Genomic DNA, 115,343 nt, shown 5'->3' with positions numbered 1-115,343 from the left:
GAACGACTGCAGGCGGAGAGTAATAAAATCATTGGTATCATTAGCCATGTCAGCACTCTTAAAGAAAGAATACAAACCCAAATTGTTTTGGATAGAAATGCTCAGGGGTATAGTCAGCTTGAAGTTATTGGCTAAAATTTAACTGATAGAACTAAAACTAATTTGACAAGTATTCACTCTTATAACTTATCAAATTCATAATAAAAATAAGTTCTGATGATAATTTATTTATAAAAATAGGTAATTCTTGTTTTTATTTAAGAAAAATGCAATTGGGCGTTAAATTTAAAACCAAAATACTCGTTTGAATTTAGTATATTCGCAAGAGTCCTAAAATCGATATAATGCAAGATAAAGTTCAAAAAAAAGAAGACCTTTCTTTTGATGAGTTCAAAAAGCAAGTTCTTGAAGATTATAAAATAGCTGTTACCAGTAGAGAATGTAGTCTGCTTGGACGACGTGAAGTGTTAACGGGAAAAGCAAAATTTGGAATATTTGGTGATGGAAAAGAAGTGCCTCAATTGGCATGGGCCAAATCATTCAGAAACGGTGATTTCCGTTCTGGTTACTACAGAGACCAAACCTTTATGATGGCTATTGGTAAACTTACAATCGAACAATTTTTTGCTGGATTATATGCCAACACAAATCTGGAAGATGAACCTATGTCTGGAGGTCGACAGATGGGTGGGCACTTCATGACTCATAGTTTAAATGAAGACGGAAGTTGGAAAAACCTGACCGAACAAAAGAATTCCAGTGCAGACATCTCTCCTACCGCTGGGCAAATGCCTCGTTTACTTGGCCTTGCTCAAGCTTCTAAGATTTATAGAAATGTCGAAGGAATAGATTCTGAAAAGTTTTCAAAAAACGGAAATGAAATTGCTTGGGGCACCATAGGAAATGCCAGTACAAGTGAAGGTTTATTCTGGGAAACTTTTAATGCTGCAGGTGTCATGCAAGTCCCAATGGTCATCAATGTATGGGATGATGATTACGGAATTTCTGTACACGCAAGACATCAAACTACCAAAGAAAATATCTCCGAAGTTTTAAAAGGCTTCCAGAAAGAAAACGATACCAATGGATATGAAATTTTAGTAGTAAAAGCCTGGGATTATCCTGCACTGATTGAGACTTATGAGAAAGCTGAAAAAATTGCAAGAGAGAAGCACATTCCAGTGATAATTCATGTTGTTGAGGTTACTCAGCCACAAGGTCACTCCACCTCTGGTTCTCATGAACGTTATAAAAGTGAAGATAGATTGCAATGGGAAAAAGAGCATGATTGCAATAAAAAAATGAGAGATTGGATGATCTCTAATGGTTTCTCAACAGATGAAGAGCTTAGTGAGTTAGAAAAAAGCATTAAGAAAGAAGTTAGAGATGGAAAGAAAGCTGCCTGGACTGCTTTTGGAAAAACAGCTAAAACTGAAAATAAGACAGTAATTAAGTTACTTAATGAGTTAGCAAAATCCTCTGAAAATAAAAACTTCATTCTTTCCTTAGTAAATGAATTAAAAGAAAATGATGAGCCAATTAAATCTGTAATTCTTGCAACAGCAAGAAAAGCTTTGCGATATGTCAGAGGCGAACAATCTGATGCTAAATCAAATCTAATTCAATGGATTAAAGATTTTAGTCAACGCACACAACCAGATTATAGCAGTAATTTATGGAGTGAATATGATGGGAGGGCAACAAATATTAAAGCAGTTGATCCAACCTACGATGAAGATTCGGAGGACGTTGATGCCAGAGTGATTCTAAGAGACAATTTTGATAAGATATTTGAAACTCGTCCAGAAACTTTAATTTTTGGTGAAGACGCCGGAGAAATTGGAGATGTAAATCAAGGTCTTGAAGGTCTTCAGGAAAAGTATGGTAAACTGAGAGTTTCCGATACAGGGATTCGTGAAGCTACAATCCTAGGCCAAGGTATTGGCATGTCGCTTAGAGGTCTAAGACCAATTGCTGAGATACAATATCTAGATTATTTGCTATATGCTTTACAAATCATGAGTGATGATCTGGCTACAACTGCTTACCGAACGAAAGGAAAACAAAAATCACCGCTGATAGTAAGAACACGTGGTCATAGACTTGAAGGAATATGGCATTCTGGATCACCAATGGGTGGAGTTTTAAACTTGATAAGAGGTGTAAATGTTTTGGTTCCCAGAAATATGACCAAAGCCGCTGGGTTTTACAACACAATGCTGGATAGCGACGAGCCTGCATTAATTGTAGAGTGCTTAAATGGTTACAGACTTAAAGAGAAAAAACCTAATAACCTTGGGGAATTCAAGACACCAGTTGGAAAAGTTGAAACCATCAGAGATGGTAAAGATCTTACAATTGTTTCCTACGGTTCTACATTAAGAATTATTGAACAAGCAGCAAAAGATCTTCAAGAGGTAGGAATTGATGTAGAAATTATTGATTGCCAATCCTTACTCCCATTTGATATTGAGCACGATATTGTAAAGAGCTTAGAAAAAACAAACAGATTACTTGTTGTTGACGAAGATGTGCCTGGAGGCGCTTCAGCGTTTATTCTGCAGAACATCTTGGATGAACAAAATGGGTACGAATTTCTAGACAGTAAACCACAGACCTTAACAGCAAAAGCTCACCGACCAGCCTATGGTACTGATGGTGATTATTTTTCAAAACCGTCCGCAGAAGATGTCTTTGAAAAAGTTTATAGTATTTTACGAGAATTCAAACCTGAAGATTATCCAGAATTAATGTAGAATTCTTGGTTAATTCATAGTGAAGAGGAACCTTAGCCATTCAAATTGCTAAGGTTTTTTATGTTTTATATAACGATTATGAAACTAGAGTAAGTCTTAAATAATGATAAATTTGTAGATTAATATATATGTGATTGATTATGAAAAGAGGACCATTATTATCGTGGGATATATATTCCGAATATTTTTTTAAACTCATTAAAAAATTAAGGAAAAATCAAGAAGTAGAAAAACTGGATACATTTCAATCAAAATTCAATTGGGATTTTCAGGTTGAAGAAACTTTATTCAAAAACGAATATAAAGCTATTGTTGTCACAGACAAGAACCAAAAAATAATTTGGGTTAATGAAGGTTTTAAAGATATGACTGGATACAGTTTATCTTTTATGAAAGATAAAAGCCCCAAAATACTTCAAGGTGAAAAAACTTCAAAAGAAGCTTTACAATTTATTAGATCACACATAAAGAAAGGTGCCATATGCGAAACTTCTATGGTAAATTATAAAAAAGATGGTAGTGAATACATGTGTGAAATCAAAATCTTTCCAATTCATAACCAAGACAATAAAGTAGAGCACTATTTAGCTTTAGAAAACGAATCCTTCCTAAATTAATTTTAACTTCAATTAAAGTTTAAATCCAATCCTTATCAATCGATTCAACTTTGAAAATCAAGTAATTTAGTAAATTGGTTGCCTCATTCACTTCAAGATATTCTATAGTTGTTGTCCCTGAAGCTGTTTCCAGTACTAAGTCGGCATGGCCATTTTTTTGTTGAAATATATTTCTACTTAATCTTATAGATTGAAGTTTATGTATTTCAACAATTTTGAATTTTGTGTCCAGAGAACCTTTTCGTATTGAAATCAACTCAGAATTGAAACCTATATTGCTTTTCTTGACCTTTAGATAGGAAAGCCATAATAATGTCGCGAAAATTAGAACCATAGCTATTCCACTGGCCCAATTGAAATAGAAGAAATAAGCAACTGCAGATAATCCAATTATGACAATCAGGTTTTTGTAAAAATACCTAATAAATAGTCTATTTTGAGACTTTGCTAATTGAAAATCTTGTTCATAAAGTTCTAGTTGAAATAGAGACTTAAATAGAATCGTCAAATTATCTTTGGATAATCCAACTAGGTTAATTTTTTGTTTTTCAGTCACCTGATTGGATGCAGCCTGACTAACATGAACACTTCTAATTTTAAATAAATTCTTCAAAGGATTTGTTCGAATTTCAAAAATCTGAGTCTTCGATTTTTTAATGACCTTATTTATTTTTTTTAAAAGACCATGCTCAACTTCAAAGTTTTTTTGACTTTTAATGATTTTAAGGTTGTAATACTTAAGAACTGTAGTAAAAATTGTAATCAGGAATCCAATGATTAAAATCCCAAATATTAAGAAAGTAATGAAAGTAATTGTTTCAGGAATTCTGTTTTTAAAATCTTCCTCTAAATTGAGATCGTAAATATTGGTCAGAAAGTCCATCACAAAATTATACAGATAGGCAAAGAAAGCTAGCAACAAACCAACTCCTTTAAACAAGTTAGAGCTTACTCCTACCTTTAAGAGCGTAGTAAAGTCTAATTGAAATAATGTCGATTGCTCTTTTAATTCGAGTTTATCCTGATTTATTGAAGATGCAGATGAGACTTCTTCGTTTTCGGCTGTAGCTTCCTCATTAGCTGCAATTTTTTGCTTTTCCTCTATAAGTTTTGCCTTTAATTCATTGGCAAAATCTTTGTCAAGAGCTTTAATATTAATTTCAGCTAGACCTTCTCCGGCAGTTTCAATTTCAAAACCAACTACATTTAATATTTGTTGAAAAATATTTTGCTGAAGATTTATATTTTGAATTCTTTCAAAAGGAATTTCAATATGGCTCAGTTTTATAACACCTTTATCCAAATGAAAGGCGTCTTCCTGAATAGAAAATTTAAATTTTTTGTACGATAGGTATGAAAATACAAACTGAAGAATGACTAGTGCAGCCAGGCCAATGTAAATGTAAGTTCCATAATTTTCAAAAACATTATTCTTAAAAAATGGAATCGCTATAAGATAAATGTTCTGTCGAACACGTTTAACTAAATCAGTAAAAAAAATAAGAAAAATCCCATTGAAGGATTGCAGCCTGGGTATTGAAAAATCAATCTGTGACATCCTCCACTGTCGTTTTATCAAGAACCTTAGCCTTTAGCTTTTGAGCGGTGGACTTATCAAGGCCATCAATTATAAGATCACCAGAAGACGCTCCTGCGGTGTAAAGTCTTAATGAGTATAAAGAGAATAATCTAGACAATGGGCCTTGTTTTATTTCTACGTGCTGAATCCTTTTATAGGGAACTACCGTTTCCGTAAAATAGAAAAAACCTGATTGATAAATCATATCATACTGTCTAACGCCAAACTTCTTGAGAGGAAATCCTTTTTCAATTTCTATGGCTCTCAAAAGAAAAAAAACACTCAATATACCTATAGCTGCGAACGAAATCCACGAAGGGAATTTATCAAAAAAGAACCCAGAAATCGAAAAGGTATACAAAAGGATAAAAATCGAAGCTTCATTGAGCCATATGAGTTTTTTGTAGCGACGCTGAATAGGCTCAAGATCTACAGATTTAAAATCTGGAAGATCTGAAAGTGATATTTCTAAGTTTTCAAATTTCATATTAATAGTTGGATTCTACGCGCTCACCATCTTTATATTTACCTACAAAAGCATCTTTAAAATTGAGTTGCTTTATAACGTTTCGCAGTTTTAATGCTTCTGCTTCAGTTTCAAATACTCCTAAGGTATAAAGATTAAAGTCTTTGAAATTCGCATTATGGACTACGCTATAATTTTCTGAAGAAAGTTTGGTATTGAATTTCTTAAATGCTCCTAATTGAACTGCATAAAATTCTTTTAATTCCAACGGATTAGTATAATCAGAATCCTGAGATTCCAACTCCATAACTTGATTTTCATAATTTTTCAAAACTGACTTTTTAATTACCACTTCATCATCAGAGATTTTTACTCCTTCATTGATTTCCAAAAGGTTTGGCTGAAATAATACTGTAAAAAGTAGAGCTAAAAATAAGATACTCAAAATTACCGTTGAAGCTACAAAACCTTTTCTTTGTGATTTTGCGTTTTGTTTGTCTTTATAAAGCTGACGAATTTCTAAGTTTTTTTCTTCGATTTTGGCTTTAGCTTCAGTTTCTTTATTTACAATGTCTTGAAGTTCTTTTTCAGTAAGAATTGGCATAGTTTTTCGAGTTATTGATTATCAGTGATTAAAATTCAATTTAGGAAATCCATTTAATATTTTTGAAGTCAGGTTTTCTTTTTTCCAGAAACGCGTTTCTTCCTTCTTTTGCTTCGTCTGTCATATAGGCCAATCGAGTAGCTTCACCTGCAAAAACTTGCTGCCCTACCATTCCATCATCAGTAGCGTTGAAAGCAAACTTTAGCATTTTAATAGACGTTGGTGATTTTTCTAAAATCTCCTGAGCCCACTCATAAGCAGTGTCTTCTAATTCGTCATGAGGAATTACTGCATTTACCATCCCCATATCAAAAGCCTCTTGTGCGCTATAATTTCTACCTAAAAAGAAAATCTCTCTAGCCTTTTTCTGACCTACCATTTTTGCTAAATAAGCGGAACCATAACCACCGTCAAAACTTGTTACATCTGCGTCTGTTTGTTTGAAAATAGCGTGTTCCTTGCTCGCCAGAGTAAGATCGCACACCACATGTAAGGAGTGTCCGCCACCAACGGCCCATCCGGGGACAACTGCAATAACAACTTTAGGCATAAATCTTATCAGCCTTTGTACTTCCAAAATATTCAGTCTTGGAGTTCCATCGTCATCGACGTAACCTTGGTGACCTCGAGCATTTTGGTCTCCACCACTGCAAAATGCGTATTTACCATCTTTTGGAGAAGGCCCTTCTCCAGAGAATAAAACTACTCCAATGTTTGGATCTTCTCTCGCATCCAGGAATGCTTCAAAAAGTTCACCGACTGTTTTGGGGCGAAATGCATTTCTGACTTCCGGTCTGTTGAAAGCTATTCTTGCAACTCCGCCGCTTTTCTTATAAGTAATATCAGTATATTCTTTAACCGTTTTCCAGTTCATCTGTAGTTTTTATTTAGTTTGAAAGTATTTTTTTATTTTCTGAATAGTAATCTAATTCTTTAAAGACAAATTTATCCTTTTCTTCTTTATAAACAGAACATTCGTCGATTGGTCCCACATACAAGTGTAAACTCATTGATCTGCCATCATGCAAGTTGTGTAAAGAATGATAACCAAGATCATCATTCATATAAGATAGTCTATCTTGAGTCATTTTCACGTCGGCAATCAACTCAAGTCCTCCATCTTTATCTACATATCTTTTCTCTCTCAATTTTCCTTTTGCAAGATAAACCCAACATTCTTCGCCATTATGGCAATGTATAGGTGTCTCTTGGCCTTCCTCCCAGCATAAGAGTAAAAGTTCATAATCATTGGTTCTGTGCACACAATTTCTAGTGTAATTATGATCAGACCAAAAAGCGAAAGGAAGAAGTTCTTCGTCAGGAATTGATAAATTTTTTGCTAAATCAAAATAATCCTGACCTTCACAATGTGGCAAAACTTCTAAAAGTTTCTTTAAAGATGTTATGTTTTCTGAAGAGTCCATGCTTTTTAATTATTTTTATCTAATTACAGTATTATTCGAATATTAGTAAATATAAATTTCAAATAAGGCTTATGCAAGCAGACCTTGAACTATTTCAGAAAATTTCAGATAAACTTTTAACTCACGAGAAAAAAAATGGTGTCGTAAAACCAATTAAAGCTGAAAAATTGCTCGATATATTGGATCTTGATCTAAGCCCTGAGGGTATAAATCAAAATACATTAGAATCATTACTTGAAGAAGTTGTTTTAAGTACTCCAAGAACATCTACCAAATTATTTTTTAACCAACTCTTCGGCGGAAGAAATAATAAAGGAACGCTTGGAGAATTACTTGCTGTAATGTTAAATAATAGCATGTACACCTACAAAGTTGGTGGACCACAAGTAGGCATTGAAAAAGTTATAATTTCCAAGGTTTGTGAGATGCTCAACTTTGGAAAAAATGCCGACGGTACATTTCCACCTGGCGGTTCTATGAGTAATTTTATGGCTATGCTAATGGCTAGAGATGCTTATAATAGAGACATAAAATTTGAGGGGGTTTCTGAAAAAATGGTAATTTATACCTCTTCAGCTTCTCATTATTCTATTACCAAAAATGCTATGTTTGGGGGAATAGGTATAAATCAAATAAGAAATGTAAAAGTTGACGAGTTTGGTAAAATGATACCTGAAGCTCTTCAAAAGCAAATTGAATCTGACATAAAAGATGGCCTTAAACCCTTCTTTGTTAATGCCACAGCTGGAACAACAGTATTGGGTGCTTTTGACGACATCAATGCCATTCATGACATTACCAAAAATTATGAAAACTTGTGGTTACATGTAGATGGAGCTTACTGTGGTTCTGTCATATTTAGTGAAACTTACAAGCACCTGGTTGACGGCGTTGAAAAAGCAGATTCTTTCAGTTTCAATGCTCACAAGATGCTGAATGTACCTTTGAGCTGTTCAATTTTGATTACAAAAGAAAAGCATAATCTCAAACATAGTTTTGCCTGCGAAGCAGATTACTTATACCAAACTGATGATGATGAGTATAACTTGGGAAAAACTTCTTTACAGTGCGGAAGAAGAAATGATGCACTGAAGTTTTGGACTCTGTGGAAATCAGTAGGAACAAAAGGCCTTGAAAGTATGATAGATCAGCAATTCAGCTTAGCTGAGACAGCTCGCAATTATGTTGAGAATCACCCTGATTATAAGCTTTATTCTTATGAAGATTCAATCTCTGTCTGCTTCAATTATAAAAATGTAGATCCAAAAGATTTATGCAATTCCTTATATGAAGACGGCAAACTTATGGTGGGTTATGGCGAATTTCAGGGAGAAGTTTTTGTTAGGTTAGTCACCATCAACTCAAACAATAAGTCAGACGATATCATGAACTTTTTCAAAGTCCTTGAAACTTATGTAGAAGAAAAGGAATCTCAACTTATTTCAGTTTAATCTGTTCCATCATTTTTTCTACGATTTTGTAAGTAGCAGGACAAATTTCAACATTCTTTAAAGTAAGATTTGAAATCTGTTGGAATTTTTTACGATCAGTGTGTGGAAATTCTGCACAAGCTTTAGGTCTTACTTTATAGATAGAACAATAATTGTCTGTTCCTAAAAATGGACAAGGAACACTTTGTAACACGTAATCATTGTCCTCATCAATTCTAAGATAAGTATCAATAAATACAGAAGGTTTCATCTTAAAATGCTTTGAGATCCTTTCCATATCTTTATTTGTAAACAAGGGTCCTGTAGTTTTACAGCAACTGGCACAGGTTAAGCAATCTATTTCTTCAAAAGTTTCATCGTGCAATACCTGCATGGTTTGATCCAGGTGCTTTGGAGGTCGCTTTTTCAATCGTTTGAAGAAATCCTTGTGCGTTTTATGTTTATCTTTGGCAAGATTTGGTAAGTCTTTTAAAAATTCTTCCATACTGCAAATATAAAATCAACAATTTGAATCCTAAGTCTTCCTACAAAGATATATTCGGTCTAGCTCTAGAAAGCTTTTATACACATCAAGATAAAACTTCTATCAAAGTTCATAATGAAGACTTCTATGATGATGAAATTCCTGTTGAATATCTTTTTAGAACTTATCAGCAAATGCCAGAACTGGAGCAAATAGCTCTTGATTTATGTAAAGGCAGAATCTTAGACGTAGGCTGTTGTTCTGGAAGTCATAGTCTGGTGCTAAAATCAAGAGAACTTGAAGTTCTACCTATTGATATTTCGCCGAAAAGCATAAAAATTTGCAACAAGAGAGGATTAAAAGAGGCTAAATGCTTAGATTTTTTTGAATTAGAAAATGAAAAGTTCGATACTATATTATTATTGATGAATGGTATTGGTATTGCGCAAACTTTAGATAATCTGGATTTCTTTTTTGAGAAATTAGAATGCCTCATGCATCCAAATGGTCAGGTTTTACTCGATTCTTCAGATTTGGTATTTTTATATGAAAATGAATTAGATGAAACAGATGATTATTATGGTCAAATGACTTATAAAATCAGCTATAAGAAATCAGTTTCAAATGCATTTCAATGGTTATATCTAGATTTTGACCTATTAAAAAAAGAAGCCTCTAAAAGAGGCTTCTTGTGTGAACTCATGTTTGAAGATGAGCATTATGGGTTTTTAGCAAAGCTAAAATTTAATTAGACTGATAAACTCTTTCTCCGTCAATGTATGTAAATAGAACTTTAGTTTCAGGGATTTTCATCTCCTCAACTTCCATAGGATCTTGATCCAAAATAACAAAGTCTGCAAATTTTCCAGCTTCTATACTTCCCTTTTCATTTTCTTCAAAATTGGAATAAGCCGCCCAGATGGTCATTCCTTTCAAGGTTTCTTCCCTAGTTAACTTTTCATCAGGATTAAAACCACCTTCAGGGTAATTCTCAAGATCTTTCCTGGCAACAGATGCGTAGAAGGTTAGAAATGGATTCACTTTTTCGATAGGAAAATCTGTTCCAAGAGCAACCACTCCTGCATTTTTAAGTAAGGTTCTATAAGCATAAGCATGTTGTACTCTCTCAGCTCCCAGCCTATCCTCTGCCCAATACATATCACTTGTTGCATGTGTTGGTTGTACCGATGGAATTATATTTTCACCATCGAAATAATTAAAATCAGAATCATCCATAACTTGGGCATGTTCTACTCTCCAACGCCTGTTTGAATCATCTTTTAATAACTTGTCGTAAGTTTTTAAAACAACATAATTTGCAGAATCACCAATAGCATGAGTATTCATTTGGAATTCAGTATTATGAAGACGATCAGCTAGAGCTTGAAAGTCCTCTAGATCTATAATCATACTTCCAAAATGGTTTTCTAAATCTGAATAAGGCTTCTTTAATGCCGCACCTCTAGATCCTAAAGCTCCATCTGCATAAACTTTTACGGATCTTACATTCAGTCTGTCTGTTTTTAGAATACCTGACTTTAGGAATTCTGCTATATTTTCTTCATTATTACTTAACATGGCATAAATTCTCATTTTGAGCTCACCACTTTTTTGTAATTCGTCTATAAGGTGAATTACATCAGAGTTAAGTCCTGCATCTACGAGGCTTGTTAATCCTAAAGAGATTGCTATTTCTTCTGCAGATTTTAGTGCTTTTGTTTGTGCATTTTTATCAATTTCTGGAAAAGTTGCCCTAACACTGGCCATTGGATTATCGATTAAAATACCCGTAAGCTTTCCGCTTTTCTTTTGTATTTCTCCTCCAAAAATTTCAGTAGATTCGTCTATTCCTGCAATATCTAATGCGGATTGATTTACAATCATAGCATGTCCATCTATCCGCGTAAGTGCTACTGGAACATCTGGAAATAATAGATCTAAGGTGTCTTTAGTTGGAAATTCTTTAGTCTCCCAATCGTTTTGATCCCATCCTCTTCCTATTATGTACTTAGTCTCAGGATATTTTTGCTGAAATGCCTGAAGCCTTCCAATGACGTCGGCGTAGCTTTCTGTACCATCCAGGTCGACCCTGCTTAGTTTCAAGCCCAAATTGTAAAGATGTGCATGCGCATCTATCAATCCAGGCAATATGGTCTTACCATCAGCATCAATAATTTCAGCAGCAGAATATTTAGAAAGTAAATTTGAGCTTTCGCCAGTTTCAATAATTTTTCCATCAGAAATGACAAAAGATTCTACGACAGAAAATTCATCGTCTACAGTATAAACTTTTGCGTTTGTAACAATTAAATCTGCGTTGGTTTTATTGGTACACGCAGAAAATAAAAATGCCAATAGTATAAGATAAATAAAAGAGTATTTCATTAGAAAATGTTTGATATAGATTGATATATTTCTTCTCGTATTGCAGAATTTCCACTTGCGGCAAGAATAATAGAAACTAAAAGACCGATCATAGCATACCCAAAATCTTTGGCAATCATCCGTGTTGCCTTCTTCTTATGTTTATTTCCTTTTTTCTTACGGGATATACTTATAGCGATTTCTCTTCCTCCAATAATGCCAAGGAAAACCCAGGTGGTACTCATAGGGACCGTAGAGATAAAAAGTTTATAGATAAGTAAGATCACGTAGGATAAATCTATAAGTGTTGCTGCACGAATATCGGATACTCGCGTCTTCTCACTCACAACACCTTGAATCTTGTCTCCTCTCAAATAAAACAAGAGTCCAAGACCAAAAAAGATGGTAAGCGCAAAAATAGAAAACTGACCAAAAGTTTGCTCTCTAGGCAAATAAACAGCAATATTGGCTCCGTCCTGCATCACCCAGGTCGCCCATAGCGAGCCACTGACTATCCATTGAACCGCTACCCAGGAATTACTGTGCTTCCTACTTTTGAAATACTTTCTTATTGTATTATAAGATAAGTACCAAACTAAAAAGGAAACTACAAAAGCAAGTAAATAACCTGACCAGCTTTTTAAAACAACTGAAGTAATTCCAGAAGTATCAGCACTAAATACACTTAATAAAAGAAATGTAGTAGATACAGGCATTTTCAGCCTTGTCAAGATTAACAAAACGAGAGGTGCAATGACTTGAAAAAATGTAAATTTATCTGGATGTGGGTAATCCGTAGAACCGTCGGGATTGGTAAGGCGTTGATAAGTAACATCCCCGTCAAAATGAAAAAAGCTCCAAGAAACGGTTAATAAAAATATACCTCCAATAAAAAGCCAAAGGATCCACCATTTCTTGGCTTTATTACTTTCTATAAAAGTCCCTAAAGATTGTATACTATCATTTGCAACTGCGGCATAGGCTGCAAAAAAGAAACCAATCCACATAGCTAGATCGGCATTGGTTGTTGCAGTCGCGGCCAAAATTAAACCTACGACGACTACGATTAAAAACGTCTTTTCTTCTGAAAGAAAATCAAGTAAATTTAAGTACGGACGATCCCTGTCGTAACGCTTGAATTTATTAGCCATTAAAAGGTGGTATTTTGTATCACATGTTTGGCAAATCTACTCAAATTAAGTTTTCTAATGTTTCCTTTTCGTTAAGAAAATTAAGGGTTTATTACCAATCAAATTGATATATCAAACCTCCTAAAACTTGAAATCCCTGGACTTCGAAATTTTGCCAGCGGTTGTAGGAGTTATTCAATAAATTATTTGCATTTATAAATGCTGATAATCTATTATTGAATTTGTACTCAACAGAGGCGTTTAAATCTATAAAGCCATCGACAGTATTTACAAATGATTCATTAATGTCTAAAGCACCAGATGGAAAAGTTGTAAAATCTGATACAAAATCTTTTCTTTCTCCTATATAAAACAAAGAAGCAGAAAAGTTCCAGTTTTTTGTAAAGTTATAATTAGCGTATGATTTCAATTCGAATTCTGGTAAGTTCCATGCTTCCTGACCTTCTTCAGTTGAAAAATTTGAATACTTTCCATTGAATCCTATTGTGAAATCACTATCAATCTTGTACGATAAATCTGCTGAAAGAGAAAAAATATCGATATCATTATAGATTACACTGAAAGAATTCTGATAGTCAAAATTTCTTCGAGTAGGGTTTCTGGATAAAAACTCATTGCTTGGATTTGATATAAAAAAAGCATGATTGGATGTGCTTGAATAGTTTGCCTGAGTTGAAAATGATAGATTATCCAGCAGTTTTGCAGAAAAACCTGCAAATGCATTGTATTGCTGATCACTTGGCTCTATATTAAGGAATGGAGACACAAATGGGTTTAATGAGCTAAAGTTCTCATAAGTGTTTTGCTGAAGACCTCCATTCACTCCAAGACTCACATCTACAGTCTCTTGGTTTAATAAGAATTCTACTTTTACATCAGGATAAAAGAAGACTTCACTGGAACTCTCTTCAGAGTCATTAAAAAAAACAGCTTTGGCTCCAAGTTTTACATTCACATTGTCGTAACTCAACTCTACAAATGGATTGATATCTGCCTGTAGCTGTTGATAATTATTTTCGAAAGGACGTATTGTAGTGGTTTCAAATGCTCCACTTAAAAAACTAAAATCTCCTTGGATAGATAATTTTTGAGTTCTTAGAGGTATTTCAATCAATGGCTTAATTCTTAAAAGCTGCTCTGAGTTGCTATAATCGTCTGAAAAGTTTTGAACATTGATTTCAGCTTCTTTCAAGATATTTTCATAAAAGCGAATTCCTCCGAAAGCCTCAAACTTGGTATAGGTCTGTTTTGAATCGATGGCGTTGATTTGCGCTTCTGATAAATTGGTAAACACAGGCGCTAAACCATAATAGTTTACTTCTCTGTGATTAAAATCAATACCAGTGTTCCAATCAAAATAACGATCTTTAGAATTGAGTTTTAATCCTAATGAGGTATTAGAAAAATCGTCTTCCAAGACCACATCATCAATGCCACCTTGGGATGATAGATGAGAAAATTCTACATTTAGGTTGCGATCACGATTGATGTCAAAATTGCTATAGAAATCAGCTAGTATGGTACCAAAATTCCCAGCTCCAAATCTTGCATAATTTTCGTATAATTTATCTGGCGGAGACATTCTAACGCCCGAAGCAGTGCCTTTTGCTGGAGTAAATGTTGAAGCAACAGGAACATCTATAAAGGTATAGTAGACTGGCTTCCTTGTTTGTTTTATCGTATCTTTTTCACTGGGCTTTTGTTTAATTTTAAAAGCATCATTAACTGTAGGCGAATACTGTTTAATAATAATCAGTTTATCTGTGCTAATCGTATCTCTTTGCGCGGTACCATTGAAACTTATGGAAATACCAAACAAAAAAAGAATAAAATACTTTAAGTTTTGATTCATTATAATTACAATTTGTCGATACAAATAACGGTATCTTTATAACATTAATAACTGTTTAGCAATGAATTTTATTTCATTATCTATTTAAAATTAATAAACATGAACATTAAGGAAAATGATATTATAGAATTACTTAAATCTCAAGACCAATTTTTAAGGATTGCATCTAAAACTTCAGTTGATAATCGCATTTCAATATTGAAAAAATTGAAATCTAATATCAAAACTCATGAACAAGATATAATAGAGGCTATTTATCAAGACTTTCAAAAACCAGAGTTCGAAGTTTTAACAACCGAGTTATTTGTAGTTTATAAAGAATTAAACCTATTCATAAAGAATTTAAAAAAGTGGTCTAAGCCAAAGTCAGTTTCACCTGCCTGGCTCAATTTCCCTTCATCAGATAAAATCCACTATGTCCCTTGGGGCAAAGTTTTGGTCATCGCCCCATGGAATTATCCCTTTCAGCTGGCCATTACACCAGCTATTGGAGCCATAGCTTGTGGAAATACAGTTGTTTTGAAACCTTCTGAACACGCACCTCACACAGCAGATATTCTGAAGAAAATCTTTGATGAAGTTTTTGAAGAGCAGCAGGCAAAAGTTATAACTGGCGCTGTTGACACAGCAAAAATATTACTGGAACAAAAATGGGACTATGTATTTTTTACGGGTAGTGTCCCTGTGGGAAGAATTGTTTCTGAACAAATCGCAAAGCATATGACACCACATACTCTGGAACTTGGCGGTAAAAATCCTTGTATAATTGATTCTACAGCAAAGATCGATATTGCTGCCAAAAGAATTTGTTGGGGTAAATTTCTGAACGCTGGCCAGACCTGCATAGCTCCAGATTATCTAATGATCGATTCAAAAATCAAAGATGAATTTCAGGAAAAGCTTATTTCAACACTCAAGGAATTCTATTCTGAAAGTTCTTATGAAGATTACACCAGGTTGATCCATGACGCTCATTATGAAAAACTTACAGGATTTTTGAAAGATCTAAATATTATATATGGAGGTGAGTACGATGCGAAAACCAATTTTCTTGCGCCAACTTTGGTAGATTCTCCAGACTTATCATCACCGCTTATGGAAGAAGAAATCTTCGGCCCTATTTTACCTATCTACTCCTACTCTTCATTTAATGAATTGGAAGAAATGATTTCATCTTTTGAAAAACCATTGTCTCTTTATGTGTTTAGCGAAAGTAAAGGTTTCACAAATAAAGTAAATGAGACATTTGACTTTGGAGGAGGAGTGATAAACGACACCATTGTGCATTTTGTGAACGACAAGCTGCCTTTCGGGGGTGTTGGAGCCAGCGGAATCGGAAATTATCATGGCAGAGCATCTTTCGACACATTTACGAGAAAAAAACCAATAGTAAATCGCAAAACCTGGCTAGATATTCCGATAAAATATCCTCCATATACTCGAGTAAATTCCTTTAAATCTTTTCTGAATTTATTTCGGTAAGGTTGAATTTAAATTTTGATTTTGCTCTCTTCTGTGAAAGTAAGTTGATGGCTTTTTCTGATAACTGAAGTATACGAGGATAACCGCCAGTGACTTGAGCATCTCTCATGAGTGCAATCATTTTACCTTCTGGAGTATATTGTATGGTACCCGGCAAAACAGGACCTGTTACGATCTCTTCCAACTCATTTTCAAGGCGTTCTTGGATTTCATAAGCCATCCGGTTACGTGAAGTTGAGAGTGAAAATTCGGCGTTATTTAATTGATATTTAAGAGTTTGACTGAGTTTATGATATTCTGGACCCCTAAAAACATCCAAAACTGAAGTTTTATAATACTCCAAATTTAATCGTGGAAAATCAACCCCACTTTCTCCATCATAAGGAACATAGATAATTTTATCATTTTTTTTAAGTTGATCCTGAGTCAATGCCTTGTAAAAACTTTGACTACCCAAAAAAGCACCTGACTCAAAACCATCTTTTATGGCTATATATCCCCAGTTTCCCTCAATTAATTGCTTAATCAATATCTTATCTCCACTATTAATTTTTAAAATAGAGTTGGGTTCAACTTGTTCATCATTCAAAAAGATTTTCCCTCCAATTACAGCTACACAAATAAAAGTTGGTGAGTCAAATTTCAGCTTCAGTCCTTGTTGATAAAACTCTATACAAGCAGAATTCCTTTCATTACCCAAAACATGATTAGCAAATCTATAAAGATTAAGGTCCATGGCTCCGGAAATGGGAATACCCTGAGGCATTCCACCAACACGACCTTTATCTTGAATCGATGCATATAAACCGGATTGCTTAACATTTACACTCATATTACCATGTATTATAATTGGATTTAGGTTGTATATGCTCAAATTCTTCCTTTGAAATAGACTCAAATTGAACCTTATCTCCTGCCTGTAAATAACAATACTGATTGGAGTTTTCTAAATTAAATAACTGAATTGGACTTCTACCGATAATTTGCCAACCCCCTGGAGAATCTAATGAATATATTCCAGTTTGCTTGTCTGCAATTCCAACAGATCCGCTCGGAATTTGTCGTCTTGGTTGAGATTTTCTTCGGTAAAAAAGTGAAGAATTCAGACCTCCCAAATATGGGAAACCAGGCAGAAAACCAATAAAGTAAACTGTGTAAGTAGCTTCAGAATGTTTCTTTATAATTTCATCAATCGATAAGCCTAAATCCTCTGATAGTAATTCCAAGTCCCAACCATACTCAAGGTCATAACAAACCGGGATTTTCTTAATTGGAGAATCCAATTTATTGTCTATGTTCGCGTCCGAAATTACCTCTAAAAGTTTACTTTTGGTCTCATAGAAATTATTTATAGTATTACCGTAAATAATTAACAATGAGTTATATGAATTGATAACCTGAAGTATTGATTTATATTTTTCAGACAGTAATTCATTTTTAAGATAAAGGAGATAATTTAAAAGCTTTTCATTAATTTCTTCATCAAATTCAACAAGAATTGATGTTTCATTAATTTGAAAAATTCGCAATTTACGATTCATAATTCCCTCCAATTTTGATTCCGTTTTGAGTGAGATTAGCTCTTAAAATTTCAAGGATTTTTAGAGCATTTGCTGTATCACTATGAACACAAATGGTATCAAATTGATGATTAATTATTTCTCCAGACAGAGATAAAACTTCCTGATTATTGATCATCGATAGTACTCGTTTAGAAATTAAATCTGGATCGTTTAAGACTGCTCCATTTTCTTTTCTTGAAACTAAACTTAAGTCATTTTGATACGCTCGATCTGCAAATCCTTCCATCCATAAAGTAATGCATTCTGGAATTTTAGATGAGAATTTTATGTAAGGTGGAGTGAATAAAATCAAGTCTGAATTTCTTTCTGTAACTACATTTAAAATTAGATCCGCAATGTTTTGACTTTTACGCATATCGTTATAAAGTGCTCCATGGGGTTTGATGTGATGAAGCTTCACTCCGAAATCTTTACAAGATTCTTCTATTAAATCAATTTGCTGATGCAAATGATTTTTTAATTCATCAGGAGATAAATCCATTGACTTCCTTCCAAAGTTTTCAAAATCTGGATATGAGGGATGAGCGCCAACATTAACATGATATGTTTTAGCTAAACTAACGGCTTTATCTACTGAAGTTTTATCACCAAAATGACCACCACACGCAATATTACATGATGAAACAAGAGGCATGATATCAGCATCAAACTTCCCTCCTTCACCGAGGTCACAGTTTATATCAATAGTTTTATTCATATCGAAATATATGGAATGATGATTACTTTTGAAACTTTAAGAGCTTAATCTTTAGTAAAATCAACCCAACCAACCCTCACGGTCAAGACTTCTATACTGTATAGCTTCAGAAATATGAGCGCCTTTAATCTCTGTAGAACCTTCAAGATCGGCGATAGTTCTGGATACCTTCAAAATTCGATCATATGCTCTGGCAGACAAGTTAAGCCGCTCCATAGCAGTTTTCAATAGAGTTTTGGAAGATTCTTCCAGCTTACAGAACTGCTTGATATGTTTCACGTTCATTTGAGCATTGTAGTGCACATTTTCAAAATCTTTGAATCGTTCTGTTTGAAACTCTCTAGCTTTGGTGACCCGTTCTCTTATCTCGACACTACTTTCACCTTTGCGTTCGTCGCTAAGCTTATCAAATGGAACTGGAGTCACTTCAATATGAATGTCTATTCTATCCAATAAAGGTCCGCTGATTTTTCCTAAATAACGCTGCATCTCAGCTGGTGAAGAAGTCACAGGAGCATCTGGATCATTAAAATATCCACCAGGACTTGGATTCATACTAGCTACTAGCATAAAGCTTGATGGATAAGTTACTGTAAATTTTGCTCTGGAAATGGTTACTTCACGATCTTCGAGCGGCTGACGCATCACTTCAAGAACCGTTCGTTTAAACTCTGGCAATTCATCCAAAAAAAGGATACCATTATGAGCCAAAGAAATCTCACCCGGCTGGGGATAAGCACCGCCACCGACTAAAGCAACATCTGAAATCGTATGATGAGGGCTTCTAAACGGACGCTCGGCCATCAAACCAACATTTTCTTTTACTCTTCCAACTACAGAATGAATTTTAGTCGTTTCCAAAGCTTCATGTAAACTCATTGGGGGTAAAATACTCGGCAATCGCTTAGCAAGCATTGTTTTACCGGACCCTGGAGGGCCAACCATGATAATATTATGTCCACCAGCAGCAGCAATTTCCATACAACGCTTAATAGATTCCTGTCCTTTCACATCTGCAAAATCAAATTCTGGATGTGCCAGATTGTTATAAAATATTTCTCTTGTATTGATTTTAGTTGGCTCTAGAGGCTCACACTTATCAAAGAAATTGATCACTTCGCTAATGCTTTCAACTCCATAAACGTCGAGATTATCGACAATGGCAGCTTCTTTTGCATTTTGTTTGGGTAGAATAAATCCCCTAAATCCTTCCTGTCTGGCTTTAATAGCAATTGGTAATGCTCCTCTTATGGGTTGCAAACTTCCATCGAGAGATAATTCTCCCATAATGATGTAATTATCAATATCATCAGATTTGATTTGATTGGAAGCTGAAAGAATGCCAAGTGCCAGAGTTAAATCATAAGCAGAGCCTTCTTTACGCATATCTGCAGGAGCCATATTGACAATGATTTTCTTTCCTGGAAATTTGAATCCATTGTTTTTTAAAGCTGCTTGAATTCTGAAACTACTTTCTCTTATGGCATTATCTGGCAAGCCTACAAGGTGATAGCCTATGCCCTTTTCCATGTTGATTTCTACAGTAATGATTTCGGCATCAACTCCGAAGACGGAACTTCCAAAAACTTTGACAAGCATAATAAACTGATTAACGGTTAGTTAATCTAAAAATATGCTTTTTTACTTTTAATTGTTACAAAAGAAAGAGTATTTGAATCATTTAATAGAAAATAGTCCAAAAACACAAAATCCGAAACGTAAATTTCGGAATTTGTGTTTTTATAAATTTCAGTTCTTAAGATTTGTAGTAGTTAAGAAGTTCAGTCGTCGAAGAATCATGTGGATTTTTGATTTGTGAAGATTGAATATCTTTCAACGTGTTTTTAGCTAATTGTTTTCCTAATTCAACTCCCCACTGATCATAACTGAATATGTTCCAGATCACACCTTGTACAAAAATTTTATGCTCATACATGGCTACTAATTTTCCAAGGGATTTAGGAGTGAGTTCATCTATCAAAATTGAAGTTGTAGGTTTATTTCCTTCAAAAACTTTGAAAGGAAGTAACTTTTGAATTTCTTCAACCTCTAAGCCTTGACTTTTAAGTTCCGAATGAACTTCATCTTGAGATTTACCCTTCATTAAAGCTTCAGTCTGAGCAAAATAATTAGCCATCAAGATATCGTGATGGTTTGAATTACCGTGCAACGATTTTTTAAAACCGATAAAATCAGATGGAATTAATTTTGTTCCTTGATGGATTAACTGGAAAAATGCATGTTGAGAATTGGTTCCTGGCTCACCCCAAACAATAGTTCCCGTCTGGTAATTCACCTTCACTCCTGCTCTATCTACACTTTTTCCATTGCTCTCCATGGAGGCTTGTTGAAGATAAGGCGCCAATTTTTGAAGATATTGCGTGTAAGGAATAATTGCTTCGCTTTCAGCATTCATAAAGTTATTATACCATATACCAAGTAAAGCCAGGACAACAGGCATGTTTTCCTTAAAATCTGAAGTTTTAAAATGCATGTCCATCTCTTCTGCTCCATCCAGTAAATCCTGGAAGTTTTTGGAACCTACACTCACAGCGATTGAAAGTCCAGCGGCACTCCACAAAGAGAAACGTCCACCAACCCAATCGTACATGGGGAAAATATTGTCTTTATCAATACCGAAATCCTCCACTGCAGAAATATTGGTAGAAACAGCAACGAAGTTATGCTTAACATCAGCTTTAGTTGCAGATTCTAAGAACCAATCTCTTACGGTATTTGCATTTGTAAGGGTTTCCTGAGTTGTAAATGATTTAGAAACAATGAGAAATAATGTGGTTTCAGGGTTAAGATTTTTTAAAGTCTCTAAGACATGATCTCCATCCACATTTGAAATAAAATGTGGTTTTATTCCTTTCTGGTAATAAGCTAAAGCATCAACAATCATTTGCGGACCTAAATCGGAGCCGCCAATACCAATATTTACAACGTCTGTAAATTTTTTACCAGCATATGATCTTCGATTTCCAGAATTAACTTGATCGGCAAAAGTTTTAATTTTATTCAAAACAGCTTGAACATCTTCAAAAACATCTTTATCATCAACTTTAGCTGAATTGTTTTTGGAAGACCGCAAAGCGGTATGGAGTACTGCTCTACCTTCGGTTTCATTGATTTTATCACCTTCAAAGTAGGCCTTTATAGCATTTTTTAAACCAGCTTCTTCAGCAAGATTGAGTAATTGCTTGAAAACATCCTGATCGATTAGGTTTTTGGAAAAATCAACTAGAAAATCCTCATTATGAATGGAAAAATTATCGAAACGTTTAGAATTTGACGCGAATAACTTTCCTAAATCATATTTTTTATCAGAAAGTGAACTAAGTTCTTTCCAGGATTTATAATGTACTGGAGATTGAGTTTGTAGAGGCATTTATTTTACTTTTAAAACGTTGTTTTTATAGTGATCTATAAGACCATCAATAGGTCTTCTTATCACATTTCCAATATCTAAGTGATAACGCTTTGCTACATCTCTAATGATGTCTTCAGAAAAGAAAGCTATGGATCCTATAAAATGAATAGGGACACCTTGAGCCTGTTTAAAACACATCACACGTCGCTCAATAAACTTTTCAATTCCTTCGTAAATCAACTTATAGAAATAACCATTTCTTTCTTCAGAAGTGAAAATAAATTCAGCAAAAGAAGCTAAATAAGTGTTTGGATTATCTTCTTTGTAAACGTTTTTTTTAATTGTATCTGCGTCTAGATCATAGCGCTTTTCAAACTCGCGACTCATGTGGTCTCCCATAAATTTATAGTAGTAATCACGAATAAGACGTTTACCAAAATAATTTCCACTCGCTTCATCCATGAGGACATATCCAAGAGATTCTATCTCCATGTGGACATTTTTACCATCAAAAAAACAGGAATTGGAACCAGTTCCCAAAATACATACAATGCCAGGTTCTGTAGTTGCGGCTAAAGCTGCAGCTACCATATCTTCATCAACATTTATTTCTGCTTCCTCAAAAAAGCCTTGCAAAATATCTGTAAGATTCTTTACTGGAGTCGGGGTTCCACATCCTGCGCCATAAAAATCAACTCTGGAAACTTTAGGAATCATTTCCTTTAACTCGTCATTTTCCTTTAAACGAGCTTTTAAACTTTCTGGTTTAAAGACGGCTGGATTCAAACCTTTGGTTCGTGTCCTGGATTCTACTTCACCTTGATCGTTTAATAGGATCCAGTCACATTTTGTTGAGCCACCATCTGCTATAAGTATCATGAAATTAATTTTAGGTTAAAATAAAAAAAGCTTATTTCCAGTTAAGAAATAAGCTTTTTAGTGAAGTTGATAATTATAATTTAGCAACGTGTAAGGCTAAATCTACCATTTTAGCAGAGTAACCATATTCATTATCATACCAAGATATTAACTTAAAGAAGTTATCATTCAAAGCAATACCAGCATTTGCATCAAAATTGGAGGTTGCTGTTTCAGATACAAAATCCTGAGAAACTACTTCATCTTCATAATACCCTAGAACACCTTTCATAGGTCCATCAGCAGCGGCCTTCATTGCAGCTTTTACTTCTTCGTAAGTTGCTGATTTTTCTGTTCTAACCGTTAAATCCACTACAGATACATCTGCGGTTGGAACACGGAAAGCCATACCGGTTAACTTTCCTTCAACTTCTTTGATCACTTTACCTACAGCTACAGCGGCACCAGTACTTGCAGGAATAATATTATTAATGGCGCTTCTACCCAATCTGTATGCTTTAGCTGATGGTGAATCTACAGTGAATTGTGTTGAAGTTGCAGCGTGGATAGTAGTCATTAAACCTTCTACAATTCCAAAGTTATCATTGATCACTTTGGTGATTGGAGCAAGACAGTTGGTTGTACAAGAAGCGTTAGAAACAATGGTATCTTCTGGTTTTGCATCATTTTCATTTACTCCCATCACAAACATTGGTGCTGTTTTGGAAGGTGCAGAAATCACAACTTTTTTAGCACCAGCATCGATGTGTGCAGAAGCGTTGTCTTTTTCTTTAAAGATACCTGTACATTCTAAAATTACCTCAGCGCCTACTGCATCCCATTTCAGTTGTTTCGGATCTCTTTCAGCAGTAATTCTGATTGATTTTCCGTCAACAACAAGATTTCCATCTTTTACTTCAACAGATTTATGAAATCTTCCGTGAACTGAGTCATATTTAAGCATGTAAGCCAAATGATCTACATCTAATAAATCATTAATACCTACAATTTCTACGTTTTTATTATCCATTGCTATTCTGAAAGCAATTCTGCCAATACGGCCAAAACCGTTAATTCCTATTTTTGTCATAATTATTGAATTTTAATTTATTTGTAATTAAGTGGACACGATATCTGCAACTCTTAAGAGATCAGTATCCAATATTTTTTTAATGTTTATAGCAGTCTCAAAGGGTACGTAAACAATTTTCTTATGTTCTATACCTACCATTATGTTCGATTTGCCTTCCATCAACGCATCAACAGCTCCAACTCCTAGTCGACTTGCCAAAACTCTATCAAAACAGCTTGGAGATCCTCCACGTTGAATATGCCCTAATACTGTAACTTTAACTTCATAACCTAAAAGACTAGATTCTATAGATTCTGCTACTTCAGCTATATTCTTTCCAATTTGATCGCCTTCAGAAACTACTACGATACTAGAAGTTTTTCCAGTTTTTCTACTTTTATCAAGAGATTCTATTAGCCTATCAATTCCCAGATTTTCTTCAGGGATAAGTATTTCTTCAGCTCCAGCTCCAATACCACTATTTAAAGCAATATCTCCAGCATCTCTTCCCATAACTTCAACCAAAAATAATCGGTCGTGAGAACTCGCAGTATCTCTTATTTTATCAATTGCTTCCACAACCGTATTAAGAGCGGTATCGTAACCTATTGTATAATCAGTTCCATTGATATCATTATCGATAGTACCAGGAATTCCAATAATTGGCATATCATATTCTTTGCTGAATATTGAAGCACCAGTAAAGGTTCCATCACCGCCTATAACTACTAAAGCATCAATGTTACGAGATTTTAAATTTTTGTAAGCTTTTTGACGGCCTTCCTTAGTCATAAAGTCTTTTGAGCGAGCGGATTTTAAAAATGTCCCACCTCTATTAATGGTATTTTTTACATCCCGAGCACCGAGCTCAATAAATTCATTTTCTATAAGACCTTGAAAACCTCTATAAATACCGTCACATTTGAGACCAGAGTAAGCTGCATTTCTTACTACAGCGCGTATAGCAGCATTCATACCCGGAGAATCTCCTCCAGAGGTTAGAACTGCGATTTTATTTATTTTTTCCATTAATTTCAAATATAGTCTAAATATAAGATTCTTTGTAAACAACTTATTGACTAAAACGATTTCGATGCCTAAACATTATCAAAAATTTATAAAATTTCTACAAAATTACCTTTCAGACAAAATTTTGTATTCCCAAGGCTCGAAATTGTGAAATTCATTTGTTTTTAGTTCAATATCATCAGAAGTCATCATATCTTGAAATTTACCAGAAATTGAAAATTTGAACTCTTGTGGATCTTCAGAGAAATTTGCCACATAAATTAGCTTTTTACCTTCTTTCTCCCTTTCAAATGCAATAATATTTACATCATTAGTCGTTGTAATTCTTTGATACGAAGCGGCCTCTTTGGCACCATTTAATGGCTTAAGTTTATTTTTAAGTTCACCTAATTTTGTATGTACATCCCAAATTTTTCCTTTAATTTTTGGAATAGAGTCTTTTTCGAAAAACTTCAACCTGTAATCCATACCGTACTCTTGTCCGCTGTAGATCAACGGCATTCCAGGTAAAGCGTAGGTAAAAGCCAGCATTGCTTCAGAAGCCTCACCCATTCGTTCCTTAACGGTTCCATTCCATGAGTTTTCATCATGATTGGTGATGAAATTCATCAAATAATCATCTTTTTGATAAGTTGTATCAATTTTCATCATATAGTTATCCCAGTCTTCAACAGTCATTTCGCCTTGAGCAATTTCATTCATAATATGATGACCTTCCCAGTTATAACCCATATCAAAGGCTTCGTAAAACAAATCTTTATCTTCACTTTCTGCCAACATAAAAACTGGCTTTTCTTTTTTCAGTTCAGGGACAACATAATTCCAAAAATCTGTGGTGACGTTTCCAGCTACATCACAACGGAAACCGTCAATATTTTTCTCTTTAACCCAGTAAACCATTTCATCCTTCATGGCTCTCCATAAAGAATCATTCTCGTAATTGAGGTGAGCAACATCGGTCCAACCCCAGGATTCACCAGTATCTGGATTGATGGGGTCTGTAACTTCACCATCCTTATTTTTATGGTAGTATTCTGGATGCTCTTCAATCCATTTGTGATCCCATCCTGTATGGTTAGCGACCCAATCCAAAATAACATACATGTCATTATCGTGAGCAGTTTTCACTAGATTTTCAAAATCTTTCATAGATCCAAATTCAGGATTAATGGCTGTGTAATCCGAAATCGCATAATAACTCCCCAGGTATTTTTTCTTTTCTTCTGCATCTTCTATATCTTCTATCGATAAGTCTGGAGTGGCTTTTCTATTTTTCATAGAAATAGGATAGACAGGCATCAACCAAATAACCTTCACGCCTAACTCCTTTAATTGAGGAATATCTTTTGTAAATCCTGAAAACGTACCTTCTGGTGAATATTGACGAATATTCGCTTCATAAATTACTGAAGATTCTAGTATCTCATTGGAAATCGGTTCAAAAGATTTTTGATCTTCACCTTTTTTGTCTTTCCTTTCTTGTTGACACGCTATCAAAAATAGCATAAGACCTAAAATGATTGATAATGTTTTAATATGCTTCATAAACTTATTTTTTAATACTATTTATTCTGAATTTACCGTATAGTAAAACAATCGAAATTATAGATATGTTAGGGAGTTTTATTTAGAACTAAGTATTGTAAACCCTGATGGTACTATGATGTCGCTTTCAAAACTGAATTCTGAATTTTCTAAGACACTTCTGAATTTGATTGTCGATAATTTCAATTCTTCAAACCTTGAAGCTTTTATTAATTTTTCTTCGGCATTAGTATTCAGAAAAGCGACTACAGTTTCATCCTCATGAATTCTGAAGACTGGATAAATCCCATCAAAAGGAGCAAAATGAACCATTTCTCCTTCCAAAATTGCTTCAGAATTTTTTCTGAAATTCAGTAAGGTTTTCAAAAACGTCTGAAATTCTTTTTTCTCAGTATCTAAATTTTCTCCAGTAAACGCATTGACTTCGTCACCTTCCCATCCTCCTGGAAAATCGGTTCTGATCAATCCATGATCACCTCTCTTCTCTGAATTATCCATCAAGATTTCAGTTCCATAGTAAATTTGAGGGGTTCTTGGCAAAGTGAGGATCAAGCCCAGAGCCATTTTTGTTTTAACAACATCCTCGTTGAGCTGAGTGAAAATCCTATCCATATCGTGATTATCTGGAAAAATCATAATATCCTTTGGATCTGAATAATTAAAATCATTAGCCAATCCCTCATAGATTTTCACCAAACCATTCCCCCAGCCTTCGTTGCCTTCATTAAGAGCCTGAACAATTTTCATTTGCATGGGAAAATCCATAACTGACCTCAAATTGGATTCATAACCATCTTTGTTCTGAGCGCCATCTTGCCAGTAACTCACCAGCACTTGATCGGTAGTCCACTCCTCCCCTACAATATTGAAATTAGGATATTCATTCATAATCGCTCCAGCCCAGTCGGACATAAAATCTTTGTCGGGGTAAGGATAAGTATCCTGACGAATGCCATGCAATTGCAAAGTTTCTACCCACCAAATGCTATTCTGAATAATGTATTGCGCTAGAAATGGATTCTTTTGGTTCAAGTCTGGCATAGTCGTCACGAACCACCCCTGATTATTCAGTTTTGTATCTATATCTGAAGCGTAAGGATCCTGATTTGTAGAACGCTTATGGTTGGAAGTCGGAATATCTTTCCCAGATTCGTATTCTTCTTGAAAATTCAACCAATCCTCAAAAGGCAAATCTTCCATCCACCAATGCCCACTTCCACAATGGTTGGCCACCATATCCATGATCAAGCCAACTCCTTTTTCTGAAGCTTTTTCAGATAACTCTTTGTACAAGTCTAAATCTCCAAATCTTGGGTCAACTTCGTAAAAATCGGTCATCGCATAACCATGATAAGAAGAGGATTTCATGTCATTGGTCAATAACGGACTCGACCAAATACTGGTAAAACCCATCTCTGAAATGTAATCCAAATGATCTGTAATGCCCTGGATGTCTCCTCCATGTCTAGCGTAATCGTTTTTGCGATTTACTTTCGCTTCTCTTAAGTTTTCAACGACATCATTATTGGTGTCACCATTAGCAAAACGATCTGGAGTAATTAAGTACACCACATCTGTGTGGTCAAAACCAACAAAATCCTCCGCCGATTGTTCTCTTGATTTTAATTCGAAGTCGAAACTTAAATTTTTAGCACCTCTTTTTTTGAATTTAATCTCGAAAGTACCGGCCTCAGCAACTTTAGAAATTTTTAAATCTATGAACAAATAATTTGGACTGTCGGCTTCATGGATTTTTATGATTTCAACACCGTCATGTTTTAGTTGGGGCTGATAAGTTGAAATATCATCAGCATGCACTAAAAGTTGGATTTCATTCATTTGCATACCGACCCACCAATTTGGAGGTTCAATACGAATATCTTGCGCATTTAAGTCAACCGAAAACAAATTCAGAAGAAAAAAACAAGACACTAATTTATAGGTAAGAATTTGATATTTAAATTTCATAGCCTTTATTTTTCAATAATACTCATTGCAAAACCACCACCTGCAGCAGACTTCAATTTCAAAGTCGACCTGCTAGTCACTTTTTTGGTTGAAATCTTGTAAGCTTGTGGATTGGTTTTGTAGTGGGCATCTTTAGCATCAGCATAAATGGTGGCTTCGTATGTTTTCCCTTTTTCAAGAAAATCTAAATCCACCTTTGTTTTTCTTGGGGTTGTACCATTTACATTACCAAGGAACCAACTTGATGAATCTTTTGCTTTTCTGGCTACAGTAATATATTCGCCTGGCTCTGCTTCCAAATAATGACTTTCATCCCAATCGATGGCGATATCTTTGATGAACTGGAATGCATCCATAAATTGCTCATAATGCTCTGGTAAATCAGCTGCCATCTGCAACGGACTATACATGGTAACGTACAATGCTAATTGGTTTGCTATTGTTGCATTGACATGAGAATTATTATTGGGGTTCAATTTGCTAATATCCATTTCAAAAATTCCAGGGGTGTAATCCATCGGCCCACCAATTAATCTGGTAAAGGGCAAAATAGTAACATGGTTTGGTTTTGAACCGCCAAAAGCCTGGAACTCTGTTCCTCTAGCTGACTCATTTCCTATCAAATTCGGATAGGTTCTGCGAAGTCCAGTTGGTCTCACAGCTTCATGAGCATTGACCATAATTTTATAGTCAGCCGCTTTTTTGACCGCATACAAATAATGATTGATCGCCCATTGTCCATAGTGGCGTTCACCTCTGGGTATAATGTCACCAACGTAGCCACTTTTTACTGAAGTATAACCGTATTTGTTCATGAATTGATAAGCTGTATCCAGATGACGCTCATAATTCCTGATGGCTCCAGAAGTCTCGTGATGCATCATCATTTCAATATTTTTAGATTTGGCGTAGTCATGGATTTCTTCAACATCAAAATCTGGATAAGGCGTGACAAAATCGAAAACAAAGTCTTTAGAATTGCCAAACCAGTCTTCCCAGCCCTCGTTCCAGCCTTCTACAAGCAAAGCATCAAAGCCGTGTTTGGAGGCAAAATCAATGTATTTTTTGACATGTTCTGTATTCGCAGCGTGTTTTCCATTGGGAATAGTTTTAGAATAATCGGTCTCTCCAAGTTTTACAGAGGGCAGCTCATCGGTATAGTTCCAGGTGCTTTTCCCAGTAATCATTTCCCACCATACGCCCATATACTTAATTGGTTTTATCCAAGACGTATCTCCAAGCGCATTAGGTTCATTGAGATTTAAGGTCATATTGGAAGCTAAAATATCTGTAGCATCATCACTCACCATAACAGTTCTCCAGGGTGAAACTGCAGGGGCTTGCAAATAACCTTTGTTACCTACCGCATCTGGCGTTAACCAAGATTTGAAAGTTAAACTCGATTCATCTAAGTTCAAATTCATCAGTGAATACTCTTTTAAAGCTGCTTCATGAAGATTGATATAAATCCCATCTTTAGATTTCATCATCAAAGACGTTTGAACTCCAGTTTCTGCAAACTGCTCCTGCGAAGCGTTTCCAGTCAAGGCATCATCAAATAATCCGCTGATTTCTGAGAGCTTTGATATTGTATAATCGTATTCTTGAGAATCGTAATCCCCCGGAATCCAAAATGCAGTATGATCTCCAGTCATCGCAAATTCAGTATGTTCTTCTTTGATCACGAAATACACCAAATTTTTCTGCTGTGGAAATTCATACCGAAAACCTAAGCCTTCGTCAAACAAGCGAAAACGAATAATGATATGTCTTTCCTCTTTTGGCTGTTCTAAAGTTATAACGAGTTCGTTATAATGATTTCTGATTTCAGACTGTTCTCCCCAGACGGGTTCCCAGGTCTCATCAAAAATTGTGTCTGAAATCTCTTTAATTTCAAACCCATTCATCAAAGATGTATCATCATCTACTAACTCTAAACCAAGCTGACTTTCTTCAATGATTTCTTTTCCTTTATAATTGAGCGAATAAAAAGGTGTACCTGCCTCATTCAATTTAAAATTGAGCTCATGTTCAGAATTTGGTGACTTTAGCGTTTGACCGTAAGTCAGTAAAGAAGTCAGCAATAGACCGAATAGAACAATTGTATTTTTCATGTTTATGTATTTTATTTAATCACTTTCTTTTCATCTTTAACCACAATTTCCAGTGGTTGTCCACTTTCAAGAGTAAAGTTTGTGGTGTTATGATTGATTTCAACTTTCAAAATATGATTTCTGAAATTGATTTTAAACGAGTAAGATGTCCATTCTTTAGGAATTTTGGGCTCAAAATGCAATTGATCGTTTTTCACACGCATTCCTCCAAAACCTTCTACAATACTCATCCAGGTTCCCGCCATACTGGTGATGTGACAACCTTCTTTTACCTCTTTATTGTAATCGTCTAGATCCAATCGAGACGTTCTTAAATAAAAAGCATAGGCCTGATCCATACGATCTAGCAATGCTGCCTGAATACTGTGTACACATGGCGACAATGAAGATTCGTGAACAGTAAAAGGCTCGTAAAAATCGAAATGTTTCTCGATATCTTCTTTTTGGAAATGATGCTCAAAAAAGTAAAAACCTTGTAAAGTATCAGCTTGCTTGATATAAGGAGAACGTAAAATTCTGTCCCATGACCAGTGTTGATTGATTGGACGAATGCTTTGATCCAAATCTCCCACTTTTACCATTTCTTTATCTAAAAATCCATCTTGTTGAAGGTAAACACCATGCTCATCAGAATAAGGAAAATACATATTTTGAGCTACTTTCAACATGGCATCTACTTCAGTATTGGTTAAAGCTGTTTTTTGAATGATGCGCCCATAATCGTCTTTAAAGTCTTTTTCAACCTTTTTCAGATTTTCAACAGCATACTCAATACACCATTTGGCGATGTAATTGGTATAAAAGTTATTGTTGACATTGTTTTCATATTCATTTGGACCAGTGACTCCAAGGATCACATATTTATCTTTTGGAGTTGAAAAGGTTGCGCGTTGATGCCAGAATCTGGCAATAGCTATTAAGACTTCAAGACCCATTTCCGGGATGTAAGAATAATCCCCAGTAAAGCGGTGGTAATTAAAAATCGCATAAGCAATAGCACCGTTTCTATGGATTTCTTCAAAAGTGATTTCCCATTCGTTATGAGATTCTTCACCATTCATGGTCACCATGGGATACAAAGCTGCACCATCGGAAAATCCAAGCTTTTTAGCATTTTCAATGGCTTTATCCAGATGGTTATATCTGTATTTTAAAAGATTTCGAGCAACAGTTTGGTCTTTGGTCGCCATATAGAAAGGAATACAATAAGCCTCTGTATCCCAGTAAGTACTCCCACCATATTTTTCACCAGTGAAGCCTTTAGGGCCAATATTCAATCGGTGATCGGTGCCTGTGTAGGTTTGATTCAACTGAAAAATATTAAATCGAATACCTTGCTGTGCTTTGATATCGCCTTCAATAGTGATATCGCTCATATTCCATATCTCACTCCAGGCTTTCTTTTGCGTATTCAAGAGACTTTCAAATCCTTCTGAAGTTGCCTTTTTTAAGACTGATTTTGCCGCAGTAATCAATTCAGATTTATCGTGATTTAATGAAGTCGTGTAGCCTGCATATTTCTGAAGGCTAATTTTATTTCCTTTAGCAACGTGCTCTTCATAAGAAATGGAAACTTCCATCTCCTTTTCTGAAGGTTTTCCAACAGTTTCAGATTTTTTGCCATTCAGAAATAAGCGAGATTCCATGAAAGTGCATACATGGTAGAATGTTTTCAAGGTGTGGCATTCTATAAATCCCTGATTAGCATTCACTTCTTTGTTAGTGGTTTTCCAGAACTGATCGTCCCAGTTGGTATCCTGATTGGTAATTCCTGAATCTAAATAAGGTTGAAACGTAATGTTAGCATTGGAATTTACGGGTGTCACTGAATAATCAATTACGCCTAATTCTTCATGTTCCAAACTCAAAAACCGCTTTACATTCACTTTTACAGTGACATCGTTTTGAAGTGTAGCCTCAAAACTTCTACCGAGCCAACCTTCTTTCATGTTGAGTTCGCGTTTGAAGTTAGTGACCTTTTTACAGCTGAATAAATCAAGCATTTCATCATTAATAATGACATTGATCCCGATCCAGTTAGGCGCATTAAGGACTTTGGCGAAATATTCTGGATAACCGTTTTTCCACCAGCCGACTCTGGTTTTATCGGGATAATACACGCCTCCTATGTAGCTTCCCTGAAAGCTGGGTCCGGTGTAGGTTTCTTCAAAATTGGCTCGCTGTCCCATAGAACCGTTTCCAATGCTGAACAAACTTTCTGAAGATTGAACGCGATCCACTTCAAAGCCATCTTCTATAATTGACCATGGATTTGGTGTGATATAATCTTGATTCATTTGTGTAATTTTTTTATTTCTTAAAATTTATAAGCGTCTTTAAGACATCTTCACTGATTTCTGAAAAACTTTTAAAGTTAAAATCGGCTTCGCTAAGGACTGATTCATCCCCAATACCTACACTCGTCATATGTGCATTATTTGCTGCTTGGATACCTGCTTGAGAATCTTCAAAAACAATGGAATGCTGAGGCTCAACAGCCAAAAGTTCACATCCTTTCAAAAAAACTTCAGGATCTGGTTTAGCTTTCGAAACTTCATTGCCATCTACAATATATTCGAAGTAAGAATAGAGTTCAACTTTATTTAAAATACGTCTTGCGTTTTTGCTGGCTGAACCTAATGCAATGGGATAATCATTTTCTTTCAAATAATTAAGAGTTTCCAAAACTCCAGGCAAGATATCTTCCTTAGACATAGCGTCTACATAAGATAAGTATTCTTCATTTTTCTTGGTCATCAGATTATTGAACTTTTCTTCTGAAATGGTTTTATTTCCCCATTTTAATATTTTCTCCAGTGATTTAACTCTGGAAACCCCCTTCAATTGTTCGTTTTCTTCTTCAGAAAATAAAATATCTAAAGATTCAGCAAGGTTTTTCCAGGCCAAAAAATGATATTTTGCAGTATCGACGATGACTCCATCGAGATCGAATATGAATGCCTTTTTAAATTCTGATTTCATTTTTTTCTAAATTTTTATCATCTTCATCTTTTACTTTTACTACTAAAATTGCAGCCAATAGTAAGCTCACTCCGGCTGTGACCAAAGCAAATATGGCCTGATCTCCGTAAAGGTATTTCACCAGGGGACCGCCTATTAATGCATTGATAATTTGTGGGATCACTATAAAGAAGTTAAATATTCCCATATACACTCCCATTTTTTTTGGATTAATAGCTCCTGCTAGAATAGCATAGGGCATGGCCAATATACTGGCCCAGGCAACCCCGATGCCTATCATGGACACAATAAGCCAATCTTGATTTGGCATAAAATAAACTGAAACTAAACTCACTCCTCCAATCCCTAATGCAAAGGCATGTGTACGTTTTCTTCCTATGTAGTTGGCTATTTTCGGCAATGACAACGCTACAAATACGGATACAAAATTGTAAATACCAAATAGTACTCCTACCCAATCACCAGCTTCATTATAAGCAATACTACTGGAGTCTGTTGGTGGTAAATCGTAAAAGTGCTGGGCAATTGCTGGTGTTGTGAATACCCACATTCCAAACAAACCAAACCATGAAAAAAATTGAACCCAGCTTAGTTGTTTCATAGTTTCTGGCATTTTAGCAAAATCAGAGAATATATCTATCAGTTTTGATTCTTTCTCTACAATTTCGATTTGATCAATTTTCTTCGATTTTGCAGCTTCAATAGCTTTCATTTCGTCTGGAGAATATTCCTCTGTCGTAAAAACAGTAACCAAAATCGACCCTATAAGAATGATAGCGCCTATAACAAAAGAATATACCAAATGATCAGGAACAGATCCCTCTGGCGCTTTGTTGGAGACTTCAAAAAAGTTACTTAAGATATAAGGTAAAAAAGAACCGATTACAGCACCTATTCCTATGATAACGGTTTGAATACTGAACCCAAGGGTTCTCTGCTCCGAAGGAAGATTGTCTGCAACCAAAGCTCGGAAAGGCTCCATAGCTATGTTGAATGATGCGTCCATTATCATCAACATTCCTGCTCCTACCCACAATGCTGGTAAAAACGCAATAAAAATATCAGCTTGAGGCATTAATATCAAACCGATTGAAGCTAAAAGAGCACCTATCAAAAAATAAGGACGTCGGCGTCCCAATTTAGTCCAGGTTTTGTCACTGTAATGACCTACAATAGGTTGCACAATAAGCCCCATAAGCGGAGCAATAATCCAAAACCAAGAGAGTTGGTGAACATCTGCACCAAAATTTTGCAGAATTCGGCTGGCATTTGCGTTTTGTAAAGCAAATCCCATTTGGATACCAAGAAATCCAAAACTAAGGTTCCAGATTTCTATAATACCTAATTTTCTTTTTTGCATATCGTTCTATTGAAAATTAAAACGATAAACTTTATATGTAACAAAGCCTATCTATTGGAAGTAAAAATATAGCCTTGTATTTTTGCAAATATATTTAAATTTTTAAGTTCTACAATTTTGTAGTCTCTCTCTCAATGATATCCGTTTTTACAACAGTTGTTTTGAAAGGTTCTTCCTCATCATTTGTGTTTTCTAACCTATCTATCAACAATTTAGCAGACTCCATTCCCATTTCAAAGCCATGTTGACTTATGGTAGTGAGAGGCGGAAAGGCATGCTTTGATAAAACCCCATCAGTAAATCCTATGATTTGAAGGTCTTCGGGTATTTTCAATCCTTTTTGACGAGCAACCTTCATCGCTGTTATTGCATAAAGCTCATTGACGGCAAAAAGACCATCAATAGTATTGTTTTCAAAGTATGAGTAGATTTGCTCTTCCAAAAACTCTAAATTATCGTCTGAATTAAATTTATCGTCAATCTTTAGGATTAAATCTTCATTAAGATCAATCTTATTAGTTTTGAGAGCTTTGATGTACCCTTGTGTTCTCAGTTTTCCAACACTTACGTAATCCTTTGTACTTATGATTCCAATTTGTTTACAGCCACTATCTATTAATTTCTGAATAGCTTTTTTAGAGGTTTTGGCATCATCAACAATTACCTTATCACATTCTATCTCATCGATGACCCTATCAAACATAACAATGGGAATACCCTGATCAATAGTTTCTGACAGGTGGTGATAATCTTTCACAGATAAAGTTTCTTTGGCAACAGAAATTATAAATCCGTCTATACTTCCGTTTGCGAGCATTTCAAGGTTGATGACTTCTTTTCTAAAGGATTCGTTGGATAAACCCACGATAACATTATAACCTTTATCGTTCGCATGATGTTCTATACCAGATATGACGGTGGTGAAAAAGTGATGCACTATCTCGGGGATGATTACCCCAAGCGTTTTTGTTTTCTTGTTCTTAAGGCTGAGTGCAATGTTATTGGGTTTATAGTTATACAGTTTTGCAAATGCTTTCACTTTTTGTTTCGTCTCTTCCCCTATTTCTTTACTATCTCTCAAAGCTTTTGAAACTGTTGAGACAGAGACATCTAATTCTTTGGCAATGACTTTAAGTGTCGGTTTCTGTTTCATTATTTTAATCCAAAATATTTTACCTCTCAAATTAAGCAATAATTATAGAATTAGCTGTTTTAATTCATAAAAATAAAAAGTTATCAACACGAAAACGTTGTAGCTGCGAATCGTTTAAGGTTGTTGAGATTTGTTTATATAAATTTAACATCGGAAGTAAAAATATAACCCATTAATAACACAAAACAAGATTTTATGCGAACAATTAAACTTTTAGGTCTGTTGCTTATGCTTTTGCCTATAAGTATTTTTGCCCAATCCACTGTGAGTGGAACTGTAGTTGATGATATTGGTATGCCAGTACCAGGAGTAAACATTGCAGTAAAAAATACTACAAAAGGAACAACAACCGATTTTGACGGAAATTACTCAATCGTTTTAGAAAGTGGTGAGACTTTGTCGTTTAGCTATGTAGGCTATAGAACACAGGAAGTTACTTTCGATGGTAATAATACAACGATCGACATCTCTTTAGTTGAAGATGCTCAGTCTTTAAATGAAGTTGTGGTAGTTGGTTACGGTGACCAAACGGTGAAATCCATTTCTGGTTCTGTGGCATCAGTAACTGAAAAGGACTTCAACAAGGGAAATATTGTAACTTCAGAAAGTCTTATCCAGGGACGAGTCCCAGGATTATCTGTCACTAAAGGCGGAGGTCCGGGTTCTGGATCTGAAATCCGTATTCGTGGTGGATCGTCTTTATTTGCAAATAATAGTCCTTTAATAGTACTGGATGGTCTTCCTCTAGATAATAATCAAGCAGATGGAACCCGTTCGATTTTATCAAGTATTAATCCGAACGATATTGAATCCTTTTCTGTATTGAAAGATGCTTCAGCCGCTGCAATTTATGGTATACGAGGTTCAAATGGTGTCATCATTATTAATACCAAAAAAGGAAGAGGAAAATTAAGCGTCAATTTGGATGTTCAGCAGAATATAACAACTATAGATAATACTATAGATGTTCTAGATGCAGGTCAATTTCGAAATTTAGTTCGAGAAAATTTTCCAGATCGTTTGGCTGAGCTTGGAAACGCAAACACCAATTGGCAAGATGAGATCTACAGAAATGCAAAATCTTCTGACATTAACTTAAGTGCTCGTGGTGCTTTGTTTGGAGAAATCCCAGCAAGATTATCGCTTAACCGATCAGATCAACAAGGATTAAGAAGAACATCAAAATTTGATAGAACTACTGCCTCTCTATCCTTAAACCCTAGATTATTTGAGGATCATTTGAAAATCGGACTGAACGCCAATTACAGTAATGAAGATAACCGTTTTGCGGATGGCGTAGAAGGAAATGCTATTGCTTTTGACCCTACTCAACCAGTGAGAAGTCCTGGATCACCTTATGGAGGATTTTTTGAATTTCAGGATAATGATGGCTCTGCTGCTTCCAATGTTCCAAGAAACCCTGTCGCTCAACTTTTACAAACCAATAATATAAGTAACGCAGATCGTTTCTTCGGAAACTTAAATTTAGATTATAAGTTTCATTTTTTACCAGAATTAAGGTTAGTCACCAACTTAGGTTATGACAGAACGGAAAGTGGAGGTTCATTTTCTAGACCCAGAGAAAGTGCACTTGGTGTAAATGCAGAACAAGGTGAATTTATAGGAAATGAGTCCAGATATTCCAATAAAAGAACAAATACTTCTGCGGATGCGTATTTTGTTTACGAAAATAATTTTGGAGATTTTGGTTTAAAAGCTACTGCAGGTTATTCTTACCAGAAGTTTGAAAACGAACAATTTACGACTAATGAATTACTAGATCCAAACGCTCAAGAGGCTAGGACAACAATTGCTGATGACGTCGTTTTAATTGGATATTTTGGAAGAGTTAACTTAGATTATAAAGAAAAATATTTTATTAATGGTTCTCTTCGTAGAGATGGAGTTTCAAAATTTGCTCCAGAAAATCGATTTGAATATTTCCCTTCCGTTTCAGGTGCATGGCAAATCAGTGAAGAAGATTTCTTAAAAGACAGTTCTGTCATAAGTAATTTAAAGTTGAGAGCTGGATGGGGTAAACTTGGCCAACAGGATGTTCCATCGACATCGGATTATTTAAGACGTTATCAAACTGGTCTTTCTAATCAGCAGTACAGATTTGGAAGTCCAATCACACCATTCCAGCCTCTTTACACCAATCCAAACATAAGCTGGGAAATTTTGACTGAAATAAACTTAGGAGTTGATTTTGCGTTTTTTAACGATAGATTTTCAGGTTCTGTAGATGTGTTTCAAAGAACTGCGGATGACTTGCTATCCCCTGCTCCTGTTGCCGATGGTGCGAATTTTTCAAACCAAGGATTCCAAAATATAGGTCAATTTGATACAAAAGGTATTGAAGTCAATTTAGATTACAACGTCATCAGACAGGATGATCTAAATTGGAATGTAAATTACAACGTGACAGCTATAGATCGTGAAATTACACGTTTAGCCTTTGGTCAAGATATCCTGGCTGGAGGAATTGCCGGTGGAACTGGTAATAATATTCAGGTATTGAGAGAGGGCACTTGGCCAAATTCATTTTTTACCTACGCCCAGCTCTACGACCAAGCTGGACAACCTATTGAAGGCGCCTATGCAGATATAAATGGTGATGGAATTGTTAACGAAGAAGACCGTTACATTTCTGGAAACGGGCAAGCCGATGTATTAATGGGATTTCAGTCTAACTTGACCTACAAAAATTTTGATTTTAATTTCAATTTAAGAGCAAGTTTTGGAAATGAAATTTACAATAACGTGAACTCCTCCAGAGCCCAACTTGGTAACTTAGATTTAGTATCGCCAAATAACTTACCTACTCAAGTGCTTGAAACAGGATTTGCTAGAACTCCCGATGTTATTCTATCAGATTTTTATCTCGAAGACGCTTCATTCTTAAGAATGGACAATATTACATTAGGATATACCCTAAGAAATTTTGACAGAAGTTCAACAAGCCTTCGCTTTTGGATGGGATTACAAAATGCATTTGTTATTACTGATTATTCAGGTGTTGACCCTGAACTTGGTATTGGTGGGATTGATAACACAATATATCCACGTGGAAGAACTTATTTACTTGGCGTTAACTACAATTTTTAAATCAATACACTATGAAAATTAAACACTATATACTACTCACATTCATTGGTTCATTGATATTTACATCATGCGAATCTGATCTTGATGTGGAGTTAAGAGACCCAAATATCACTTTGGCGGATGAAATTTTCACTTCTGAAGAAGCTTATCGACAAGCTTTATCTGGAGTTTACGCCAATCTTTCTTTGACCTCACTCACCGGACCTGGTGATTCCAACATCGCTGGATTGGATCCTGGAACCGGTCAATATATGAGGGGGTTATTCAATTTGCAAAACCTGTCTACAGACGAAACTATTTTCACTTTTGAAAATGACCCTGGCATCAGAGGTGTACAGAGAAATTCTGTATCGTCAGAAAATGTACTTCTAAGAGGTGTTTTTTCTAGAGCCATGTTTTCTGTAGCCTTGTCAAATGAGTTTCTAAGACAATCTACAGACCAATTGCTACAAGCAAGAGGAATACCAACTGGAGAATTTCCAAAATTTAGAGCTGAAGCTAAAGTTTTAAAAGCTTTATCTTATTATCACTTAATGGATTTATTTGGGAAAGCACCGTATTACGATGAAACCATGGAAGTCGGTTTCACTCAAGGTGAAGAACTCTCGAGAACAGAGTTATTTGATTTAGTTGAAGGTCTGCTTTTAGAAGCCAGAGAAAACCTTCCTGCCGGAAACACTGCGGATTATGGTAGAATTGACCAAGGGGTTGCAGATATGGTTTTAGCAAAAATATATTTGAATTCTGAAGTTTATACTGGAACTCCTAGATATACAGAAGCACTAAACAAATGCGAGGATATCATCAACGCTGGCTATAGTTTGGTAAATGATTATCAATTTAATTTCTTGGCAGACAACAATACCAATGGTGCTCAAAATGAGATCATTTTTCCAATTGTCAATGATGGTCAAACGACTCAGAATTTTGGAGGAACAACAATTATTATTCAAGGTCAGGTTGGTGCTCAGGAACAAAATGGAGAAAGCCTTGGAGTTAATCCAGGTGGATTTGGTGGGTTGTTTAGGCTAAGGCCGAAATTTGCGCAGAAGTTTACCCTAAACCCTTTATTTGAAAATGATGCAAGAAATTTAATCATTTCAGAAGATAGACCCATCGAACTTGAAATCGCAGACCCAAATACTGGTTTTATTACCACAAAATATTCTAACAGAACTTCTACAGGAGGCTTTGGTACAGACAGAACGTTTACAGATACTGACTTTCCAATGTTTAGATTGGCAGATGTTTACTTGATGTACGCAGAAGCTCACCTAAGAGGTGGTGGTGGAGATGCAGGAACAGCTCTAGACTACGTTAACGCTCTAAGAGAAAGAGCTTTTGGAGATAATTCTGGAAATATTAATTCTGCACAACTTTCTCTAGATTTTATAATTGATGAACGAGCTCGAGAATTATATTGGGAAAATCACAGAAGACAAGACCTAATTCGCTTTGGATTGTTCACAGGAAACCAATACATATGGGCCTTCAAAGGAGGACCAGAAACTGGAACCTCAATAGACGGTTTTAGAGCAATTTATCCAATACCAGCAGCGAGTTTAGCTACCAATCAAAATTTAACACAAAACCCAGGTTATTAATATTAAATACTATACTTATGAACAAGAACATTTTAAAACTAACGATGGTGTTTTTTGCAATTTTCGCATTCAATGCTTGTAGTGATGATGATGAAATCACCTTTACAGCGCAAACACCTCCAGATCAAATTTCGTTTACCAACGAGTTTTTGAGTGAATATCTGTTAAGCGTTCAGACTGCGAGCAATAACGCAGAACGTTTCACATGGGAAGCTCCAGATTTTGGAGTACCTACACCAATTACATACCAACTAGAAGGCTCTACAGATTTTGAATTTACTGAACCAGTAAATTTAGTTGAAACTTCAAATCAACAAGCTTCAGTTTCTGTTGGTCAACTTTTAAGTCTTGCAGAATCAGCTGGACTGGATAACGATCCAGAAACAGATAATCCAGATACAGGTGATTTATTCTTTAGAGTTAGAGCACAAATTGGAACTGAAAATGCGGATAATTCACCTGAAACTATTTCAGAAATTACCACATTAACAGTAACATTGATAGCTACAGGTGGACCAGAACCACTACCTGTACTTCCTAATCTATATTTAGTTGGAAATGCAACTGCTGCAGACTGGAACAATAACAACAACAACTTTCCTTTAGTAAGAGATCCTGAAAATGAGAATGTATTTTCTTATACTGGTAAATTTTTAGGTGGGGATACCAATGAGTTCAAACTAATTGAAAACAGAGGTGCATGGCAACCACAATGGGGTATTCAAGACGGTGGTTTTGAAACCAGTGAAGACTTAGGTGGAGATCCTGGTACCTTCCAAATTACAGAAGGAGAAGGCTATTATACTTTAGAAGTTGATACTGAAAACAAGACCTCTTCTCTTGTCGCTTTTGATGAGTCAAGTTCAGCTACTTATGCTTCTGTCGGTATCATTGGTTTTGGAACTACAGGTAATGATGATGGATGGAGTCAGGATATCGATATGACCCAATCTACTTTTGATCCTCATATCTGGTATATTTCTGAGATTGAGCTATTTGATGGTGAAGTGAAATTTAGAGCAGAAGACAACTGGGATACCAACTGGGGGTCTAATACAGAGTTCACTGGATTTGGCGATTTAAATGGAGCTAATATACCAACAAGAGCGGGAACCTATGAAGTATGGTTTAATGACTTGACAGGTAACTACAGCTTAATTCCTATATTATAATTTAATTTAAACTAAAGGCTATCTACTTCAGATAGCCTTTTTTATATCTAATACTTAAATCTATGAAATACTTATTACTCATAGCGGCTATTCTATGGTCAATAGTTTCAGTTGCTCAACAGCAAAATGGAGTATTTACAGTATCTCCGCCCACCTTCGATCAAGATGAGGAAATTACGATTACGGTGTCGGGTATAGACACCAGTCTATGGAGTGTGAATGATGTTTATTTTTGGGCCTGGTACCAGAACTCTTCAGGGCAGGAATTCGATTCACCAACCAATGGAGATTGGACCAATTCTAATGAGGCTCAAAAAATGACCGCTAATGGTGATGGAACCTTTTCATTTACCTTCACTCCTACCGAGCTATATAATTCAACCGATATTGTTGAATTAGGAATGTTGGCTAAGGCTAAAGATGGTACTGGCGATAAAAAAACACAAGACAACCGTATTCCTGTAGGAAGTTTTCAGGTGAATTTGAACAGTCCAGCCGAAACGACCACTCTAATCAATTCAGGTGATCAATTGTCGGTCGAAGCTACGGCAAGTTTAAATGCAAACTTTGTATTAACTCAAAATGGCAGCATCATAGACACACAGAATGGGATAACTTCTTATTCAAACAACCTAACCATTACTGAAGATTCAAATTTTGAACTTACAGCCACCGAACCGAACTCTGGCGAAATTTTCGAATTTCAGTTTAATGCGGTATTAACTCCAGATGTGACTATAGCCCCTGTTCCAGCTGGTGCTCAAAATGGAATTAATTATGACATCAGCAATCCCAACGAAATCACCTTGGTAATTTATGCGCCAGAAAAGGAATTTGTTCATCTTATTGGTAATTTCAACACTAACGACTGGACTATAGATAACACTTACTTACTCAATTTTGATGATACCACCGATCAACATTGGATCACGCTTGAAAATATTAACGTTCCTAATGATGATTTTTTATATCAATACAGCGTTGAAGCAGAATTAGTGATCCCAGACCCTTATTCTGAAATGGTCTTAGATCCTTTTAATGACCAATTTATAGAAGAATCGACCTTTGCCAATCTACCGGCTTACCCTCAGGAACAAACTACAGAATTGGTTAGTTGGTTGAAGCTCAATCAACCTGATTACGATTGGCAGGTGGATAATTTCACAAAACCAGCTCAAGAAGATCTAGTGATTTACGAACTCCTCATTAGAGATTTTGATCAGGCTCATAGTTTTCAAGCGGTCATCGATCGGCTAGATTATCTTGAAGACTTAGGCATCAATGCGATCGAATTAATGCCGGTCAATGAATTTGATGGAAACTTAAGCTGGGGATATAACCCAGCACTACATATGGCTTTAGATAAATATTATGGTTCTCCAAATGACTTTAAAGCCTTTGTAGATGCTTGTCATCAACGCGGTATTGCTGTAATTTTAGATGTCGTCTTTAACCACGCTACTGGACAACATCCTTACTACAGAATGTACAATGACTGTGGAGGCTGTTACAACGGTCAAGCCACTGCCAACAACCCTATTTTTAATCAAAACGATCCAAATACGGCTTTTCAGTTCTTTAACGATATCAATCATGAATCTTTAGCCACTCAGGATTATATGGATCAAATCAATAAATTTTGGATAGAGGAGTATAAAATTGATGGCTACAGATTCGATTTCACCAAAGGATTTACTAACACTGTTGGAGACGGTGGAGGTTTCGATCAATCCCGAATCGACCTCCTCACCAGGATGTATGACGATATCCGAAGTTATGATGAAGAGGCTTATGTCATTTTAGAGCATTTTGCTCCAGACTCTGAAGAAACCGTATTGATCAACCACAGAGCCTCAGGAAGTAGTAATGAGTCAGGAATGCTGGTCTGGGGAAATGTCAACTTCAATTACAACCAGGCTACCATGGGTTATGATAATTCTAATTTTAATAGAGTCGCTGCTCAATCGAGAGGTTGGACTACACCTTCTGTGGTAGGTTATATGGAAAGTCACGACGAGGAACGCCTGATGTACAAGAATCTTGAGTTTGGTAATGGTAGTGGTGCCTATGATGTGACAGAATTGCCAACAGCACTCGATCGTTTGGAATTGGCTGGAGCGTTTTACTTCACCGTTCCGGGTCCTAAAATGATCTGGCAGTTTGGTGAACTGGGCTATGAATTCAGCATCAATTACTGCGAAGATGGATCCATTGATAATGACTGTAGAACCGGCCCTAAACCAATCCGTTGGGATTATCTAAATGATAATAATAGAACCGATGTCTATGAGTTTTGGTCAAAATTAATTGCTTTAAGGCTTAATGAACCTATTTTCAAGACTGATAATTACACCTTAGAAGTCGCCGACGACTTTGAAAAGAAAATTTATCTCGTAGACGACAATGCTTCCGGAGATGAGCCTAAGTATGTTATCATCATTGGAAACTTTGGAGTTACCGAGCTAACGACTCAGCCGTTTTTTCAGGAAGCCGGTACCTGGTTTGATGTGGTTACTGAAACCTCAATTGAGGTGACAGACACGGCAATGAGCGTAACCTTGGCTCCGGGAGAATTCAAAATCTATTTTGACAATCAGCCTTCTTTAAGCACGAACCAAGTTTCAGGCTTAGATTACAGCCTATATCCTAACCCAGCTAAGGAATTCTTCTCTATTTCTAATAAAGTAGATCGTGTTCAGGTATTTGATATCAATGGCAGGTTAGTGAAAGACTATACTGGAGGATTTGAAGCCAATCACCGCTTCAGTTCTGAAAATCTTAACTCTGGCCTTTATTTTGTAAGATATACTGATAAAAAACAATCAAGTACTGAAAAATTACTTATCCATTAGTTTCATTTGTTTTAGTTACCAAAAAAGCCTCGAGTATATACTCGAGGCTTTTTAGTTTTTAATATCTGCCCTGCTCTAAGCCTAAAATAAAAACACCCTCCTTACCTCCCTCAAGGGAGGAACTTTCGAAACATTATCTCAATAAGGGGATGACAGGGGTGTAATATAGTTTATGAGTCAAATAGTCGTGAGTCAAATAGTCAATGAGTCTTGATTCTAGTAGTCTTGGAATCATTGAACCTGTAGTCGGTAGTTTGTAAATCTTAGGTCTTAATATGACTATAATTCATCCTCCTTCCTGTCTCCTTGAGGGGATGATAGGGGTGTTTAATTTATTACTTATTAAGAACACCCTCCTTACCTCCCTCGAGGGAGGAACTTTCGCATCAATATCTCAATGAGGGGATGATAGGGAAGTTTTTTAGTCATTGAGTCAAATAGTCGTGAGTCTAATAGTCTTGATTCTAAAAGTCTTGATTCTAAAAGTCTTGATTCTAAAAGTCTTGAGTCAAACAGTCTTGAGTCTAATAGTCTTGAATCTAACCGTCTTATTACCAAAAAACCCCGAGTCTAAACTCAGGGTTGTTCTGTTTAAAGTGACTTGAACTTACTTCACCACCGGAAGGACAATTTTAGAATCGCCATAAATGGTATGGGTATGGGTTTCAAAATCTTCTTCAGTAGCTTCAAAAATATTATCTACATACTTTTGTGGGTTCCTGTCGATATAAGGAAACATGGTGCTTTGTACTTGTATTTGCAGCTTGTGACCTTTTTTGAACGTATGGTTGATGTCCTGTAAAGCAAACTCAACACTTGTTTTTTGATTGGGTACAAAAGGCTTAGGGTCAGAGAAACTCTCTCTATAACGCCCTCTGAAGACTTCACTTCTTACCATCATATGGTAATTGCTCATTCTTAAGTGGTCCTGCATTTCTTCAGAATCTTCAGCATCTGCAGGATACACATCGATGATTTTTACAATCCAGTCGGCTGCTGTCCCTGTCGTTGCGACTTCCAGGTCTGCCAACACTTCACCAGATAACTTCATGTCTTCTTCCAAAACCTCGGTTTCATAAATCATCACATCTGGACGTCTGGCCGCAAAACGCTGGTCATCGGTCATAAATTTTCTTGGCGTGAAAGTTACTTTAATGTCTTCTGTAAATGGAACAGGCTTGGTAATATCACTGACGAATTTATTTTCGAAATCAGCATCAGCTTTCATGCTCAAACTTTGGTTATCTCCCAGAAAAAAATCTGTTGCTGTAGCGTTTTCTGGTGGCCAGACCTCATATTCATCCCACTGCATAGCGCCAGTATCATAAACGGTCGCTTCAGCGGCCTCAAACTCACCTTCTCCTTTTAAGAAATGGTTGAAGAATTTAGTTTCGTAATTCACCTGAAAGTTTTCGGATAAATTATCACCAAAATAAACGTTTCCAACGGCTTGACGTTCTCTCAATCTCGCCCAGTCCCCGTGACTCCAGGGTCCAAAAACCATAGCATTAAAGTTATCGCTATTTTCTTCCAAACTTTTATAAATTTCAAACGGACCGTAAAGGTCTTCTGCATCAAAGAGACCACCGACGGTCAAAACTGCAGGGTCAACATCTTTCATATGCTGAACAAGTCCACGCTCCTGCCAGAATTTGTCATAATCGGGATGCTCTTTAAGCTGTTGCCAGAAGACATTATCTTCACCATAATACTTATCTAGATTTTTTAATGGACCAATATCTAAAAAGAACTGATAAGCATCTTTGGTGCCGATATCAGGGATCTGGTACCAAGATTCTGTCGTAGGTCCTTCTTTATCATAACCAAACACCGCTGTAGCTACCCAATAACTTAACAAGTAAGCCCCATTGTGATGAAAATCATCAAAGTAAAAATCACCGATGGGTGCTTGAGGAGAGGCCGCTTTTAAAGCTGGGTGGTCAGACAGCACTGACATCGCTGCGTAATGGCCAGGATAAGAAATCCCCCAGGTACCCACATTTCCATTGTTATTCTCTACATTATTGATGAGCCAGTCGATGGTGTCATAGGTATCCGAGGCTTCATCGGTTTGTTTACGTTTCTTCTTAGGGATATAGCCGCGCATATTATCGTAAGTGCCCTCACTCATCCAGCGTCCGCGCACATCCTGGTAGACGATAATATTACCCTGCTCCATCAAAAATTTATTAGGACCAATTTGCCGTCTAAATTTATCCTCTCCATAAGGTCTGGAGCTATAGGGTGTGCGTTGCATCAAGATAGGATACTCCTTGGTTTTGTCTTTTGGCGTGTAGATGGTGGTGTGTAATTTCACACCGTCTCGCATTTCGATATTGACTTCCTGCTTGTCGTAATTGGCTTTCACATCATATTGAGCCATCACGCTGGAAACCGCGCACAGCAAAAATAAGAGTAAGCCAAACTTAAAATGTTTCATAGGTTTTATTTGAGTTTTATTTATGACTTAAAAATACGGTTTTGGTTTAAAACCTCAAGGCTATAATTACTCAGGTTTTCTTAAGTTGAATTTCTTAAGGTTGGCTTGATGTCTTCAGATACATTTCTTAAGGCTATTCGTTTAATTAAACATTCAGTTTGGCAAGAGGACACACTGAAGTCGGCATTATTGATTTATGCTTTTACTTTAATCCAACTAAGCTTCTCTATAGGAATGATATCAAAAAAGAATACTCACGATTAAGTAGCTCTTTTATCAAACTCTTCTGTCAGCTCGAGTGGACACATTTGGTTTTTGATAAAAATCAAATGTGTTTGTATCGAGAGCCTTAAAATAGTTCTCGATACTTTTTTGATTCGTTGCGTTATGCTTCACTCTCAAAACACTCGAACTGACAGTAATCCTAGTGTTTTTTAGAATATCTCTTATAATTCAGAATTATGCGTTTCTATGCATAAAATCCTGCCCTTTTCAAAGGAACCCGCCTGACTGCCTGATCCTTCGACGGAAAGAAGTCGATAGACGACTGCCGAATCTCTGCTTTCGAAATACAAAAATTCTAAAATAAACCAAAAGATTCCTCCTTATGTCGTAATAACAATGTCGCGCTGTCATTCTAAATGAAGAGCAGCGGAGGGAAGAATCTACCCTATTGAAAGGCATAAAGATTCACAGCCTACAAAATACAATACAGGCAGTCTCGTCGAAGCAAAAAAAGCTTCTAAGCCTGAATTACAGATCAATCCAGTTGATATAGCACTCCAAACACGGGAAAATCTATAAAGTTTTTCAGTGGATTACTAATCCCAAATCCGTCCCTATCTTCAAAATTGAAGTCATCGGAATAATAAGAAGCCAGATTTGTGAACCGCAAAGAAATCCACCATTTTGACTTTAATTTCATGCTGAAGCCCAGGTCAAGGTAAGCGTTGAAATAAGAAGTGTTAGAATACCGATTGGACGAAAGGAAATTTTGATCTACACCCGACTGAGCAAACAAAGCAAAAAGACCGTTAAGTGGTATGTAATATCTCAAGTAAGGGCCAAATTGATAATTAGTAAACGTATTCGCTAAACCAGTTTGCTGAGTGTCGTAAGATAAATACCCAACTCCTGCGTTAAACCCGGTCAGAAGGTTTTTTGCTAAGCTATAATTTATACCCAAATTTAGTTCAGCTTTAAACGCATTTTCAAAAGTAGCTTCTTGCTCTAAGCTCAGTGAATTATCCGCTAACGCTAAGTCTGCCCATGAAAAGGACAATCCCGTTTGTGCTTCTACCAGCCATTTTTCTTTTTCGAAAACGCCCTTAGTCTGAGCTTGAATTGAGAATGTTAATAAGAATTGGATAAAACAAATCCATAAAATGCGCTTAAAATAACTAAGGTATTTTTTTAAAAACTCCATAAAATTAAAATGATTGGAAGTTGATACTCAAAACTTAATAACTAAAATCTTTCGATAAAGATAAGATTATCTATATTCTAAACTGTTGACAATTCAGGTAAGTCCAAACTAAATATATCCTTAGATTTAGATTCAATTTGAAACAAAATATAGCCTCTTTAGCACCAAGCAACTGGATTAACGTGACTATTTACTCAAAATAACATCTCTAAATATTATCTTTAGTTGATTAAATAATTGTTTAGACCTCACAGTCCCGATTTTTCGGGACTGTGAGGTCTTTTAAAATTACATTCTTATTCAACAAAAATCTAACTTATATAATTCCAAATCGTCTTGTCCTTGAAAAGTTCTCTATAGGTCAGGTTGATCATTTTGTGCTCTTCCAATTGAAAGTTAGGATCCGCATTGATGACATGATGTGCGTAACTACGAGCAGTTTTTAAAATTTGATTGTCTTTGACTAAATCAGCGATTTTTAAATCCAGCACACCACTTTGCTGAGTCCCCATCAGATTACCGGGACCACGTAGTTTTAAGTCCACCTCTGCAATTTCAAAACCATCGTTAGTAGCGGTCATGGTTTCCATCCGGGTTTTGCCATCGGAACTTAACTTCTTGCCCGTAATTAATACGCAATAACTCTGCTCTGCTCCTCGCCCAACTCGACCTCGTAACTGGTGCAATTGAGATAAACCAAATCGCTCGGCGCTCTCAATAATCATCAAACTCGCATTAGGCACATTTACGCCCACTTCTATCACTGTCGTAGCCACCATAATTTGTGTTTTGCCCTGGACAAAGCGATCCATTTCGTAAGCTTTATCTTCAGGTTTCATCTTCCCGTGAACTATAGAAATCTGATACTTCGGCTTAGGAAATTCACGTTCAATACTCGCATAACCATCCATCAAATCTTTATAATCAAAATTGGCTGACTCTTCGATCAACGGATACACTATATACACCTGCCGTCCTTTATCAACTTCGTCCTTAATAAATTTAAAGACTTTCAATCGGTTGCTATCATAACGATGTACAGTTTTTATCGCCTTACGACCAGGAGGTAATTCATCGATTACCGACACATCCAAGTCGCCGTAAAGGCTCATCGCCAAAGTTCTTGGAATGGGTGTAGCTGTCATTACTAACACATGTGGCGGAAGCGAGTTCTTCTTCCAGAGTTTGGCCCGTTGAGCCACACCAAAGCGGTGCTGCTCATCTATGACTGCCAATCCAAGATTTTTAAATTGAACCGTATCTTCGATCAAAGCATGTGTCCCGATTAAAATATATAATTCTCCATTTTGAAGTCGCTCGTGCAGGACTTTTCGATCTTTCTTTTTGGTTGAGCCAGTGAGTAATTCAACTTCTACACCAATAGGATCACAGAGCTCTGAAATGCCCTCGTAATGCTGTGTTGCCAAAATTTCTGTTGGTGCCATTAAACAGGCCTGAAAGCCGTTATCTATGGCCATCAGCATGGTCATCAGGGCCACGATGGTTTTTCCGGAACCTACATCGCCCTGGAGTAACCGATTCATTTGGGCATTGCTTCCCAAATCTTTGCGGATTTCCTTCAACACCCGTTTTTGAGCATTAGTTAATTCGAAGGGTAAAACATTGCTGTAAAATGAATTGAAATAGTCTCCAACTTGCTCAAAGGTAAAGCCTCTGATTTTTACTTTATGTACAGCATTTTTGCGTAACAACTGCAATTGAATATAAAAAAACTCCTCAAATTTCAATCGGAATTGCGCTTTAGCCAAAAGCTCTGCTGACTGCGGGAAATGTACATTTCGCATGGCATCCGTTTTGGACAACATTTTCAAGTCAGACATTACATTATTCGGCAAGGTTTCCTGAAAGTTTTTGAACTGTTCCAAGAGACCAAAAATCAAAGTGCTGATCACCCGATTGGAAATTCCGCGTTTGCTCAATTTTTCGGTGGAAGGATATACTGGCTGAAGTTTGATTTGGGCTTTGGTTTTGGCTTTTTCCAATTCTTCAATTTCGGGATGTGGCATCGAAAAACTCCCATTAAAGTAATTCAACTTACCAAATATTACATATGGAGAGTTGGTTTTGAGGTTTTCGAGAATCCATTTATGACCACGAAACCAAACTAACTCCATACTCCCAGTATCGTCTTCAAATTCAGCTACCAGGCGTTTTCCTTTTTTCATAGGAACCGTCCTGACATTTGTGATTTTACCGATGATTTGAACTTCGGCAGAAGAATCTTGGAGTTCTGATATTTTATAAAACCTAGACTTGTCGATATACCGAAAAGGGAAAAACTGCAGCAAATCCTGAAACCTATGAATACCTAACTCGGTTTTCAACAGATCGGCCCGGCCCGGACCTACGCCTTTAAGGTATTCTATAGGAGTTTGTAAAGTTTTTGCATTCATAAAAACGAAAATACTATATTTTGTAAGAAGGAGATTTTTTAAACTCTAGAAAAATCTACGTTTGGAATAATTGAGGTGAAAATTGCCAGAGCGTTGCCCCTCTGTTATTATAAATGAGTCATTTCAGCGACTGAAGAATCTTTCCTGTCGAGAAAATCAAAGGTTTACTCCTTCAATAATTATCGGTATGACACAACAAAAAAAAGCTGCCAGAAACTGACAGCTTTTTATTAATAATTGAGAAAAGATTAATCGCTATACTTCCCAGAATATCTCTTGTACAATTCAGTTTGATGAGTTTCTAAACTCACATCCCTTCCCTGAATGTAAACATGCGATAAAATATTTCCTTTCATATCCAAAGCATCGCCTTCACTTACAAAAAGCGTAGCGTCTTTACCAACTTCAAGAGAGCCGATTTGATCATCCATACCAAGAATTTTAGCGGTGTTCAATGTAATCATCTGCACGGCTAGTTCTTTGTCAACTCCAAAGGCTGCAGCAGTTCCTGCATAAAAAGGCAAGTTTCTGGAATTCATACGTTCCATACGTCCGCTACCTTCTAGAGCTACTAAAACTCCGGCATCGCTTAATAATTTCGGCAATTTATAAGGCAAATCGTAATCATCATCTTCAAAATTTGGATTCAAATGTGTACGCTGCACGAGTACTGAGACATAGTTTGCAGCAAGATCTTCAGCTACTTTATGGGCATGATAGCCACCAACAATAGTGACTCGATCCAAATTCATCTTATTTTTAAAACTGATGACGTCTTTAATTTCTTTTTCACCTTCCACATGAATGAACAAAGCTTTAGAACCATCAAACAACCCAGCCATAGCTTCAAATTCTAAATCCGTATCCTTAGATCCTAGAACGTAAGCTTTAGCATTATTAAAATAAGCAATGACTTCATCAATTTCTTTTGTGTAATCTTTGTTCTTTTCCCAAACTCTATCAGCATCATACCAGTTTCCGCTTCTGCTGAAACCTCTTGGCCAATTCATATGGATAGCGTCGTCTTCTTTGATCACAGCATCTTCCCAATTCCAGGCATCAAATTGAACCACGGACGAGGTTCCAGAAATACGACCACCCTGTGGAGTGATTTGTCCCATCAAGACTCCGTTTGGTCGCATACTTTCTACAACTTTACTTTCTGCATTATAGGCTATCAGACTTCTCACGTGCGGAAGCATCTTACCCAATTCATCTTCATCATTAGTCGCCGCAACAGCATCGATTTCCACCAAACCTAAAGTAGCATTAGGTGCTATAAAGCCAGGATACACATGCTTGCCGTCGGCATTGATTTGTTTGCCCTTAGCTTCAGTTTTATCTGTTCCCACGTAAGTGATTTTTCCGTTTTCAAAAACGATAACGGAGTTTTCGATAACTTGAGTATTTCCAATATGAGCTGTTGCGCCTATAATAGAAATAGCTTCAGTTTGCTTCGGGGCTGGTGTTTGTTGAGCTTGACTGGAAAAAACCAAAGCTAGAGCAACAAAACAGCTTGTCAATATATGTTTGTAATTCATCTTATTCGTGTATATGGTTAATATCATCTAAACTGTCACAGTGAAGATATTCTTTCTCTTTTTTCTTAATCGGCTGAGTTTTTAAGCCTTTGTTTTTGACTTTCATCATTTTGTTGATTAAGAATTGTCTTTCCTTCTGAATTTGCTCGCGCATGGCTAAATCTTTTTCGATATCAAAATACACCACACCTTCAATAATCGTTTTTTCAGGTTTTGCATAAATCGAAAGTGGATCTGCATTCCAAAGGACGACATCAGCATCTTTGCCTTCTTTGATACTCCCCACTCTATCATCAATATGAAGTAATTTCGCAGGGTTTAAAGTGACAAATTTCCAGGCCTCTTCTGCAGGAACTCCACCATATTTCATGCTTTTGGCCGCTTCCTGATTAAGTCGGCGAATCATTTCACCATCATCACTGTTGATGGCTACCGTTACGCCCTGATTGTGCATGATGGCTGCATTAAAAGGAATAGCATCGTTCACTTCGTATTTGTAAGCCCACCAGTCGCTAAAGGTAGAACCACCAGCGCCGTGTTCTTTCATGATATCGGCCACTTTGTATCCTTCCAAAATGTGGGTAAACGTATTCACTGTAAAATCAAATTCCTCAGCGACTTTCATCAGCATATTAATTTCACTTTGAACGTAAGAATGACAACTGATAAAACGTTCTCCATTTATGATTTCCAGTAGAGTTTCCATTTCATCATCATAGCGATAGGGCTTACCGGAGGCTTTTTTCTCACCATAAGCTTTAGCTCTGGAGAAGTAGTCTCTGAAGACCTGCTCTACTCCCATTCTAGATTGTGGAAATCTGGAATTTCCGCCCCAATTGGATTGCTTTACGTTTTCACCTAAAGCGAATTTGATGTGTTTCGGAGTATTGTCATAAATCAAATCTTCAGCGTTTTCTCCCCATTTCAATTTTAAGACTGCAGATCTCCCCCCTATTGGATTGGCAGACCCGTGTAACAACTGAATACTGGTGACTCCACCAGCCAACGATCGGTAAATACTGATGTCATCTGGATCTACAGCATCTTCCATAGTGACTTCAGCGGAAGAATTGTGTCCACCTTCATTAATCGAAGTTCCTGCAATGTGTGAATGCTCATCAATAATACCAGCCGTTAAAAACTTGCCAGTACCTTCGATGACTTCTGCTCTGCGATCGCTTAAATCTTTACCTATTTTATCGATTTTTCCATCTTTCAATAAAACATCGGTATTTTCTAATGTGCCCGCTTCTTCACCTGTAATCACAGTTGCATTTTTAATCAAAATATGACTAGGTTGTGTTTGAGCCGATGCTCTACCATAAGCTGAATTTGGATAGGTCATGGAAAGCATTTCCATAGCTTCATCCTCCTCTTCTTTTTCTTCCTTTTCTTCTTCTGAGGAAGATTCCGTTTGTTTTTTCATCGCCTTAAAAGTTGTCGTATTACCGTCACCTAGAATAGCTTTTCCACTAAAACTTGTTTGAAAAGGCTCGATTTTAGAAGTTAAAATAGCGTACTCTTCTTTAGATTTATCTTCATCACTCAACACCAAGGTCATCCAGTCATCTTCATAAGTCAATTTAGCACCTAACTTTAAAGTATCTTTTTTAACTTCAGCAGAAAATTTTCCTGATTTGTTTTTAATGTCTAGCTCGTGTAGTACGCCACTCAAAACCAATTCGTATGATCCTGAAATATCGATAACATCTAAAGGCTCGAGTCTGTATCGCTGACCTTGGACCCAGTTTTCGTGAATTTTAAATTCATCTTCAAAAAGTTCTTCTGAAGTAATAATAAAGTTGGCTAGTTTCCCTTTTTCCAATGTTCCTAGCAGGTCTGAAGCTCCAATAGCTTTTGCCGGTTGAGTTGTAATTCCTGCGAAAGCCGTCTTTTTATCCAATCCACGTTCTACAGCTTTCTTAAGATTTTTCAATAATTCATCCGGAGACTTGAGTCCTTTGGATGTAAAAGAAATATCAACGCCGTTTTCTGCAAGGATTTTGGCATTAGCCGGAGCATACTGCCAGTGTTTCATTTCACCTAGAGTCAAATATTCTCTTAAAAATGGATCTTCAACATTATAAGCATCAGGAAACTTAAGCGGCAATACAAAATGAGCATTGCTTGTTTTGATGTCTTCAACTCGTTTGTATTCATCTCCGGATCCAATGATGGTATATTGTACCCCAAATTGGTCTCCGATTTTATCAGCTCTCATCGCATCCAAGTAATCATCAACAGAAAATAATTGTGGTAAATTTCGTTTTGCCAAATACGCTTCAATGGCCAGATCTTTATCTTCGATGATGCCTTCTTCGTAAGCTTTCGTATCGTGGTAAAATTGTCTTAACAAAGCCGTGTAACCCATAATGGAACTCGGGTAAGCTTGTCTGGACTGTTTGCTTTTACTGAATTCATAATAAAAGCCAGATTCTTCTTTTAGCAGATTTTGATTATAATTTTCAGATTCAGTAAGAGCTAATAAACTCCCGTTTCCTCTGATAAAGCCATCAGCTAAATGTGTATTCACCGCACCGAATCCAGCTTTACGCATAGCTTCGGCCTTTTTAGAATCAAATTTGAAATGGTTTTTTGCAGATTGCTCTGGTCTCACGTGATCATTCCAGTAATAGCCTTTTCGGTTGGGGTCATACTGGGGTTGAGATGCATTAGGTGCACTTTCAATATCCTTGATGCCAAAATCTGAATAGACTTCCACAAAAGAAGGATAGATATGCTTGCCTTTGGCATCAATGGTCATTGTATTTCCTGGTAACTTAACGTTTTTGCCTGCATCTACTATTTTCCCATCCTTGAATAATAAGGTGGCGTTTTCAATAGTTTTGGACGGGGAAATATGAATAATTGCCGATTCAATGGCGATGTAATTGCTCGATCTAGTTTTGACGCCTTTATTGTCAGGAAAATAATCCTGAGCAAAAAGACTCAAACTAAACAAACAAAGTAAAAAAAAGACATTTTGTTTCATGAATGTAAAATTTAGTGTTTAACAGTTTGTTTTTGTTGATAATAGTTGACTAGCAAAGCCACGACATAATTGTAACTTTCTATACCTTGGGGCTGATTGTTGACTTTGAGGTAATTGCCGTAAACAGTTTCCATAATCAATTCTACGGGACCGCTATAGGCTTGCCAAAACTCTTGAACTTCTTTATAATTCTTCATGACTCCAGGATTGAGTTCCTCAATAAGAGCTTCAGATAAAAGAGGATCTTTTCTGTACATATCATTGAGACTATACTTTAAAGAAAAAGTTAAACCCGAATAGCGTAAAAATTGATTTTCATCTTCCATCGTGATAATTGCAGCGATAAAATTGGCTTCATTTTCTTTAGAAAATCCAAGCTGATGTCCTATTTCATGGGCTATTGTAGTGGGTAGTTTGTATTTGGGGATTTTATAATTATACTGGGCTTCATTGGTAAATGGATTCACATAACCACTAAAACCAGCATACGATAGCGGTAAGGAAAACAAAGATTTTTTAACATTTTCCACTCGATATGGCATTTGTAAATCTTCATTTTCGGAACGCTTGTAAGCTTCAAAAACTGATTGCTGAAGTTGATTTTGGGTAAACTCAAACTCTACTTTCAAACTATCATGACTTACCAATTCTGAATGTAAGGTGTTGGTTTTCTGAATCAAATCACAAGCAAACTCATGCAATTCCTCTTTGGTATAATATGTCGAAATTCCTAAGGACTGATGCAGAGGAAGTCTGTAATAATTGAATCCCCAGAACAGATGGAAAAGAAAATAAAGCAGCGATAAAAAAGCCACTGCTTCCAAAAATCGCGTCCTTAGTTTTCTAAATCTGCCCGTCCTGTAATTGCTGGTGGGTTTTCTTCTAAATAAGTTAATGATCCAAAACAAGATGATGAGCACCAAAGCTGAATAAAACAGGTCTCCAATCGAAAATGGAATCCAAGAGGTCAAATAATGCTGAACTTGAGAAACGAATAAGAAAACCTTACGACTATAAAACTCCTCTACCCAAAAGGGATTTTGCTTTAAAATATAAATCAGAAGCAACTGAATGGGGAAAAATAAAGCAAGAAGTTTTAAAGTGATTTTTTTCAATTGAAAATTATATTTGTAGCTGAATAGTATTGATACTATAGGATATACCTAAAAACTCAAACTTAACTAAATTTTAAAAATACTCACATATTTATCGTAATTTTGAAGGCTTTAAAATACAACTCAAATCCATCAAGAAATGATCATTTTCTTTAAAGCTGAATCGACGCATTATTTTGCAGTTTCCATCGATAAACGTCCAGATTACGAAACCATCAAAAAATTCAAATGGGTGTTTGGCGATGCGCAATTCATCGATGAAACTCATATTGAAGGTCAGTTTGTTGGCCCACGACAAGTGATGATTACTCCTTGGAGTACCAATGCGGTGGAGATTACTCAAAACATGGGCATAGACGGCGTTCAGCGAATTGAAGAGTTTTACGAAGCCAATTCAGAGAAAAAGGATTTTGACAAAATGCTTTTTCAAAGTTATGATGGATTACATCAAGATATTTTCACCATCAATATTCAACCTGAAGCTGTTCTCGACATCGACAACATCTCAGATTACAACCAAAAAGAAGGCTTAGCCTTAAGTGAAGAAGAAGTTACTTATTTAGTAGATCTTTCTAAAAAATTGGGTCGAAAATTAACCGATGCGGAAGTCTTTGGCTTTTCACAGGTCAACTCAGAGCATTGCCGACACAAAATCTTCAATGGAACCTTTGTGATTAACGGTGAAGAACAACCAGAATCTCTTTTTAAACTGATTCGTAAAACCTCAGAAAAAAACCCAAACACTATTGTTTCAGCTTATAAAGACAATGTCGCTTTCATAAAAGGGCCTAAAGTGGAGCAATTTGCTCCTATGCGTCCCGACATCGCTTCAGAATATAAAAATTCAAGATTCGATTCTGTAATTTCCTTAAAAGCAGAAACGCATAACTTCCCCACCACAGTAGAACCCTTTAATGGTGCTGCAACTGGAAGTGGTGGTGAGATAAGAGACAGACTTGCTGGTGGAAAAGGCTCTTTACCTCTTGCAGGTTCTGCGGTTTATATGACATCTTACCCAAGACTTACCGATAATAAACCCTGGGAAAAAGCAGTTTCAAAACGGGAATGGCTCTACCAAAGTCCACTCGACATCCTGATCAAAGCATCTAATGGAGCTTCAGATTTTGGAAATAAATTTGGTCAACCACTTATCAATGGTTCTCTGTTCACTTTTGAGCATGAAGAGCATGACCGACTGATGGCTTACGATAAAGTCATTATGCTTGCTGGTGGCGTTGGCTACGGAAAAGCCAATCAGGCACTAAAAGACGTTCCTAAAAAAGACGATGATATTGTCATTCTTGGTGGCGATAACTACAGAATTGGTATGGGAGGGGCTGCGGTTTCTTCTGCAGATACTGGTGAATTTGAAAGCGGTATTGAACTTAATGCCGTTCAAAGGTCTAATCCTGAAATGCAAAAAAGAGCTGCTAATGCTATTCGGGCAATGGTAGAACTTGATAAAAACCCGATACGCTCAATCCACGACCACGGTGCTGGAGGGCATCTCAATTGCTTGAGTGAACTCGTTGAAGACACTGGAGGTCATATTGATATAGACAAACTACCCGTGGGTGATTCTACGCTTTCAGCCAAAGAAATCATTGGCAATGAGTCTCAGGAACGTATGGGGCTTGTGATTGGCAAAAAAGACTCTGCATTTTTAGAAAAAGTAGCTATACGGGAGCGTTCCCCTATGTATAGCGTAGGAACGGTGACTGATGATCACCAATTCATTTTCAAAAATTCCAAAACACAGGAAAAACCTTTGGATCTGAAGTTAGATGATATGTTTGGAAGTTCACCAAAAACCATCATGACTGACCAAAGAGTTGAGAGAACTTATTCAAATGCTGAATATGATTCAGAAAAAATATATGATTACGTAGAACAATTACTTCAACTTGAGTCAATTGCCTGCAAAGACTGGCTTGTAAATAAAGTCGATAGATGCGTCTCCGGACGTGTGGCTGTACAACAAACTGTCGGCCCGTTGCAAGTTCCGCTAAATAATTGCGGTGTGGTTGCCTTAGACTACAACGGTAAAGAAGGGGTCGCCAGTTCGATTGGCCACTCGCCTATTTCAGGCTTAATCAATTCCATTGCTGGTGCTAAAAATTCAATTGCTGAGGCTTTAACCAACATCATTTGGGCACCTCTAGAGCAAGAACTGACATCTGTATCACTTTCAGCTAACTGGATGTGGCCTTGTAATAATGAAGGCGAGGATGCCAGATTATATGATGCGGTGAAGGCTGTTTCAGAATTTGCTATTAATCTGGGAATCAACGTACCAACTGGTAAAGACTCCTTGTCGATGAAGCAACGTTACAAAGACCAGGAAGTGCTATCACCTGGTACGGTCATCATTTCGGCTGCCGGACATTGTAATGACATTAGAAATGTAGTTGAACCAATGTTCCAAAAGGACGCAGGCTCCATTTATTATTTAGATTTTTCACAAGATGACTTAGAACTTGGCGGCTCAGCCTTCCTTCAGTTATTGAATAAAGTTGGAAATAAAGCTCCATCAATAAATGACGATGCTAAATTCAAAACGAAATTCAACGCCATTCAAAAGCTGATCAAGGAGCATAAAATTGCAAGCGGACATGATATTTCTTCCGGTGGATTGATAACAACTCTGTTAGAATTATGCTTTGCTCATAATGATTTAGGTGCAGAATTAAATTTCAATCAATTTGAAGAGAAAGACTTGGTTAAACTCTTATTTGCTGAAAATTCTGGACTAGTTTTCCAGGCTAATGGAGATCTGACTTCAGATTTTGAAGAGCTAGGCATTGAGCCATTATATCTTGGAGAAGTCAATTCAACTGGAGAATTATCTATTGCTCATGAGAGTCAAAATCTGAATTTCAACGTAGAAGCTTATAGAGAATATTGGCTCAAGACTTCTTATGAATTTGACAAGCACCAAAGTGGAGAACAAAAGGCAAAAGAACGTCACGATAACTTCAAGCATAACGGTTTAAGCTTTAAGTTTCCAGATCATTTTGATGGAAAATTAAAATCAGTAGAGGGGAAACGTATCAAAGGAGCCATCATCAGAGAAAAAGGTTCAAATTCTGAACGTGAAATGGCCAGAGCCATGCATATAGCTGGATTTGATGTGAAAGACATCCACATGACCGACTTGATGTCTGGAGCAGAGAATCTGGAAGATGTTCAATTTATTGCTGCAGTTGGAGGCTTCTCCAATTCTGACGTTTTAGGTAGTGCTAAAGGCTGGGCCGGTGCTTTCAAATACAATGAAAATGCAAATTTAGCTTTACGCAATTTCTTCAACAGGAAAGATACGTTGTCACTTGGAGTTTGTAATGGATGTCAGCTTTTTGTAGAGTTGGGTCTCATCACACCAAACCATGTTGATAAACCTAAAATGCTACATAACGATTCCGGCAAGTTTGAATGTCGCTTCACAGCAGTAACAATTTCTGAAAGTAATAGCGTAATGCTTAAAAGTCTTGAAGGTTCTACTCTAGGAATATGGGCTGCACATGGTGAAGGTAAATTCCACTTGCCTATGGAAAAGAGTCAATACTCTATTCCTGGTAAATATTTTAGAGAAGAATTCCCAGTGAATCCGAATGGCTCAGATTACAATGCCGCTATGCTTTGCGATGAAACTGGAAGACACCTGGTGATGATGCCTCACCTGGAACGATCTTCCTTTTCTTGGAACTGGGCACATTATCCTAAAGACAGAAAAACAGACGAGGTTTCCCCTTGGATTGAAGCTTTTCAAAACGCCAAGAACTGGCTAGAAAACGCATAAGTTATGTATTCAAAAGAACAGCTAATTGAAAAGTTAAACTTAGAAAAACATCCGGAAGGAGGTTATTTTAAGGAAACTTATAGAAGTGAAATTACAATTCCGGGGTCTAGTTTGCCTTTGGAATTTGAATCCGCTAGAAGTGTAAGTACCTGCATTTATTTCATGTTGACGTCCGATGAATTTTCAGCATTTCACAAAGTCAATCAGGATGAAGCCTGGCACTTTTATACCGGGGATACTATTTCATTACATATGATTTCTCCTGAAGGTTATTATTCTAACATCAAAATAGGAAGTGATTTTTCTTCAGATGAAACGCCTCAATTTATCGTCCCCGCTCAGCATTGGTTTGCTGCCGAAATTGAAAACAATGAAGGTTTCGCATTGGTTGGATGTACAGTTGCACCCGGATTTGATTTTAATGACTTTGAATTAGCTGAACGCAAACAACTTCAGAAGAAATTTCCAAATCATAGTAAAATAATTTCAAAGTTCACCAGATAAAATTTCTCCTTTGAAAACTAAGATCTGTATGGTTTGTCATCAAGAATTTGAGATTCTCTTTCGTATTCAAATTGAAAAAGGCAAAAAATGGATTTTCGCCTGCAAGTCCTGTGTTGAAAAGCATCAAAATCAACCGAATTACAAATACGGTGGAACCTGGAAAGGTAAAAGGCATTAGCACTGATAAGCATTTCCTACTTATATTCTAAAAAATTACCTAATTGTCAAAGGCTTAAAATAATTTATCTTTCAGTTGATTTTATTTAAAAATGCTTTTTAGTAAAGGTTTTTATTTAAATCTTTAAGGGGAAAAATCAAAGGAAAACAAGTGTCAATTGTTAAGAATAAATTCTGAAATGTTAATTTTTTTAATACATAGTAATATTAAAATCTTATCGTGCTATCATATATTCTTATTGTCTAATCGTAAATAAATGTTAAGACTAAAATCATAAATAACTGATTATAAGCATTAAAAGATATTTTTTTAATATAAAATAATCTACTTTTTAAGTTTTTATTAAGATTCATATTTCCCATTAATTATGTGATTAAAAATTATAAACATCATTGTGTACATTCGCAAAAAAATTAAAAAAGCAAGTCACATGGTTAAACATTACATTAAGATTCTGGGTTTAATGCTATTATTTACAAGTGTTGCACTAGCTCAGGATGATAGAACTATTACAGGGCTCATCGTAGATGATCAGGGTGTGCCACTTATGGGTGCAAATGTCATCGTCAAGAATTCAAATCCGAAAAGAGGAACAACCACTAACTTTGACGGTGAATTTACACTCGATGTAAAAGCTAAGGACAAAGTAGTTAAGGTCAGTTATTTGGGTTTTAAAAGTAGAAACGTTTCTATCTTGGGTAAAGACACTTTTGAGATTAATTTAAATCCGAGTAATCAATTAGATGAAGTTATTGTCACTGCGTTGGACATTAAACGTTCGGAAAAGGCTCTAGGGTATTCTGTACAAAGTTTAGGAGCCGAAGAAGTTTCTGACGTGAAAGTTGGGAACGTATCAAATAAGTTACAGGGTAAAGTAGCTGGAGTTTTTGTAAATTCTTCTGGAAATGGCCCCACTGCTTCTTCAAACGTCACAATACGTGGACAAACTTCCTTAACTGGTAGCAGCCAGGCCTTATTTGTTGTAAACGGCATTCCAATAACCAATGGATTGTTTTCACCAGGTGATGGATTGAATGGGTCAACGACTATCGATTTTGGTAATTCATCGCAAGTTGTGAATCCAGATGATATTGAAAACATATCTGTATTAAAAGGTCCTGCAGCTGCAGCACTTTATGGGTCCAGAGCTGCCAATGGTGTTATTTTAATCACCACCAAAAAAGGCTCCGATGTAGATGATGACATTAATGTTGAATTAAACTTACAAACCGTAGGAAGAACAATTTTAAGAAAACCTGATTTTCAAAACACCTACGGTTTCGGAGGTAATGGAAAATTCAGTTATAAATCTGGTGATATTTATACCTCTCAAAACGGTGTTGATTATTACGATGCTTTTGGAGAAAATTGGGGGCCACGCATGAATGGACAATTGATAAAACAATTCAACTCCAATGGTGAAGCTGTTCCTTTTACTCCTGCAGAAAATAACTTTGACGATTTCTTTGAAACGGGTACTTTAAATATTCACAATGTTGCCTTGAGTCAAAACACAGAGGATGGAGACTATAGAATTTCCTATACTTACATGGATGATCAAAATATTGTTCCTGGTGCTGGATTAGGTAGAAACACCTTATATGCTAGTGTTGGGAAACAACTTTTCGATGACAAACTGGAAGTTCGTGTCAACTTGTTCAACATCAGATCCTCATCTGATAATATTCCAAACGGTGGTTATGACGAAAGTAACTCTATCATGTATGGTTGGTTATGGTATCCTAGACAAGTTGGTATTAATGAATTAAAACCTTACTGGAGAGAGGGACAGGTTGGTGAACAACAACGTTATGTAGAGGAATTATGGGTAAATAATCCCTGGTTGTTGACCGAAGAAAATACCAATAGCTTCCAGGAAAACAGAATCATAGGTAATGCCACTTTGAATTACAGCTTAACAGACCGATTGAGTATTAGAGGACGTTATGGAGTTGATTTTAAAGATGAGCAACGACAGTTTAGAAGGGCAACTTCTACAAAGGCTATTCCTGGTCAATTTGGCAGCTACAGGGAAGACGAATTGTCTTTTCAAGAAATAAACGCTGAAGCTGTCATTTCTTACACAAAAAATAATATTGACGACAAGTTTAATTATGACTTAAAATTGGGTGGAAATATGATGCGTCAAAAAAGTAATATTTTGATCGCCAATAATTCTCAATTATTGATTCCATCTCAATTTACATTAACAAACAATAGAGCTGAAGTTCAGGTTGAAAATCCAAGAGCCGAGAAACGTATTAATTCTATCTTTGGATTTGCTAGTCTTAGCTGGGATAGATGGTTATACCTTGACATTACAGGTAGAAACGACTGGTCCAGTACATTACCTAAAGAAAATAACTCTTACTTCTACCCTTCATTTTCTGCCAGTGCTGTACTCTCTGAAAAATTGAACATTCCATATGATTCACCTCTTTCATTTTTAAAGGTAAGAGCGGCTTATGCTGAAGTAGGTTCGGACACAGATCCATATTTGTTAACCAATACTTATCAGCCACAAGCTTTATTTGGAGATAATCCAGCATTCACAAATAATACATTCGCAACTAATCCAAACTTGAAACCTGAGCGTACTATTTCATATGAAGTCGGTACGGACGTAAGATTTTTCAATAACAGATTAGGTTTAGATTTTACTTATTACAATAACTTGAGTAAGGATCAAATTATATTTCTACCAGTACCAACAACAAGTGGTAAGGAATCAAGATTAGTAAATGCTGGTGAAATTAGAAGTAAAGGTTTTGAAATTCAACTTAATGCAACGCCTATAGAAACAGAAGATTTTTCTTGGGATACTAATTTTAATATTGGTATTAATGAAGCTATTGTAGAGTCTTTGCCAGACGGTGTTGAAGGGAGTTATCCAATAGTAGCGGATGTGTTTCCTGGTGATGGCGGTTCTCAGGATTTAGAGCTCGTAGCAGTTGAAGGTGAGAAACTTGGTCAGCTTAGAGGTTTAGGTTTTCAAAGAGATGCTAGCGGAAACATTATACATGAAAATGGTATTCCACAAATGACCGAAGAAAAGGTTACAGTAGGATCTTATCAGCCAGATGCTCGCATAGGATGGCAAAACACATTCAAATATAAAGACTGGACATTTGGTTTCTTATTCGACGGTCAGGTTGGTGGTAACTTTTATTCTAGAGGTCACGCCCTGTTTAATACTGGTGGTACTATTACAAACAATAATGATCCGAATTTAAATATATCTACTCTGGAGGGAAGACAGGAATACAATGTGTCCTACAACGGTGCGGGTGAACCAGTTTATTCACCGGTTCCCGGAACAGGTGCTGGTGTAGTTGGTCCCGGGGTAAATGCGGACGGTACGCCGAATGAAACTGCAGTTCCAACTCGTGATTATTTCTATGCTTACTATGGAAATGGGTTTAACCGTGATAATATAGAAGCAGCTACTTACGATGCGACGTGGTTTAAATTGAGAGAAGTTCGCTTGTCTTACGATGTGCCAAAGAGTTTTTATGAAGAATATGGCATAGAATCAGTTAGACTTTCTGCGGTAGGTAGAAATTTGCTTTTAATCACAGAAGTTCCAACTGTAGATCCAGAAACCTTTTCAATTAGGAATGGGATTTTTGTCAATGGTTTTGGCAGTAACCCACTGCCATCGACATCAAGCTTCGGATTAGCCTTAAATATCAAACTTTAAAAAATAATTTAGATGACTTATATTAAATCAATATGGAGTTTAATGCTTGTAATGCTTATGCTTATAAGTTGTGATTCTGACTTCGAATCTGTAAACTCTAATCCTAATGAACCTGAAGTGGTTTCTCCTGGTGTTTTATTAACAGGTGCAACCAGAAGTTCTATGAACTCAATGGTAAAAGAATCTTTTCTTCTCGCCAATAATATAGCTCAAATCACAGCTAAAACTTTAAGAAGTGAGGTAGACAGGTATGAGTGGAATGCTTTTACCACACTTTGGCTTAATCAATATGATGCCTTAGCTGACTTTGCTGATGCTGAAAATATAGCCTCAAACAAAGGGGACACAGCTACGGAAGCAGCGGCCATCATAATGCAATCTTGGGTTTATTCATCACTGACAATGGCTTATGGGGATATTCCGTATTCTGAAGCTATAGCTGGAACTGAGTCTGACAACTTCACCCCTGCTTATGACCAACAACAAGCAATCTTAGATGGTGATGGAGGACTACTCGAGCGTTTGAAGCAAGCTGAAGTTTTACTTGACGAAGCCGTGTCAAACAATATTGAAGTTGAAGGTGATATCATTTATAATGGAAATCCTTCTAAATGGAAAAAATTAGCCAATGTGCTTCAGCTGAGAATATTATTACATTTAAGTAATAAAAGAGATGTGTCTGGAGACATGCAGACTATACTTGCTGAAGGAGATCTTTTTGAAAGTAATAATGATAATGCAACACTGAATTATTTAGGATCTTTCCCAAATAACTTCCCCATTTTTCCTTTTAAACAAGGTGACTTCGATGCAATTGTTATGGCAAAGCCAGCTGTGAACATGCTCGAGAATTATTCAGATCCACGTCTTGGTGTTTATGCTCGTCCGGATAACATTACAGAAATTAATACATTTGTGAGCGCACAGGCTACATATTCTGGCGCAGACAATGGAAATGCTATTGGATCGTGTGATAAAGGAGGATCCAGACTTGGTGCCAGATATTACGATTACCCAAGCCATCCTTCTGGAGAAGAACAGGCAAACGGAATTTTAACCACTTACGCAGAACAAGAACTTATTTTAGCTGAAGCCGCTTTTAAAGGTTTGATACCAAACAATACAGAAACGCATTTCAAGAACGGTATCGTTGCTTCAATGGAATACTACAATGTAAGCTTAGAAACCTTTGGATGGACAGGAGTTAATGACTTTTACGATAATTCTGGCGTCGCCTTTGACAACACTTTGAACAAAATTTGGGAACAAAAATGGATTGCTACCTTTTTTCATGGAATGGAGCCCTTTTTTGATGTCAGAAGAATGGTTTATGAAGCCAATAATGGTGATGACTTTGCAGTTGATGCTGTACAGTTCTTGACTGTTCCTTGCGAAAATCTAAACAGCGATCAAATGCCAGTAAGGTTTTTATATCCAGGTAATGAACAGAGTTTGAATTCTGAAAATTATCAGGAAGCTGTTTCCAGATTAGGCGGGAATAATCAAAATGCCAAAATGTATTTGATGGAATAAGCCGCCCTATCAAATCAAATGTATTAATCCCCTTTTCGGTAAGGGGATTTTTTATGTCTTTTGTATAATAAAATAGCTCGAAATTAAATTAACATATTTTTTGTATAGAACTAAATAATATTAAAAATACAAGTGAAATAAGCTCATATCTTTAATTATTAGTTAATTTTAACTTTACAAATTAATAGGTTGATGAAAAGGTTTTTGGTATTATTTCTGCTTCCTCTTTTAAATTATGCACAAGACAAACCAGTTGTAGATGTTGGTGGCGCATTACGTTATAATTATCTTCTCAGTTCGTGGGATGATGATCAAAAAGATATAGGTGGAGATTTTGTCTATGATTTTATCAGAATAAATACTGAAGCCTCCTATAAAAATATTTATCTAAATGCAGAATATAGATTTTACGCCCCAGGTTTTGGTGGTGGTTTTATGAAACAAGGTTGGATAGGTTATAAAATTAATGAAAATGAAGATATACACCTTGGCTTAACACAAGTTCCTTTCGGTATCCAAACCTATAATTCTCATAATTGGTTTTTCAATATGACTTATTACGTTGGTTTAGAAGATGATCATGATTTAGGTGTCAAATACATGAATATAGGAGATAAATTTGAATACCAACTGGCGTTTTTCAAGGGGTCTGAACTCTATAGCTTAGGAGGTTCCAGACCAGTAACATCAGAGCGTTACGCTTATGATATCGTAGGAAGAAACAAGGAAATAAATCAGCTCAATGGTAAATTTGTATATAAAACTGGTGAAGAGCTTAAACAAAGAATAGGACTTTCTGCACAATATGGCGGACTTTATAATATAGATACCAAAGAAGTTGGTTACCATTACTCACTTTCACTTCATCATGAAGCTTTTTATAAGCGATGGAATCTAAAAACCTCTCTGATTACAACCCGACACAATCCAATCAACGCTGCCGGAGAAAGCAGAGATATTGTACGAATGGGAGCTTACGGATTTCCTTATGATGTGGCTTCAGATTTTGAAATGTATACCGCTGCAGTCTCCTATGATTTACCTGTTGATATTGGTCCCATAAGTAGTCTTCAGTTTTACAATGATTTTGGTTACATGGATAAAAAAGCTGAAGGATTCAAAAATTCTGCAATGAATGTCACTGGCATGTTAGTTTCAGCAGGTGATGTCTATATTTATATGGATTATGCTTTAGGTTACAATCACTCCTGGTTTGGTGGAGATTTTAACAATGAACTTGGAGCGGGAAAACCAAATCTAGGCTGGGAAGCTAGATTCAATATCAATTTCGGTTATTATTTCTTAACCGATAATTCATCAAGATAAATTTTAAATTTAAATTTCATTTTATGTCACAAAAAGTAACAAGAAGCGATGAAAAGAAGTCCATTTTTGGTTTAGAAATCAATGGACCTGTTTTCTTTTCATCGACTATATTAATTATTATTGGTATTGCTTTGACTCTCTATTTTGGAGATGCTGCTGAAGTTTTTTTCAATAAAACACAAAATCAAATTGCTGAATACGGTGGTTGGGTATTTGTTCTTAGTGTGAACGTTTTTCTGATTTTCGTTCTTTATCTGGCTTTTAGTAAATTCGGTAGTATACGTCTAGGAGGAAAAAATGCAGAGCCAGAATTTAAAACTTTATCCTGGTTTTCCATGCTTTTTAGTGCTGGAATGGGTATTGGGCTTCTCTTCTACAGTGTTGCAGAACCTGTAATGCATTTTGGAAATCCTCCTACTGCAGATCCCAATAGTGTAGCTGCAGCTAAAGAAGCTATGAATTTCACATTTTTGCACTGGGGTTTTCATGCTTGGGGGATTTATGCTTTAGTAGGTTTGGCTTTAGCCTTTTTTACATATTCGAGAGGATTACCACTCACATTTAGAAGTGTTTTTTATCCATTCCTGGGAGATAAAATTTATGGTCCTATAGGTGATATTATTGACATTTTTGCAGTATTGGCTACATTGTTTGGGCTTGCGACTTCCTTAGGGCTTGGAGTACAGCAAGTAGCTGCTGGTCTTGAACAGGTTTTTGGCATAAGTTCTGGAATAACAACTCAGGTTCTGCTTATCGCTGGAATAACTGGTGTTGCAACTATTTCAGTTGTATTGGGAGTAGATAAAGGTGTAAAAGTCCTGAGTGAATGGAATATACGGATAGCAGTTGTCTTACTACTTTTGGTTGTTGTTTTAGGCCCAACACTTTTCATTTTTGAAAGCTATCTTGAAAACCTTGGCAATTATTTCAGCGGTGTCGTTGAAAATTCATTGTGGAATGAAAGCTTTACAGGTGGTGAGTGGCAAAATAGTTGGACTTTATTCTACTGGGGTTGGTGGATTGCCTGGTCTCCTTTTGTGGGAACTTTTATTGCACGAGTTTCCAAAGGAAGAACAGTTAAAGAATTTATTTTAGGTGTACTAGTGGTTCCTAGCTTACTTACGTTTTTCTGGATTACTGCATTTGGAACTTCGGCATTGGATATGATTTTAAATGGGAACGAAACCATTGCTACAGCTGTAGATAACGATGTTGCAACTGCGTTATTTATCTTTTTCGAGGATTTTCCGTTCACAATTGCACTTAATGTTATTGGAATTATTTTAATTATTGGCTTTTTTGTGACTTCCTCAGATTCTGGGTCTTTAGTAATTGATAGTTTGACCTCAGGCGGGAAAATTGAAGCTCCCGTAGGTCAGCGTATTTTCTGGGCTATAACTGAAGGTACAGTTGCCGCTGTCTTGCTTATTGGTGGGGGCCTTGGCGCCTTGCAAACCGCGTCTATAGCTACTGGTTTACCATTTGCAATTATTCTCCTTATTATGTGCTATTCCTTATATAGAGGGCTGAAAGAAGAAGTTGCCAAAAAAGAAAAATTTAAAGAAAGTGAACAGAAAAAAGACTACGAAGACATTGTAAGCAACATTATTAAAAAAAGAAATAAAAAATAAGATTATGAAACCAATCAAAAAGATTCTAGTAGGCTTAGATTTATCAGATATAGACCAACAACTTATCAAATACAGTTCTTTTTTTGCTGATATTGTTGATGCAGAAAAAGTATATTTCGTTCATAATATAAAGCGCTATGAAATTTCTGACATGCTTGAAAAAGAACTTAAAGATGTCGATATAGAGGAGCTTATAACCGAAGAACTCAAAGAAAGAGTTGATCAAAATTTCAATTCAAATGTTGAATGGGAGGTTCTTATTTCTGATGACCCTTATACAGAATCGCTTATCAGCTATATTGTTAATAAATACAGTATTAACTTGTTGATAATGGGAAATAAAAATAATGATGAAGGCTCTGGAATACTTCCGTTTAAGCTATTAAGGACGACAAGATGCCAATTTTTATGGGTGCCTGAAGATGCAAACTTAAAAATGAAAAAGGTATGGGTAGGTACGGATTTTTCTAATTCATCAAGAAAATGTTTTGCTTATGCCAACCTTTTGAAATCAAAACAAGACTTTGAACTTGAAGCTGTGCATGTTTACAGTTTACCTATTCATTTTTCACCTTACTTAAACAATTCAAAGATCAACCCTAAAATGGAAGAATATGTTGATAAGAGGTTTGATAATTTTATGAGAAAAATTGAGTTCTCTGGTGAAATAAAGAAATATAAAATATTAGGTCGTGAAGCCAATGTGGCGAGCCGACTAAAAAAAGAGGCTTATAAAAATGATGTCAACCTATTGATGGTCGCAGACAAGGGATCTAACACCATCTCAAACCTCACTCTAGGAAGTATTACTGAAGATTTATTTAATCGAGAATTAAAAATACCTTTACTTATTGTAAAAGATTAAATTTACGATTTAAATAAATTATGATTACATCTATCTTCAGGTATTTCAGTGTTTTACTGTTTGTTGGGCTTAGCTTTAGCTGCCAAACAAAACAAAATCAAAACAACGAATTAGAAAACGAAACCACCATTGCGGACTCTGCGATGGTGGTTTCTGCTAGAAAAGAGGCTTCAAAAATCGGTCTTGAAATCATGAAAAAAGGTGGTAATGCCTTTGATGCCATGGTAGCAACAGAAATGGCCCTGGCAGTCTGCTATCCTTTTGCGGGTAATCTTGGAGGAGGTGGATTCATGGTTTACAGAACCAATGATGGCGAAACTGGAGCCTTGGATTATCGCGAAAAAGCTCCTATTTCTGCAACTAAGACAATGTATCTTGATGAAAACGGCAATCCTGATTCAGAATTGAGCCGAGTTGGAAGTTTGGCTATTGGAGTGCCTGGAACGATTGCTGGTATGTTTAAAGTCAACGAGAAGTTTGGAACCTTACCCATGTCAGAATTACTTCAGCCCACTATTGATTTAGCTAAAAATGGTTTTGTAGTCACATCTGGTCAGGCTGATATGCTTAACCAATTTCAAACTACCTTTTTGGAAGTAAATAAAGATTCGATTCTATATTCAAGGCAATTCAATCCTGGTGACACAGTCAGAAACAGAGCTCTAGCTAAAACTTTGGAAAGAATCTCCCAAAATGGAATTTCTGAATTTTACGGAGGAGAAACCGGAAGTATATTGGTTGATTTCATTTCCAATTATGGAGGGATAATCAGCCTTGAAGATTTGAATAAATATGAGGCTGTGTGGAGAAGTCCAGTAAAGATTGCTTACAAAGAATTGAATGTGATTTCCATGCCACCACCTTCTAGCGGAGGAGTCGTTTTGGGTCAAATCCTGAAAATGATAGAAGGCTATGATTTAAATGCTTTGGGTCATAATTCATCAAAATACATTCAGTTATTGACAGAAGCTGAGCGTAGAGCTTACGCCGACAGAAGTTTTTATCTGGGTGATCCAGATTTTGTTTCTGTACCTCAAGATAGTCTCTTGAGTGATGATTATTTAAAATTTCGCATGCAAGATTTTAGTTTTGAAACGGCAACACATTCAGAAGAAATAGAACATGGGAAAATTATTGGATTTGAAAGTGATGAAACTACCCACTACTCTATCGTAGACCAATTTGGTAATGCCATAGCCGCAACGACGACTCTGAATGGTGCTTACGGGTCAAAATTATTTGTCAATGAACTTGGTTTCTTCCTCAATAATGAGATGGATGACTTTAGTGCGAAACCAGGTGTCCCTAATATGTTTGGACTTATTGGTGCGGAAGCCAATTCCATAGCACCAGAAAAACGCATGTTGAGTTCTATGACACCAACCATTGTTGAAAAAAATGGAAAGTTTTGGATGAGTGTGGGAACTCCAGGAGGGTCAACCATCATCACTTCAGTACTTCAGACTATACTTAATGTCTATGAATTTGACAAGTCTATGCAGGAAGCTGTAAATGCCCCTAGATTCCACCATCAATGGTTACCAGACGAAATTGTATTTGAAACTAAAGGTTTTGAGTCTGATCTTTTGGATTCTTTGAGAGGAAAAGAATATAAAGTCATCCAGCAAGAATCAAGAATTCTTGGAAAAGTAGATGCCATATTGAGATTATCAAACGGTACATTGGAGGGCGGAGCAGATTACCGAGGTGATGATACCGCTGTTGGATTTTAGGAAAACATAGATTACTGATTTACAAATATTTATATTTATAAATTAATAATCAAATAATTTTTTGATGCTTTAGAAAGCATTTTAATAGAATTTAAAGGAAAAATTTTCTATTTTTCACTCTTAATAAAACATAAAAATATGTCATCACTTAAACGTTTATTTGATTTTCCATATTATCAACTAGAACAATACAATCTTGAGGATGCTTTAGTTACTAAATATAATGGAGTCTGGAAGTCTACTTCATCCAAAGAATATATAGAACAAATCAATAAAATAAGTAGAGGGCTTTTAAGGTTGGGAGTAAAACCAAATGATAAAATCGCCCTAATTTCATCCAATAATAGAACTGAATGGAACATTATGGATATTGGAATTATGCAGCTTGGAGCTCAAGATGTACCTATTTATCCAACAATATCAGAAGAAGATTACGCTTATGTTCTCAACCACAGTGAGTCTAAGTTTTGTTTTGTCTCGGACAAAGAGGTCTATGATAAGGTAATGGCCATAAAAGGTGAAGTTGAATCTCTCAAAGAAGTGTATACTTTCGATCAAATTGAAGGGGCTAAAAACTGGGTTGAAGTTCTAGATTTGGGAACTGATGACAGTAATCAAGACGAAGTACAATCCTTGATGGATCAAGTAACCGAAAACGATCTAGCCACCTTAATTTATACTTCTGGAACTACAGGAAGACCTAAAGGAGTTATGTTATCTCATAAGAACATTGCAAGTAACGCTATACATAGTTCTACTCGATTACCACTAGACAAAGGAAGTGCGAAAGCTCTCAGTTTTTTACCTGTTTGCCACGTTTATGAGCGCATGCTTCAATATATGTATCAGTTTAGTGGTGTAAGCATTTATTTTGCTGAATCTATTGAAACGATAAGTGATAACCTCAAAGAAGTGAAACCAGAAGTCATGTCTGCTGTTCCAAGGCTTCTGGAAAAAGTTTACGATAAGATTATTGCCAAAGGAACTGACCTTACTGGCGTAAAGAAAAAATTATTCTATTGGGCGGTTGAACTTGGTCTAGAATACAAACCTTACGGAGAAAATGGATGGTGGTACGAAACCAGATTGAAGCTAGCCCGAAAATTAATTTTCACTAAATGGCAAGAAGCCTTGGGTGGAAATTTACAGGTGATTGCATCTGGAAGTGCTGCATTACAGCCAAGATTAGCTAGGGTTTTTAACGCTGCTGGAATGGGCGTTATGGAAGGGTATGGTCTAACAGAAACTTCCCCAGTAGTAGCTGTAAATGACATGCGTGATGGAGGTTTTAAAATTGGAACTGTAGGCCGACCAATCCCTGAAACTGAAGTTAAAATCGCTGAGGATGGCGAAATACTAGTTAAAGGTCCTCAAGTCATGATGGGGTATTATAAAGACAAAGAAAAAACTGATGAAGTTTTAAAGGACGATTATTTTCATACTGGAGATATTGGTGAAATCTGTAAGGATGGCTTTTTAAAAATTACAGATCGTAAAAAAGAAATGTTCAAGACTTCTGGTGGAAAATATATTGCTCCTCAGATCATTGAAAACGTCATGAAACAATCTCGATTTATAGAACAAATTATGGTAGTGGGCGAAGGTCAAAAAATGCCGGCAGCTCTTATTCAATTGAACGAAGAATTTGTAAAAGAATGGGGAGAACGCAAGGATTTAAAGTTAGGAAACTCTCTTTCAGAAATGGTCAAAAATCAGGAATTGATCGATAGAGTCCAGGAAGAAATAGATTTTTATAATCAGAAATTTGGGAATTGGGAGAAAATCAAAAGATTTGAATTGACCCCAGACGTCTGGAGTATCGAAGAAGAACATCTAACTCCTACCATGAAATTGAAAAGAAGAGTTATAAAAGAAAAGTACATGGATCTGTACAATAAGATTTATTCCAACTAATAAGTTGGAATTTGATAAAAAGGAGTCTAAATTTAGGCTCCTTTTTTATTTTTAATCATCTGTATTCAGAAAATTAAAGTTTCTTTGTTCTATGAATCCATCAGCATCAGGTTGGTTGTTAAAGTGCCTAAATAAGGTAAGTGAAAGTGATTTACTATCACTGGATGAGGAACAGTTTTACAATTTATTGAGATCTACAGGTTTTGTATATGGATCCAGCCAAAGTTCACTAATTCCACTTACCAAAAACCTTAATTACACCCAACAGGAATTCTCCAAAATCAATTTGCTTGTAGCACTAGTTTTCATTGACCATAAATTATGTGAGGATCAACCCGCGAATGAAATCATTCCGAGGTTGATTATGTTTTATGAGTCAATACATTCTAGAAAGGATTACTTCACTTCATTTTTTAAGTTCAAAACGAAAGACGAACGAAAATTAGAACAATTAATTCATAACCGGGTTCAGACCAACGAGGGTTTAATACAGAAGAACTTCAGTCATATTGTCACTAATGCCTTGTTGTTTACAGACGTTCTCGCTTACAAAAGAACACTTTCCGATTCTGTAAATCCAAGTGAATATGCTAAAACCCTTGAGGGACTAATCATGAAGACTGTTTATGAAGCTTTAAATCAAAAATCTTACAAGACCTCTTACGATTCGCTTATATTAAAACTTTTAAAAAGTTCGCTGCGCTATAATTTTCAAATTTCAGACGATCTGTTACTACCAGATACAATCAATTATTCTGAATATCTGGATCATTTAGGAAATATGTATGTTTTTGATCTTGCCTGTATGGCTGTCTATAGTGATGAAGAAATAGAAATAAACGAATTGAAATTCATGAACCTCTTAGGATCTGAATTGCAACTATCAAAATCAAACATCAACACCAGTATTGAGTTTTTATTTGATTTTGTAACTCTCAATAGAGAAAACATAGCCTATTTCCATTTTAGTAATCCGCTAAATCACTTTTATAAAAAGAATCAAAAGGCTGTAAAATTATTATTGACTCGCAATAAAAGTAGACTTTACAAAGAAATTATCCAAAGTAAAGAACTTGTTTATCTGATCTCGCAATCTACCCAGAGAGAATTAAACTCTGATGAAAAACTAAAGGTAAAGCATCAATTATACGATATCTTCAAAAGCATTCCGTCCCTAGCAATTTTCGTATTACCAGGCGGAAGTGTGCTTTTACCAATTATTATAAAATTCATTCCCCAACTACTTCCCTCAGCTTTCAATGAAAATTATGAAAAGGACGAGTAGTTTTTAGAAAAGGTATTGGGTCAAAACTATAATAAGTATTTTTACGAGTATAATCATTGTAGCTGTGTTTTAGAACGGATTATTTTTTATTGATAGATCCTCCAGATTTAGATTTATTTAATTCGAGACGGCCAGAGGGCTTCGCATAATAATCTATAGTTCCACCACTACTCGATCCAGCTTTTAGACTTTCAATAGGATACACAAAAATGGAAGATCCAGATGAGGCTTCAGTAAATACTTCTTTAGCCCTAAATTCCTGAGCTTTTACAGTAGACCCACTGGAAGTTTCAATTTTCAATTGACTTGTTTGTCCTTTCAATATAATTTCTGCTCCTGAAGAAGATTCAACTCTTGTTGAAATCACTTTAGCATCTATATAAACAGTCGATCCACTCGAACTTTCAATTGCCAAATTATCACTTGCTAAAGCTAAAGTAAGCTCTGCACCACTTGAAGTCTCCACATCCAAAGACTCTGCTTTTAGATTAAATTTGACCTCGCTCCCACTGGAAAGATTCAAAGACAGATTATTAAAACTTAAACGTTCCATGGAAGAAACTTCAGTTCCACTAGAAACCTTAATGGACTCAATGTCTTCAGTAAAATATAGAGTAATATGTTTTGCATCTGCCACAGAAATCTGCTTTGAAGCACCTATCTTGAGTTTACCATTTTGATTTTCATATTCGAAAACTTCAAGTAAATTTTCATTGGCTTCAACAACCATATAATTGGATGAAGCAGGCTGAAGAATCACTTGCCAACCTCTTTTAAGTTCCAAGCTTTCAAAGCTTTCAAGTACGAATTGTTCTGTAATTATTTCGCCTTCTCCTTTAATTTTCTGATTGTTGATTACACTTTCAATTGAAAATGAACAGCCAACCAAAAGAAGACATAAACTAAATACTGCGGAAATTGTAATGGTTTTCATGAAACTTAATTTTGAGTTGAAGTTGAATCAATTTGAATTATGCTGTCTAGAGGCTTCCAGGTATTGTCTTTATAACCTAGATAAGTGTTAAAATCTGACCTATTAAGGTTCCACACTTTATTATAAAATTTTACATCTTCATCTAAATAAATGGTATGCTCTTTTGGAATATATAGAGTCAATTCAACCTTTTCTTTTTTATTAAAGAATTCAGTGTTGGACTGGAAATATGTATTTAGCAATAAATTTGAATTTTCAAATTCATAGTCGTAATCAATCATTTTGGCTTTATCCCTGGCTTTATCCTGACTTGGCCCATAACTCCTTTTAGAAATTTTAACCTTGAGTTCATCATTATCGGAAGGTTTTAAATTTACGGACACATTGTAAATTTTTGAATCATTTGATTCATTATTAATGAATAGATCATTGTTCATTGAAATCCTCAGAGTGTCTAGTTTCTTTAATTCAATAGAATCCATCTCATCGACTATTGCTCCGTAGCTATTTTCTAACTGTCGTTTTACACCAAGTGTCGTAATAATTATAATTGAGAGTATCCAGAGACCTGTTAATGTGATATGACTTATTTTGCCTATGGACTTAAGATTTGAAATAAGTAGTTTAAGACTTAAAATAAGTAAATAAAAAAATGGAACAGCCGCTGCTGTAAAGAACAGAACTACCTGAATCCAATAAGGTACTCCTAATGGAAAGAAATCCATTTTAGTAAAATCAGCTAAATCAAATAATGAAATCGTTCCGAAACTGAAGAGAAAAATAACAAGACCAACTAAAAGAGCACCTGAAATAATTAGTAAAATTATTCCCAGAAATTTTGAAATAAAGACGCCAAGAGCTTTGAGCACTTCCCCTAGTCCGTCAAAAAACTTGGCGATCCCAGATTTAGTTTGTTGTTCATATTTCTCATAATCTATCCCACCTACTTTATCTGCAAATTTAGAATAGCTCTCTTTGACTTTACGCTCGATATTTGACAGATTCACAGGTTCGCCTTGCATGTCAAGTTTTTGAGCCGTTGTGCGAGCAGGTGGAATAATCGCCCAAAGGATCGCATAAATAATCACTGTAGCTCCAAATGAAGAAAGAGCAGAAATGATCCAGATAAATCTTATAAGCAGTAAGTTAAGCCCCAGATAATGATTCAATCCTGCCGAAACTCCACCGACGTAGTTTCTATCTATATCTCTATAAAGCTTTCTTGCAGATCTAGGTCTGGAAAAAGTAGATGAAGAATCTTCTTCATCGTCAATTTTGTAAGCCTCAGGTTCGCCCATGATAGATATCATTTTATCGACCTGGGATATCGTAATCACCTGATTTTGATGAGCCATAGACTCAGTAAAAAGCTCTGCTATCCTTGCCTCAATATCTTGAAGGATTTCATCCCTGCTTTCCTCATTGGCAAGGTAGCTTTCTATAGTCTTGAGGTATTTATCAAGTTTCATAAACGCATCTTCATCGATGTGAAAAAACACGTTTGCTAGGTTAATGTTGATCGTTTTGTTCATCGTTAGTTTATTTTTTTGAAGTAATTTTTGTCACAGCGTAACTTAATTCTGTCCACGTATCTGAAAGTTCATTTAGAAATTCTTTACCCTCTTCTGTAAGTCCGTAATATTTTCTTGGTGGCCCCCCTGTCGATTCTTCCCAGCGGTAAGTCAAAAGTTTAGCATTTTTCAAGCGTGTGAGCAATGGATAAATAGTTCCCTCAACTACAAGCAATTTTGCGGACTTTAAGGTCTCAAGGATTTCAGCAACATAGGCATCATCATGACTAAGCACAGATAAAATGCAGTATTCCAGAACTCCTTTACGCATTTGGGCTTTAGTATTTTCAATTTTCATAATCTCCTTTTGAAATAATATTATACAAGGATATGTCTTTTAAACACTACTTTGCAATACATAGTAATATGAATTATAATTTCATTAACATATTCAATGCTTGATATCAAATTGAAAAGCACTCTAAACTCAGCTATACAATGGTTTAATCGATTTATAGAACTGAGGAAAAGAAAGTTTAGAACTGTATTAATCTATAAAATGAAGTTTCAAATTAAATAAATGACTACATTGAGGAATGAAAAATTTACATCAATGAAGCTTACACCATCAAAAATCAACATGTTTTTATTTTCTAAATTACCTTCTGCATGGTTGTGCGGAGTGAGATTAAAAACTATAAATGAAAAGATTTGTATCACAACGGTTACTCACAAGTGGATTAATCAAAACCCCTTCAACAGTATGTATTTTGCAGTACAGTCAATGGCATCAGAACTTAGTACAGGTGCTATTGTAATGAAAGAAATAAACGATAGTGGCCAAAAAATATCAATGCTTGTAGCTGAGAACTCCTCAGCCTTTCATAAAAAAGCTAAAGGAAAAATAACCTTTACCTGTGAAGATGTGAATTTGGTAAAGGAGAATATCCAGCAATGTCTCAAAAGCCCTGAAGGTCAGAAATTCTGGATGACTTCCATAGCAAAAAATGAGTCTGGTGAAGTAGTTTCTGAATTTAAATTTCTGTGGACTGTTAGGAAAAAATAAATAAATGGCAACTATTAATATATTTAATGATGAAAATCATAACACATAAGCCTTATAATTAGTATATTCATGAAAATTTAAAAATGACGCACTTCTACTTAATTTTAAAAGTTTAAATTATGCCTAGAGCCATGTTTGAATACACTAAAGAAATTTTAAAAAAAGTAAGTTTTGATGCAAACTTATTTTGCAAAGAATTAAAAAAAGCGACGGAACGCTTACTTCCTTATGAACTAGATGAACTCAAAGATTTTATCTTGAGTCTGATGCAGAAGAATCCATCATTGAAACAATGTTTGGTTTACCTCGATTAAACTTTAAACAGAAATTAAAATTAAATCCATTATTTCCTCTGTGAAATAGTGGATTTTTCATTTATACGTACCTTTACCCAAAAAGAAAAATGTCAAAAATTATTGCCTTTACGGGATCAAATTCAAAAACATCCATCAATGATAAATTGCTGAAATATGCATTGAGTTTTTTAAAAAAAGAAGTCAATTATATAGATCTTAAACCTTTGAACATTCCAATATATTCTGAATTAATTGAAAATACTGAAGGTATTCCCGATGATATTAAGACATTGAAGTCAAAAATAGAAGATGCCAACGCTCTCATCGTAGCAGTGAATGAACATAATGGCACTATGTCAGCATTTTTTAAAAACATCACAGACTGGCTATCAAGAACAGATAGTGAATATTTGAAGGGCAAGTCTATCTTACTTCTGTCTTCCTCTCCTGGTGAAGGTGGTGCCCAGTCGAGTCTTGAATACACAACCAACAACTTTCATAAATTTGGAGGCCAAGTCGTACATCAATTTAGTCTGCCACTTTTCAGTGAAAACTTTGGGGAGAATGGATTGGCTCCAAAATATAAAGCTCACTTAGAATCCTTAATTAAAAATTTTGAAAACGATTTATAATTAAATTGAGAACTAAGAAATTATTTCAGAAATCATCAGTAGGTGAAAATTTTGGGGATAAACTTTTAGCCTGGGCAAACAAAAGTGATGAAGTTATATTTTTAAATTCCAATAAGAGTAAGGGATTATATCAGAACTATGAGGCTCTTATAGCTATCGACACTTTTACTGCTATCAAATCTGATGATCTCAACGCGTTTGAAAAGCTAAATGAATATCACACCAAAACTAAAGATTGGTTGTTTGGATATCTCAGCTACGATTTAAAAAATGATATTGAATCTATCACTTCCAAAAACGAAGATCATCTTTTATTCCCTGAACTATATTTTATCCAACCTAAAAAAATCTGGCTTCTGAAGGAAAATTCAATCGAAGCACATTACCTTAAAATAGTTGAAGATGAGATTGAAGAGGATTTTAATTCAATCTTGAAAACTGAAATTTCTTATCCCAAAGCTCAGTTACTAGATTTTTCTCCAAAATGGCAGAAGGAAGAATATGTTTCCAAGGCCAAAGACATATTAAATCACATTCAACGCGGAGATATTTATGAAGTCAATTTTTGCCAGGAATTCTTCAGAAAAGATACTAAAATAGATCCTTACGCGACATTTAGAAATTTAAATACTATATCGAAAGCGCCATTTTCATCATTTTTGAAATTGGAGAATTTTTATGCCCTATGTGCAAGTCCTGAGCGATTTCTAAAAAAAGAAGGTGACAAATTAATATCTCAACCCATAAAAGGAACCGCCAAACGCAGTAAGGATAAAATAGAAGATGAAAAGCTAAAGCTAGATTTAAAAAACGATCCAAAGGAAGTTTCAGAAAATATAATGATCGTGGATTTAGTGAGAAATGATTTGTCAAAGACAGCCACCAAAAGTTCAGTAAAGGTTGAGGAACTTTGCGAAATTTATTCTTTTGAGCAAGTCCACCAGATGATATCAACCATCACTTCCCAGGTAAAGAACGATTATTCTGTAGTGGAAATAATTGAGTCCTTATTTCCAATGGGTAGCATGACTGGAGCTCCAAAACTATCTGCAATGGAAATTTCAGAAACCTACGAATCAACTAAACGTGGACTCTATAGTGGTGCAATTGGTTACATTACTCCAGATAATAATTTTGATTTTAATGTTGTTATCCGTTCTTTACTTTACAATTCTGAAACCAAGTACGTTTCTTATATGGTTGGTAGTGCTCTTACTTCACTAGCAGATCCAGAACAGGAATATGAAGAGTGTTTGGTGAAAGGAAGAGCTTTACAATATGTTGTTAATGCTACAGAAGTTACAAAGGAATAAACCCATAAAGCATAATTTTGCTTCTTTTACACTATGCAGGACCATTTTCTAAAACATATCGAAGAAGAGTTTCCGGAATTGCTCCAGCAAAAATTCATAATAGCGATAAGTGGCGGAATTGATTCTGTAGTCTTAGCTCACTTATGTCACAACTTAAAACTAAACTTTTCTCTAGCACATTGTAATTTTAAATTGAGGGAAGAAGAAAGTGATAAGGACGCTCGATTTGTTGAAGACCTTGCTAATTCACTGGAATGTAAGTTTTTTATTAAAGAATTTGAGACTGAAAAAATAGCAAAGACAAATAAAAATTCGATACAAATTACCGCCCGAAACTTGCGCTACAACTGGTTTTATGAGTTGGTGAATACTACAAATCATCACTATGTGGTCACTGCTCATCATCTTAATGACAGTCTTGAGACTTTCATTATTAACTTAAGCCGGTCTACTGGAATCAAGGGACTCACAGGAATTCCAGGTAAAAATAATTTTATAAGAAGGCCACTGCTAAATTTTAGCAGAGATGAAATCGAAGGTTTTGCATTTAAAAATAAAATTGCGTGGAGAGAAGACCAAAGCAATAAATCAACCAAATACCTCAGAAACAAAATTCGGCATGAAGTAGTACCAACCTTAATGGAGTTAACGCCAGATTTTCTTAAAAATTTTGAATCCAGTTTGGAAAAACTACAAGATGCTCAAGTTCTTATCGAAGATTATACCCATTTACTTTTCAAGGAAATTGTCATAGAAAAGAAGGATCATTATGAAATCAATATTGAAAAACTAAATAGTTTCCCTAATCAAAAGGCTATCTTATATCAATTATTGGAGGGCTTTGGCTTTACAGAATGGGATGATGTTTATCATTTGAAAGATGCACAAACCGGTAAGAAGGTTTTTTCTTCAACTCACCAGTTGATCAAAGATCGGGATAATTTAATATTATCTGTTTTAGAATCAACTAGGTTTAAAACTCAATTCATCAAAAAGGATGAACATCTTGTGGATGCCGGAGACTTTAAACTTAAAATTATGGAAGCAAGTCAGCTAGGAGATTTTGGTTCTGAAATTGCTTATGTAGATAAGTCAAAACTTAAGTTTCCCTTAAGTCTAAGATCTATACAAAATGGTGATTATTTTTACCCTTTCGGAATGAAGGGCAAAAAGAAACTGAGTGATTTTCTTAAAGATGAAAAAATAAGTTCACATCTTAAATCCTCTCAACTTGTGCTTTGTAACAGAAATGAGGACATCATCTGGGTTCTAAATTTAAGAACAGATGATCGATACAAAGTAAATGAAACAACTGAGGACATCCTCAAAATTGAAATTGTAAATGATTAAATCTTATCTTATAATACTCTTTTCGCTAGTTATAACAACTCAAAGCTGGGCTCAATTTGGTTTTACAGAACAGGATAATTCTGTCAATCCATCAAGCTGGCAAGCTTCGGTTGAAAAAAAATCTGATAGTATTTTTACTGTTCTAATTAAAGCTCAGGTAGATAAAGGCTGGCACTTGCCCTCTCAAACAGAACTTAAAGAAGATGAAAATGGCCCGATTCCTACAGAATTTAATTTTAAATATGTTACAGAAGTTTTAGAGAAAATAGGCAGGACTAAAGAACCTGATGGCATCACCAAATTTGATGAAATATTCAAAACAGATCTCACCTATTTTGAAAATCAAGTCACCTTTGAACAAGACTTTAGAGTTAAAACAAAGCAAGGATCTCTAGATCTTGAAATTTTATTCATGATCTGTAATGATGAAATGTGCTTACCACAAGATCAAAAGCGATTTAACTTTGAAGTAGACAATTTTAATCTGGTTGTGGCTGAAACTAAAGCCATTGAAATACAAAGTAAGGATAAAACACTGACGGAAGCATTAAAACTCGATCTTAAGGGTGAAAGTGAGTTCCAAATAAATTCAAAAGAAGAGCAGGACAGCAACTTTACTATATTCCTTTTGGGCTTTGTTGGAGGACTTATTGCACTTTTAACCCCTTGTGTCTTTCCTATGATTCCTTTAACGGTTTCTTTTTTCACTAAAGGAGCAAGAACGAAAAAGCTTGGACTTATCAATGCCATCATGTATGGCGTTTTCATTTTCCTGATTTATTTATTGCTCAGTGTGCCTTTTCATTTACTGGACTCTGTAAATCCTGAAATTTTAAATAGTATCTCAACAAATCCAACTTTAAATATCATCTTTTTTGTCATTTTTATAGTATTCGCTTTTTCCTTTTTTGGGTATTATGAAATTACCCTACCAAATTCCTGGAGTAGCCGACTAGATCAAAAAGCAACAAGTGTAGGAGGGATTATAGGAATCTTTTTTATGGCTATCACCCTTGCTTTAGTTTCATTTTCTTGTACTGGTCCAATATTGGGATCACTGCTCGGTGGCTCGCTTACAGCAGATGGCGGGGCAACCATGTTAACTTTTGGCATGGGCGGATTCGGATTGGCTTTAGCTTTACCTTTTGCTCTGTTTGCATTATTTCCAAATTGGCTCAATTCTCTACCAAAAAGTGGTGGCTGGCTAAATACTGTAAAAGTGGTTTTAGGGTTTCTCGAACTTGGCTTGGCTTTCAAATTTTTATCGAATGCAGACTTAGTCGAACACTGGGGTATTTTAAAAAGGGAAATCTTTATAGGAATTTGGATCCTCATAGGATTGGCCATGTCGCTTTACCTTTTTGGCAAAATCAGATTTCCACACGATAGCCCACTTCAAAAATTGAGTAAAGGGCGAATTTTTGTGGGAGTAGTTACTCTGGCTTTTGTCGTGTATTTGATTCCTGGATTGACTAACAGTTCCAATGCAAACTTAAAATTTCTAAGTGGCTTTCCTCCTCCTCTATTTTATAGTATTTACAATAAGGAAACAGAAGGACCGCTTGGACTGAAAGCTTATAAAGATTTTGACAAAGGCTTAGTGGCTGCAAAATCTCAAAACAAGCCCATTTTGTTAGATTTTACGGGTTGGGCCTGTGTAAATTGCAGAAAAATGGAAGAGCAAGTCTGGAGTGTTCCAGAAGTTTTTGAAATTATCAAAAATGACTATATACTCATCTCACTCTACGTTGACGACAAAGCTAAACTAAACGAAGAAAATCGATTCAACTACGAAAGAACTAATGGTTCAGTAAAGAAAATTCGAACAGTTGGTGATAAATGGGCAACCTTCCAGACACTGAATTTTAGGAACAACTCACAGCCCTACTACGTATTACTTTCACCTGAACTTGAAATTCTAAATGAAACTATAGGCTATGAACCGTCTTCAAAATCCTATTTTGCTTGGCTCAAAGCAGGATTAGAAAACTTTGAAAACAAAAAAGGTAAAACTGAATAGTTTTACCTTTTTTGTTTAAATTCAATTTAATCTTATAAAGCCACTTCAAGTTGATTTCTTAGAATATCTTCAAAAGTTTCCCTCTGTCTGATTAGGTGAGCTTCTCCTTTATGCCAAAGCACTTCTGGAGGTCTAAATCTTGAGTTGTAGTTACTTGCCATGGAGTAACAATAAGCTCCGGCATTTTTGAAGGCCAAAATATCGCCTTCACTGATTTCTGAAATCATTTTATTATTAGCAAACGTATCCGTTTCGCAAATATAACCTACTACCGAATAAAAGCGCTTGTTGCGTTTTGGGTGGGAAATATTGATAATTTCATGATTGGATCCATAAAACATGGGGCGAATCAGGTGGTTAAAACCAGAATCAATTTGTGCGAAAACGGTTGATGTGGTTTGTTTCACAACATTCACTTTTGCTAAAAAGAAGCCTGCCTCACTTACAAGAAACTTTCCAGGCTCAAAAGCCAGGGTCAATTCTTTACCGTAAGATTTACAGAATTCATTGAAACGTTTTGTGAGTTTGGTTCCCAATTCTTCAACATTGGTTTCAATATCACCATCATAATATGGAACTTTAAAACCACTACCGAAATCTAAAAATTCAAGGTTTTCAAATTGAGCTGCAACATCAAATAGAATTTCTGCTGCGTGAAGGAAAACACCTATATCAAGAATATCACTACCTGTGTGCATGTGTATCCCGTTAATAGTCATACCTGTGTTTTCTACAATTCTAAGAACATGAGGCATTTGGTGAATGGAAATTCCAAATTTTGAGTCGATATGACCTACAGAAATATTGGTATTTCCACCAGCCATGACGTGTGGATTGATACGAATACAAACAGGTACATTGGGGTGTTTTGCTCCAAATTGCTCTAAAATCAAAAGGTTATCAATATTGATTTGGACTCCAAGATCCACAGCTTCTTCTAGTTCTTCCATAGAAACACCATTGGGTGTGAATATAATTTTGGCAGGATCAAAACCGGCTTTTATTCCTAGTTTAACTTCCTGAATAGATACTGTATCCAACGCACTACCCAACTGATTAAATAATCTAAGGACGCTTAAATTTGAAAGAGCCTTTACGGCATAATGAAGACGCAAATGTTTGACCTTTTTAAAAGCTCCAGTAAGACGTTTATATTGGTGAGTAATTTTCTCTGAATCATAAACATAAATAGGACTGCCAAATTCCTGAGTAACTTTTAAAAGATCTGCGTGTGTCATTGGTTTTTAAATTTAAAATATAACGGATATTGGATTAAAATTTTAATCCCGCGAAAGTAGTAAACATAAATGAATTAAGGATTACGCTATTATTTTTGATTTCAAATTGCACTTAGACAATTTATAGCGTTTTTGCTGTTTAAGTCTTGAAATGAAAGATTTCTTCAGCTTAGTTTTGTAAGAACTAAAAAGAAACCCGCAAAATTTAGCGGGAGATAATTGTTGCATGATAAATTGTATAATAATCATATAAAAATATTAAGCATTGTAGTATTTACTTCTCCAAATAGCAGTATTGAAATTTTTTCCTTTTGCAAATCCGTAGTAGAGCGCAATACCTCCAATCCACTTAAACATGAATATGAAGAGAAGAAAAAATTCAGTTCCTCTACTGTCTTCACTCATAAAAAAACCAGATGGTACCAAAGAAGTACAAATCAAAGCTGACAACAGAACAAAAAACATAAAGTTTTCAAATGTTTTGAATGGCCACATCATCAGTCTACGGAATGGACTTAAATCATTTCCCCATTTATGGATCAAATAATAATAATCATTACCTATAGGAACAAATAATAGTGGATCATCTGCATTTTCTAGCTTAAACAACTTTGATGGAGCCATGATTTTAAAACCTTTCAAGCTCGTATCATGCTCCTCTTCCAAAGTTTTTATTTTCGAAATAGCTTCGTAAGGCAGTTTACCTTTAAAATATTTAGAATCTAAAAATCTCAATCTATAATTGATGCAAATTTGTTCAATCTGATCAATGTGATAAATTTCACTTGATTCTAATTTATCAAAAATAAAATTATTATGACCAGCTGAATTTCCTGAAACTACTTTGTCTAAAATTTCATCATTTCTAACATCAACATCATTTAGAACTTGTTGAACTTGTTTCAAGATATCTTCGTTGGAAGTGGTCTTGAATTTTACCTTGTTCAACTGTGTTTTAAGGTTTGTTCTTGGAAACATCATATATCTTTTTCAACATTCGGTATAAATGTAATAAGGAAGTTAAGTTCATTCAATTACTCTCTTGAAATTTAACACCTATTAAGCATTTATTCAATAAGATTAAACAAACTATTTTAATCTAATGAAATTATAGACTGCACGACCTTCCGCTACAAGGTGTTGTTCAGGATCATCTTCCAAATAACATTTCATGGTCGCAACAAAAATTCGTGATCCTAGCCGCAGTGTTCTGCCTTCTACTATTATTGGTTTTGCATAGGCTGGTGACAGAAAATCAACCCGTATATCTATGGTTGCCATTTTATCCTTAATGGAACTTAAGTGGGTACCTCCTACTATTCCGCCAACAGAATCCATTACGGTGGTAATGATACCTCCATGCCACCTATTCGAACGAATATCTCCAACTACTTCTGGTCTGAAAGGGACTTTAACCTTGACAAAATCTTTCTCGATGTGAAGTAGTTTTAGTCCCAAAAACTTGTGGATAGGTATAACTTCTTCTATCATTTTTTTTACAAAATCATCATTCAAATCCATGGCTAATTTTTTTAAAACAGAAATCCCCAAGCTTAGTAATGCTTAGGGATTAAATATAAAGTTTAAATAACTTACCTTAAGGAGGCATTAAATTTAATTTCAAATTGATTTTGTAATTTTTTCATCACTTTGTCCACTTGCTTATCTGTGAGTGTTTTCTTCTCATCCATAAATTTGAACCGAAGCGCATAGCTTTTTTTCTTTTCTGGCAATTTATCTCCTTCATAAACATCAAATAAATCAACACCTTTCAAGATTTTTTTATCAGTCATGAAAGCCAGTTCTTTCAGTTCGTCAAAGTTTACAGATTGATCCAGCAACAAAGCAAAATCCCTTTGAGTTGTTGGAAACTTAGGAATTTCTTTAATTTTGAGCTGTTTTTTTTCTATAACCTCTAAAATATTACTCCAGTTGATATCTGCAAAAAGAACCTCTTGTTGAATATTAAAATGTGTTAAAACATCAGTTTTTACTCTACCAAAGTCAACAATAGTCTTGGAATTCAACTTACCAGTAAGACCCTCAGAAATTGATTTTGATTCAACCGATTGAAAGTCTAGGTTTGATAATCCAAGCTTCTCAAAAATTTTGGCCACATATCCTTTTAGTGTAAAGAAATTGGTTCTTTCTTGTGACATGGTCCAGGACTCTTTGGTTTTCGGACCTGTAATAAAAAGAGATAAATGTTTGGTTTCAAAATACTCTCCTTCTATATTTTTATAAGTTTTTCCAAACTCAAAAAACTTTAAATCGTTTTTCTTTCTATTGATATTGTAACTTACAGATTCTAATCCTGAAAATAACATAGACTGTCTCATGACTCCCAGATCGTTGCTGAGCGCATTGAGAATGTTCACATTATGCTCCTCATTCAGGTCTTCTGACATTTTAACGTAAGCTTTGGTTGTCAAAGAATTTGACATGATTTCATAAAATCCTTGAGATACCAATTGGTCTGCTAGTTTATTTTGAACTTTATAATCATCGTAAATAGAAGAGTTCGCTACCGAAACATTGAACTTGCTGTCGGATTCAATATTGTTATAACCATAAACTCGTAAGATTTCTTCAATGACATCGACCTCACGTTGAACATCAACTCTATAAGCGGGAATGGTTAATCCTAAACCGCTTTCAGACACATTATTAACTTTTATATCTAGTGAGGTCAAGATGGTTTTAATCACTCCTGTGTCAATTTCCTGACCAATCAACTGATTGATTTTATCGAAAGTTAAAAACACTTGAAAATCTTCTATCTTTTTGGGATAAAAATCATCTATATCGCTGGATACCACTCCACCAGCAACTTCCTGAATAAGGATAACTGCCCTTTTGAGAGCAAACTCTGTTATGTTTGGATCTATTCCTCTTTCGTAACGGAAAGAAGCATCAGTATTCAATCCATGACGTTTTGCAGTTTTCCTGATGCTCACTGGATTGAAGTAAGCACTTTCAAGAAATATATCGGTTGTACTAGTACTTACAGCAGATTCGCTTCCTCCAAAAATACCAGCCATACAAAGTGGTTTTTCAGAATCACAAATCATAAGATCATCTTCATGAAGTTCTCTTTCAACACCATCCAAGGTGATGAACTTTGTTCCAGATTTTAAAGTTTTCACTTCTATTTTATTGTTCTTGACTTTATCCAAATCAAAAGCGTGCAGCGGCTGACCAAGCTCATGTAAGACATAGTTGGTAGCATCGACGATATTATTCTTGGGATTTATTCCAATGGCCTTAAGTCTGTTTTTTAACCAGTCTGGTGAGTCTTTGACCTCCAAACCAGAAATACTTACTCCACAATATCTTGGCGCTAACTCAGGCTTTTCGACAGAAATTGATACTCTCATACTTCTGTTATCCACATGGAAGCTACTCACAGAAGGAGTATCAATCGGAATATTGACTTCATTTTGAATTAATCCTGCTCTCAAATCTCTGGCAACTCCCCAGTGACTCATTGCATCTGCCCGGTTAGGCGTAAGTCCAATTTCAAATACCTGATCTTTTTCTACTGAAAATACTTGATTAAGAGGTGTTCCTGGTATAAGGTTTTCACCCAAAACCATGATTCCATCATGGCTTTTCCCGAGACCAATCTCGTCTTCGGCACAGATCATACCTTCGCTAACTTCTCCTCTAATTTTTCCTTTTTTAATAGGCCATGGCTGTCCTTTCTCATCATAAAGCGTCGTACCTATTGTAGCCACAGGAACATTTTGTCCTACTGCAACATTAGGAGCTCCACAAACTATGGAGAGTAATTGATCCTGACCTACATTTACTTTGGTGAGATTTAAACGGTCTGCGTTAGGATGTGGCTCACAAGATTCGACATATCCAACAACAATACCTTCAAGACCTCCTTTTATAGATACAAAATCTGTAATGCCTTCAACTTCTAGTCCTAAATCAGTGAGTAAAACTTCGGTTTCTTCAGCAGTCCATTTTGTTTTTAGAAATTGCTTCAACCAGTTATAAGAAATCTTCATAATATTTATCTATAGAAGGCGCAAAGATAACAAACCCACTTAGCTCTTAAAATTTTTATTCCTCTAAAATTATAGTAAATTGACCACCAAAATTTAATTATATGAAAACTATACTTACAATTGCCTTTTTAACCATCACTACTGTTTTTTATGGTCAGGTAGATTCTAGAATTTATGATATCGTTGACGATGTGTCTGCAGAAAAACTTGAATACTATATTCAAAATCTGGTTGATTTTGGAACTAGAAATACCTTTAGTGAAACTGAAAGTGATACACGAGGAATTGGAGCAGCTCGGCGTTGGATTAAGGACGAATTTGAAACTATCTCTTCTTCCTGTAATGATTGCCTGGATGTTTTTTTTCAAGGGGAAACTGTCACACCAGAAGATGGAAATAGAATACCAAAAACTGCAGAAGTTCTGAATGTTGTTGCGGTACAGAAAGGAAAAAAATATCCAAATTCATATGTCATTATGAGTGGAGATATAGATTCCAGAGCTTCAGATACTCAGGATTTCACAACAGATGCGCCGGGTGCCAACGATAATGCGACAGGAATGGCGGGAGCTATGGAAGCTGCCAGAGTGCTTTCTCAATATGAATTTGATCACAGTATTGTTTATGTGGGATTAAGCGGTGAAGAGCAAGGCCTATATGGTGGTCAATTTTTAGCGAAATATGCAAAGGAGAACGATTGGAACATCATAGGCATTATCAATAACGACATGATAGGAAATATTGAAGGTGTCGATGGTGTGATAGATAATAGAACCTTTAGAATTTTTAGTGAAGCTCATAATCCTACCGAAACTGACAGAGAGCGACAAATGAAACGTTTTTACGGAGGTGAAGTCGATGGAACTTCACGTCAATTGGCAAGATACGTTTATGAAACTACCAAAACCTACATGCCAGAAATGAATCCTATGATGATATATCGTTTGGACCGTTTTGGACGTGGTGGTCATCACAAACCATTTAATGATAAAGGCTATCCAGGAATCAGAATTATGGAAGCACACGAAAATTACACTCAGCAACACCAAGACGTGAGAGTTGAAGATGGTATCGCATACGGAGACGTGATCGAACACGTCAATTTTGATTATGTTAAAAAACTAACTGCTGTCAATGCGATTTCCATGGCAAGCTTAGCCTGGGCACCTCCTGCACCTACCGAAGTTGCCATTGGCGGAATTGTAGAACCTTCTGTCAGGCTGAAATGGGAACAAAAAAATCCAAGTGATGTCAAAGGCTACAAAATCTATTGGAGATCGACCACCTCACCTACCTGGGATCATTTTCGATATGTAGAAAACGTCAATGAAATCACACTGGAAGGCATAGTGATAGATAATTTTTTCTTCGGAATTGCTGCTGTTGGCAAAAACGGACATGAAAGTGTTGTCGTTTTTCCTAGCAAGATCATGAGATAATCATAAACGCTTTTAACTAAAAAAGGTCTTATCAACATTGATAAGACCTTTTTTTGGGTGGAAGATGGGGCTCGAACCCACGACCCCTGGTACCACAAACCAGTGCTCTAACCAACTGAGCTACATCCACCAGTTGTCATTTAAGACGTTGCAAATTTAATATAAAATTGCATTCTACAAAACGATTTTGATAAATAAGGAAAAAATAAAAGATGAGGTTGATAACCTATTCAACTCCTTAGGTTTACAAAGCCACGAACCTCATCTCTTAAGTATCACTAATAACTATTTATTTTCAACTAAAAAAGGCTGAACTTTCTCTTTAATTTCTTCTACAATACTAGGGTCCAGCAAAGTAGATACATCACCAATTTGATCGCCTTCATTGGAAGATATTTTTCTCATGATACGTCGCATGATTTTACCACTTCGTGTTTTAGGTAAACCTGATACGAAATGAATACGATCCAACTTGGCAATAGGCCCAATTTTACTGGCGATCAATTGGTTGATTTCTTTGCTTAAGTTTTCTTTATCCCTGGATTCACCTTCATTCTTCAAAATGACAAATCCCGCAAGCGCGTTTCCTTTTACATTATGTGGAAAACCTATAATTGCAGACTCTGCAACAGCTGGGTGTTCATTGATGGCATCTTCAATTGGCGCCGTTCCCAAATTATGACCAGAAACAATAATAACATCATCTACTCTACCCGTAATTCTATAGTATCCTACCTCATCTCTTAAGGCACCGTCACCGGTGAAGTACACATTTTCGAACGCTGAATAATATGTCTCTCTGTACCGTTTATGGTTTCCATAAACCGTCCTGGCCATACTCGGCCATGGATGTTTTATGCAAAGTTTTCCTGAAACTGAATTTCCCTCAATTTCATTTCCTTTATCATCCATCAAAGAAGGCTGAATTCCAGGTAATGGAAGCGTAGCATATGTAGGTTTTGTAGGCGTTACAAACGGAATAGGAGAAATCATGATGCCACCAGTCTCCGTTTGCCACCAGGTATCTACAATAGGGCATTTTTTCTTTCCAATATTCTCATTGTACCAGTTCCAGGCTTCTTCATTGATGGGTTCTCCAACACTTCCAAGAACTTTTAAAGAAGATAAATCGTATTTATTGACAAACTCGATGTCCTGTTTTGCCAAAGCTCTAATCGCTGTTGGTGCTGTATAAAATTGATTCACTTTATATTTTTCTACAATATCCCAAAATCTACCATAATCTGGATATGAAGGAACGCCTTCAAACATCAATGTAGTAGCGCCATTCAGAAGTGGTCCGTAGACTATGTAAGAATGTCCGGTAATCCAGCCAATATCAGCAGTACACCAATAAACGTCATTCTCCTGATATTGAAATACATTTTTGAATGAGAATGCGGTATACACCATATAGCCAGCGGTAGTATGTACCATACCTTTTGGAGTTCCCGTGGAACCGGAAGTGTATAGTATGAAAAGCATGTCTTCTGCGTCCATCACTTCGGCTTCGCATTTATCTTCGACTTGTTTTAACTCTTCATGTAGCCAAACATCACGACCTTCGACCATTTCAATTTTTGAAAAGGTTCGTTTAGCCACCAAAACGCATTCTACTGAAGGTGTATTTTCTAAAGCTTCATTAACTATGCTTTTTAAATCAATGCTTTTGGCGCCTCTGTAAGATCCGTCTGACGTAATGACCATTTTGCAATCTGAATCGTTAATTCTTGAAGACAAGGCAGACGCAGAAAATCCAGCAAAAACTACAGAGTGTACTGCTCCAATTCTGGCACAGGCTAAAGTAGCAATGGCGAGTTCAGGAATCATTGGAAGATAAATGCAAACCCGATCCCCTTTTTGAACTCCATTTTTTTTCAACACATTCGCCATTTTATTGACGCGTTTTGATAAGTCGTTATAACTTATATGTAGCGCTTTTTCCCCAGGGTTATTAGGTTCCCAGATAATAGCTGTTTTATTACCTCTCGTTTTCAGATGTCTGTCTATCGCATTTTCAGTGATGTTGAGCTGAGCGCCTTCGAACCAACTGACTTCAGCTTTTTCAGGGTCCCATTTCAAGACTGAATCCCATTTTCGCTTCCACTCAAAATTACGTTCCGCTATGGTGTTCCAGAAGTTCTCCGGATCGTTTTGAGAAATTCTATACACATCCATATACTTGGCCAGTGAATCAATGTTGTAATAACTCTTGGTCAGTGCTTTTAAAGACTGAGTCACCTGATCTTTATTTTTACTGAAAGCTCCAATTTTCTCCTGACTAAAAGTTTCAATGATCTCACTGATGACCATAGGATCCTCAATAGTGGATGGAAGTTTGTAAGGCTGACCAGCAACCAGTTTCCTTAAAGTCCTTCTTAAAGTTTTACCGCTTCTAGTTTTAGGCAGACGTTTAACAATGACCACGTTTTTCAAAGCCGCAATAGCTCCGATTTTGTCTCTTACCAACTGAATGATTTCAGTCTGCATTTTATAGGATTCGTAACCCTCCTCGCCTGTTTTTGGAACCACAATAGCTAATGGAATTTCTCCTTTCAGCTCGTCCTGCAATCCAACTACGGCGCATTCTGCTACAGATGGATGTTGAGAAACTACTTCCTCCAAAGCAGCTGTAGAAAGCCGATGACCAGAGACATTGATAACGTCATCAATTCTCCCAGTAATGTAAACATAACCCTCTTCGTCTATATAGCCTCCGTCGCCAGAAAAATAAAATCCTGGAAATTTACTTAAATATCCGTTTTTGTAGCGTTCGTGGTTATTCCAAAGCGTTTGCATAAAACCTGGAGGAAGTGGCAATCTGGAGCAAATATATCCTTCAGTATTTGCTGGCAAAATCTCGCCTTCTTCAGAAAGAATTACCAAATCGTATCCAGGAACGGCCTTCCCTGCAGAACCAGGTTTAACTGGCAGAGGATCGAGTCCCATATAATTGGCTACGATAGACCAACCCGATTCGGTCTGCCACCAATGATCGATGACAGGGATTTTTAGATGGTCTTCGGCCCATTTTAATGTCGTTTCATCACAACGCTCACCGGCTAAAAACTGATATTTCATAGAAGAGATATCATGTTTTTTTATGAATTCACCATTTGGATCTTCTTTTTTGATGGCTCTAAATGCCGTTGGTGCAGTAAACATGACATTCACTTTGTGATCTTCTATAACTCTCCAAAAAGCACCTGCATCCGGTGTTTTGATAGGTTTCCCTTCATAAATGATAGTGGTATTCCTATGAATCATAGGAGCGTAAACGATATAGCTATGCCCTACAACCCAACCAACATCGGATGCTGCCCAGAACACATCACCAGGTTTAGTACCATAGATATTCTGCATGGAATACTTTAGTCCTACGGCATAGCCACCGGTGTCTCTCACCACTCCTTTAGGGGTTCCTGTAGTTCCGGATGTATAAAGAATATAAGAAGGATCTTTAGATTTAAAAGCGATGGCTTCTGCTGGCGTAGCATTTTCCAGCAATTCTGTGTAATCTATATCGTAGGATTTCTCCTCAAATTCTACTCCAAGCTTTCTATTGAAAACTACAACTTTTTCAACCTTATGTTTAGCCTTTTCAATAGCTTCATCTACCATAGGTTTGTAAGCTATAAGCCGATCGACTTCAATTCCTGAAGTTGCAGTAATGATCACTTTGGGTTTTGCATCGTCTATTCTCATGGCCAATTCATCTGGCGCAAAACCTCCAAAAACTACTGAATGTATAGCGCCTATCCTTGTGCACGCCAACATGCTGAACACAGAATGAGAAATCATAGGCATGTAGATGATCACCCGATCACCTTTTTCTACCCCTAATTCTTTTAACCCTCCAGCGAGTTTAGAAACTTTTTCCAACACCTCATTGTAAGTATATTTCACCTGCTTTTGCCTCACTGCAGAGTCATAAATCAGAGCCAACTCATCTCCGTATCCATCTTCAATGTGTTTATCTAAACACAAATAACTCAAATTGGTCTCACCATCTGGAAACCAATGATAAATACCTTCTGCTGTTTGCTCCAATGCTTTGGTAGGTGCTTTGAACCATTTAATTGCTTTTGACTCTTCCATCCAGAATTCCTCTGGCTTCTCAATACTTTTTTGATAAACTTCTTTATAATTCATAACTATGGATTTTATTTTTTTAAGGTTAATAACTCATTTACTATGCTTAAAAGTTTTTTCATTGAAAATGGCTTTTTTATGTACTCTTTTGCACCAAGATTCAGCCCTTTTTCAACATCACTTTGCTTTTGCTTCGCGCTTATGATTATGGTTTGAGTATTATCTTTTAAAGTATCATGACTTTTCAAAAATTCTAAAACTTCGTACCCATCTACCTTTGGCATCATAATGTCAAGGACTACTAAATCTGGCTTGAGCTTTTCTGCAAGCTCAATCGCTTCTTCGCCATCTCTGGCAATAAAGGTGTCATAATTATTTTTTCTTAAACTGTACTCCAGGGCCATTATAATATTGGGCTCATCATCTACGAGTAAAATCTTTTTCATGGTCTTCGTTTTGGTAAATTAACAATAAGTTCTGCACCCGTCTCGATATTTGAATTAGCATAAATCACACCTCCATGCATTTCCACAATTTGTTTACAAATCGCAAGTCCAAAGCCACTGCCTTGAAGTTTTTTGAAAGTTTGATTCTTGGATTGGTAGAATTTTTTGAAAATCAATTGGAGATCCTCTTCCGGAATTCCTTTACCATTGTCTTTTATTTTAGTAACAACTTCTTCTGAATTTGCTACAAGAAACACTTCAATTTTTCCGTTGTTTTCTGGAACAAATTTTATAGAGTTGGATAGCAAGTTGGTGAACACTTGAATCATTTTATTATAATCAAACTCGATCATTACAGACGATGAAAAATCAAAATTCACCTCAATTTTCTTTTTCCCGGCAATACTGCTGATTCCATTGATGGCATCTTCTATGCATTTATTTAAGCTTTGAAGCTGAAGATTTAATTCATCTCTTCCTGAAGCCATCTTCTCCAAGTCTAAAATATCGTTGATTAAGACAGTCAATCGTTCTGTATCCTGAATGATATTATTTAAAAATCTATGTTGAAGTTCTTGAGGCATATCTTCACTATCCGCTAAAACTTCAGAACTTGCTTTGATGGAAGTGATTGGCGTTTTAAGCTCATGAGCTACGGTATCCAGAAAATCATCTTTTAACTGGTCTTGAAGTCTCAATTCTTCATTGGCAAATTTTAATTCTGAAGTGAGTTTAATCAACTTATGAGATTGTTCCTCCAGCGACTTGTTGACCGAAATAGTTTCTTTATTTTCTTCCAGGATTTTCAAAACTTCAAGCAATGACACAGGTTTTTCTTTAGCAACATTGGAAATTAAAATTTTTGCTGAAGCACTTCCCACGGCTCCAGTAAGCAAACGTTCGGAGAAATTGATGAATCGGGCATCTGCCAATTTTTCTTCCGGATTGACGGCATATCGTTTTCTGAAAACTCTCAAAGCCTTGTCAGCTTTAGCTTGACCTAGAAAACGAACCAATATATTCTGAATATCATCAACGTAAGCCTCACCTTTCCAGACGTATGCATTTTCTTTCAGTTCAACAACTCTTTCACTATTCACGAACATTTCACCATAATTTCGCTCCCGGTAATTTCCTTTTTTTATGACCGACAAAATCAAATAAGCCCCGGTATTAAAAAATAAACTCCAGTATAAAGCATGGTTAACAGGGTTTAAAATGTCAATTCCGAAAAGTGCGTAAGGCTTCAGTAAGTGTATTCCCAAAAACCCTTCCTCTACAAATTGATGATAACTTATAACATGTTCAGTAAAAAAGGGGATCAGATAGGTGAATACGATAAATACCAATCCAAGAATAATTCCCACTTTGGAACCTAAAGCCGAGCCTCTGTTCCAAAACATACCTATAAAAAAACTTGGAGCTAGCTGAGCGATAATTAAAAAGGAAATAAGTCCAATGGAGAATAAAGAAACCTTAGGATCAAACAGCGCATAAAATAAATAAGCAAGGATTATAGAAATGAACACACAAAGTCGCCTTATGTTTTTGATAGTTTTTTCATTTTTGAACGACTTGCCCCGGGTTAGGTTTTTTATAAATCCATAAGGAATAATAAGGTTATTGCTCAACATAGTGGATAGAGCTACTGTGGAAACCACTACCATAGAAATCACTGCTGAAAGACCTCCCAAAAACACTAATACAGCTAACCAATGGTCCCCAAAGTAAAGTGGAATAAGAAGCGTAAAGTAATCGGCATTAGCTTGGTCACCTAAAATCAGCAATCCTCCCCAGGCAATGAAAATAACAAATACATTGAATAGAAAAAGGTAAAGCGGAAACAACCAAATCGAAGTTTTAAGCTGTTTCCTGTTGGTAAATTCGACTACTGAAGTTTGAAATTGACGAGGCAGTAAAAAAATAGCCAAAAAGGAAAGCACAATGCTAAAATACCAATTGATGCCACCACTCAAGCCGTTGATAGTGCTCAGCTGATTCAAATCTAAACTAAGACTTGCTTTTTGGTATACATCTGTAGTACCATCAAACACATAGTAAGTGACATAAACGCCAACAATAAGAAAAAAAGTCAGTTTCAAAACAGATTCAAACGCTACAGAGAACATCACGCCCGTTCTGTTTTTGGAAGCATCCAAAGCTAAAGTCCCAAAGAAGGAAGCGAAAACAGCCAGGATTAAAGCTATATAAAAAGTAGAATCCGTGATCACCGATGAACCTTCAATTCCAAGAGTAGAAGTAGATACAATTTCAAAAGTTTCAGAAATCGCTTTGAGTTGAAGTGAGATGTAAGGAATAATACTCGCTGCACACACCAAAGTGACCAAAGCTCCTAGAGATCTGCTGTTGCCGTATCTAAGTGAAATAAAATCTGCAATACTAGAAATGTTATACACTTTGGAAAGTTGAATGATCTTTTTCAGTAAAACAATCCATAAAGGGGCAGCGATGATAGGTCCGAGATAAATGGTAAGAAACTCAACTCCAGAGTTTGCAGCCATACCCACACTGCCGTAGTAAGTCCAGGCCGAACAGTATACCGCCAGGGAAAGTGCATAAACAATGGGGTGAGATACCAGTTTTGAACCTTTATTTTTTTCAGCAAAAAGAGCTATGAGAAATAGGATTCCCAAATAAACAAAAATGAGTGCTATGAGAGCAGTTTTACTCATTGATCTGAGTATTTTTTTAGAATCGAGAAAGAAATTATAGTACTAGCCAACCATAAGGTGAAAACACAGAAATAAAACAATGGGAAACCCAAGACTAATTTTAGCCTATTAAAAGCAAACACTAAAGGAATATTGAAAAGCAAAATCAAGCCGAAGCTTAAGAAAATAAGTTTCTGTTGGTGTCTTTTTTTCATTCGATTAGAAATAAGTTTTTAATTTAATTAAAATTCTCAAGAGCATGTGTTTTTTAGCAACATACTCTTGAGAACTAATAAGGGATATTAATGGCCTGAAGCTTCTTTTGCTCCACTAGGGATTCTCACGTTTTCTACCATTTCCTGAACATCAGCGGGAGGTGCTGGAGTAAATTTACTGATGGCAATCGACACAATAAAGTTGAAAATCATAGCCACCGTACCAAAACCTTCTGGTGAAATTCCAAACCACCAATCTTCCTGAGTTCCACCTCCAAAGAAGTCGAATTTAAATTTTAACATATAAAACAGCATGAGTGAAATTCCAACGATCATACCGGCAACGGCACCTTCTTTATTCATGCGCTTGTAAAAAATGCCCAAAATAATAGCTGGAAAAAAGGAAGCCGCAGCCAAGCCAAAGGCGAGCGCTACAACAGCAGCTACAAACCCCGGGGGATTGATTCCAAAATAACCTGCAATCACAACTGCTCCTGTTGCAGAAAGACGAGCAGCGATCAATTCACCTTTGTCAGAAATTTTAGGATACACCATCTTTTTGATTAAATCATGAGATACAGAAGAAGAAATTACCAACAAAAGACCTGCAGCAGTTGACAAAGCAGCTGCTAAACAGCCTGCAGCAACTAAAGCAAAAACCCAGTTGGGAAGATCTGCGATCTCTGGATTGGCCATCACCATTATATCATTATCCACATACAATTCATTTTTATTTTCTGAAGGATTTGTAACTAAACGTTGTCCACTTTCTCCTCTTTCAGAATCTTTAAATGAAGGTATTCCGGTTAAGGCATCTCCTCCTTCTTTGGCTTTACCTAAATATTGAATCTTTCCATCACCGTTTTTATCGGTCCATGCCAATAGGCCAAGATCTTCCCAAGTCGTAAACCATTCTGGCATTTCAGCGTAATCTTTTTGGTTAACAGTTTCAATCAGATTCAATTTACCAAAAGAAGCAACTGCGGGAGCCGTGATGTAAAGAATACCAATAAATAATAAGGCATATCCGGCAGACTTACGTGCGTCCTTTACTCGTTTGACAGTAAAGAATCTAACAATAACGTGAGGCAAACCAGCGGTTCCAACCATTAAAGCTAGAGTTATCGCTAAAACATCGATCATGCTTTTTGATCCTTCGGTATATTCATTGAAACCCAATTCCTTGCTTAAGCCGTCAAGTTTGTCCAACATGTAGGTATCGGGCTGACTTGCCAGTGTATCTCCCATACCAAACATAGGAATAGGGTTTCCTGTAGCCTGGAAGGAAATGAAAATTGCAGGAACCAGAAAAGCAAAAATCAGCACACAATATTGTGCAACTTGTGTATAAGTGATTCCTTTCATGCCACCCAGAACTGCGTAAAATAAAACGATTACCATACCAATGATGACTCCAGTTTCAATTTCAACTTCCAGAAATCTTGAAAAGACAACTCCAACGCCACGCATTTGACCGGCGATGTAAGTAAAGGAAACGATCAACGCGCAAAATACGGCCACAAATCTAGCAGTCTTGGAATAATATCGGTCTCCAATAAAATCTGGAACCGTGAATTTTCCAAACTTTCTTAAGTAAGGCGCGAGTAACAATGCCAAGAGGACAAAACCGCCTGTCCAGCCCATCAAGAATACTGAGCCGTCATAGCCCATAAACGAAATAATACCTGCCATGGATATAAATGAAGCTGCAGACATCCAGTCAGCAGCCGTCGCCATACCGTTGGCCAAAGGCGAAACACCGCCACCTGCAACATAAAATTCTTTAGTTGAACCGGCACGGCTCCAAATCGCTATTCCAATGTAAATAGCGAACGAAACGCCGACGAAAATGTAAGTTAGTGTTTGAGCATCCATAGTTTTTTATTTATCGAATCCGTATTTTTTATCTAATTTGTTCATTAACCTCACGTAGACGAAAATCAAAATGATGAATACGTAGATGGAACCTTGTTGTGCAAACCAAAAGCCTACTTTAAAGCCTCCAATTTGAAACTGGTCTAGCCAGTCTTTGAAAAGTATACCTGCTCCATAGGATACAAGAAACCATATGGGTAGAAGAATAGCCAGATACTTCAGGTTCTCTTTCCAGTAGGCGGTAGCGTGTTTCTGTTTTTTGTTGTTTGTTTCCATAATTACAAGTATATCATTGCTTGGAGATTAATTCTATTAAAAGTTTGATTTTGGAAGCTTTCGTTTTGAAATTCTAGTGTAAGTTTTGAATTATGGCCGTTCAAAAACGCGTTGATTCCCAAACCAAAAATGGTTCTATCCTGATCGGTAGCATCTATAAAAGTGTGATTATAGGATGTGTAAGGCTGAAATCTTGCTGACTCTGAGCCAGGTAACAAATAACCCAAGTGTCCATAAAGCATATCACCAGAAGCATAAGGACCAAAAAGATAATTTGTGCCATAATCATTGGATTGGTAAATAGCATACCCAGTTATTGCTGAACCGTTGCTGCCCACCGGAGCATCGTAAAATGCATCAACCGCAAAAAGATTGACATTCTCACCAATAGGTTGATCGTTCTGAAGCATTACAGCTCCATTAGGATGATGAAAAAAGCCGGCACCCACATTAAAAATACGCTGTGTACCCATGTAAGTGCCAACTTTGTAAGGAAGAAAATTACTTTCTAAATTGAAAAAATTGTATGCAAAATATCCAGTAAACGTTTTTCCAGCCTCTGCTGTTCCAAGAAGACTGGCTCCCTGATATGAAGCACTAATGTCTGAGAGCGGTCTGGAATCAAGACCATTGACGATTGCTTCATTAACAGCTACATTATATTGGAGCTTTCCTAAATTACCTTTAGCAAATACTCCTATATGCCTTGCAAATTGATCTGTTAATCCTAAAGTTGCCCACGATGCTCGGTTATTGTCCAAGGTCATCAAGTTGAGAGTTCCTTGAGAATTTGATCTTGATAATCCGTTCCAATAATGAAGGCCTCCACCTATCACGTGCTGATCTGAAACGTTATATTGAGCCCAAGCATCGTGCATAAACGCCTGAGGAGTTCCTACAGAACCAACTGGCTCCATATTCGAGGAGTTTAAACTATTGATCCCTATATGAGTTAAGACCAAAAAATCCTTTGTGATCTGACCGTAAACAAGAAGTCTTGCGCGTCTCAGTTGAAAAGAAATATCAGCTTGATCTTCTGCTCGTGAATCTGAGTAATTGGCTTGAGTCTGGACCCAAGTTAAAATCCTTACGTATTTATTGTCGTTGTCATCAAATTTTATTTTAAAACCACCTTTGTAATAAGGCGAACCCTGAGAAATAGCATTATGACTAAATAAAGCAGTAAATACTAATAAAAATGCAATTTTATAATTCATTACCTAACAAGTTTTCAATTTATTATAGCATTCTTTGCTAATAACTTGTTACGAACTTCAAATAATTTATTTGTTAAATAAAATTAAATATATATTTCAGTTAAAGAATATATTTATTCTCTGAACCGTTCCCATTTAATCATCATAAATTTATCCCCAAGTTCAGTTACAATCATACCAGAACCTTTGGTATTTTCTGAAGAAGAAAAGAATTGCTCAAGTTCAGTCTGACTTAATATCTTATAAGTAGGATGAAAACCTGTATTTTGAACTTTATGAATGTTGTATTTTCTCACCCAATTCATAACACTTACGTGAGAGACTCCTAAAATTCGTTCAATTTCACGATAAGTCAATCCTTCTAAATAAAGCTGGAGAGCCTTAGTGACATAGTATTGATCAATTTTTTTTCCCAACTTATTAACAGTAAAAAAGTAATTACACGACTTACATTTATAGCGTTGGCGGCTATTTATAACACCACTTTTTACGATTTTATCAGATTGACATTGAGGACAAAAATCCATATATATTAATTTTGCATAAATATATCAATTTAGCAACATAATTTTTCACTACCAATTGAATAATTTATGGTTTAGAAATTTTCATCAAAAAACCCTGTCCCGAGGACTCGGAACAGGGTGATGTTTTAAAGCCCTATTTTACTTTTTTAAACTAAATCAAAAATAGAATCTACAGCCGGATAGCGCTCAACGGTATAGCCCTCTGCATGCTCGGTGCCAATAATACGACCAAGGTTTCTGGCTCGGTAAGTTATACTATCAAAAAAGTTGGAACTAGAAATTGGAGTTTGAGGTTCTTTACTTTTGATATCATAAAACTGAGTTTTATAAGCTTTCACACATTCTAATTTCTTGTTCATAAAACCAGATATATCTACAACTATATCAGGCTCTATATCATACCATTGTATATAGTGGTAAACATGTTTCGGCCTCCATTCCTTTTGAGAATTGCCTTCGTAAATAGTTTCTATTTTTTTTAAACCACTCAAAAAACAAGCATCACTTACCAGTTGACTTCCTTTGCCATGATCGATGTGCCTATCATGTATAGCATTACATAAAATAACATCAGGTCTGTATTTTCTTAGTATTTTGATAATTTCGAGTTGGTGCGCCGTATTGTTCGTAAAGAACCCATCACTAAATTCAAGGTTTTTCCTAACGCTTACCCCCAGGATTTCAGCAGCATTTTTTGCCTCTTCATCCCGGGTTTCTGCCGTTCCCCTGGTACCAAGCTCACCACGAGTTAGGTCTAAAATTCCAACTTTTTTTCCTTTGCTTATTTCTTTAGCCAAAGTCCCGGAACAACTCAGTTCTACATCATCTGGATGGGCTCCAATAGCTAATATGTCTAATTTCATATTGAATTAATTTTTCGTCAATTGTCTTATTTTGATATTGAATGCAGCAAAAATCAAAGTGACGAATGGGCTTAAATAATTAAAAATAGCGTAGAAGAAATAATCTACGACGGGAACGCCAAGAACTCCACTATGATATGCTCCACAAGTATTCCAGGGTATTAAAACCGAAGTTACCGTACCAGAATCCTCCAAAGTTCGGCTTAAGTTTTCTGGAGCTAATCCTTTTTTCTCATAAGCTTTTGCAAACATTTTACCTGGTACTACAATCGCAAGATATTGGTCTGAAGCAGTAAGATTCAAGGCCAAACAACTTGAAACGGTACTGAAAAACAAACCAAAAGTGGACGTGAATAAATTCAGTAATGCTTCACTAATACGTTCTAAAGCACCAATTGCATCCATAATTCCACCAAAAACCATGGCGCAAATAATCAGCCAAATTGTCCCTAACATGCCATACATACCTCCAGCAGAAAATAAGTCTTGTAGAGATTCATTTTCTGTTGGTATGGTAATATTTACCGTGATCGCATCTATAATTCCGCGATAAGCTGTTTCAAAAGTTAGCACCTCTCCTCCTCCAATCATTTTGACCAAATCTGGCTGAAAAATAAGTGCTGCAAGCGCAGCCAGAAGAGTTCCTATAAGAAGTGCGATAAGTGGCGGTGTTTTCTTTACGATTAATATGATAACCAGTATCGGAACTACAAACAGCCATCCCGAAACATTAAAAGAAGCCTCAATACTCCCTATTATTTCAGTAGGGTCGGTTTGTCCTGAGGTATCTAAATTTAAACCAATAATAATAAAGATAATTAAAGTTACAATAATGGTGGGCACCGTTGTGATGGTCATATACCGAATATGTGTAAACAAATCTGTTCCTGCCATGGCAGGCGCCAAATTGGTGGTATCACTCATCGGAGACAGTTTATCTCCAAAATAACCTCCGGATAAAACAGCACCTGCTGTCATCGCAACAGAAACTCCAAGAGCTTCTGCAATACCGATTAAAGCAATGCCTACAGTGGCGGAAGTCGTCCAGCTACTGCCTGTAGCAACTGAAATTACAGAGCAAATGATAACACAAGCTGCCAGAAATATAGTAGGATTTAGAATTTGTAATCCATAGTATATCATAGTGGGTATGATACCACTTAGCAGCCATGTCCCAGCTAGTGCACCTACCATCAACAGAATTAAGATGGGCTCTGTTGTGGACTTAATGTTTTTGGCCACATCTTCAATCATGGATTCAAACTTAGCGCCTTTTGAAGCCCCAACAATCGCCGCAACAGCTGCGCCCAGCAAAAGAATAAATTGATTGGATCCTGCAAGTGCATCATCACCATAAACAAATACGTTGTACGCTAGCATGGCAATGAGAGCAAGAACCGGGATTAGTGCTTGCCAAATGCTAAGTCTTATTTTTGTGTGGGATGTGTCTTCTTCAGGTGCAGTTGAGGATTCACTCATGTCAAAGGTTTAAAATCGACGTAATGTTACAATTTTGTGGCTTATTTCACAAAACAAACCTTTAGTTTATTCCTCAATCAATGTTTGGTTATTTTTTTTTCAAAACGAAATGTTCAAAAAACTTTAGATTCTTACAATTAAATAAATTTAGAGGATATATAAGAATTTAACAAGGATTTCAACGGATTCAATTGCCCTTTGTGATAGAAGGTGTAAATTTGTAATACGCATTTTTAGAAACCAAAATTCATTTTATGAACTCATATGATGTAGCCGTAATTGGCTCTGGACCTGGAGGATATGTAGCAGCCATCCGTTGCGCACAGCTAGGTCTAAAAACAGTAATTATTGAAAAGTACGCCACCAAAGGTGGAACCTGCCTTAATGTAGGTTGCATCCCTTCCAAAGCATTACTGGATTCTTCCCATCACTACGAAGACGCCATAAAACATTTTGAAGAACACGGTATAGATATTTCTGGAGAAGTCAAAGTCAATCTAGAAAATATGATGAAACGCAAGTCTGGAGTTGTAGACCAAACAACTAAAGGAATTGATTTCCTCATGGATAAAAACAATATTGAATCTTTACAAGGTGTGGGATCTTTCAAAGACAAAACACATATCATCGTTACAGATAATAATGGTAAGGAAACAGAAATTGAGGCCAAAAATACTATCATAGCCACAGGTAGTAAACCATCTAGTCTACCATTTATAGACATCGATAAAGAACGAATCATCACTTCTACCGAAGCTCTTTCCCTCAAAGAAATTCCAAAACACCTGATCATGATTGGTGGTGGAGTTATTGGCCTTGAACTTGGTCAGGTATACAAAAGACTAGGGGCAGAAGTAACTGTGATTGAGTATATGGACCGTATTATTCCTGGCATGGATAAAGACCAAAGCAAGGAATTGATGAAAGCCATGAAAAAGCAGAAAGCTAAATTCATGCTATCCCACAAAGTAAAATCTGTGGAGCGTAAAGGCGATGAAGTCATCGTAAAAGCAGACGATAAAAACGGTAAAGAAGTTGAATTCAAAGGTGACTATTGCTTAGTTTCTGTGGGAAGACGTCCTTATACAGATGGCTTAAATGCCGATAAAGCTGGAGTGGAAATAAATGATAATGGAAAAGTTGTTGTCAATAAAAAACTTCAGACTTCTACAGAAAACATCTACGCCATTGGAGATGTTGTGGAAGGCTTAATGTTGGCTCACAAAGCCGAAGAAGAAGGAACTTTTGTCGCTGAAGTAATTGCAGGTCAAAAACCACATATCGATTACAACTTGATTCCTAACGTAGTTTACACCTGGCCAGAAGTCGCTTCAGTTGGAAAGAACGAAGATCAATTGAAAGACGAAAACATCGATTTCAATACCGGTAAATTTCCGATGAGGGCTTTGGGGCGTTCTAGAGCAAGTGGAGATGTTGATGGATTTGTAAAAATCTTTTCAGATAAGAAAACCGACGAAGTTCTTGGCGTACACATGGTAGGTGCCCGAGTCGCAGATCTTATCGCAGAAGCAGTGACGGCTATGGAATTCCGAGCGAGTGCCGAGGATATTGCAAGAATGAGCCACGCTCACCCAACTTATGCAGAGGCTGTGAAAGAAGCTGCCTTAGCCGCCACTGGCGACAGAGCTTTACACATATAAAATTAAGTTTTAAATTATAATCAAGCCGATATAGCGATGTATCGGCTTTTTTTATTCTGATTTTGAAAACGTTAACTTTAAACATCCAGATATTCAACTTAGACTAAAAAGTTAATTTAAAGCCCCTTCCAGAGATTTATAAAAATTAAAAAGTTTAAATTTAAACTATATTAATTTCGTTCACCAGAAGTATCCAAAACATGAAAATAGCAGGAATTGATTCTTGTCCGTTAGGCTGGATTGTCATTCTTCATAATGCTGAGAAGTTTACATTTGAAGCAGTCAACTCGATTGATGAATTAATCGAACTTCATCCAGACCTACACCGAATTTTTATAGACATTCCCATAGGTTTATCTTCTGAAAATTTTGTAAGAACCATCGAGTCTAAGTTGAGGAATGAACTCGGTAAAAGGTCTTCTACGATCTTCACACCCGCTTGCAGAAAAGCGGTTTATGCTTCAGATTACGATGAAGCCAGAGCAATTAATAAAGAAATTCTTGGAAAAAGCATTTCAATACAGAGTTATAACATTTCCAAAAAAATAAGAGAGATCGACAAGTACATTCAGAGGAAATCGAAAGGTTTTGAAATCTATGAAAGTCACCCTGAAATCTGTTTTAAGTATTTGAATAATTCAGAAGTTATTCTGTCCAAAAAATCCAATAAAGAAGGCTTTGAGGAACGTTTTAATTTACTTCAAAGCTACTTTCCAGAACTAAATCAAGTCTACAAGTCGATCACTACAACTTTTCCAAAATCGAAAGTAAAACCTGATGACATTTTGGATGCTATGGTGCTTTGTGTGTCAAATTTGAAAAGCAATACTTCCGGATTACGCTTTGTGGAAGATGAGCAAAATAAAGACGAGCAAGGAATTTTGGTAAAAGTGGCTTATTAAATTAAGTTGAATTAAACACTATCTTTTGTCAGGTCAAGCGAAGTCGAGACCTTAGGTTAAAAACTATGACAAATGATTTCTCAACTGCGCTCGAAGCGAAAACATATTTTGCTTCAAATCATCATATATTCTAATTTTAAAATCCTCAAATAAAAAATTCTTCAAATAAAAAAGGATTATCTCCCAGCAATGATATCCTGAAAAATAGGTTTGAAACCGCTTAAGAAAAATTCAATAGCAATCACCATAATGATTAATCCCATCAATCGCATCAAAACATTATTACCTGTCTGCCCGAGCAGCTTGATAATTTTTCCGGCACTCAGAAGAATTGTTAAAGTGATTCCCATTACCAAGACGATTGCTCCTATCAGAACTGCTTGCATCTCTACAGATCCAGCATCTTCCATCAAGACAATGGCATTAGTGATAGCTCCTGGACCACAAATCATAGGAATGGCGAGTGGCGTTATAGAGATATCATTGACGTAAGTTTTAATTTCAGACTCCTGCACTTTCACTTTGCCAAGTCTGGCTTGTAACATATCCATACCCATCAAGAAAAAGATAATTCCACCTACAACACGGAAACTATTCACAGATATTCCAAAAAACTTAAATAGAATCTGACCCGTAAAAGCGAAAAGAATAATAGTAACAAATGAAGCAAGAATTGCTTTTTTGGCAGTAGCTTTTCTGCTTTCCTTATCCAAATCGGAGGTCATCGTCATGAAAATCGGCATAACACCAAGTGGATTAATAATGGTGAAAAAGGTGGTGAAAGATAAAACACCAAAAGCGATTAACTCAGTCATTTATAAGTGGTTATAGAAATTTAAAATCCTGCAAAAGTATTTTTAATTTTCCGATTGACAATACTTACTAGTAAAAAAATTAACTAAGTTTTTCTTTGTCAATTTTTGATTGATTTCAAGACTTAAAGGTGAAATAATTATCTAGTTTATTATTTAAAAAAATGGATTACGAAAACGTTTGAGTTTTATACTTTTGCGCAAAATTTTAAAATTCAATTTTGTAATGAATCCATCACAAGTTTATGAAAAAGAACTTTCCTTTCAAGCGGATAGGCGTCGCGCTTCAGTAAAGTTTATCAGTATTGTTAACGACCTATGGTATGAAAAATCCATCGAACTCGTTTTATTCAGAAACTCTCTCATCAATAAAAATGTTGGTGAAATTCTTAAACTCCATGAGTATGCTGGAAAATTTGTAGATAAACCCATCTCTATTTTTGATTCAACAGAAATTGCTGAGGGTATCAAAAATCTAAATTTACCGCCATCAAAGTTGGACATCGGTAAACTCACCTATGAATACCTTCAAAACGGGAATAAGGATCAAAATATAATGAGTTTCTTATCCAACAAATTGAAAGATTCGGAAAATTTCAATTCTATTACTCCAAAAGATGTAGTACTATATGGATTTGGAAGAATTGGCCGTCTTATTGCAAGAGAATTGATGGCTAAGACTGGAAAAGGAAATCAATTACGACTCAGAGCTATAGTGACTAGAGGTGAAATCACACGAGAGATTCTTGAAAAAAGAGCCTCTTTGCTTAAAAACGATTCGATCCACGCCGACTTTAATGGAACTGTACAAATTGATGTTGAAAATTCAGCTTTGATCATCAATGATACTACTGTTAAAATGATTACTGCCAATCAACCAGAAGATATTGACTACACGATTTATGGCATCAATAAAGCATTGATTATTGATAATACTGGTGCCTTCAGAGATAAAGAGGCTCTAAACAGACATCTCCAATCTAAAGGAGCAGAAAAGGTTCTATTGACAGCGCCAGGGAAGGGCATACCAAATATTGTTCACGGTGTAAATCATAAGGACTTTGACATTAAAAAGAATTTCATTTTCTCTGCGGCATCTTGCACCACAAATGCAATCACTCCAATCTTAAAAGCTATAGAAGATAACTATGGTGTAGAACATGGACATCTGGAAACTATACATGCTTATACCAATGATCAAAATTTGGTAGATAATATGCATAGTAAATACAGGAGAGGACGAGCTGCAGCCCTCAATATGGTCATCACGGAAACTGGAGCAGGAAAGGCAGTTGCCAAAGCCCTACCCCAACTGGAAGGCATATTGACTTCCAACGCCATTCGTGTTCCTGTACCTAACGGTTCTTTGGCTATTCTCAATTTGAATCTGAAAACAAAAACTACCAAAAAATAATTAAACACTAGAATTAAGGAAGCAGCATTAGACGGCGAATTGGTAGAACAAATCAAATATTCTATAGATTATGAGCTAGTTTCTTCTGATATTGTGGGTGTTTCTGCCCCAGCAATCTTTGACAGTCATGCTACGATTGCAGATGAAAATACAAATTCAGTAGTACTTTATATATGGTATGATAATGAATTTGGTTACAGTCATCAAGTGATACGACTTGCGAAATACATTTCCAATGTAAGGCGATTCACTTATTATTAACTTAATAAAATCCCTAAGAAATTAGGGATTTTTATTTTTAAGAAATGAATGGTATTAAAAGCATTTTAAATACTTTTGCGTTAAACACTTAACGCATGAAATCTTTCCACTTAATTATTTTCGCTATACTTTTTTCTTTTTCAGGCTTTTCTCAAGAGCCTTCCAGCGAAGATCCGGTAGAAGAACAGCCTTCATCAGTAGACAATTTAAAAACTGTAGTTGATGAGTCAAACAATTATCAACAATATAAAGTAGTTGAAAAAATAAAAATCAATTCTGCAATCAATAAAGTATTTTCAGAATTTGATGCTCTTACAACTGAAATTTCAAGCTTAAATGACAGCATTGTAAATAAAGATCAACAAATAAAGTCACTCAAGAAACAAGTTTCCAACTTGCAAACAGAACTCACAAATCTTCAGAATGAAAAAGATGAGGTTCAATTCTTAGGTATAGCGTTTACTAAATCTGGATATAATACCCTTGTTTGGTCTATTATTGGAGTTTTAGTCATACTTCTGCTATTCTTTATCTTTAGATTTAATAGAAGTAACCTTCTAACAAAAGAAGCTAAACAAAACTTGAAAAACCTAGATGCTGACTATGAAAACTACAAGCGTATAGCTTTAGAAAAACAACAAAAATTAGGCAGACAACTTCAAGACGAAAAGAATAAAAATCAAAAACTGAATAAGGGCAATAAAAAATAATGTCGAGGTCAGAAAAATTCTATGAATTTTTAACCGAGGATACTGATGCCAGGGTTTGTAAATCTATTCCTGACGATCAATGTACTCACCTGCCGAAAAACTTCACATTAAATGTGTTTAATGGAAGCCTTACCAAGCTAGCTGAAAAATTAATAAGTCCAGGGCTTACAATGCCCTGGATTTTAAGTTTTATTGGTGCTCCTATTTTTCTCATTGGAATGCTGGTTCCTATAAAAGATATTGGTTCTCTTTTGCCTCAATTGTTTGTAAGTGGACAAATAAGGAAAAAAGAAAAAAGAAAACCTTATTGGGTTGGAGCTGGATTAGTTCAAGGAGGCTGTTTGCTTATTTCAGCTGTTATTCTTGCTTTCATCGAAAACCAAACTTTCAATAGTTACGCTCTAGTCTTTTTGTTGCTCATCTTTAGTATTGCCTCTGGCGTAGGATCGATAAGCTTTAAGGATGTGACAGGAAAAACAGTACCCAAAGGAGAAAGAGGTCAAATGCTTAGTTTTAGATCCACCTTTGGCGGAGCCCTAGCGCTAATTGCAGGAGGTTCCTTAGTATTTTTTTTGAAGGGGGAAAATAGCAAATGGCTTTACGTTGGTTTATTTACACTAGCCTCTTTACTTTGGGTCGCAGCATCGATTATATTTTCTCTCATTCAAGAAATGCCTGGTTCCACCCAAGGAGGAAGAACTCCTGTGGAAGAAATAAAAACTGGAGCATCTTTGTTGAGAAAAGAGAAATCCTATCGAAATTTTATAATCACAAGAGCTTTGTTAATGGCAATACCACTGCTCGATCCATTTTTTATTTTAGTTGCAAAAGATATAAGCAATACTAGCTGGAACTATTTAGGATTGATCATCGTTATTGGTAGCCTTGCTCAGATAGTTAGCAGCCCAATCTGGGGACGATTGGCAGACAAATCTAGCCTTCTGTTGATGAGAATCTCTGCTGGCCTGTCCATATTAAGCATTTTGTATGCTTTGGTTTTTCTTTACTTCAAGACCGATGCACTCAATTTTTATTATTTCATGCCAGTATTTTTTATTAATGGCATAGCCTATTCTGGAGCAAGATTAAGCAGAAAAACGTATATTATAGATTACGCTCCCGAAAATGAAAGACCAACATACGTTTCTGTCGCCAATACATTGATTGGATTATTTACCATTGTTGCAGCTTCATTCGGGCTTATTGCGGAATATTTTGGATTAGCATACCAATTCTGGTTTTTCCTTTTACTTTTGGTTGTTTGTATCCTATTAAGTTTCACCCTCAAGAAAGTTTAAATAATGCGAATTGATATCATCACAGTGGTTCCTGACTTGCTAAAAAGTCCTTTTGAAGCATCAATCCTTAAAAGAGCCATTGAAAAAAACCTAGTAGAAATCCATTTGCATAACTTAAGAGATTATACAACATCAAGTTATAAGCAAATTGACGATTACCAATACGGTGGAGGTGCTGGTATGGTAATGATGATTGAACCTATTGATAAATGCATTTCAAAACTAAAATCTAAAAGGTCTTACGATGAAATCATTTATTTAACTCCTGACGGGAATGTTCTCAACCAATCTATGGCAAATTCTTTATCATTAAAAGGAAACCTAATCATGCTTTGCGGACACTATAAAGGCGTAGATCAAAGAGTCAGGGACTTATTCGTTACCAAAGAAATTTCTATTGGTGATTACGTCCTATCAGGAGGAGAATTGGCGGCAGCAGTTTTATGCGATTCAATTATTAGATTGATTCCTGGTGTTCTCGGTAATGAAACATCAGCTCTTACAGATGCTTTTCAGGACAATTTACTCTCTCCACCAATCTATACAAGACCCTCTAACTATAAAGGACACATGATACCAGATGTGTTACTTAGTGGACATCAAAAAAAGATTGATAACTGGAGGGATGATAAAGCATTGCAAAGAACAAAGGACCGAAGACCAGATTTATTGGAAGAATAAAATCTAATACTTGCAGTTTTAGAATTTTTGTCTATTTTTGCAATCTCTAAATTAACCTCTGACGAGATGCGTGAATGTTGGTTTAGGTAACAGAAAAACTTAAAAAAATGGATTTAGTAAAATTTGTTCAGGACGAATTTGTAGAGAAGAAAGACTTTCCAAAATTTTCTTCTGGTGATACTATCACTGTTTATTACGAAATTAGAGAAGGCCAAAAAACACGTACACAGTTCTTTAAAGGGGTTGTGATACAAATTAAAGGTTCTGGTTCTTCAAAAACGTTTACCATTCGTAAAATGAGTGGTACTGTAGGTGTAGAGAAAATATTTCCTATCAACATGCCTGCAATTCAGAAAATTGAGATTAATAAAAGAGGTAGCGTTAGACGTGCTCGAATTTATTACTTCAGAAACCTTACTGGTAAAAAAGCAAGAATTAAGGAAAAAAGAACTAACTAGTTTTGATTCCCGAAACTATAAAAACCTTCTCTCATTTATGACAGAAGGTTTTTTTGTTTTAACAGGGTTATATCCCCCACAACAAGGTTTTTATAACCTTAATCTTTATATTTGAAAGATTCAATTATTTATAATTAATTCTAAAAACAAATAAGACTCATGGCAGATCATAGTACTAAGATCATTTACACAAAAACAGATGAAGCTCCTGCATTGGCTACATATTCTTTCCTACCTATTGTAAGAAGGTTCACCGAAAGCGCGGGAATAAAAATAACATCAAAAGATATCTCATTGGCAGCAAGAATACTTGCCAATTTTAATGATTACCTCACAGATGATCAAAAAGTTGAAGATAACTTGGCTTATTTAGGTGAATTGGCTAAAACTCCAGAAGCAAATATTATCAAGTTACCAAACATAAGCGCCTCTGTACCTCAATTGACTGCTGCAATAAAAGAACTGCAGGATAAAGGCTACAAAATACCCGATTTTCCTGAAGATCCCAAAAACAGCGATGAAGAGCAAGTCAAAAAAAGATACGCTAAAGTATTAGGTAGTGCTGTAAACCCAGTATTGAGAGAGGGTAATTCAGACCGAAGAGTTGCTCAGCCGGTAAAAGAATATGCTCAGGCGCACCCACATAAATTGGAAGAGTTTAGTGAAAATTCAAAATCACATGTTTCAGCTATGTCTGAAGGTGACTTCTACGGAAGCGAAAAATCTGTTGTTATAGAAAAAGAAGATGATGTCAAAATAGTACATTTCGATATGGATGGAAACAGCATTACTCTTAAGGAATCAACACCCTTGGAAAAAAGCGAAGTTATCGATGCTTCTGTAATGAATGCTAAGTCACTGAGAAAGTTTCTAGCCCATGAAATCGAAGATGCTAAAGAAAAGAATGTTCTTTTTTCTATACACTTGAAGGCAACAATGATGAAGGTCTCCGATCCTGTCATCTTTGGTCATGCCGTCACTGTATTTTTTGAAGAAGTTTTCAATAAATATGAAGCCGAGTTTAAAGAAATAGGTGTCGACCCAACCAATGGTCTCGGAGATGTTTATAATAAAATATCTGAACTTCCTGAGGAAAAATCCAAAGCTATCATTAAGGATCTTGAAGCTATTTATGAACAGAAAGCAGATTTAGCAATGGTAGATTCTTCTAGAGGAATTACCAACTTGCACGTTCCTAGTGATATCATTATAGATGCTTCTATGCCCGCAGCCATGAAATCTGGTGGACAAATGTGGAACAAGAATGATGAAACTCAGGATATGAAAGCTGTTATTCCAGACCGATGTTATGCTGGAATTTATCAACAAGTCATTGAATTTTGTCAAAAACATGGGGCTTTTGATGTAACTACTATGGGAAATGTTTCCAATGTAGGCTTGATGGCTAAAAAAGCTGAAGAATATGGTTCTCATGACAAAACATTTATAATTCCTAAAGAAGGACGAGTAGATGTATTGGACAAAGCAGGTCACGCTTTAATGTCTCATGAAGTGGAAGAAGGAGACATTTGGAGAATGTGCCAAACCAAAGATTTACCAATAAAGGACTGGGTTGGGCTTGCAGTAAAAAGAGCAAAAAATACAGGTCAACCTGCAATCTTCTGGTTAGATTCTAATAGAGAGCATGACTCAAATCTTATCAAGAAAGTCAATACTTATTTAAAAGAATACAATCTAAAAGGTCTTGACATACAAATCATGAGTCCAAAAGATGCTATGCAGTACACCTTAGAAAGAGTAAAGGCTGGCAAAGATACTATCTCCGTGACTGGTAATGTGTTGAGGGATTACTTAACCGACCTCTTCCCTATTTTGGAATTGGGCACAAGTGCCAAAATGCTTTCTATTGTTCCTCTACTTGCGGGTGGTGGATTATATGAAACTGGTGCGGGTGGATCTGCTCCAAAACACGTACAACAATTTGTAAAAGAGGGGCATTTAAGATGGGATTCTTTAGGTGAATTTCTCGCATTAGCTGTCTCTATAGAAGACATAGCAGACAAAACTAATAATGAGAAAGCTAAAGTTATCGCTAAAACTCTGAATGCGGCTAATAGTCGATATCTGAAGAACGACAAGTCTCCTTCTAGAAAGGTAAATGAAATCGATAACCGAGGTACTCATTTTTATTTGGCATTGTACTGGGCAAAAGCTCTTGCAGAGCAAAATGAAAATACTGATTTGAAATCTGAGTTTGAAAAGGTAGCTAATTACCTTGAAGAAAATGAAGCTAAAATCAATGAAGAATTACTCAAAGCTCAAGGTGAACCTCAAGACATGAATGGATACTTCTTTCCAGATGAAGATATTGTGACTGAGAAAATGCGACCAAGTTCTACTTTAAATTCTATTGTAGACGAAAGATAAGCTGTATATTTTTTAAAAAACAGAAAGCCTTGAAATGATTTCAAGGCTTTTTTTAGTTCAAAACGGAAGTGCTGAAGTATGTCTCGTCCTAAATAACCGATACAGATTATTAGACATTAAATTTATAATTTAAACCTTAACGATGCTAGCATCGTTAAGGTTTTTTGATTTATACGATTTTCTTTTGAGTTTGTTTTGCTTGTGCA

General features: G+C 36.0%; 82 protein-coding genes, 1 tRNA gene and 1 pseudogene (1 of these 84 running past the window's edge). 36 read left to right on the top strand and 48 right to left on the bottom strand.

Translation table 11 applies throughout. The features are described from left to right. The 3 genes from LB452_RS08075 to LB452_RS08065 form a co-directional block, all read left to right on the top strand. Positions 1 to 135 carry the end of an AAA family ATPase gene (locus LB452_RS08075; RefSeq protein ID WP_224461229.1) on the top strand. 2,889 nt of this gene lie to the left of the window's left edge, so only the last 135 of its 3,024 coding nucleotides appear in the window; its start codon lies beyond the left edge, outside the window; it ends in the stop codon at positions 133 to 135. A 209-nt stretch (positions 136 to 344) separates the two neighbouring features. Continuing rightward, a complete protein-coding gene (locus LB452_RS08070) occupies positions 345 to 2,756 on the top strand; it encodes an alpha-ketoacid dehydrogenase subunit alpha/beta (RefSeq protein WP_224461228.1) in 2,412 nt (803 codons plus the stop codon). Between the two features lie 140 nt (positions 2,757 to 2,896). After that, positions 2,897 to 3,373 carry a PAS domain-containing protein gene (locus tag LB452_RS08065; RefSeq protein ID WP_224461227.1) on the top strand — a complete coding sequence of 159 codons (477 nt, stop codon included), beginning with the start codon at positions 2,897 to 2,899 and terminating at the stop codon, positions 3,371 to 3,373. Positions 3,374 to 3,392: 19 nt separating this feature from the next. On the opposite strand, the gene LB452_RS08060 is transcribed toward LB452_RS08065, so the two are convergent. The 5 genes from LB452_RS08060 to LB452_RS08040 are packed head-to-tail and all read right to left on the bottom strand — an operon-like array spanning position 3,393 to position 7,446. Then, positions 3,393 to 4,931, bottom strand: a complete 1,539-nt coding sequence (locus tag LB452_RS08060; RefSeq protein ID WP_224461226.1) for a PH domain-containing protein — start codon at positions 4,929 to 4,931, stop codon at positions 3,393 to 3,395. After that, positions 4,918 to 5,439 carry a PH domain-containing protein gene (locus LB452_RS08055; RefSeq protein WP_224461225.1) on the bottom strand — a complete coding sequence of 174 codons (522 nt, stop codon included), beginning with the start codon at positions 5,437 to 5,439 and terminating at the stop codon, positions 4,918 to 4,920. Before LB452_RS08055 ends, LB452_RS08060 begins: the two co-directional genes overlap by 14 nt. 1 nt (position 5,440) lies before the next feature. Beyond that, the gene (locus tag LB452_RS08050; protein ID WP_224461224.1) at positions 5,441 to 6,022 is read right to left on the bottom strand and encodes an SPOR domain-containing protein; all 582 of its coding nucleotides are present in this window, start codon (positions 6,020 to 6,022) and stop codon (positions 5,441 to 5,443) included. Positions 6,023 to 6,062: 40 nt separating this feature from the next. Beyond that, complete coding sequence (locus LB452_RS08045; RefSeq protein WP_224461223.1) at positions 6,063 to 6,896, bottom strand: 1,4-dihydroxy-2-naphthoyl-CoA synthase; 834 nt, start codon at positions 6,894 to 6,896, stop codon at positions 6,063 to 6,065. A gap of 13 nt (positions 6,897 to 6,909) precedes the next feature. Continuing rightward, entirely contained in the window at positions 6,910 to 7,446 is a 537-nt protein-coding gene (locus LB452_RS08040; protein ID WP_224461222.1) for a cysteine dioxygenase, read from the bottom strand. A gap of 71 nt (positions 7,447 to 7,517) precedes the next feature. Here LB452_RS08040 and LB452_RS08035 point away from each other — a divergent pair, with 71 nt between their 5' ends. Further along, positions 7,518 to 8,897 (top strand): pyridoxal phosphate-dependent decarboxylase family protein, encoded by a 1,380-nt coding sequence (locus tag LB452_RS08035; protein WP_224461221.1) that lies wholly within the window; start codon positions 7,518 to 7,520, stop codon positions 8,895 to 8,897. On the opposite strand, the gene LB452_RS08030 is transcribed toward LB452_RS08035, so the two are convergent. Beyond that, positions 8,884 to 9,381, bottom strand: coding sequence for a YkgJ family cysteine cluster protein (locus tag LB452_RS08030; RefSeq protein WP_224461220.1), 498 nt, complete (start codon positions 9,379 to 9,381; stop codon positions 8,884 to 8,886). The genes LB452_RS08035 and LB452_RS08030 overlap by 14 nt on opposite strands. Positions 9,382 to 9,404: 23 nt before the next feature. Between LB452_RS08030 and LB452_RS08025 the strand changes: the two genes are divergently transcribed. After that, positions 9,405 to 10,112 (top strand): class I SAM-dependent methyltransferase, encoded by a 708-nt coding sequence (locus LB452_RS08025; protein ID WP_224461219.1) that lies wholly within the window; start codon positions 9,405 to 9,407, stop codon positions 10,110 to 10,112. Here the strand turns inward: LB452_RS08025 and LB452_RS08020 are convergent. The 3 genes from LB452_RS08020 to LB452_RS08010 form a co-directional block, all read right to left on the bottom strand. Next, positions 10,105 to 11,745: an amidohydrolase gene (locus LB452_RS08020; protein WP_224461218.1), complete on the bottom strand. Its 1,641-nt coding sequence runs from the start codon at positions 11,743 to 11,745 to the stop codon at positions 10,105 to 10,107. The genes LB452_RS08025 and LB452_RS08020 overlap by 8 nt on opposite strands. Further along, positions 11,745 to 12,875 carry a hypothetical protein gene (locus LB452_RS08015; protein WP_224461217.1) on the bottom strand — a complete coding sequence of 377 codons (1,131 nt, stop codon included), beginning with the start codon at positions 12,873 to 12,875 and terminating at the stop codon, positions 11,745 to 11,747. Before LB452_RS08015 ends, LB452_RS08020 begins: the two co-directional genes overlap by 1 nt. Positions 12,876 to 12,966: 91 nt before the next feature. Then, positions 12,967 to 14,727 carry a TonB-dependent receptor gene (locus LB452_RS08010; protein ID WP_224461216.1) on the bottom strand — a complete coding sequence of 587 codons (1,761 nt, stop codon included), beginning with the start codon at positions 14,725 to 14,727 and terminating at the stop codon, positions 12,967 to 12,969. Positions 14,728 to 14,826: 99 nt separating this feature from the next. Between LB452_RS08010 and LB452_RS08005 the strand changes: the two genes are divergently transcribed. Continuing rightward, positions 14,827 to 16,209: an aldehyde dehydrogenase gene (locus LB452_RS08005; RefSeq protein WP_224461215.1), complete on the top strand. Its 1,383-nt coding sequence runs from the start codon at positions 14,827 to 14,829 to the stop codon at positions 16,207 to 16,209. On the opposite strand, the gene LB452_RS08000 is transcribed toward LB452_RS08005, so the two are convergent. The 15 genes from LB452_RS08000 to LB452_RS07930 all read right to left on the bottom strand — a co-directional run bounded on the left by LB452_RS08000 (position 16,181) and on the right by LB452_RS07930 (position 35,943). Next, positions 16,181 to 17,041, bottom strand: a complete 861-nt coding sequence (locus LB452_RS08000; RefSeq protein WP_224461214.1) for a 5-oxoprolinase subunit C family protein — start codon at positions 17,039 to 17,041, stop codon at positions 16,181 to 16,183. The two genes, LB452_RS08005 and LB452_RS08000, sit on opposite strands and share 29 nt — an antisense overlap. A gap of 1 nt (position 17,042) precedes the next feature. Next, a complete protein-coding gene (gene pxpB, locus LB452_RS07995; protein ID WP_224461213.1) occupies positions 17,043 to 17,750 on the bottom strand; it encodes a 5-oxoprolinase subunit PxpB in 708 nt (235 codons plus the stop codon). Next, positions 17,740 to 18,489 (bottom strand): 5-oxoprolinase subunit PxpA, encoded by a 750-nt coding sequence (gene pxpA / locus LB452_RS07990; protein ID WP_224461212.1) that lies wholly within the window; start codon positions 18,487 to 18,489, stop codon positions 17,740 to 17,742. The genes pxpB and pxpA overlap by 11 nt, the downstream gene beginning before the upstream one ends. Before the next feature lie 60 nt (positions 18,490 to 18,549). Next, positions 18,550 to 20,088: a YifB family Mg chelatase-like AAA ATPase gene (locus LB452_RS07985; protein ID WP_224461211.1), complete on the bottom strand. Its 1,539-nt coding sequence runs from the start codon at positions 20,086 to 20,088 to the stop codon at positions 18,550 to 18,552. Positions 20,089 to 20,245: 157 nt separating this feature from the next. Next, entirely contained in the window at positions 20,246 to 21,880 is a 1,635-nt protein-coding gene (gene pgi / locus LB452_RS07980; RefSeq protein ID WP_224461210.1) for a glucose-6-phosphate isomerase, read from the bottom strand. Continuing rightward, positions 21,881 to 22,741: a BadF/BadG/BcrA/BcrD ATPase family protein gene (locus LB452_RS07975; RefSeq protein ID WP_224461209.1), complete on the bottom strand. Its 861-nt coding sequence runs from the start codon at positions 22,739 to 22,741 to the stop codon at positions 21,881 to 21,883. It abuts the gene before it with no gap. A gap of 73 nt (positions 22,742 to 22,814) precedes the next feature. Continuing rightward, entirely contained in the window at positions 22,815 to 23,810 is a 996-nt protein-coding gene (gene gap / locus LB452_RS07970; protein ID WP_224461208.1) for a type I glyceraldehyde-3-phosphate dehydrogenase, read from the bottom strand. Between the two features lie 27 nt (positions 23,811 to 23,837). Next, entirely contained in the window at positions 23,838 to 24,821 is a 984-nt protein-coding gene (pfkA, locus tag LB452_RS07965; RefSeq protein ID WP_224461207.1) for a 6-phosphofructokinase, read from the bottom strand. 105 nt (positions 24,822 to 24,926) lie between these two features. Next, entirely contained in the window at positions 24,927 to 26,366 is a 1,440-nt protein-coding gene (locus tag LB452_RS07960; protein ID WP_224461206.1) for an alpha-amylase family glycosyl hydrolase, read from the bottom strand. Between the two features lie 78 nt (positions 26,367 to 26,444). Beyond that, a complete protein-coding gene (locus tag LB452_RS07955) occupies positions 26,445 to 28,334 on the bottom strand; it encodes a glycoside hydrolase family 13 protein (RefSeq protein ID WP_224461205.1) in 1,890 nt (629 codons plus the stop codon). Between the two features lie 5 nt (positions 28,335 to 28,339). Further along, on the bottom strand, positions 28,340 to 30,448 hold the full coding sequence (locus LB452_RS07950; RefSeq protein WP_224461204.1) for a glycoside hydrolase family 97 protein: 2,109 nt from the start codon (positions 30,446 to 30,448) through the stop codon (positions 28,340 to 28,342). Between the two features lie 11 nt (positions 30,449 to 30,459). Then, a complete protein-coding gene (locus LB452_RS07945; protein WP_224461203.1) occupies positions 30,460 to 32,745 on the bottom strand; it encodes a glycoside hydrolase family 65 protein in 2,286 nt (761 codons plus the stop codon). A 13-nt stretch (positions 32,746 to 32,758) separates the two neighbouring features. Next, positions 32,759 to 33,430: a beta-phosphoglucomutase gene (pgmB, locus tag LB452_RS07940; RefSeq protein ID WP_224461202.1), complete on the bottom strand. Its 672-nt coding sequence runs from the start codon at positions 33,428 to 33,430 to the stop codon at positions 32,759 to 32,761. Then, positions 33,414 to 34,790, bottom strand: a complete 1,377-nt coding sequence (locus tag LB452_RS07935; protein ID WP_224461201.1) for an MFS transporter — start codon at positions 34,788 to 34,790, stop codon at positions 33,414 to 33,416. The genes pgmB and LB452_RS07935 overlap by 17 nt, the downstream gene beginning before the upstream one ends. A 109-nt stretch (positions 34,791 to 34,899) precedes the next feature. After that, positions 34,900 to 35,943, bottom strand: a complete 1,044-nt coding sequence (locus LB452_RS07930) for a LacI family DNA-binding transcriptional regulator (protein ID WP_224461200.1) — start codon at positions 35,941 to 35,943, stop codon at positions 34,900 to 34,902. 195 nt (positions 35,944 to 36,138) lie between these two features. Here LB452_RS07930 and LB452_RS07925 point away from each other — a divergent pair, with 195 nt between their 5' ends. From LB452_RS07925 to LB452_RS07910, 4 genes are all read left to right on the top strand, one after another. Continuing rightward, a complete protein-coding gene (locus LB452_RS07925; RefSeq protein ID WP_224461199.1) occupies positions 36,139 to 39,051 on the top strand; it encodes a SusC/RagA family TonB-linked outer membrane protein in 2,913 nt (970 codons plus the stop codon). Positions 39,052 to 39,062: 11 nt separating this feature from the next. Next, the gene (locus tag LB452_RS07920) at positions 39,063 to 40,655 is read left to right on the top strand and encodes a RagB/SusD family nutrient uptake outer membrane protein (protein ID WP_224461198.1); all 1,593 of its coding nucleotides are present in this window, start codon (positions 39,063 to 39,065) and stop codon (positions 40,653 to 40,655) included. A 17-nt stretch (positions 40,656 to 40,672) separates the two neighbouring features. Next, complete coding sequence (locus LB452_RS07915) at positions 40,673 to 41,827, top strand: SusF/SusE family outer membrane protein (RefSeq protein ID WP_224461197.1); 1,155 nt, start codon at positions 40,673 to 40,675, stop codon at positions 41,825 to 41,827. 62 nt (positions 41,828 to 41,889) lie between these two features. After that, a complete protein-coding gene (locus LB452_RS07910) occupies positions 41,890 to 44,679 on the top strand; it encodes an alpha-amylase family glycosyl hydrolase (RefSeq protein WP_224461196.1) in 2,790 nt (929 codons plus the stop codon). 607 nt (positions 44,680 to 45,286) lie between these two features. Here the strand turns inward: LB452_RS07910 and LB452_RS07905 are convergent. The 6 genes from LB452_RS07905 to LB452_RS07880 form a co-directional block, all read right to left on the bottom strand. Beyond that, positions 45,287 to 47,119 carry a CocE/NonD family hydrolase gene (locus tag LB452_RS07905; protein ID WP_224461195.1) on the bottom strand — a complete coding sequence of 611 codons (1,833 nt, stop codon included), beginning with the start codon at positions 47,117 to 47,119 and terminating at the stop codon, positions 45,287 to 45,289. Between the two features lie 760 nt (positions 47,120 to 47,879). Continuing rightward, positions 47,880 to 48,545 carry a porin family protein gene (locus LB452_RS07900; protein ID WP_224461194.1) on the bottom strand — a complete coding sequence of 222 codons (666 nt, stop codon included), beginning with the start codon at positions 48,543 to 48,545 and terminating at the stop codon, positions 47,880 to 47,882. A gap of 311 nt (positions 48,546 to 48,856) precedes the next feature. Then, positions 48,857 to 50,959: an ATP-dependent DNA helicase RecG gene (gene recG, locus LB452_RS07895; RefSeq protein ID WP_224461193.1), complete on the bottom strand. Its 2,103-nt coding sequence runs from the start codon at positions 50,957 to 50,959 to the stop codon at positions 48,857 to 48,859. Between the two features lie 248 nt (positions 50,960 to 51,207). Beyond that, positions 51,208 to 52,500, bottom strand: a complete 1,293-nt coding sequence (locus LB452_RS07890) for an amidohydrolase family protein (RefSeq protein ID WP_224461192.1) — start codon at positions 52,498 to 52,500, stop codon at positions 51,208 to 51,210. Position 52,501: 1 nt separating this feature from the next. Further along, entirely contained in the window at positions 52,502 to 55,492 is a 2,991-nt protein-coding gene (locus LB452_RS07885) for an amidohydrolase family protein (protein ID WP_224461191.1), read from the bottom strand. Between the two features lie 11 nt (positions 55,493 to 55,503). After that, a complete protein-coding gene (locus LB452_RS07880; protein ID WP_224461190.1) occupies positions 55,504 to 56,607 on the bottom strand; it encodes a DUF3810 domain-containing protein in 1,104 nt (367 codons plus the stop codon). Positions 56,608 to 56,746: 139 nt separating this feature from the next. Here LB452_RS07880 and purL point away from each other — a divergent pair, with 139 nt between their 5' ends. The 11 genes from purL to LB452_RS07825 all read left to right on the top strand — a co-directional run bounded on the left by purL (position 56,747) and on the right by LB452_RS07825 (position 75,072). Continuing rightward, the gene (gene purL / locus LB452_RS07875) at positions 56,747 to 60,403 is read left to right on the top strand and encodes a phosphoribosylformylglycinamidine synthase (RefSeq protein ID WP_224461189.1); all 3,657 of its coding nucleotides are present in this window, start codon (positions 56,747 to 56,749) and stop codon (positions 60,401 to 60,403) included. 3 nt (positions 60,404 to 60,406) lie between these two features. Next, the gene (locus LB452_RS07870) at positions 60,407 to 60,907 is read left to right on the top strand and encodes a cupin domain-containing protein (RefSeq protein ID WP_224461188.1); all 501 of its coding nucleotides are present in this window, start codon (positions 60,407 to 60,409) and stop codon (positions 60,905 to 60,907) included. Between the two features lie 10 nt (positions 60,908 to 60,917). Then, positions 60,918 to 61,085, top strand: a complete 168-nt coding sequence (locus LB452_RS07865; RefSeq protein ID WP_224461187.1) for a hypothetical protein — start codon at positions 60,918 to 60,920, stop codon at positions 61,083 to 61,085. A 430-nt stretch (positions 61,086 to 61,515) separates the two neighbouring features. Beyond that, complete coding sequence (locus tag LB452_RS07860) at positions 61,516 to 64,785, top strand: SusC/RagA family TonB-linked outer membrane protein (protein ID WP_224461186.1); 3,270 nt, start codon at positions 61,516 to 61,518, stop codon at positions 64,783 to 64,785. A 12-nt stretch (positions 64,786 to 64,797) separates the two neighbouring features. After that, a complete protein-coding gene (locus LB452_RS07855) occupies positions 64,798 to 66,318 on the top strand; it encodes a SusD/RagB family nutrient-binding outer membrane lipoprotein (protein ID WP_224461185.1) in 1,521 nt (506 codons plus the stop codon). A gap of 192 nt (positions 66,319 to 66,510) precedes the next feature. After that, positions 66,511 to 67,644, top strand: coding sequence for a hypothetical protein (locus LB452_RS07850; protein WP_224461184.1), 1,134 nt, complete (start codon positions 66,511 to 66,513; stop codon positions 67,642 to 67,644). Positions 67,645 to 67,667: 23 nt separating this feature from the next. Continuing rightward, positions 67,668 to 69,275 carry a BCCT family transporter gene (locus LB452_RS07845; RefSeq protein WP_224461183.1) on the top strand — a complete coding sequence of 536 codons (1,608 nt, stop codon included), beginning with the start codon at positions 67,668 to 67,670 and terminating at the stop codon, positions 69,273 to 69,275. A gap of 4 nt (positions 69,276 to 69,279) precedes the next feature. Next, positions 69,280 to 70,140, top strand: a complete 861-nt coding sequence (locus LB452_RS07840) for a universal stress protein (protein WP_224461182.1) — start codon at positions 69,280 to 69,282, stop codon at positions 70,138 to 70,140. Positions 70,141 to 70,160: 20 nt separating this feature from the next. Beyond that, on the top strand, positions 70,161 to 71,873 hold the full coding sequence (ggt, locus tag LB452_RS07835) for a gamma-glutamyltransferase (RefSeq protein WP_224461181.1): 1,713 nt from the start codon (positions 70,161 to 70,163) through the stop codon (positions 71,871 to 71,873). 138 nt (positions 71,874 to 72,011) lie between these two features. After that, entirely contained in the window at positions 72,012 to 73,787 is a 1,776-nt protein-coding gene (locus LB452_RS07830; RefSeq protein WP_224461180.1) for an AMP-dependent synthetase/ligase, read from the top strand. Positions 73,788 to 73,878: 91 nt separating this feature from the next. After that, complete coding sequence (locus LB452_RS07825) at positions 73,879 to 75,072, top strand: LETM1-related biofilm-associated protein (protein ID WP_224461179.1); 1,194 nt, start codon at positions 73,879 to 73,881, stop codon at positions 75,070 to 75,072. Positions 75,073 to 75,151: 79 nt separating this feature from the next. Here LB452_RS07825 and LB452_RS07820 read toward each other — a convergent pair whose 3' ends face one another. The 3 genes from LB452_RS07820 to LB452_RS07810 are packed head-to-tail and all read right to left on the bottom strand — an operon-like array spanning position 75,152 to position 77,875. Next, positions 75,152 to 76,006, bottom strand: coding sequence for a GIN domain-containing protein (locus LB452_RS07820; protein ID WP_224461178.1), 855 nt, complete (start codon positions 76,004 to 76,006; stop codon positions 75,152 to 75,154). Positions 76,007 to 76,011: 5 nt separating this feature from the next. Then, positions 76,012 to 77,538, bottom strand: coding sequence for a PspC domain-containing protein (locus tag LB452_RS07815; RefSeq protein ID WP_224461177.1), 1,527 nt, complete (start codon positions 77,536 to 77,538; stop codon positions 76,012 to 76,014). Positions 77,539 to 77,545: 7 nt separating this feature from the next. After that, positions 77,546 to 77,875 (bottom strand): PadR family transcriptional regulator, encoded by a 330-nt coding sequence (locus LB452_RS07810; protein WP_224461176.1) that lies wholly within the window; start codon positions 77,873 to 77,875, stop codon positions 77,546 to 77,548. A 255-nt stretch (positions 77,876 to 78,130) separates the two neighbouring features. Here LB452_RS07810 and LB452_RS07805 point away from each other — a divergent pair, with 255 nt between their 5' ends. The 6 genes from LB452_RS07805 to LB452_RS07780 all read left to right on the top strand — a co-directional run bounded on the left by LB452_RS07805 (position 78,131) and on the right by LB452_RS07780 (position 84,194). Then, on the top strand, positions 78,131 to 78,583 hold the full coding sequence (locus LB452_RS07805; RefSeq protein ID WP_224461175.1) for a DUF4442 domain-containing protein: 453 nt from the start codon (positions 78,131 to 78,133) through the stop codon (positions 78,581 to 78,583). A 119-nt stretch (positions 78,584 to 78,702) separates the two neighbouring features. Next, on the top strand, positions 78,703 to 78,897 hold the full coding sequence (locus LB452_RS07800; RefSeq protein WP_224461174.1) for a hypothetical protein: 195 nt from the start codon (positions 78,703 to 78,705) through the stop codon (positions 78,895 to 78,897). 89 nt (positions 78,898 to 78,986) lie between these two features. Continuing rightward, positions 78,987 to 79,511, top strand: a complete 525-nt coding sequence (locus LB452_RS07795; RefSeq protein ID WP_224461173.1) for an NADPH-dependent FMN reductase — start codon at positions 78,987 to 78,989, stop codon at positions 79,509 to 79,511. Between the two features lie 5 nt (positions 79,512 to 79,516). Continuing rightward, positions 79,517 to 80,824, top strand: a complete 1,308-nt coding sequence (locus LB452_RS07790) for an anthranilate synthase component I family protein (RefSeq protein WP_224461172.1) — start codon at positions 79,517 to 79,519, stop codon at positions 80,822 to 80,824. Positions 80,825 to 80,857: 33 nt separating this feature from the next. Beyond that, positions 80,858 to 82,174 carry a tRNA lysidine(34) synthetase TilS gene (gene tilS, locus LB452_RS07785; RefSeq protein ID WP_224461171.1) on the top strand — a complete coding sequence of 439 codons (1,317 nt, stop codon included), beginning with the start codon at positions 80,858 to 80,860 and terminating at the stop codon, positions 82,172 to 82,174. Next, entirely contained in the window at positions 82,167 to 84,194 is a 2,028-nt protein-coding gene (locus LB452_RS07780) for a protein-disulfide reductase DsbD family protein (protein ID WP_224461170.1), read from the top strand. Before tilS ends, LB452_RS07780 begins: the two co-directional genes overlap by 8 nt. A gap of 32 nt (positions 84,195 to 84,226) precedes the next feature. Here the strand turns inward: LB452_RS07780 and lysA are convergent, their stop codons facing one another. From lysA to pheT, 4 genes are all read right to left on the bottom strand, one after another. Next, positions 84,227 to 85,432: a diaminopimelate decarboxylase gene (gene lysA / locus LB452_RS07775; RefSeq protein ID WP_224461169.1), complete on the bottom strand. Its 1,206-nt coding sequence runs from the start codon at positions 85,430 to 85,432 to the stop codon at positions 84,227 to 84,229. 258 nt (positions 85,433 to 85,690) lie between these two features. Further along, on the bottom strand, positions 85,691 to 86,413 hold the full coding sequence (locus LB452_RS07770; protein WP_224461168.1) for a hypothetical protein: 723 nt from the start codon (positions 86,411 to 86,413) through the stop codon (positions 85,691 to 85,693). A 108-nt stretch (positions 86,414 to 86,521) separates the two neighbouring features. Continuing rightward, entirely contained in the window at positions 86,522 to 86,953 is a 432-nt protein-coding gene (locus tag LB452_RS07765; RefSeq protein ID WP_224461167.1) for a hotdog fold thioesterase, read from the bottom strand. A 71-nt stretch (positions 86,954 to 87,024) separates the two neighbouring features. After that, the gene (pheT, locus tag LB452_RS07760; protein WP_224461166.1) at positions 87,025 to 89,451 is read right to left on the bottom strand and encodes a phenylalanine--tRNA ligase subunit beta; all 2,427 of its coding nucleotides are present in this window, start codon (positions 89,449 to 89,451) and stop codon (positions 87,025 to 87,027) included. A gap of 101 nt (positions 89,452 to 89,552) precedes the next feature. On the opposite strand from pheT, the gene LB452_RS07755 reads away from it, so the two are divergent. Continuing rightward, positions 89,553 to 90,890 carry a M28 family peptidase gene (locus LB452_RS07755; protein WP_224461165.1) on the top strand — a complete coding sequence of 446 codons (1,338 nt, stop codon included), beginning with the start codon at positions 89,553 to 89,555 and terminating at the stop codon, positions 90,888 to 90,890. Positions 90,891 to 90,945: 55 nt separating this feature from the next. On the opposite strand, the gene LB452_RS07750 is transcribed toward LB452_RS07755, so the two are convergent. From LB452_RS07750 to nhaC, 10 genes are all read right to left on the bottom strand, one after another. Beyond that, positions 90,946 to 91,021 (bottom strand) — tRNA-His (locus tag LB452_RS07750). Between the two features lie 154 nt (positions 91,022 to 91,175). After that, positions 91,176 to 95,042 carry an acetate--CoA ligase gene (gene acs, locus LB452_RS07745; protein WP_224461164.1) on the bottom strand — a complete coding sequence of 1,289 codons (3,867 nt, stop codon included), beginning with the start codon at positions 95,040 to 95,042 and terminating at the stop codon, positions 91,176 to 91,178. Positions 95,043 to 95,053: 11 nt separating this feature from the next. Then, complete coding sequence (locus LB452_RS07740) at positions 95,054 to 95,428, bottom strand: response regulator transcription factor (protein ID WP_224461163.1); 375 nt, start codon at positions 95,426 to 95,428, stop codon at positions 95,054 to 95,056. Beyond that, the gene (locus LB452_RS07735) at positions 95,425 to 98,121 is read right to left on the bottom strand and encodes a sensor histidine kinase (protein WP_224461162.1); all 2,697 of its coding nucleotides are present in this window, start codon (positions 98,119 to 98,121) and stop codon (positions 95,425 to 95,427) included. The genes LB452_RS07740 and LB452_RS07735 overlap by 4 nt, the downstream gene beginning before the upstream one ends. Positions 98,122 to 98,402: 281 nt before the next feature. Then, positions 98,403 to 100,190 (bottom strand): sodium:solute symporter family protein, encoded by a 1,788-nt coding sequence (locus LB452_RS07730; RefSeq protein ID WP_224461161.1) that lies wholly within the window; start codon positions 100,188 to 100,190, stop codon positions 98,403 to 98,405. Between the two features lie 6 nt (positions 100,191 to 100,196). Further along, the gene (locus tag LB452_RS07725) at positions 100,197 to 100,466 is read right to left on the bottom strand and encodes a DUF4212 domain-containing protein (protein ID WP_224461160.1); all 270 of its coding nucleotides are present in this window, start codon (positions 100,464 to 100,466) and stop codon (positions 100,197 to 100,199) included. Between the two features lie 2 nt (positions 100,467 to 100,468). Further along, positions 100,469 to 101,683 (bottom strand): hypothetical protein, encoded by a 1,215-nt coding sequence (locus tag LB452_RS07720; protein ID WP_224461159.1) that lies wholly within the window; start codon positions 101,681 to 101,683, stop codon positions 100,469 to 100,471. A 113-nt stretch (positions 101,684 to 101,796) separates the two neighbouring features. Further along, a complete protein-coding gene (locus LB452_RS07715) occupies positions 101,797 to 102,210 on the bottom strand; it encodes an IS1/IS1595 family N-terminal zinc-binding domain-containing protein (protein ID WP_224461158.1) in 414 nt (137 codons plus the stop codon). A 146-nt stretch (positions 102,211 to 102,356) separates the two neighbouring features. Beyond that, positions 102,357 to 103,073: a bacillithiol biosynthesis deacetylase BshB1 gene (gene bshB1 / locus LB452_RS07710; RefSeq protein WP_224461157.1), complete on the bottom strand. Its 717-nt coding sequence runs from the start codon at positions 103,071 to 103,073 to the stop codon at positions 102,357 to 102,359. A gap of 6 nt (positions 103,074 to 103,079) precedes the next feature. Beyond that, on the bottom strand, positions 103,080 to 104,552 hold the full coding sequence (gene nhaC / locus LB452_RS07705) for a Na+/H+ antiporter NhaC (RefSeq protein ID WP_224461156.1): 1,473 nt from the start codon (positions 104,550 to 104,552) through the stop codon (positions 103,080 to 103,082). Between the two features lie 254 nt (positions 104,553 to 104,806). Between nhaC and lpdA the strand changes: the two genes are divergently transcribed. Continuing rightward, positions 104,807 to 106,213, top strand: a complete 1,407-nt coding sequence (lpdA, locus tag LB452_RS07700; protein ID WP_224461155.1) for a dihydrolipoyl dehydrogenase — start codon at positions 104,807 to 104,809, stop codon at positions 106,211 to 106,213. A gap of 200 nt (positions 106,214 to 106,413) precedes the next feature. Continuing rightward, positions 106,414 to 107,115 (top strand): DUF429 domain-containing protein, encoded by a 702-nt coding sequence (locus tag LB452_RS07695; RefSeq protein WP_224461154.1) that lies wholly within the window; start codon positions 106,414 to 106,416, stop codon positions 107,113 to 107,115. Positions 107,116 to 107,291: 176 nt separating this feature from the next. Here LB452_RS07695 and LB452_RS07690 read toward each other — a convergent pair whose 3' ends face one another. Further along, a complete protein-coding gene (locus LB452_RS07690) occupies positions 107,292 to 107,930 on the bottom strand; it encodes a MarC family protein (RefSeq protein WP_224461153.1) in 639 nt (212 codons plus the stop codon). A 223-nt stretch (positions 107,931 to 108,153) separates the two neighbouring features. Between LB452_RS07690 and LB452_RS07685 the strand changes: the two are divergent. From LB452_RS07685 to LB452_RS07660, 6 genes and pseudogenes are all read left to right on the top strand, one after another. Then, positions 108,154 to 109,602, top strand: a pseudogene (locus LB452_RS07685) (glyceraldehyde-3-phosphate dehydrogenase). A 95-nt stretch (positions 109,603 to 109,697) separates the two neighbouring features. After that, on the top strand, positions 109,698 to 110,312 hold the full coding sequence (locus LB452_RS07680) for a hypothetical protein (RefSeq protein WP_224461152.1): 615 nt from the start codon (positions 109,698 to 109,700) through the stop codon (positions 110,310 to 110,312). Continuing rightward, positions 110,312 to 111,610 (top strand): MFS transporter, encoded by a 1,299-nt coding sequence (locus LB452_RS07675; RefSeq protein ID WP_224461151.1) that lies wholly within the window; start codon positions 110,312 to 110,314, stop codon positions 111,608 to 111,610. The genes LB452_RS07680 and LB452_RS07675 overlap by 1 nt, the downstream gene beginning before the upstream one ends. 3 nt (positions 111,611 to 111,613) lie before the next feature. Continuing rightward, a complete protein-coding gene (gene trmD / locus LB452_RS07670) occupies positions 111,614 to 112,291 on the top strand; it encodes a tRNA (guanosine(37)-N1)-methyltransferase TrmD (RefSeq protein ID WP_224461150.1) in 678 nt (225 codons plus the stop codon). A gap of 107 nt (positions 112,292 to 112,398) precedes the next feature. After that, a complete protein-coding gene (rplS, locus tag LB452_RS07665; RefSeq protein WP_224455001.1) occupies positions 112,399 to 112,749 on the top strand; it encodes a 50S ribosomal protein L19 in 351 nt (116 codons plus the stop codon). Positions 112,750 to 112,908: 159 nt separating this feature from the next. Further along, the gene (locus LB452_RS07660) at positions 112,909 to 115,137 is read left to right on the top strand and encodes an NADP-dependent isocitrate dehydrogenase (RefSeq protein WP_224461149.1); all 2,229 of its coding nucleotides are present in this window, start codon (positions 112,909 to 112,911) and stop codon (positions 115,135 to 115,137) included. Positions 115,138 to 115,343: the final 206 nt, after the last annotated feature.

The sequence above is a fragment of the Psychroflexus longus genome (assembly GCF_020164595.1).
Lineage (GTDB): Bacteria > Bacteroidota > Bacteroidia > Flavobacteriales > Flavobacteriaceae > Psychroflexus > Psychroflexus longus.
This window is presented reverse-complemented; position numbering and strand designations above follow the sequence as displayed.

Bases quoted from the DNA above. Each gene is read 5' to 3' on its own strand.
- gap (WP_224461208.1), bottom strand. From the start codon at position 23,810: ATGACAAAAATAGGAATTAACGGTTTTGGCCGTATTGGCAGAATTGCT.
- LB452_RS08000 (WP_224461214.1), bottom strand. From the start codon at position 17,041: ATGAGTGTAAATGTTAAGCAATCCGGTTTATATGCATCGATTCAAGAT.
- LB452_RS07675 (WP_224461151.1), top strand. From the start codon at position 110,312: ATGTCGAGGTCAGAAAAATTCTATGAATTTTTAACCGAGGATACTGAT.
- LB452_RS07855 (WP_224461185.1), top strand. From the start codon at position 64,798: ATGACTTATATTAAATCAATATGGAGTTTAATGCTTGTAATGCTTATG.
- LB452_RS07830 (WP_224461180.1), top strand. From the start codon at position 72,012: ATGTCATCACTTAAACGTTTATTTGATTTTCCATATTATCAACTAGAA.
- LB452_RS07890 (WP_224461192.1), bottom strand. From the start codon at position 52,500: ATGAATTACAAACATATATTGACAAGCTGTTTTGTTGCTCTAGCTTTG.
- LB452_RS07920 (WP_224461198.1), top strand. From the start codon at position 39,063: ATGAAAATTAAACACTATATACTACTCACATTCATTGGTTCATTGATA.
- LB452_RS07810 (WP_224461176.1), bottom strand. From the start codon at position 77,875: ATGAAAATTGAAAATACTAAAGCCCAAATGCGTAAAGGAGTTCTGGAA.
- LB452_RS07945 (WP_224461203.1), bottom strand. From the start codon at position 32,745: ATGAATCAAGATTATATCACACCAAATCCATGGTCAATTATAGAAGAT.
- acs (WP_224461164.1), bottom strand. From the start codon at position 95,042: ATGAATTATAAAGAAGTTTATCAAAAAAGTATTGAGAAGCCAGAGGAA.
- pxpB (WP_224461213.1), bottom strand. From the start codon at position 17,750: ATGAATCGTAAATTGCGAATTTTTCAAATTAATGAAACATCAATTCTT.
- LB452_RS07695 (WP_224461154.1), top strand. From the start codon at position 106,414: ATGAAAATAGCAGGAATTGATTCTTGTCCGTTAGGCTGGATTGTCATT.
- LB452_RS07950 (WP_224461204.1), bottom strand. From the start codon at position 30,448: ATGAAAAATACAATTGTTCTATTCGGTCTATTGCTGACTTCTTTACTG.
- LB452_RS07860 (WP_224461186.1), top strand. From the start codon at position 61,516: ATGGTTAAACATTACATTAAGATTCTGGGTTTAATGCTATTATTTACA.
- lpdA (WP_224461155.1), top strand. From the start codon at position 104,807: ATGAACTCATATGATGTAGCCGTAATTGGCTCTGGACCTGGAGGATAT.
- pfkA (WP_224461207.1), bottom strand. From the start codon at position 24,821: ATGGAAAAAATAAATAAAATCGCAGTTCTAACCTCTGGAGGAGATTCT.
- LB452_RS07755 (WP_224461165.1), top strand. From the start codon at position 89,553: ATGAAAACTATACTTACAATTGCCTTTTTAACCATCACTACTGTTTTT.
- LB452_RS07765 (WP_224461167.1), bottom strand. From the start codon at position 86,953: ATGGATTTGAATGATGATTTTGTAAAAAAAATGATAGAAGAAGTTATA.
- LB452_RS07885 (WP_224461191.1), bottom strand. From the start codon at position 55,492: ATGAAACAAAATGTCTTTTTTTTACTTTGTTTGTTTAGTTTGAGTCTT.
- LB452_RS07915 (WP_224461197.1), top strand. From the start codon at position 40,673: ATGAACAAGAACATTTTAAAACTAACGATGGTGTTTTTTGCAATTTTC.
- LB452_RS07805 (WP_224461175.1), top strand. From the start codon at position 78,131: ATGAAGCTTACACCATCAAAAATCAACATGTTTTTATTTTCTAAATTA.
- purL (WP_224461189.1), top strand. From the start codon at position 56,747: ATGATCATTTTCTTTAAAGCTGAATCGACGCATTATTTTGCAGTTTCC.
- LB452_RS08050 (WP_224461224.1), bottom strand. From the start codon at position 6,022: ATGCCAATTCTTACTGAAAAAGAACTTCAAGACATTGTAAATAAAGAA.
- LB452_RS07870 (WP_224461188.1), top strand. From the start codon at position 60,407: ATGTATTCAAAAGAACAGCTAATTGAAAAGTTAAACTTAGAAAAACAT.
- LB452_RS07930 (WP_224461200.1), bottom strand. From the start codon at position 35,943: ATGAAACAGAAACCGACACTTAAAGTCATTGCCAAAGAATTAGATGTC.
- LB452_RS07740 (WP_224461163.1), bottom strand. From the start codon at position 95,428: ATGAAAAAGATTTTACTCGTAGATGATGAGCCCAATATTATAATGGCC.
- LB452_RS07660 (WP_224461149.1), top strand. From the start codon at position 112,909: ATGGCAGATCATAGTACTAAGATCATTTACACAAAAACAGATGAAGCT.
- LB452_RS08015 (WP_224461217.1), bottom strand. From the start codon at position 12,875: ATGGCTAATAAATTCAAGCGTTACGACAGGGATCGTCCGTACTTAAAT.
- LB452_RS07985 (WP_224461211.1), bottom strand. From the start codon at position 20,088: ATGCTTGTCAAAGTTTTTGGAAGTTCCGTCTTCGGAGTTGATGCCGAA.
- LB452_RS07735 (WP_224461162.1), bottom strand. From the start codon at position 98,121: ATGAGTAAAACTGCTCTCATAGCACTCATTTTTGTTTATTTGGGAATC.
- LB452_RS08060 (WP_224461226.1), bottom strand. From the start codon at position 4,931: ATGTCACAGATTGATTTTTCAATACCCAGGCTGCAATCCTTCAATGGG.
- LB452_RS07960 (WP_224461206.1), bottom strand. From the start codon at position 26,366: ATGAAGCATATTAAAACATTATCAATCATTTTAGGTCTTATGCTATTT.
- rplS (WP_224455001.1), top strand. From the start codon at position 112,399: ATGGATTTAGTAAAATTTGTTCAGGACGAATTTGTAGAGAAGAAAGAC.
- LB452_RS07795 (WP_224461173.1), top strand. From the start codon at position 78,987: ATGTCAAAAATTATTGCCTTTACGGGATCAAATTCAAAAACATCCATC.
- LB452_RS07815 (WP_224461177.1), bottom strand. From the start codon at position 77,538: ATGAACAAAACGATCAACATTAACCTAGCAAACGTGTTTTTTCACATC.
- LB452_RS07935 (WP_224461201.1), bottom strand. From the start codon at position 34,790: ATGCAAAAAAGAAAATTAGGTATTATAGAAATCTGGAACCTTAGTTTT.
- trmD (WP_224461150.1), top strand. From the start codon at position 111,614: ATGCGAATTGATATCATCACAGTGGTTCCTGACTTGCTAAAAAGTCCT.
- LB452_RS08005 (WP_224461215.1), top strand. From the start codon at position 14,827: ATGAACATTAAGGAAAATGATATTATAGAATTACTTAAATCTCAAGAC.
- LB452_RS07680 (WP_224461152.1), top strand. From the start codon at position 109,698: ATGAAATCTTTCCACTTAATTATTTTCGCTATACTTTTTTCTTTTTCA.
- pheT (WP_224461166.1), bottom strand. From the start codon at position 89,451: ATGAAGATTTCTTATAACTGGTTGAAGCAATTTCTAAAAACAAAATGG.
- LB452_RS08030 (WP_224461220.1), bottom strand. From the start codon at position 9,381: ATGGAAGAATTTTTAAAAGACTTACCAAATCTTGCCAAAGATAAACAT.
- pgi (WP_224461210.1), bottom strand. From the start codon at position 21,880: ATGCCTCTACAAACTCAATCTCCAGTACATTATAAATCCTGGAAAGAA.
- LB452_RS07725 (WP_224461160.1), bottom strand. From the start codon at position 100,466: ATGGAAACAAACAACAAAAAACAGAAACACGCTACCGCCTACTGGAAA.
- LB452_RS07900 (WP_224461194.1), bottom strand. From the start codon at position 48,545: ATGGAGTTTTTAAAAAAATACCTTAGTTATTTTAAGCGCATTTTATGG.
- LB452_RS07840 (WP_224461182.1), top strand. From the start codon at position 69,280: ATGAAACCAATCAAAAAGATTCTAGTAGGCTTAGATTTATCAGATATA.
- LB452_RS08055 (WP_224461225.1), bottom strand. From the start codon at position 5,439: ATGAAATTTGAAAACTTAGAAATATCACTTTCAGATCTTCCAGATTTT.
- LB452_RS07905 (WP_224461195.1), bottom strand. From the start codon at position 47,119: ATGAAACATTTTAAGTTTGGCTTACTCTTATTTTTGCTGTGCGCGGTT.
- nhaC (WP_224461156.1), bottom strand. From the start codon at position 104,552: ATGAGTGAATCCTCAACTGCACCTGAAGAAGACACATCCCACACAAAA.
- LB452_RS07800 (WP_224461174.1), top strand. From the start codon at position 78,703: ATGCCTAGAGCCATGTTTGAATACACTAAAGAAATTTTAAAAAAAGTA.
- lysA (WP_224461169.1), bottom strand. From the start codon at position 85,432: ATGACACACGCAGATCTTTTAAAAGTTACTCAGGAATTTGGCAGTCCT.
- LB452_RS07770 (WP_224461168.1), bottom strand. From the start codon at position 86,413: ATGATGTTTCCAAGAACAAACCTTAAAACACAGTTGAACAAGGTAAAA.
- LB452_RS08010 (WP_224461216.1), bottom strand. From the start codon at position 14,727: ATGAATCAAAACTTAAAGTATTTTATTCTTTTTTTGTTTGGTATTTCC.
- LB452_RS07780 (WP_224461170.1), top strand. From the start codon at position 82,167: ATGATTAAATCTTATCTTATAATACTCTTTTCGCTAGTTATAACAACT.
- LB452_RS07955 (WP_224461205.1), bottom strand. From the start codon at position 28,334: ATGAAATTTAAATATCAAATTCTTACCTATAAATTAGTGTCTTGTTTT.
- LB452_RS08035 (WP_224461221.1), top strand. From the start codon at position 7,518: ATGCAAGCAGACCTTGAACTATTTCAGAAAATTTCAGATAAACTTTTA.
- LB452_RS07975 (WP_224461209.1), bottom strand. From the start codon at position 22,741: ATGATACTTATAGCAGATGGTGGCTCAACAAAATGTGACTGGATCCTA.
- LB452_RS07820 (WP_224461178.1), bottom strand. From the start codon at position 76,006: ATGAAAACCATTACAATTTCCGCAGTATTTAGTTTATGTCTTCTTTTG.
- LB452_RS07845 (WP_224461183.1), top strand. From the start codon at position 67,668: ATGTCACAAAAAGTAACAAGAAGCGATGAAAAGAAGTCCATTTTTGGT.
- LB452_RS07825 (WP_224461179.1), top strand. From the start codon at position 73,879: ATGAATCCATCAGCATCAGGTTGGTTGTTAAAGTGCCTAAATAAGGTA.
- LB452_RS08040 (WP_224461222.1), bottom strand. From the start codon at position 7,446: ATGGACTCTTCAGAAAACATAACATCTTTAAAGAAACTTTTAGAAGTT.
- LB452_RS07850 (WP_224461184.1), top strand. From the start codon at position 66,511: ATGAAAAGGTTTTTGGTATTATTTCTGCTTCCTCTTTTAAATTATGCA.
- ggt (WP_224461181.1), top strand. From the start codon at position 70,161: ATGATTACATCTATCTTCAGGTATTTCAGTGTTTTACTGTTTGTTGGG.
- LB452_RS07910 (WP_224461196.1), top strand. From the start codon at position 41,890: ATGAAATACTTATTACTCATAGCGGCTATTCTATGGTCAATAGTTTCA.
- LB452_RS08070 (WP_224461228.1), top strand. From the start codon at position 345: ATGCAAGATAAAGTTCAAAAAAAAGAAGACCTTTCTTTTGATGAGTTC.
- LB452_RS07925 (WP_224461199.1), top strand. From the start codon at position 36,139: ATGCGAACAATTAAACTTTTAGGTCTGTTGCTTATGCTTTTGCCTATA.
- pgmB (WP_224461202.1), bottom strand. From the start codon at position 33,430: ATGAAATCAGAATTTAAAAAGGCATTCATATTCGATCTCGATGGAGTC.
- LB452_RS08045 (WP_224461223.1), bottom strand. From the start codon at position 6,896: ATGAACTGGAAAACGGTTAAAGAATATACTGATATTACTTATAAGAAA.
- recG (WP_224461193.1), bottom strand. From the start codon at position 50,959: ATGAATGCAAAAACTTTACAAACTCCTATAGAATACCTTAAAGGCGTA.
- LB452_RS07690 (WP_224461153.1), bottom strand. From the start codon at position 107,930: ATGACTGAGTTAATCGCTTTTGGTGTTTTATCTTTCACCACCTTTTTC.
- LB452_RS08065 (WP_224461227.1), top strand. From the start codon at position 2,897: ATGAAAAGAGGACCATTATTATCGTGGGATATATATTCCGAATATTTT.
- tilS (WP_224461171.1), top strand. From the start codon at position 80,858: ATGCAGGACCATTTTCTAAAACATATCGAAGAAGAGTTTCCGGAATTG.
- LB452_RS08020 (WP_224461218.1), bottom strand. From the start codon at position 11,745: ATGAAATACTCTTTTATTTATCTTATACTATTGGCATTTTTATTTTCT.
- LB452_RS07715 (WP_224461158.1), bottom strand. From the start codon at position 102,210: ATGGATTTTTGTCCTCAATGTCAATCTGATAAAATCGTAAAAAGTGGT.
- LB452_RS07730 (WP_224461161.1), bottom strand. From the start codon at position 100,190: ATGGATGCTCAAACACTAACTTACATTTTCGTCGGCGTTTCGTTCGCT.
- bshB1 (WP_224461157.1), bottom strand. From the start codon at position 103,073: ATGAAATTAGACATATTAGCTATTGGAGCCCATCCAGATGATGTAGAA.
- pxpA (WP_224461212.1), bottom strand. From the start codon at position 18,489: ATGAATAAAACTATTGATATAAACTGTGACCTCGGTGAAGGAGGGAAG.
- LB452_RS07720 (WP_224461159.1), bottom strand. From the start codon at position 101,683: ATGAATTATAAAATTGCATTTTTATTAGTATTTACTGCTTTATTTAGT.